The 103,664-nt window shown below is 59.9% G+C and carries 89 protein-coding genes and 14 pseudogenes; 45 read left to right on the forward strand and 58 right to left on the reverse strand.

The features are described 5' to 3' along the window. Nucleotides 1–23: 23 nt before the first annotated feature. The gene (locus tag C3Y91_RS14600) at nt 24–512 is read left to right on the forward strand and encodes an ROK family protein (protein WP_343227734.1); all 489 of its coding nucleotides are present in this window, start codon (nt 24–26) and stop codon (nt 510–512) included. A gap of 279 nt (nt 513–791) precedes the next feature. Here C3Y91_RS14600 and C3Y91_RS14605 read toward each other — a convergent pair whose 3' ends face one another. The 12 genes from C3Y91_RS14605 to C3Y91_RS14665 all read right to left on the reverse strand — a co-directional run bounded on the left by C3Y91_RS14605 (nt 792) and on the right by C3Y91_RS14665 (nt 13,990). Next, nucleotides 792–1,916 (reverse strand): alpha/beta hydrolase, encoded by a 1,125-nt coding sequence (locus C3Y91_RS14605; protein ID WP_130666387.1) that lies wholly within the window; start codon nt 1,914–1,916, stop codon nt 792–794. 61 nt (nt 1,917–1,977) lie between these two features. Next, on the reverse strand, nt 1,978–5,043 hold the full coding sequence (locus C3Y91_RS14610; protein ID WP_130666386.1) for an efflux RND transporter permease subunit: 3,066 nt from the start codon (nt 5,041–5,043) through the stop codon (nt 1,978–1,980). Continuing rightward, the gene (locus C3Y91_RS14615; protein ID WP_130666385.1) at nt 5,040–6,125 is read right to left on the reverse strand and encodes an efflux RND transporter periplasmic adaptor subunit; all 1,086 of its coding nucleotides are present in this window, start codon (nt 6,123–6,125) and stop codon (nt 5,040–5,042) included. The genes C3Y91_RS14610 and C3Y91_RS14615 overlap by 4 nt, the downstream gene beginning before the upstream one ends. Beyond that, nucleotides 6,122–7,192 (reverse strand): efflux RND transporter periplasmic adaptor subunit, encoded by a 1,071-nt coding sequence (locus C3Y91_RS14620; protein WP_168575538.1) that lies wholly within the window; start codon nt 7,190–7,192, stop codon nt 6,122–6,124. The genes C3Y91_RS14615 and C3Y91_RS14620 overlap by 4 nt, the downstream gene beginning before the upstream one ends. 139 nt (nt 7,193–7,331) lie before the next feature. Beyond that, nucleotides 7,332–7,736, reverse strand: coding sequence for a DoxX family protein (locus C3Y91_RS14625; protein ID WP_165410370.1), 405 nt, complete (start codon nt 7,734–7,736; stop codon nt 7,332–7,334). Nucleotides 7,737–8,018: 282 nt separating this feature from the next. Next, nucleotides 8,019–8,642: a DUF3313 domain-containing protein gene (locus tag C3Y91_RS14630; protein ID WP_245493644.1), complete on the reverse strand. Its 624-nt coding sequence runs from the start codon at nt 8,640–8,642 to the stop codon at nt 8,019–8,021. 298 nt (nt 8,643–8,940) lie between these two features. Further along, nucleotides 8,941–9,549, reverse strand: coding sequence for an SH3 domain-containing protein (locus C3Y91_RS14635; RefSeq protein WP_130666383.1), 609 nt, complete (start codon nt 9,547–9,549; stop codon nt 8,941–8,943). An 804-nt stretch (nt 9,550–10,353) separates the two neighbouring features. After that, entirely contained in the window at nt 10,354–10,824 is a 471-nt protein-coding gene (locus C3Y91_RS14645) for a periplasmic heavy metal sensor (RefSeq protein WP_130666382.1), read from the reverse strand. Nucleotides 10,825–10,832: 8 nt separating this feature from the next. Next, nucleotides 10,833–11,303: a hypothetical protein gene (locus tag C3Y91_RS14650; RefSeq protein ID WP_130666381.1), complete on the reverse strand. Its 471-nt coding sequence runs from the start codon at nt 11,301–11,303 to the stop codon at nt 10,833–10,835. A gap of 2 nt (nt 11,304–11,305) precedes the next feature. Continuing rightward, nucleotides 11,306–11,878 carry a sigma-70 family RNA polymerase sigma factor gene (locus C3Y91_RS14655; RefSeq protein WP_245493642.1) on the reverse strand — a complete coding sequence of 191 codons (573 nt, stop codon included), beginning with the start codon at nt 11,876–11,878 and terminating at the stop codon, nt 11,306–11,308. Nucleotides 11,879–12,737: 859 nt separating this feature from the next. After that, the gene (locus C3Y91_RS14660) at nt 12,738–13,124 is read right to left on the reverse strand and encodes a DoxX family protein (RefSeq protein ID WP_130666379.1); all 387 of its coding nucleotides are present in this window, start codon (nt 13,122–13,124) and stop codon (nt 12,738–12,740) included. Between the two features lie 2 nt (nt 13,125–13,126). Then, nucleotides 13,127–13,990, reverse strand: a complete 864-nt coding sequence (locus tag C3Y91_RS14665) for an SDR family oxidoreductase (protein ID WP_168575504.1) — start codon at nt 13,988–13,990, stop codon at nt 13,127–13,129. A 135-nt stretch (nt 13,991–14,125) separates the two neighbouring features. Between C3Y91_RS14665 and C3Y91_RS14670 the strand changes: the two genes are divergently transcribed. Then, on the forward strand, nt 14,126–14,527 hold the full coding sequence (locus C3Y91_RS14670) for a winged helix-turn-helix transcriptional regulator (protein ID WP_245493641.1): 402 nt from the start codon (nt 14,126–14,128) through the stop codon (nt 14,525–14,527). Between the two features lie 349 nt (nt 14,528–14,876). On the opposite strand, the gene C3Y91_RS14675 is transcribed toward C3Y91_RS14670, so the two are convergent. From C3Y91_RS14675 to C3Y91_RS14690, 4 genes and pseudogenes are all read right to left on the reverse strand, one after another. After that, nucleotides 14,877–15,347: an HIT family protein gene (locus C3Y91_RS14675; RefSeq protein WP_130666377.1), complete on the reverse strand. Its 471-nt coding sequence runs from the start codon at nt 15,345–15,347 to the stop codon at nt 14,877–14,879. A gap of 121 nt (nt 15,348–15,468) precedes the next feature. After that, a complete protein-coding gene (locus tag C3Y91_RS14680; RefSeq protein WP_165410374.1) occupies nt 15,469–16,608 on the reverse strand; it encodes a patatin-like phospholipase family protein in 1,140 nt (379 codons plus the stop codon). A 362-nt stretch (nt 16,609–16,970) separates the two neighbouring features. Further along, nucleotides 16,971–19,703 (reverse strand): annotated as a pseudogene (locus tag C3Y91_RS14685) (efflux RND transporter permease subunit); the annotation flags it as partial. Continuing rightward, nucleotides 19,703–20,845, reverse strand: coding sequence for an efflux RND transporter periplasmic adaptor subunit (locus C3Y91_RS14690; RefSeq protein WP_397511363.1), 1,143 nt, complete (start codon nt 20,843–20,845; stop codon nt 19,703–19,705). The gene C3Y91_RS14690 and the pseudogene C3Y91_RS14685, both read right to left, overlap by 1 nt. A 985-nt stretch (nt 20,846–21,830) precedes the next feature. Between C3Y91_RS14690 and C3Y91_RS14695 the strand changes: the two genes are divergently transcribed. The 3 genes from C3Y91_RS14695 (at nt 21,831) to traR (ending at nt 24,159) form a co-directional block, all read left to right on the forward strand. Beyond that, entirely contained in the window at nt 21,831–22,184 is a 354-nt protein-coding gene (locus C3Y91_RS14695) for a hypothetical protein (protein ID WP_168575505.1), read from the forward strand. A gap of 584 nt (nt 22,185–22,768) precedes the next feature. After that, entirely contained in the window at nt 22,769–23,293 is a 525-nt protein-coding gene (locus C3Y91_RS14700; protein WP_168575506.1) for an FAD-binding oxidoreductase, read from the forward strand. A gap of 161 nt (nt 23,294–23,454) precedes the next feature. Continuing rightward, a complete protein-coding gene (gene traR, locus C3Y91_RS14705) occupies nt 23,455–24,159 on the forward strand; it encodes an autoinducer-binding transcriptional regulator TraR (protein WP_130666373.1) in 705 nt (234 codons plus the stop codon). Nucleotides 24,160–24,168: 9 nt separating this feature from the next. On the opposite strand, the gene C3Y91_RS14710 is transcribed toward traR, so the two are convergent. From C3Y91_RS14710 to C3Y91_RS14720, 3 genes and pseudogenes are all read right to left on the reverse strand, one after another. Beyond that, nucleotides 24,169–24,477, reverse strand: a complete 309-nt coding sequence (locus tag C3Y91_RS14710) for a transcriptional repressor TraM (protein WP_130666372.1) — start codon at nt 24,475–24,477, stop codon at nt 24,169–24,171. Between the two features lie 287 nt (nt 24,478–24,764). Continuing rightward, nucleotides 24,765–25,070: pseudogene (locus tag C3Y91_RS14715) on the reverse strand (lysozyme family protein); the annotation flags it as partial. A gap of 59 nt (nt 25,071–25,129) precedes the next feature. Then, a complete protein-coding gene (locus tag C3Y91_RS14720; RefSeq protein WP_168575507.1) occupies nt 25,130–26,266 on the reverse strand; it encodes an RHE_PE00001 family protein in 1,137 nt (378 codons plus the stop codon). Between the two features lie 189 nt (nt 26,267–26,455). On the opposite strand from C3Y91_RS14720, the gene C3Y91_RS14725 reads away from it, so the two are divergent. The 3 genes and pseudogenes from C3Y91_RS14725 to C3Y91_RS37915 all read left to right on the forward strand — a co-directional run. After that, nucleotides 26,456–27,598 carry a site-specific integrase gene (locus C3Y91_RS14725; protein WP_168575508.1) on the forward strand — a complete coding sequence of 381 codons (1,143 nt, stop codon included), beginning with the start codon at nt 26,456–26,458 and terminating at the stop codon, nt 27,596–27,598. Between the two features lie 191 nt (nt 27,599–27,789). Then, nucleotides 27,790–28,116: a hypothetical protein gene (locus C3Y91_RS14730; protein ID WP_003551659.1), complete on the forward strand. Its 327-nt coding sequence runs from the start codon at nt 27,790–27,792 to the stop codon at nt 28,114–28,116. A gap of 192 nt (nt 28,117–28,308) precedes the next feature. Then, nucleotides 28,309–28,575, forward strand: a pseudogene (locus C3Y91_RS37915) (recombinase family protein); the annotation flags it as partial. A gap of 221 nt (nt 28,576–28,796) precedes the next feature. Here C3Y91_RS37915 and C3Y91_RS14740 read toward each other — a convergent pair. The 4 genes from C3Y91_RS14740 to repA form a co-directional block, all read right to left on the reverse strand. After that, entirely contained in the window at nt 28,797–29,168 is a 372-nt protein-coding gene (locus C3Y91_RS14740; RefSeq protein ID WP_168575509.1) for a hypothetical protein, read from the reverse strand. Nucleotides 29,169–30,901: 1,733 nt separating this feature from the next. After that, nucleotides 30,902–32,167 carry a plasmid replication protein RepC gene (repC, locus tag C3Y91_RS14745; protein ID WP_168575510.1) on the reverse strand — a complete coding sequence of 422 codons (1,266 nt, stop codon included), beginning with the start codon at nt 32,165–32,167 and terminating at the stop codon, nt 30,902–30,904. A 238-nt stretch (nt 32,168–32,405) separates the two neighbouring features. Then, nucleotides 32,406–33,446, reverse strand: coding sequence for a plasmid partitioning protein RepB (gene repB / locus C3Y91_RS14750; RefSeq protein WP_018495929.1), 1,041 nt, complete (start codon nt 33,444–33,446; stop codon nt 32,406–32,408). After that, nucleotides 33,431–34,648 carry a plasmid partitioning protein RepA gene (repA, locus tag C3Y91_RS14755; RefSeq protein WP_075225817.1) on the reverse strand — a complete coding sequence of 406 codons (1,218 nt, stop codon included), beginning with the start codon at nt 34,646–34,648 and terminating at the stop codon, nt 33,431–33,433. Before repA ends, repB begins: the two co-directional genes overlap by 16 nt. 364 nt (nt 34,649–35,012) lie before the next feature. Between repA and traI the strand changes: the two genes are divergently transcribed. The 11 genes from traI to trbI all read left to right on the forward strand — a co-directional run bounded on the left by traI (nt 35,013) and on the right by trbI (nt 45,121). Beyond that, the gene (gene traI / locus C3Y91_RS14760; RefSeq protein ID WP_130697413.1) at nt 35,013–35,639 is read left to right on the forward strand and encodes an acyl-homoserine-lactone synthase; all 627 of its coding nucleotides are present in this window, start codon (nt 35,013–35,015) and stop codon (nt 35,637–35,639) included. A 13-nt stretch (nt 35,640–35,652) separates the two neighbouring features. Further along, nucleotides 35,653–36,618 carry a P-type conjugative transfer ATPase TrbB gene (gene trbB, locus C3Y91_RS14765; RefSeq protein WP_130657414.1) on the forward strand — a complete coding sequence of 322 codons (966 nt, stop codon included), beginning with the start codon at nt 35,653–35,655 and terminating at the stop codon, nt 36,616–36,618. Next, nucleotides 36,608–36,988, forward strand: coding sequence for a TrbC/VirB2 family protein (locus C3Y91_RS14770; protein ID WP_130772893.1), 381 nt, complete (start codon nt 36,608–36,610; stop codon nt 36,986–36,988). The genes trbB and C3Y91_RS14770 overlap by 11 nt, the downstream gene beginning before the upstream one ends. Then, entirely contained in the window at nt 36,978–37,277 is a 300-nt protein-coding gene (locus C3Y91_RS14775) for a conjugal transfer protein TrbD (RefSeq protein WP_130657416.1), read from the forward strand. Before C3Y91_RS14770 ends, C3Y91_RS14775 begins: the two co-directional genes overlap by 11 nt. Before the next feature lie 9 nt (nt 37,278–37,286). Continuing rightward, nucleotides 37,287–39,734 carry a conjugal transfer protein TrbE gene (locus C3Y91_RS14780; RefSeq protein ID WP_168575511.1) on the forward strand — a complete coding sequence of 816 codons (2,448 nt, stop codon included), beginning with the start codon at nt 37,287–37,289 and terminating at the stop codon, nt 39,732–39,734. Further along, nucleotides 39,706–40,506, forward strand: coding sequence for a P-type conjugative transfer protein TrbJ (gene trbJ, locus C3Y91_RS14785; protein WP_168575512.1), 801 nt, complete (start codon nt 39,706–39,708; stop codon nt 40,504–40,506). Before C3Y91_RS14780 ends, trbJ begins: the two co-directional genes overlap by 29 nt. Nucleotides 40,507–40,726: 220 nt before the next feature. After that, nucleotides 40,727–41,875 (forward strand): P-type conjugative transfer protein TrbL, encoded by a 1,149-nt coding sequence (gene trbL, locus C3Y91_RS14790; RefSeq protein WP_168575513.1) that lies wholly within the window; start codon nt 40,727–40,729, stop codon nt 41,873–41,875. Nucleotides 41,876–41,894: 19 nt separating this feature from the next. Then, nucleotides 41,895–42,557, forward strand: coding sequence for a conjugal transfer protein TrbF (locus C3Y91_RS14795; protein ID WP_168575514.1), 663 nt, complete (start codon nt 41,895–41,897; stop codon nt 42,555–42,557). A 16-nt stretch (nt 42,558–42,573) separates the two neighbouring features. Continuing rightward, nucleotides 42,574–43,395: a P-type conjugative transfer protein TrbG gene (gene trbG, locus C3Y91_RS14800; RefSeq protein WP_168575515.1), complete on the forward strand. Its 822-nt coding sequence runs from the start codon at nt 42,574–42,576 to the stop codon at nt 43,393–43,395. A gap of 2 nt (nt 43,396–43,397) precedes the next feature. Further along, the gene (gene trbH, locus C3Y91_RS14805; RefSeq protein WP_018068569.1) at nt 43,398–43,826 is read left to right on the forward strand and encodes a conjugal transfer protein TrbH; all 429 of its coding nucleotides are present in this window, start codon (nt 43,398–43,400) and stop codon (nt 43,824–43,826) included. Nucleotides 43,827–43,840: 14 nt separating this feature from the next. Then, nucleotides 43,841–45,121: an IncP-type conjugal transfer protein TrbI gene (gene trbI / locus C3Y91_RS14810; protein WP_168575516.1), complete on the forward strand. Its 1,281-nt coding sequence runs from the start codon at nt 43,841–43,843 to the stop codon at nt 45,119–45,121. Nucleotides 45,122–45,146: 25 nt separating this feature from the next. Here the strand turns inward: trbI and C3Y91_RS14815 are convergent, their stop codons facing one another. After that, nucleotides 45,147–45,857, reverse strand: a complete 711-nt coding sequence (locus C3Y91_RS14815; RefSeq protein WP_130657424.1) for an autoinducer binding domain-containing protein — start codon at nt 45,855–45,857, stop codon at nt 45,147–45,149. 264 nt (nt 45,858–46,121) lie between these two features. On the opposite strand from C3Y91_RS14815, the pseudogene C3Y91_RS14820 reads away from it, so the two are divergent. The 4 genes and pseudogenes from C3Y91_RS14820 to C3Y91_RS37920 form a co-directional block, all read left to right on the forward strand. Further along, a pseudogene (locus C3Y91_RS14820) lies at nt 46,122–46,324 on the forward strand (IS6 family transposase); the annotation flags it as partial. 520 nt (nt 46,325–46,844) lie between these two features. Then, nucleotides 46,845–47,327: pseudogene (locus tag C3Y91_RS14825) on the forward strand (alpha/beta fold hydrolase); the annotation flags it as partial. Nucleotides 47,328–47,781: 454 nt separating this feature from the next. Continuing rightward, the gene (locus C3Y91_RS14830; protein ID WP_168575517.1) at nt 47,782–49,743 is read left to right on the forward strand and encodes an elongation factor G; all 1,962 of its coding nucleotides are present in this window, start codon (nt 47,782–47,784) and stop codon (nt 49,741–49,743) included. 51 nt (nt 49,744–49,794) lie between these two features. Then, nucleotides 49,795–49,947, forward strand: a pseudogene (locus tag C3Y91_RS37920) (aminoglycoside phosphotransferase); the annotation flags it as partial. 325 nt (nt 49,948–50,272) lie between these two features. Here C3Y91_RS37920 and C3Y91_RS14840 read toward each other — a convergent pair. Both C3Y91_RS14840 and C3Y91_RS14845 read right to left on the reverse strand, forming a co-directional pair. After that, nucleotides 50,273–51,037, reverse strand: a complete 765-nt coding sequence (locus C3Y91_RS14840; protein ID WP_130657427.1) for a slipin family protein — start codon at nt 51,035–51,037, stop codon at nt 50,273–50,275. Between the two features lie 28 nt (nt 51,038–51,065). Beyond that, the gene (locus tag C3Y91_RS14845) at nt 51,066–52,415 is read right to left on the reverse strand and encodes an NfeD family protein (RefSeq protein ID WP_168575518.1); all 1,350 of its coding nucleotides are present in this window, start codon (nt 52,413–52,415) and stop codon (nt 51,066–51,068) included. A gap of 626 nt (nt 52,416–53,041) precedes the next feature. On the opposite strand from C3Y91_RS14845, the gene C3Y91_RS38410 reads away from it, so the two are divergent. The 3 genes and pseudogenes from C3Y91_RS38410 to C3Y91_RS38870 form a co-directional block, all read left to right on the forward strand. Beyond that, on the forward strand, nt 53,042–53,248 hold the full coding sequence (locus tag C3Y91_RS38410) for a hypothetical protein (RefSeq protein WP_024323824.1): 207 nt from the start codon (nt 53,042–53,044) through the stop codon (nt 53,246–53,248). Beyond that, nucleotides 53,212–53,481, forward strand: coding sequence for a hypothetical protein (locus C3Y91_RS38415; protein WP_245495564.1), 270 nt, complete (start codon nt 53,212–53,214; stop codon nt 53,479–53,481). The genes C3Y91_RS38410 and C3Y91_RS38415 overlap by 37 nt, the downstream gene beginning before the upstream one ends. Beyond that, a pseudogene (locus tag C3Y91_RS38870) lies at nt 53,463–53,510 on the forward strand (hypothetical protein); the annotation flags it as partial. The gene C3Y91_RS38415 and the pseudogene C3Y91_RS38870, both read left to right, overlap by 19 nt. 204 nt (nt 53,511–53,714) lie before the next feature. On the opposite strand, the gene C3Y91_RS14855 reads toward C3Y91_RS38870, so the two are convergent. Continuing rightward, nucleotides 53,715–53,900, reverse strand: a complete 186-nt coding sequence (locus C3Y91_RS14855; RefSeq protein WP_018495922.1) for a hypothetical protein — start codon at nt 53,898–53,900, stop codon at nt 53,715–53,717. Between the two features lie 188 nt (nt 53,901–54,088). Here C3Y91_RS14855 and C3Y91_RS37925 point away from each other — a divergent pair, with 188 nt between their 5' ends. From C3Y91_RS37925 to C3Y91_RS14875, 4 genes and pseudogenes are all read left to right on the forward strand, one after another. Beyond that, nucleotides 54,089–55,081 (forward strand): type IV toxin-antitoxin system AbiEi family antitoxin, encoded by a 993-nt coding sequence (locus C3Y91_RS37925; RefSeq protein ID WP_168575519.1) that lies wholly within the window; start codon nt 54,089–54,091, stop codon nt 55,079–55,081. A gap of 46 nt (nt 55,082–55,127) precedes the next feature. After that, complete coding sequence (locus tag C3Y91_RS14865; protein ID WP_020397332.1) at nt 55,128–56,045, forward strand: LysR family transcriptional regulator; 918 nt, start codon at nt 55,128–55,130, stop codon at nt 56,043–56,045. 317 nt (nt 56,046–56,362) lie between these two features. After that, entirely contained in the window at nt 56,363–57,343 is a 981-nt protein-coding gene (locus tag C3Y91_RS14870) for an MBL fold metallo-hydrolase (RefSeq protein ID WP_168575520.1), read from the forward strand. A gap of 257 nt (nt 57,344–57,600) precedes the next feature. Further along, nucleotides 57,601–57,711, forward strand: a pseudogene (locus C3Y91_RS14875) (IS6 family transposase); the annotation flags it as partial. A gap of 84 nt (nt 57,712–57,795) precedes the next feature. Here C3Y91_RS14875 and C3Y91_RS14880 read toward each other — a convergent pair. Next, entirely contained in the window at nt 57,796–58,536 is a 741-nt protein-coding gene (locus C3Y91_RS14880; protein ID WP_168575521.1) for a winged helix-turn-helix domain-containing protein, read from the reverse strand. A gap of 604 nt (nt 58,537–59,140) precedes the next feature. Here C3Y91_RS14880 and C3Y91_RS14885 point away from each other — a divergent pair. Beyond that, complete coding sequence (locus tag C3Y91_RS14885) at nt 59,141–59,851, forward strand: winged helix-turn-helix domain-containing protein (RefSeq protein WP_168575522.1); 711 nt, start codon at nt 59,141–59,143, stop codon at nt 59,849–59,851. Continuing rightward, a complete protein-coding gene (locus C3Y91_RS14890; protein WP_168575523.1) occupies nt 59,841–61,235 on the forward strand; it encodes an amidohydrolase family protein in 1,395 nt (464 codons plus the stop codon). Before C3Y91_RS14885 ends, C3Y91_RS14890 begins: the two co-directional genes overlap by 11 nt. Nucleotides 61,236–61,370: 135 nt before the next feature. On the opposite strand, the gene C3Y91_RS14895 is transcribed toward C3Y91_RS14890, so the two are convergent. After that, entirely contained in the window at nt 61,371–62,732 is a 1,362-nt protein-coding gene (locus tag C3Y91_RS14895; RefSeq protein WP_168575524.1) for an MmgE/PrpD family protein, read from the reverse strand. Between the two features lie 15 nt (nt 62,733–62,747). Further along, nucleotides 62,748–63,812 (reverse strand): ornithine cyclodeaminase, encoded by a 1,065-nt coding sequence (locus C3Y91_RS14900; RefSeq protein WP_168575525.1) that lies wholly within the window; start codon nt 63,810–63,812, stop codon nt 62,748–62,750. Nucleotides 63,813–64,002: 190 nt separating this feature from the next. Between C3Y91_RS14900 and C3Y91_RS14905 the strand changes: the two are divergent. Beyond that, nucleotides 64,003–64,168, forward strand: a pseudogene (locus C3Y91_RS14905) (helix-turn-helix domain-containing protein). Between the two features lie 4 nt (nt 64,169–64,172). Here C3Y91_RS14905 and C3Y91_RS14910 read toward each other — a convergent pair. The 8 genes from C3Y91_RS14910 to C3Y91_RS14945 all read right to left on the reverse strand — a co-directional run bounded on the left by C3Y91_RS14910 (nt 64,173) and on the right by C3Y91_RS14945 (nt 71,052). After that, entirely contained in the window at nt 64,173–65,036 is an 864-nt protein-coding gene (locus C3Y91_RS14910; RefSeq protein ID WP_020397333.1) for a carbon-nitrogen hydrolase family protein, read from the reverse strand. Beyond that, the gene (locus C3Y91_RS14915; protein ID WP_018068589.1) at nt 65,033–65,686 is read right to left on the reverse strand and encodes an RraA family protein; all 654 of its coding nucleotides are present in this window, start codon (nt 65,684–65,686) and stop codon (nt 65,033–65,035) included. The genes C3Y91_RS14910 and C3Y91_RS14915 overlap by 4 nt, the downstream gene beginning before the upstream one ends. A 44-nt stretch (nt 65,687–65,730) precedes the next feature. Further along, nucleotides 65,731–66,597 carry a TauD/TfdA dioxygenase family protein gene (locus tag C3Y91_RS14920; protein ID WP_168575526.1) on the reverse strand — a complete coding sequence of 289 codons (867 nt, stop codon included), beginning with the start codon at nt 66,595–66,597 and terminating at the stop codon, nt 65,731–65,733. 120 nt (nt 66,598–66,717) lie between these two features. After that, nucleotides 66,718–67,803 (reverse strand): ABC transporter ATP-binding protein, encoded by a 1,086-nt coding sequence (locus C3Y91_RS14925; RefSeq protein WP_168575527.1) that lies wholly within the window; start codon nt 67,801–67,803, stop codon nt 66,718–66,720. Further along, nucleotides 67,800–68,603, reverse strand: a complete 804-nt coding sequence (locus tag C3Y91_RS14930; protein WP_018068592.1) for an ABC transporter permease — start codon at nt 68,601–68,603, stop codon at nt 67,800–67,802. The genes C3Y91_RS14925 and C3Y91_RS14930 overlap by 4 nt, the downstream gene beginning before the upstream one ends. Further along, on the reverse strand, nt 68,600–69,499 hold the full coding sequence (locus tag C3Y91_RS14935; protein WP_018068593.1) for an ABC transporter permease: 900 nt from the start codon (nt 69,497–69,499) through the stop codon (nt 68,600–68,602). The genes C3Y91_RS14930 and C3Y91_RS14935 overlap by 4 nt, the downstream gene beginning before the upstream one ends. A 10-nt stretch (nt 69,500–69,509) precedes the next feature. Beyond that, nucleotides 69,510–70,553, reverse strand: coding sequence for an ABC transporter substrate-binding protein (locus tag C3Y91_RS14940; RefSeq protein ID WP_027689800.1), 1,044 nt, complete (start codon nt 70,551–70,553; stop codon nt 69,510–69,512). A gap of 217 nt (nt 70,554–70,770) precedes the next feature. Next, nucleotides 70,771–71,052 (reverse strand): hypothetical protein, encoded by a 282-nt coding sequence (locus C3Y91_RS14945; protein WP_130657838.1) that lies wholly within the window; start codon nt 71,050–71,052, stop codon nt 70,771–70,773. Between the two features lie 29 nt (nt 71,053–71,081). Between C3Y91_RS14945 and C3Y91_RS14950 the strand changes: the two are divergent. Further along, nucleotides 71,082–71,713, forward strand: a pseudogene (locus C3Y91_RS14950) (DUF433 domain-containing protein). Beyond that, nucleotides 71,710–71,825 (forward strand): annotated as a pseudogene (locus C3Y91_RS38550) (DUF5615 family PIN-like protein); the annotation flags it as partial. The pseudogenes C3Y91_RS14950 and C3Y91_RS38550, both read left to right, overlap by 4 nt. Before the next feature lie 22 nt (nt 71,826–71,847). Here the strand turns inward: C3Y91_RS38550 and C3Y91_RS14955 are convergent. The 4 genes from C3Y91_RS14955 to traA are packed head-to-tail and all read right to left on the reverse strand — an operon-like array spanning nt 71,848 to nt 77,517. Further along, nucleotides 71,848–72,471: a TraH family protein gene (locus C3Y91_RS14955; protein WP_130726232.1), complete on the reverse strand. Its 624-nt coding sequence runs from the start codon at nt 72,469–72,471 to the stop codon at nt 71,848–71,850. 15 nt (nt 72,472–72,486) lie between these two features. Next, nucleotides 72,487–73,641 (reverse strand): conjugal transfer protein TraB, encoded by a 1,155-nt coding sequence (locus tag C3Y91_RS14960; protein ID WP_130726231.1) that lies wholly within the window; start codon nt 73,639–73,641, stop codon nt 72,487–72,489. Beyond that, a complete protein-coding gene (gene traF, locus C3Y91_RS14965) occupies nt 73,631–74,197 on the reverse strand; it encodes a conjugative transfer signal peptidase TraF (RefSeq protein ID WP_130674194.1) in 567 nt (188 codons plus the stop codon). The genes C3Y91_RS14960 and traF overlap by 11 nt, the downstream gene beginning before the upstream one ends. Then, nucleotides 74,194–77,517 carry a Ti-type conjugative transfer relaxase TraA gene (gene traA / locus C3Y91_RS14970; protein ID WP_130676458.1) on the reverse strand — a complete coding sequence of 1,108 codons (3,324 nt, stop codon included), beginning with the start codon at nt 77,515–77,517 and terminating at the stop codon, nt 74,194–74,196. The genes traF and traA overlap by 4 nt, the downstream gene beginning before the upstream one ends. Nucleotides 77,518–77,770: 253 nt before the next feature. Between traA and traC the strand changes: the two genes are divergently transcribed. The 4 genes from traC to C3Y91_RS14990 all read left to right on the forward strand — a co-directional run bounded on the left by traC (nt 77,771) and on the right by C3Y91_RS14990 (nt 81,089). Continuing rightward, complete coding sequence (gene traC, locus C3Y91_RS14975; RefSeq protein WP_168575528.1) at nt 77,771–78,064, forward strand: conjugal transfer protein TraC; 294 nt, start codon at nt 77,771–77,773, stop codon at nt 78,062–78,064. Nucleotides 78,065–78,068: 4 nt separating this feature from the next. Further along, a complete protein-coding gene (gene traD / locus C3Y91_RS14980) occupies nt 78,069–78,284 on the forward strand; it encodes a type IV conjugative transfer system coupling protein TraD (protein ID WP_168575529.1) in 216 nt (71 codons plus the stop codon). Next, entirely contained in the window at nt 78,271–80,202 is a 1,932-nt protein-coding gene (gene traG, locus C3Y91_RS14985) for a Ti-type conjugative transfer system protein TraG (protein WP_168575530.1), read from the forward strand. The genes traD and traG overlap by 14 nt, the downstream gene beginning before the upstream one ends. A gap of 437 nt (nt 80,203–80,639) precedes the next feature. After that, complete coding sequence (locus C3Y91_RS14990) at nt 80,640–81,089, forward strand: thermonuclease family protein (RefSeq protein ID WP_343227733.1); 450 nt, start codon at nt 80,640–80,642, stop codon at nt 81,087–81,089. A 242-nt stretch (nt 81,090–81,331) separates the two neighbouring features. On the opposite strand, the gene C3Y91_RS14995 is transcribed toward C3Y91_RS14990, so the two are convergent. Then, nucleotides 81,332–81,646 carry a hypothetical protein gene (locus tag C3Y91_RS14995; protein ID WP_018516737.1) on the reverse strand — a complete coding sequence of 105 codons (315 nt, stop codon included), beginning with the start codon at nt 81,644–81,646 and terminating at the stop codon, nt 81,332–81,334. Nucleotides 81,647–82,089: 443 nt separating this feature from the next. On the opposite strand from C3Y91_RS14995, the gene C3Y91_RS15000 reads away from it, so the two are divergent. Further along, entirely contained in the window at nt 82,090–82,398 is a 309-nt protein-coding gene (locus C3Y91_RS15000; protein ID WP_026242324.1) for a WGR domain-containing protein, read from the forward strand. A 62-nt stretch (nt 82,399–82,460) separates the two neighbouring features. On the opposite strand, the gene C3Y91_RS15005 is transcribed toward C3Y91_RS15000, so the two are convergent. From C3Y91_RS15005 to C3Y91_RS15030, 5 genes are all read right to left on the reverse strand, one after another. Next, entirely contained in the window at nt 82,461–82,634 is a 174-nt protein-coding gene (locus C3Y91_RS15005; RefSeq protein WP_018482048.1) for a hypothetical protein, read from the reverse strand. 292 nt (nt 82,635–82,926) lie between these two features. Beyond that, nucleotides 82,927–83,088, reverse strand: coding sequence for a hypothetical protein (locus tag C3Y91_RS15010; RefSeq protein ID WP_168575503.1), 162 nt, complete (start codon nt 83,086–83,088; stop codon nt 82,927–82,929). Nucleotides 83,089–83,344: 256 nt separating this feature from the next. Then, nucleotides 83,345–83,656 (reverse strand): DUF736 domain-containing protein, encoded by a 312-nt coding sequence (locus C3Y91_RS15015; protein ID WP_018482050.1) that lies wholly within the window; start codon nt 83,654–83,656, stop codon nt 83,345–83,347. 634 nt (nt 83,657–84,290) lie between these two features. Continuing rightward, the gene (locus C3Y91_RS15025; RefSeq protein WP_168575532.1) at nt 84,291–85,208 is read right to left on the reverse strand and encodes an ArdC family protein; all 918 of its coding nucleotides are present in this window, start codon (nt 85,206–85,208) and stop codon (nt 84,291–84,293) included. A gap of 296 nt (nt 85,209–85,504) precedes the next feature. Next, nucleotides 85,505–86,089, reverse strand: coding sequence for a hypothetical protein (locus tag C3Y91_RS15030; RefSeq protein WP_168575533.1), 585 nt, complete (start codon nt 86,087–86,089; stop codon nt 85,505–85,507). Between the two features lie 467 nt (nt 86,090–86,556). Between C3Y91_RS15030 and C3Y91_RS37650 the strand changes: the two genes are divergently transcribed. Continuing rightward, nucleotides 86,557–86,739: a hypothetical protein gene (locus C3Y91_RS37650; RefSeq protein WP_210267742.1), complete on the forward strand. Its 183-nt coding sequence runs from the start codon at nt 86,557–86,559 to the stop codon at nt 86,737–86,739. Nucleotides 86,740–86,873: 134 nt separating this feature from the next. On the opposite strand, the gene C3Y91_RS15035 is transcribed toward C3Y91_RS37650, so the two are convergent. Both C3Y91_RS15035 and C3Y91_RS15040 read right to left on the reverse strand, forming a co-directional pair. Then, the gene (locus C3Y91_RS15035; RefSeq protein ID WP_131704625.1) at nt 86,874–87,614 is read right to left on the reverse strand and encodes an NPP1 family protein; all 741 of its coding nucleotides are present in this window, start codon (nt 87,612–87,614) and stop codon (nt 86,874–86,876) included. A gap of 600 nt (nt 87,615–88,214) precedes the next feature. Further along, a complete protein-coding gene (locus C3Y91_RS15040) occupies nt 88,215–89,300 on the reverse strand; it encodes a redoxin family protein (protein WP_168575534.1) in 1,086 nt (361 codons plus the stop codon). A gap of 698 nt (nt 89,301–89,998) precedes the next feature. On the opposite strand from C3Y91_RS15040, the pseudogene C3Y91_RS15045 reads away from it, so the two are divergent. Further along, a pseudogene (locus C3Y91_RS15045) lies at nt 89,999–90,607 on the forward strand (DDE-type integrase/transposase/recombinase); the annotation flags it as partial. Here the strand turns inward: C3Y91_RS15045 and C3Y91_RS38875 are convergent. The 4 genes and pseudogenes from C3Y91_RS38875 to C3Y91_RS15060 form a co-directional block, all read right to left on the reverse strand. Then, complete coding sequence (locus C3Y91_RS38875; protein ID WP_502362292.1) at nt 90,604–90,924, reverse strand: UCP036055 family protein; 321 nt, start codon at nt 90,922–90,924, stop codon at nt 90,604–90,606. The pseudogene C3Y91_RS15045 and the gene C3Y91_RS38875 overlap by 4 nt on opposite strands. Then, nucleotides 90,887–92,667 (reverse strand): annotated as a pseudogene (locus C3Y91_RS15050) (ParB N-terminal domain-containing protein). The gene C3Y91_RS38875 and the pseudogene C3Y91_RS15050 overlap by 38 nt, the downstream one beginning before the upstream one ends. A 22-nt stretch (nt 92,668–92,689) precedes the next feature. Continuing rightward, on the reverse strand, nt 92,690–97,831 hold the full coding sequence (locus C3Y91_RS15055; RefSeq protein ID WP_168575535.1) for a helicase-like domain-containing protein: 5,142 nt from the start codon (nt 97,829–97,831) through the stop codon (nt 92,690–92,692). Between the two features lie 298 nt (nt 97,832–98,129). After that, a complete protein-coding gene (locus C3Y91_RS15060) occupies nt 98,130–99,158 on the reverse strand; it encodes a DUF3991 and toprim domain-containing protein (RefSeq protein WP_174827034.1) in 1,029 nt (342 codons plus the stop codon). Nucleotides 99,159–99,386: 228 nt separating this feature from the next. Between C3Y91_RS15060 and C3Y91_RS15065 the strand changes: the two genes are divergently transcribed. Beyond that, nucleotides 99,387–99,536 (forward strand): hypothetical protein, encoded by a 150-nt coding sequence (locus tag C3Y91_RS15065; RefSeq protein WP_168575536.1) that lies wholly within the window; start codon nt 99,387–99,389, stop codon nt 99,534–99,536. Between the two features lie 263 nt (nt 99,537–99,799). Here the strand turns inward: C3Y91_RS15065 and C3Y91_RS15070 are convergent, their stop codons facing one another. The 4 genes and pseudogenes from C3Y91_RS15070 to C3Y91_RS15080 all read right to left on the reverse strand — a co-directional run bounded on the left by C3Y91_RS15070 (nt 99,800) and on the right by C3Y91_RS15080 (nt 102,260). Next, complete coding sequence (locus C3Y91_RS15070; RefSeq protein ID WP_131704630.1) at nt 99,800–100,000, reverse strand: helix-turn-helix domain-containing protein; 201 nt, start codon at nt 99,998–100,000, stop codon at nt 99,800–99,802. Between the two features lie 244 nt (nt 100,001–100,244). Next, nucleotides 100,245–100,588, reverse strand: a pseudogene (locus C3Y91_RS37930) (SIS domain-containing protein); the annotation flags it as partial. 29 nt (nt 100,589–100,617) lie between these two features. Further along, on the reverse strand, nt 100,618–101,382 hold the full coding sequence (locus C3Y91_RS15075) for a GntR family transcriptional regulator (protein ID WP_168301116.1): 765 nt from the start codon (nt 101,380–101,382) through the stop codon (nt 100,618–100,620). Continuing rightward, entirely contained in the window at nt 101,379–102,260 is an 882-nt protein-coding gene (locus C3Y91_RS15080; protein ID WP_168575537.1) for a glucosamine kinase nucleotide-binding domain-containing protein, read from the reverse strand. The genes C3Y91_RS15075 and C3Y91_RS15080 overlap by 4 nt, the downstream gene beginning before the upstream one ends. A gap of 155 nt (nt 102,261–102,415) precedes the next feature. Here C3Y91_RS15080 and C3Y91_RS38420 point away from each other — a divergent pair, with 155 nt between their 5' ends. After that, complete coding sequence (locus C3Y91_RS38420) at nt 102,416–102,547, forward strand: hypothetical protein (RefSeq protein ID WP_261316454.1); 132 nt, start codon at nt 102,416–102,418, stop codon at nt 102,545–102,547. Nucleotides 102,548–102,773: 226 nt separating this feature from the next. Then, nucleotides 102,774–103,496 (forward strand): Crp/Fnr family transcriptional regulator, encoded by a 723-nt coding sequence (locus C3Y91_RS15085; protein ID WP_168301118.1) that lies wholly within the window; start codon nt 102,774–102,776, stop codon nt 103,494–103,496. The last annotated feature ends 168 nt before the right edge of the window (nt 103,497–103,664 follow it).

The raw sequence follows: 103,664 nt of genomic DNA on the forward strand, positions 1-103,664 counted from the left end.
GCAAACTATCTTAGAAACTCAGGATATGCTGCCGTCTAAAAACAGCACGCTCTAGAGCCGCGGTCGCTGCCGGGAGGAATGGCGACAGTGCCTATTTCGCGCGACTGCAGGAGTACGGAACACCCCTTCAAGTCAGCCACCTCGGTGAGGGAGTTCGCTACGGAGACGAGACTTCGCAGCGCCTGGTTGCAATGTCCGGTATGACGATAGGGAGAGCTCTTGGTGCGACCATCAATGTATTGAACCCCGCGGTCATCGTCGCCGGCGGTTCGCTATCACATTTGGGAGACCTGTTTCTCGCCTCCATGCGCCAAGCTATCTATGGTCATTCGCTGCCATTCGTAACCCGCGATCTCGGAATTGTTGTGGTCCAACAGACCGAGGGATCGGGCCTCGTAGGGGCTGCGCAGATGGTAATCGATCAGATCTTCTTGCCGCGTTGTCTTGCGAAATGGATATCGGTTGGCCAGCCGACCTCAGCCCTTCACCGCCTAGGAGAGGCGTCCAATTAGGAAACGTCAATCCAAACAGAGTGAGTGGCTGCCAGCCCGACCACCTTCGAGTCAAGCCTAGCCCGATGCTCATCGTAGTAAGTGGTTCACACGGCCGGAATTGACAGCGTCAAACGAACCGGGACAAACCGGGGCGCTTCATCAAGGCCTTCGTGGATGGCTCGACCTTAAAGGCGAGGATCCCCGCGCGACGAACGCGTTGCTGCCATTGCCCGGTTCGGCGCAGACATGATCCGTGTCGAGGGCTAATACGACGACTCCGTCGGTGTCGTATGTCCATCATTGCCGGGCGATCTGCCCGGCAAGCCGGAACGGACTTGCGACCGCCTCGCCCGCCGCGTCGAATACGAAAGCGCCACCGTTGCGTGCTCGCGCTTCGGCTTTTTCAAGTTCGCCGCCAAAGCGGGCGAGTGCTGCATACCGGTCGTGACCTAGGCCGTCGTTGGCCTCGACGGACGAGATATCGATGACCGAAACGTTCGCCTTTATTGCCGCATCCCTTATTTGCGGATCGGCTATGTCTACGAGACCAACACGGGGTCGTTCACCGCCCACCAGACTCGACATGGACAACGCGCGGTCAGTTTTCGAAACAAGAAGTGTAATCGGGCTCTTCAGGCGACCAATGTCGAGGAGCTGTGCCCGGAACACATCGACGTCGATGTCCGGGGCCGCCAAGACGATTTGAATCTTTCCGAGAATATCGTCACGGCCTTCGAGTTTGAGCTGTCTCACCGCTTCCATAGACAGGAATCCGCCCATGCTGTGACCGAACAAGATTATGCGCTTGACCTTTGGTGCTTTGGCAAGAACCGTCAGAACGCGCTCGAGCTCTGTCCTTGAATATAGTGCCGCATCCCGGTCGGTGACGTATCCCGTCACGCTTGCTGCGGATGGCCAAGAGAACAGGATCGGCGGGCTGAACGTGCTTGCATCAGCAGCCATCTGTGCCGCCCTGAACAAGGCTTCCTGATACCGGTAGTTATATCCGTGAACGAAAAGAGCGACGGAGCCATCGGAGGTCGCAGCGCTACTGGCGGCCTCAATCCATGACGCTTCCGTCAGTTTATCCCGTCCAGTGACTAAAAAATCCCGGCGTGTGTCTGGAGTAGTGGACGGGTACGTGATGGCCGCGACCGTCCGTTCGCGCGGCACCGAGAAGTCGTAGCGCTCGTATGTCAGGTTCCCTGCCCACTTGCTGCCGAAGCCACCGTCCTTTTCGACCTTGTTTCGGTTGGTGACGGCGAGGAGACTGACCTTCTGGCCCATATTCTGGCGTATCGAGACGGGCTCGAGTACCGTCGCTGACGGTCGCGAAGCACATCCCGACAAAGAAGCAATGAACGCTAAAAACACAAGTCTGCCGGATGACCGACTGAGAATGACAAGAAACGATACGGGCATGAATGGATCCAACTGGTTGAGATTTTACAGGGCGCTTCCAACGCGCCCATTCGTACAAGGTTCACGCCGAGGCGGTTGACATGTCTGCATCATGGGCAGGTATCCGGAACCAGGCGATGTAGAGAGCCGGAAGGAATAGGAGCGTCAGGACCGTGCCCACAACGATCCCTCCCATCATGGCGTAAGCCATTGGTCCCCAGAACACCTCCTGCGAGATCGGTATGAGCGCGAGAGTGGCAGCGGCCGCCGTCAAAAGTATCGGGCGCATCCGGTGCTCGGTTGCTTCGAAGACAGCCTGCCACGGCGCGACGCCCTCGCTCCTCAGATGCTCGATCTGCACAACGAGAATAACCGAGTTTCGGATGAGGATGCCAATCAGGGCAAGCACGCCGAGGATCGCGACGAAGCCCAAGGGAGCATTGCTCAGCAAGAGCGCCGCGACCACCCCGATCACGGCCGTCGGCGCGACAGCAAACACCAGGAAGAGACGGCTGAAGCTTTGAAGCTGGATCATCAGGATCGTCACCATTGTAAACAGCATAAGCGGCGCAACGGCGATGATGGGTGCCTGCGAGTCCGCGCTCGATTCCACCGAGCCGCCGACCTCGACCTTGTAACCCACTGGAAGGGCGTCGGTGAACTTCTGCACGTCAGGTTTAAGCTGTTCGACAATGGTTGCCGGTTGTGTCGGCCCGATGACGGCGGCCTTTATGGTGACCGTAGGGATGCGGTCTCTTCGCGCGATCTTTGGTTGTTCGAGTTCGTAGCGGAATTTTGCGACGGCGGACAGCGGTACGGATTTGCCGTCCGACCCCGGTAGCTGGAGGTTGCGCAGCGTCTCGATCGATCCACGCTCGGCGTCTTCGGCCCGACCGATCGCATCGATCAGATAGATGTCGTCGCGGATCTGGGTGATGGAAGTCCCTTGGACGACACTGTTCAGCACGTTCGCGATATCCTCGGACGACACGCCGAGCTGACGCGCTTTGTCCTGCAGAACGTCCACCTTCACGACACGCGTCGGCTCGTTCCAGTCATAGGTCATGTTGGATAGTAGCGGTTGCCGGTTGATCACCGCGCCGAATTTCAGCGCAAGATCGCGAACCCTCTGGATGTCGGGGCCACTGAGGCGGTACTGCACTGGCTTGCCGACGGGCGGACCAATGTCCAGCAGTTTGACGAAAGCATCGGTTCCCGGAAACGTCTTTGCGAGATAGGCCTGAAGATCCTTACGCAACCTGTCGCGCGAGTCGAGATCCTTGGCGACGATAACGATCTGTCCGAACCAGACAGCCGGCGTCTGCACGTCGTAGGAGAGGATGAAGCGTGGCGCACCTTCGCCGACATGGGTCGACCAATGGTCGATGTCGGTATTGCCTGCGAGCTTCTCGCGCTCAAACTTCGCCATCTGCCGGTCGGTCTCGGCGATCGTGCTGTTTTGGGGCATGCTCCAGTCCACAATGAGTTCCGGGCGGTCGGAAGCCGGAAAGAACTGCTGCTGTACAAGGCCGAGACCGCCAAGCGACAGTGCGAAGACAACCACTGTGGCAATGATCGTGATCCAGCGCCAGCGCATGGCAATGCCCAGGATCCAGGCAAAACCGTGCGCAACGCGGCCCTTCTGGTCGTAGTGCGATTTCATGGTCTTCGGCAGGATTGTCACGCCCAGTAGGGGGGTGAACAGCACTGCCACCACCCAGGAAACGACAAGCGAAACGGCAATAACGACAAACAGGGTGAAGGTAAACTCGCCCGCCGCGCTGCTGTTGAGGCCGATCGGGATGAAGCCGGCGACAGTGACGAGCGTTCCCGTCAGCATCGGGAATGCGGTCGAGGTATACACATGGGTCGCGGCCGTGCGCAGATCGTCGCCGACTTCAAGCCGCGCAACCATCATCTCGACCGCGATCATAGCATCGTCCACGAGAAGTCCGAGCGCGATGATCAACGCGCCCAGCGAGATGCGCTGCAGTGAAATGCCAGTGTATTCCATGACGACAAAGGTGATGGCCAGAACGAGCGGAATCGAAATCGCCACCACGAGACCGGCCCGAACGCCAAGGCTGATGAAGCTGATCGCGAGAACGATTGCGATGGCTTCGAACAGGGCTCGGGTAAAGCCGGAAACCGCTTCTTCCACGACAGCCGGCTGGTCGGAAACCCGTTCGACCGTCACGCCGATCGGGAGATCGGCGACGACGCGCGTCATCGCCTCGTCCAGCGCCTCACCAAACGTCGTGAGATTGGCACCGGGGGTCATGCCGACTGCAAGGCCGATCGCCGGCTCGCCCTTGAAGCGAAACAGCGACGTCGGTGGATCGACGTAGCCCCGCTTTATCGTTGCAATGTCGGTCAATGGGAAAAAGCGGTCGTTGACCCGAAGATTGATCGCCTTGAGACTGTCCTCCGACGTGAATTGGCCGCTAACCCGAATTGCGATCCGTTCGGGCCCTGCGTCGACGAAGCCGGACTGGGCCACGGCGTTCTGCGCCTGCAGCGTCTCGATGACGGACTGCTGATCGATGCCAAGCGCGGCGATTCTGCGGGTCGAGAATTCAAGATACACGACCTCGTCCTGCGCTCCAATAATGTTGATCTTGCCGGCGTTGGGGACGTTCAGCAGTTTCACGCGAGTGTCTTCCACAAGGTCCCTCAGCTGCCGCTGCGTCAGGCCGTCAGAGGTGAACGCGAAAACGTTGCCATACACATCGCCGAAGCTGTCGTTGAAGAACGGACCCAATACACCACTCGGGAAGTCGCCCTTGATGTCGTCGATCATATTGCGGACGCGCACCCAGTTGCCTGCCACATCCTTCGCCTTGGTGGTCGGTAGAAGGTCGACGTAGACCGTCGCCTGTCCTGCGATCGTCTCGCTGCGTGTGAAGTCGAGAGCGTCGAGCTCCTCGAGCTTCTTCTCGATCCTGTCGGTGACCTGCCGCGTGACCTCTTCTGCGGATGCACCGGGCCACCGCACATTGATGATCATCGTCTTGACGGTGAAATTCGGGTCTTCCTCGCGGCCGAGATTCAAGTAGGAAAAGGCGCCAGCAAGACTAAAGACGATCATGAAGTACCAGACGAGCGAGCGGTGCTCGAGCGCCCACTCCGAGAGGTTGAAAGGTTTCAAATCACGGACTCCTGATCGATACGGACGGTCTGACCGTCTTCAAGTGTGTTGACGCCGGCGGTGACGACGCGGTCGCCGGGGTTGATTCCTTCGGTTACAGTCACAGTGCCACCCACGACCAACGGCTCGGCGAGCGTGATCGGACGCGACGACACCTTTCCGGTCGGCACGTCGATGATCCAGACAAAAGCTTTTGCTCCGTCCACTCGCACAGCAGATGAAGGCAGCCGGATGAGCGGTGTTTCATCACTCGTGGTACTGGCCGTGATGACTGCTCCAAGCCGGAGCGCTTCCGGTGGATTGACGAGGGTCAGCCGTGTCCGCCGCGTGCGGGTTGTGTCCTCCGCTTCGGGTGCGATTTCGCGGACCAGCCCCTTGGCGTGGATCGCCGGGTCGAGTTGCAGGGCGACATCGAATTCCGCTCCAGGCTTCAGTAACACGCCTGCAGCTTCGGGAACGTCGAGTACGGCATCGCGCTCGTCCGGCTGCGCCAGGGTGACGACAGTCTGACCGGCGGAGACCACCTGACCGACGTCGGCAGAGGTTGCGGTGACAAGGCCGTCGAATTCAGCAACAAGGCGCGCGTAGCCAAGCTGTTCCTTGGCCTTGTCCAAATTGGCCTGTGCCTTAAGGACATTGGCTTCGGCGGTCTCACGTTCCTGTTGCGCGGTCTCGAACGTGGCCTTCGTCCCGCTTCGCCTCTCGAACAGGGTGCGCTGCCGACCCTCGTTGATGCGCGCGTTGACAAGTTGCGCCTGGCTGTTGGAGAGGTCAGACTGCGCGCTGCTGACTGCTAGCTCGAGCGCCAGCGGATCGATAGTCGCCAGAACATCGCCCTTCTTCACGAAGTCGCCGACCAGCGCCTTGCGGGTGACGATGCGACCGAGGATGCGGAAACCGAACTCGGTCTGCACCCGTGCTTCCACCGTCCCCGGCAGCGAGAACGCCGCCAATGGGGACGGCTCTGCGATCTGGGAAAGAACGGGTCGCGGTTGCACAGTTGCGGATTCTTCTTCCTTCTGGCACGCGGGCAAAAGCGCCAGGGTCGAAAGCAGCACCGATAGCTGAAGAACTCTCTTCATGGCGCGGCTCCTTCGAAAGTCACGACGTCGCCGTCACTCAGAAACTTGGTGCCGTTGGAAACAACCACGTCGTTTGCGTTCAGACCAGATCCCACTGAAAATCGTTCGACGGCGTAGCTGGTAACACCTACGGGATAAAGTGACACCGCTCGGGTGTTTGGGTCGACAAGCCAGACGGCGGGACGTCCATCGGAGGACGCCATGGACGACCAGGGCAGCTCGATCACCGTTTGTGGCTTGTGTCTGGCAGTCACGACGACGCTGCTGCCGAGCGGTGCGTCAAGCCCGCCTTCAAGACCAAGCTTGACCCGGATGGTTCCCGTCGTCGTGTCAAGGCTGGGTGAGACCTCGCGCACTCTTGCTTTGTACGTCCCGCCGCCGGACAGAAGCCTGACCTCAGCCACGTTTTCGACCCCGCGACCGAGCAAAGCGGCCTCATCAATATTGATAACGGCATCCCGCGGGCCGTCATAGGCGAGCGAAACAATTGCTTGAGCAGCTTGCACGACCTGACCGACCTCAGCGTTGCGAGCCGTGATGATGCCGTCGGCCACTGATTTCAGGACCGTTTGCTGCAATGTGTCCTCCGCTGTATCCACCTGGGCCTCCGCCGACCGGACGGTGGCCTGTGCGGTGAGAAGGGCCTCACGCGCGCTATCGACTGCGGCCTGAGTCGTCACGGAAGTAGCGATCAGGCTTTGCTGACGGGTATACGACTGTTGTGCCTGGGTCCTCTGCGCCTGTGCGGACCGGAGGTTTGCCAAAGCCACCTGCAGATCGGCCTTTTGCTCTTTGTCATCGATACGCGCGAGAACCTGCCCCGCCTTCACGTGGTCGCCGACGTCCACCATCCGCTCCGCAATTCGTCCGCCGACCCGAAAGGAAAGGTCGGCCTGGATGCGTGCGCTGATTTTGCCGGAGGTCGAGGTGGTACCGGAAACTTCCGTTGCCTCAATGACGATCGTCTCGACGTACCGCGCCTCCTTGGGCACAGGCTGTTCTGCGGGAGCGCAAGCTATTAGCAGTGCGAGCGATATCGCCGGACTGATGCGCGTTAGTAGGACCATGAATGCGCTTCTCTTAGTGTTCGAACCCTCGGGTGTGAGTTCTGAAATGTGTAGGGCGGAGCCGGCATCGACGCGGTCGAAGGATAGTTCCGGCTGGGGGGCGATCGGGTTGAGGCCCGCATCCACGAACCTCGCCATTTCAAGACGCGCCGAAGCACGCCGCACCCTCCGGTGAGTAAGGCGACTTTTTCTTGCGGGCTGCATTTTGGGTGACGAAGGACGCAACAAGCGCCGCCAGTCCGACGACGGACTGGACCGCGCCGGCGTATTCGGCGGCGACGAGATGCGCCGAGAGAGCCAGCAACACATAGTAGAGCATGCCGACATAGGCGAGGTCACTGAGGAAGACACTGACGCGCGCGAGGATCATCGCGGGACCCACAAGCTTCACCATAGTCAAGATTGTCAGGAGATACGCCGGGTAGACCAATGCCCCGTCAGCCTGGCTCAAGGTGTCGGCTTGCGTCATATAGAAGACCGTCGCAATAGGGTAAACTGCGCACAGCACCGTTGTGCTAATCCAGTAGATGTATTTGCGAACCATGTTGGGTTCCCTCTTGTGCACAAGTTAGTTTGTGACCGTGCCGCTTAACGTCTTTGGGCCGCTGGGCCATTACGATCGCCGACCAGGCAGCGACGGCGTTGTCTATATCACCCAGCGCCAAGGATCGGCCCCCAGCGATGGGTTGGATATGCCTGCCTGCATTCTGCGGTCGTCGCTTCTTGAATAACTTCCCGTCAAAGCCTGAACTCCTTGTGATTGTCGGTGCCGGCTTCGAGCCGGCAGTCTCTAGCCCACCCGCGAAAGGCAAATTGGCGCCCGCAGCTATCTGGTGCTGCCGGCCAGTTCTTTGCCCAGCTGGTCTGCCGCTGAGCGTACTCCGGCCCTCGCCGCGTCGAGCCCCCGGAAGTTGGCGGTGATGTCGAGCGCGTTGGCGCTCCTGCTTGCAACATGGGCGTAGAGCAGGGTGCCGGTCTCGGCATCCTCGATCTCGACAGCATAAGACACCCAGCCTGAGAACGTGCCACGGCCGCCAGTGGCCTGCGCGCCGGCATTGACAACGAGCCCACCCGGGAAAACATGCGAGACGGTGGACAGCACCGGTGTGCTTGCTTCCGCACCGGTCAGGGTTAGCCTGACGCGTAACGTGCCTGGCCCCGACTGCGCGACGGGCTGAAAGGGTCGGCCAAGAACCTTGGAGAATTCCTGATGCATGTAGCTGGCGAGTGCCTGCTTATCGGCGGCGGACATCTTGCCAAACTGTGCGTCTGGCCCTGCGTAGATCGTCGTGGGAGGAATAATGGCGCGACTGTAGGCTGCGAAATTCGCATCCGGCCGATGGTACGCGTAAGGCCTCTTCTTGTCCGAGGTCGGGCGTAGAAACGCCGACGAAGACAGCGCTTGAGACGGTGGCGGCGTGGTTGCACAGGCGGTGACGGTGAGCGCCATCACCCAAGTCGCCAGACCGCGCACCCACATCGACAGGGTACCGGAAGGCCTCTTCCGAGCAGCCTGGGACGGACCGGAAATCGGGGGGCGACTATTTGCGCGATTATCCAAAGTTGATCCCCTGTGCATGGCCCGTTGTCGCGGTGTTTCTGCACCGGCAGGCTGGTCCTCACCTTTTTTGACCGAAGATGCCGAGGCGGTGATCCGCCTCAGCCTCCCCTAGGTCATGGCTGACGGTCCGGATTTGAACGGAAACGGCGTACGTTTCCTTCGATCCGGCGTCCCTAAAAGGTTCGCTTCAACGTTCCCTGACGCCCCCGCGAAACTGGAGCCCGCCACCGGGCTGCCGCATGACGGCACCACCGGCGCACTGTTCCGGTCCGCAAAATCCCCGTGCGGCCGCACCGCCACCGTTAGGACCGCGCACGACGCCAGAACCACCGCAGGCGGGGCCTACGCACCCTCCCCGCGCAGCTCCGCCAGTCCGGGCATAATAGCCGTTCCACTGCCCATGCCATGGCTGGCTCGCATAGTGGTTGTTCCAGTAGGCTTGGTTGAACGCGACAACAGTCAAACCGATCACCGGAATGAGCGCCGGTGATATGGCGACCGTTTGACCCTGATAGTAGACGCTGACATAGTTCGAGGAGACCCAGCCGCGTGCGCCACCCCACGACACATCGCACCAGGACGCTGCGTCGAGGCACCCATAAATGGTAAGAGCTGCACTTGGCGGCATCGCGGTTACCACGGGATACCATGTTCCAGGCCCGGCCCTCAGATTGACGCTAGTGACCGTGGCTCCTCTTGTTGCCGCCAAAGCCGGGCCTGACATCACGGCCATCAAGATCGCTGCACATGCACTCAAGATGGTGCGGCGCATAAACCAAATACGCGTTTTGTTCATAACTTTTTCCTTTTGAGGTGGTCGAGACTTTCCGAGCCTAAGCGTTGGGAAACGCGACGGATGAGGTCAATTCGCTCAGGTATTTAAAGGTTGATGACGCTCCAACGATCTTCCTCCAAGCCTTCACCCTCGGAGTCGTCGGGGTCGTCAAAGCGGTAGCTGCTGACACATCTGTTGGTCGCAGCGACCTCGTCGGACATGCACAACTCGTATCCGTCCTCGTCAGCTTGGAGCGTTACGCAGACAACATTCCGCTTTCCGTCTTCGGTCGAGAGACAAAACTCCTCTGCGGGCTCCTGCACCCCTGGGGTTGTCTCCCATGGAATTTTGGAAGCTTGCTCGTGAGCCATTCCAGCAACAGGGCCAGACATGCTCAGAAGTAACCCCAGGGCAAATTTTGAAAACATCAGCAGTTCTCCGGAATTGATGAAGTGCTACTGATACGGTGCCCGATGCCCGATGCGACATGGATGGTCGGATTTTTTGCACGCACCGTCGTTAATTAGGGGCTGAAGGGCTGAGATGTTGCGACGAACGGAAATGTACCGCTCGACAAAACAGGGGAGGATTGGCCGGTTCCGAAACAAGCTACGTGCAATTTTGCAAGCGTGCCGAAGGCGCGAAGGTCTTCGATCGACGTTCCCAGGGTGCAGGCCTATTCATCGAGGTATAGTGTAAATCTGTGACGCATGCGGCACCACAGGGTTCGATCCCCCGAGCCAGCATTCGCCAATCTCGTAGACATGAAATGAACAATAAAATTCGATCGCGTTCCGGGTTGGTCCCGCGCTCGACCGCAATTAGTTAAGGCACGCGCATTATCCCCTTTGCCTTTTGATCGGCAACCACCCTGCGCCTGCCTTCTGGTGAAACGACGCCGACCGCATCAACCAATGGACGACCGATTGCATCCATGAACTCCGTCCAGGCACTCTGCGTTGCGTTAAGTGCGATGAGGGTTGCAACTGGATCATATGGATCTGCGGAGACCTGCTTCAGCATTTCTTGCCGAGCCTGGACGAGTTTCTTTACGGTTTGCGCGTATCGCGGTTCTTCCTTGAGGAGAGTCTCGCGGAACAGTTTGGCATCCGAAGGAGGTAGGTTTGCTTCGGCAACAGCCAGTATGCGGACTAGAGGATCATCACCACTGGGAACACTTGGTGTTGAACGCAGCATTTGCCCTCCCCAAAAAGCGACAAGGAACATATTCAACGCGAGTGACACACCGAGGGTAATTCGCAGCCATTTTTGTCTGCCTGCCTGTTCGTGAACCATGTTCCTGCTCATTCCATGAAAATAGGGATTGACGCGACCTGAAGGGTTGAGACCAGATCATTGGAGGCGGGTACGTTCGGAAAATGCATCCCGATGAAAAGACCTGCAACGACCGCGATTCCACTGCTAGAGGCAACCCCCAGCCAATTCAGATCCGGCCAAAGCCCACGAACATACGCAAAAAAACGTCCGGGCAATCGGAAAGGCCCAGATTGCTTAACCGCTATGCGCGCAGCGACGTTCGTTCTCAAGCGCAACAAGGCAGCGTTTCGCTCGTCAGCTGGCCACAAGGAGGTTTCCCGATGCCACGGCGCGGCACTGATCGCGTCATCAAGTTCGCACTCCTCGGCAAGAACAGCTTGAGCCTCTTTGGAGGTTTCCAGCAGAGCCAGCGCATCGCTTCGTACCCCGATGGGCCACAGATCAAAGTTCGCCCCGTAACTTCGCGCCAGTGACGTAAAACGTTCGATCGACAACATATCTATTCTCCCTGCTTATCATGCTCTGCCAGCAACCATTCACGCAAAGTGGTTCTCGCGCGTGCAAGCAGACGCTCTATTGCTTTGGCTGACAATCCAAGAATACGCCCCGCTTCCGCGCCAGAAACCCCTTTTTCGTAAACGAGCATCATCGCGGCCTGCTGACGTGGGGGCAACGCACGAAGAGCCGTGGCCACGGCAGCATCGCGCTCGGCTTTTGCCAATATTTCATCCGCCAATGCGCCAGGATCGATAGCGTCGAAGTTATCAGGAAGCGATACCGCCTCTTTGCGACGGCGCCGATCGATACAGAGATTGGCGATGATCTGGTAGAGCCATGTTCTCAGGCGGGCCCGTTCTGGATCAAAGCGACCGGCCTGATGCCATAACTTAACCATCGCATCCTGGGCCACGTCCTCAGCATCACGAGTATTCAAAGTCAGACGGCTTGCCACACTCAGGGCAAACGAACCGTGACGCATGACAATTTCGTCGAAGGCTCTCCGGTCTCCCTGCGCAGACCAATATAGAAGCTCGCCATCAGCAGTTTGATTATAGGCCCGGGGTTCGACCATGCTCCTCCCCAGACTCCGCTTGATTAAGAATACGAGCGCGACCCATCCAAATTCTATCCCCTGCCATGGCGCCGCCAATTCTCGTGCCCGCATGTGCACTGCTCGCTTTTCTCGGCTCTTGCAGCTTATACGCGCCGCCCCGCGTGTTTCCCCCGTCATCCGATCGAATTTTTTTGAGGTCAGGCCAGGTCGGCGGGCGGCACACTCTCCCGCTCAATAGATCGCGATCGGCGTTGTCTATTCCGACAATGCCAGACTGGGTGCCGAACTCAGAACGGGCAAATGAGCGATGATCCCCGCTCATACGGCGCTTTAAACTTATCGGCCCCTCGTCAAGGTACGGCACGAGATCTGCGAAAAGGCTACCTGAAGATGGGCAATCTTGGTCCACATCTGCATTGCGGCTGTTACGGGTGAGATGGAATGTCGTGGCGGGGAACTGGAAGAGTTTTCCGGTCGGGTTGTGGATTGAAGCGAACGCTGAACGTGTCACAGTGACTTCAATCGCGATGCTCAAGAGGAGGATCACAGCAAGGGTTCCCTGCCTCAAAGACTTAAAGACACACCTCGGTCTAGCTGATCTCATCAGGAGAACACCTGTGAGCATACCTTGGTAGGAAGACGTGTTTCAGGCCAATAGCGTGCCTGGGCATTGGATTAAGGGGGCATGTCCCAAGCCTGTAAAGGCCTGGGGCGCAGCGGACATCATCGCATGGGCGGCAATATTCTCTCGGGCGGTCCCGGAGTGATTCACGACCAGCCGAGGGGCCAGAACCGGATCGAGCCCGCCAGAAGCGAGACGCGAGACAATGGGAGGAATCGACGGAACTAAGCTCTTTGGAGTGATGAGAGTGTGCATCTACGTTCCAATCGTTCGTGGATAAGGCGATTTCGTCGCCCGCGCCGCGTTCTGCGTGAGGAACGAGACGGTTAGCGCAAAGATCCCCAGAATTGCGGGCATGAACCCGCCGTCACCAGCGGCGATATGGGCCGAGAAGGCGAGCAGAAGGTGGTAGAACATCCCTGCATAGGCGAGGTCGCTGAGAGGAACACTGACGCGTGACAGGATCGCCACGACACCCAGGATTTTGACGGTGATGAGAACTTCCCGGAGGTACGCGGGATAGCCCAGCCCAACGAGCGACTGGCGCACCTGATCCCCCATCGTCAGGTACATCGTCACCGAAGCAATGTAGAGCAGGCACAGAAGCGCTGTGCTTATCCAGTATGCATATGTTCTGATCATCTCTAATAAAACCTCTTTTGGACCAGTTGCTGCGCGAGGATGTCGCGCAAGGATTTCGGAGAACGACCGGAGAGACGTTGGACATCGCCGGTCACAATATCGAACTTGCCTTTGACGAAGGTGTGCTTGATCTCGACGAACGCCTCAATGATGAGGTCGGGAAGCCCCGACTGTGAAAGCCCGGCGCGGAATTGTTCCTCTGTGATGACGGCAAAGGCGATCGGATTGCCCAGCAACTCCGAAACGATCTCAGCCCGTTCGGGCCCTGTGACGGCGGCAGGCCCCGTGGCGGTGTAGATCGCACCTTCGTGGTAATGCCCCATCAACGCGCCGGCCGCCGCGGCGGCCAGATCGTTGCGCGAAACGTAGGAAACGCGCTCATCTCCCAAGCCCGCGAGCACGCCCTGGCCCTGAGATATCTTGATCTCGTCAGCCATGCTCTCGGCATAGTAGCTCATCCGCAGGATTGTCCATCGCGGCGCGGTCTTGATGAGGTGCTGCTCCCCAGTCCAATATGCCGCACCGAGGCTCGGGTCGGCTTCCTCGTGCGTGCCCGCTGCTGAGATCAGGAAGATATGCGCGACACCGGCTCCGAGGGCAGCATTGATGGCGTTTTTGAGTTGGGCGCCGCGCACGCCCGGGCGCAAGTCGGCACTTGGAATGATCAGGAGTCTGTCAAGGCCCGCATAGGCTTTCACGAGCGTTCGAGGTTGGTCATAGTCGCCATGCCGCGCCTCGCACGTTGCTCTGAGGCTTTCGGGCGAACGCGATATCGCGACCACATCGCGGCCACGGCCTCGCGCAATCAGTTCCGCAACGACCGTTCCGCCCAGCTTGCCACTCGCGCCACTCACACCGATTTTCATTTGGAATGCCCCCTTCCGATCCACGAACAAAAAGTAAGTGACGATATGATCGATATCGGGTAAGAGCACAAGAATGCACACAGATGTGCGTCAGGAACATTTGTGTTCCTGACTCAACGGTTCGAAGGTTTAGCAATGACCATGGACGTATCGGATAAGACAAAACATGCCTTTGTTGAGCATCACCCCGATGATTGCCGCGCGGTCGGCCAAATATTGGACCGCATCGGTGACAAATGGACAGTCATGGTTGTCGGCGCGCTCTCAAATGGCCGGCTGCGATTCAACGAAATCATGCGTCAGGTCGGCGGCGTCTCGCACCGCATGCTCACACTGACGTTGCGCGCACTCGAACGAGATGGACTGGTAACGCGCACCGCCTACGCGACCATCCCGCCGAAGGTGGAATATGAGTTGACCGAACTCGGCCGCTCGCTAATCGAGCCGCTGCGCGTTCTCGCCACTTGGGCGGTCAAGCACCGTCCTACGATGGAAAGGGCACGTGCGGAATTCGAAGCTGTAAAGAACGATGAGTAGTAAGGCAGCATGGCTGCTATCCTACGCCCATACGCTACGTTCGCGTAGGAAAAAGTAGGCACCGTAAGCTGTTGCTCTTGCCTGGAGACGACTGCCGCGTGCAATGTTCATTCTGCGGTCTACAGCCTAGACATAGTTCTCATTGCCATCCCGCACGTCCCGCCACCTTGGCGGGTTTCATCATGCCCGAGAACCTCTCGCAAACCTTCTGTCGCCGCGCTAATGCTGTCGACTTCGATCTCCCCACGCGTGGCGGATCCGAACAGCTGATGATTGGCCAATTGAATGGCGACCAATTTGGCGTTCCCTGCAGCGATGGCTAACCTGACCTTTGAAACGTGCGTATAGCTTAGACACCCACTATAGCTTCGTTAGCGAAAAAAGCCCGCAACGCAATAATCCGTTCCTTAATTTCCTTCTTCGCTACGGCCGAGGCGGGAATAGCGCGCATTTTATGTCGGACCTGCGACAGAAGCATGGGACCATCGATAGTGTCGATATCAGGGCGTACCCCAAATATATTCATATCATGTGTGCGTGGGAAAATATGAAAGTGCACGCCCGAATTCGTCTCGTTGAAGCAAGCAGTATATACCCGTTCTGGTTCGACGGCCTGTTCAACGGCCCTTACACATAAGATAAGCATTTGGCCAAGGCTCGATTGCGCTCCAATGTCCAGCGCCGAAAGAGATTGACGCAATATTACCGGCTCAAGAATCAGATATCCTGGAATGGCTATGTCTGAGCAATGCTGTACCCGCCAGTGCTCACATTCATAAATAGAAAAGTCATTCGGTTCTACATAACGGGCTTCCTCCATTTACTTTCGCTCCTTCTTGCCGCCGCACACAACGCGCTCACATTCAACACCAAGACGAGGCATTGGAACGGTCTCCCAGTTCTAGGAAATTGACGCCACCAGAATGTGCGATATTCGAGATTCAGCGGAAATCGGGGCTGTCTTTCCACACAATCCCACCGGCAGTTTCAGCGTATCCGAGGTTATAAACGGCCCGCATGTAGCCATTATTGAACGGATCGGAGTTCGTATAGGGAACCTGAGTATTGATCGATGCAAGATGAAAGCGGGCTCCGGTCAATCTGGAATAGTTATAGAGGGCCGTCAGCGCGCTCTGGGTGTGCGCCTTGAGGAAGATTGTGTATGCTCTTGGGATCACCGAGAGGGTTTTGTTTGGTGTGGCGGAAAATTCGGGGATAAGTGCGTTATTGACGATCACATAGAAATTCACGGTTTGTTGTTTCGTTGCCACCAGACGGATGCTGCTTGTTAGAATAGCCTGCGGAAGCATGAGTACCTGCGAGGCGGATCCACCATCGGAATGCATTTCCTGAAAGTGGCGCCCTTCCGACTCGGCGTTGATCATGACTGCGGGAAAAATGCCCGGGATGCTTGCCGACGCTATCACAATGTCCTGGAACAGCTTTAGCGCATCGGGGCGGCCACTGTTGGCGATAGCACCCATGTTCCAGACGACGGCACGTTGAGTATCAAGATTGGTCGTCAGGACAAGGAGGCGACGGCCCTTTCTGTGTTCGCCAGCCACCTGCTTCAGGATCGCAGGCGTGATGTAACGCTCGACCATTTGTCTCAATGGATCGGCTCGCAGCAAGCTTGGCCCAAACAGTCCGCCGGCGCGCCTGCTTCGCACAAGGTCTTCGGCAACGCCACTCGTGTAGAGATGCACCAAGGTGTCGTCATAGGCCGACCCGAGGAATGCGTAGGGCGCGATCAAGGCTCCCGTGCTCACGCCGGTGACGACGTCGAATTGAGGGCGAGTCTTTGCCTCGCTCCACGCCGCCAGCACACCGACGCTGAACGCGCCCCCCGCACCGCCGCCTGAGATCATGAGAATATCGAGACTTCCCCGTCTGGCAGCCGGCTCCCAGTTACGGACATCTCTTGGAACTTCATCGAGCCGGGCGTCAAGATAGGTCCTGATCTCCCCATAGCCAGTAATGGAAGCCTTGTCTGCTTCCTTGGCGTCAAGGGCCCTGTCCAGCGTCTCCGTGCATCCGGACAAGATGAAGACGATCGTGACAAGCGCCACAAGTGCTCGTATCAGGCTCGGCTTCAAAAATACGGCCGTTCGCGCCGGTCCATCCCCAGACCACCGTCCAAGCGCGGTCAGGATGCGCGGGCGGCACTTGGCCGCTTGCGCGGGTGTATGTTTTGCGCCCTCATTTCCGGGGATCGGAGACTGGTCCGACCCGCTGCCATATTTTCCAGGGCTGGAGACACGACCCGCGATGCGATCGACTGCAGCCCTTGGCGACAGACCCGTTATTGGTTCCGTCCCCGCAGTTTCACTCGGCTCAAAGCGATATCGCCGAGAGGCTGCCGTAATCAGGTTTTCGGAGGGAGGGATCAATTGATCCCACCCATCACCTTCGGCAGCCAAACCCAGGAAAACGCGAGCACGAATAAGATAAACATAAGCATGAGCAGTCCGATGACGACCGACATCGAGAAGCTGGTACCGCTCACCACCAGTGGAAGCAGTGCGCCGCCGAGCGAGAGCGGAAGTGCCATCAGAATGGTCAGTGGTTGCAGGAAATCATGGAAAAGCAGAACGAGAACCGCGTAGATACAGAACACGCCGATTGCCATGGCAAGACTGAAGCTCTCGAACAATTCTGAGCTGCGCTGGAGTTCACCTTGTTCCACGAGGGTGACCCCCACCGGCAGGTTCCGGAGAGCCGGCAATGCTCTTGCCTCGCTGTTGACGTCGCCCAGAATGCGGCCGTTAAGCTCGACGGAAATAGTGACATTGCGCATTCGATCGATGCGGTCGATCTGGGAAGGACTGCCGCCGATCCGGATATCGGCAATCGATCCGAGGTCGACGCTGCCGTTTGTTCCCGCTACCCGCATGTTCATGATGTCATTTAGAGTTCTGCGTGTTTCCGGAGCGAATCGGACAACGATCGGAATTTGGCGCTGCGACAGATTGAGTTTTGGCAGGGCTGAAGAATATTCACCGCCTGTCGCAACACGTACCGCCTCGGCGATAGCGCTCGACGTCACCCCAAGCGCGGCCGCGCGTGCAAAATCGGGGGTGATCTGAATCTCGGGGGCCTGCCTCGACGCGCTCGACGTCACTGCTCCGATGCCTTCCAGGGTTCGGAGTTGCTCCTCGAGCGCTGTGCTTGCGCCATCAAGGACGCTGGATTGATCACTGGCGATGGTAATATCCAGTTTCGTTCCGTTGGCACCGCCGCCGACCTCGACACGAACGCCGGGGAGGACAGAAAGAGCCTGCCGGATGTCATTTTCGATTTCTGACTGTTTGCGGTCTCGCTCGCCGATCAGCGTCAGCGTTACGACAAGCGTGGCGGTCGCGACATTGCTCGTGGTGGTGACACCAGGACCGCCGCCCGACGATGCCGAACCGACCGATGAGAAGACACGCATCACATCGGCAAGCTTGCCGACGATGTCTGCTGCCTGCTTCGTCACTGCCTCCGTCTGCTCCAAGGTCACGCCAGGCTGCAGGGTCAGCGTAATCTGGGTGCGCGCATTATCGGCAGCAGGCAGGAAGCCCGATTTCAGGAAGGGGATGGTCGAGAGCGAAAGCCCGACGACGACAGCAGTTACGAGCACCGTTGTTTTCCTGTGCGTCAGGGATGCCTTCACCGTTGCCACATAGGCACGCATGATGCGACCATCCTTTTCCTCGGTCGGATGGGCCTTCATAAGATACGCCGCCATCATGGGCGTCAGCAGACGAGCGACGACGAGCGAGGCGACGACCGCGACCGCCACGGTGACGCCGAACTGGCGGAAGAGAAGGCCCGGTATGCCGCTCATGAATGCCGTCGGCAGGAAGACCGCGACCAGTGTAAATGTGGTAGCGATGACCGCCAATCCGATTTCGTTGGCGGCTTCAAGCGCAGCATCGATCGGTCGCTTGCCCATCTTGAGGTGGCGGGCGATGTTCTCGATCTCGACAATGGCATCGTCGACGAGGATGCCAACCACGAGCGACAGTGCAAGAAGGGTCACGATATTCAGGCTGAAACCGGCCAGGTACATCACGAGAAAAGTCGGTATGACCGACAACGGCAGTGCCACAGCCGACAAGATTGTCGCGCGCCAGTCCCGAAGGAAGAGCCAAACAACGACAACTGCGAGGATTGCCCCCTCGAGCAGCATCTCCATCGAGCCGTTATAGTTGTCGAGGATGGGCCCGACAGTACTGTAGGCCTCCTCGATCTGCACATCAGGATGCGCGGCTGCAAATCGCTCCATCGCCGTTTTGACGTCGGCAGCGACACCGGTATCCGAGAACCCGTTTGAGCGTTTGATCTCGACCGCAATCACGGGCTGGCCGTCGAGATATGCCATCGAGGTCCGGTCGGCGAAGCTGTCCTCGACGGCAGCAACATCATCGAGGCGAAGCTGCTGCCCGTTGGCCAGGGGAATTCGGAGCGCTTTCAGCTCGTCGACCGACGCCACCGCGCCGAGCGTGCGCAACGTCTGGCGGGTGCCGCCAACTTCGCCAAGGCCACCCGACGTGTCCGCCTGAACCGACTTCAGCTGTGCCGACACCGTGGCTGCCGTGAGCCCGAGCGAAGCCATCGTTGCCGGGTCGAGGTCAACATGGACCTCGCGGTCGATCCCGCCTACTCGGCTGACCTGCCCAACGCCGGGCGACGACAGGAGTGCCTTGGTCATGTCGTTGTCGACGAACCAGGAGAGCTCAGTTTCATTGAGGCTGGTCGAGCGGATCGCATACGTCACCAGCGCGGCGTTCTGGATGGTGACTTTGGTGACGCTTGGCGTTTCAAGCTGCGCAGGTAAGTCGGGCTTTGCACTGTCCACCGCGTTACGGACTTCGTTTAGAGCCTCTTCGCTGTTCTTCTCAAGCTTGAAGGAGGCTTTGATCGAAACGCTCCCGCTGGTTACCTTTGTGATGATGTGGTCGAGATGGCTCAGCGAGGCGAGATTGTCTTCTATGACGCGGGCAACCTCCGTCTCAAGCTGCGTTGGCGCCGCGCCATCGAGCGTGGCGACTATGCTGATGGTAGGGAGGTCCATATCGGGGAAGTTTTGTACCGGCAGGTGTTTGAATGCCAACAGTCCCCCGACGGTAAGCATCGCGAACAGCAGTATCGCCGGTACGGGATTGTGGATCGACCATGCGGAGAAATTCATCAGTCTTCTCCCGCAATTTTCACGAGCGCGTTGTCCGACAGAAACGCCCCGCCTGACGTTACAACCTTCGACCGCCCTATTCCGGAGACGATCTCGACTTCACCGTTGTTGCGGCGACCCGTCTCAACCCGCACCTTTCGCACCCGATTGTCCTTGTCGGTAGTAAAGACGTAGTTCATCCCGTCGCGGAACGCGATTGCCGTCTCGGGAACCGTAAGGGCCGGAGTCGTCCGGAGTTCGATGCTGCCGGTTACGTAAAGGCCGGTGCGCGGATGGGCGTCGACGGGAAGCGCGACATAGACGATCGCCCGGCTCGTATTGGTGCTGACCGAGGGCCCAACAAGCCGCACCTTGGCCTGGATGGGGCGGTTATCCGGCCCGTTGATCTCGACGTTCAAACCTTCCGCGATGCGGGAAAGGTAGCGCGCCGAAACTTCAGCTTGCCACTCGACGCGCTGCTGGCGGATCAGGCGGAACAGCTCGGTGCCAGAGGAGACAACCGCGCCCAGTTCCGCCGAACGCGAGGTTATAAGGCCGTCGTCAGCGGCTGTGATGATTGTTTGACTGAGCTTGATTTTTTGACCTTCGAGAGCCGCCTTTTCCGAGGCAACGCTCGCCGTCGCCGTCTCCTCATCGGTCAGTCGTTCGGCTATCTTTTCGTCGGAAAGGGTGCCCGAAGACCGAAGCTTCCGGGCTCGATCCGCATTGGCCTTGGCCTTCGCCAGATTTGCCCTCGCGGTTTCAACTGCCGCCTCCTGCTTTCGAAGATCAGCCAGTACGCTATCCTGGGAAAGCCGGACAAGTGTCTGCCCTTTTGTCACAACAGATCCGACATCAACCAAAATGTCGGTTACGCGAAGGCCACTCGTTTCCGAGGCGATGATCGCTTCCTGCCAAGGTTTCAGCCAGCCGCTTGCAGGAACTGTCTCGGGCCACTCCCGCTGCGTCGGCGTCACCAGAGAAACGGTGAGAGCAGGCGCTTCAGGCTGATTGGCGACGGCACTGCGCAAGGGAAGCAGCATGAGAACTGTCCCGACAAGAGCGGTGACAAGTTGGTTGACGGGGTTTTTCAACGATACGTTCCTTGCAGCTCGGATATCGGCGCCCTCCCCCAAGCCGCACCAGATCGACACAGGTTTCATTCGGTCAGCAGCGCGGAACGTCGGCGGCCAATGCTGGCCCCGCAACCGATGTCACCACATTTCTGAGTAGCCGAACGAACGTTAAGTGCCGTCAAGTTTTGCGGTGGGTAAAAGTCGATCGAGCTCTCGTATTTGTGCTGTATGGGTACCAAGATGAATGACGGGCAAAGCAAATGAACAAGGTTCTCCGCAAGGGATGAAGTGCTACTGATACGGTGCCCGATGCCCGATGCGACATTGATGCTCGGATTTTTTGCACGCAACGCCGTAACCGAGGGCTGAGATGCTGCGACGAGCGGCAATGTACCGTTCGACAAAACGGTGGTGAATTAGCCGGTTCCGAAACAATCTCCGTCTAATTTGCAAGCGTGCCGAACGCGTGAAGGCCGATCAACGATCACCAGGATACAGGCCTATTCATCAAGGAATTTTGTAAATCTCTGACGCATGCGCCAATAACACAGGGAGACCAGAGGCGTTTGGCCCTGACTATCACAGTATAGGCATAGAGGATGCGTATCACGACCTATTGAGCGGGACGGTGTGCCGCCCGTCGATCTGGCTGGCCTAAAAAATTTTGACCGCATCCCGGGGGGAACACACGGGGCCCAGCGTATAAGCTACAAGAGCCGAGAAAAGCGAGCAGTGCACATGCGGCCACGAGAATTGGCGGCGCCATGGCAGGGGATGAAATTTGGATGGGTCGCGCTCGTATTCTTGATCAAGCGGAGTCTGGGGAGGGGCATGGTCGAACCCCGGGCCTATAATGAAACTGCTGATGGCGAGCTTCTGTACTGGTCTGCGCAGGGAGACCGGAGAGCTTTCGACGAAATTGTCATGCGTCCGTCTGCCCTGAGTGAGGTCGCTGGCGAGCTCGCTCTGCCGCCAAGCTGTAGCGACAAGGGTGCGGTAGCCTCTCCACAGTAACGGTGAATGCCCAGCTTCTGCCGAACCTAAAGCAACCAAGTGAACGTAGGAGATCGAAATGAAGATAAATCTGTGGCTCGCGAGGCTATGCGCTTTAATCCTTACCTCAAGCTCTTCGTTTGCGGCGCAGGCTTACGTGTCGCCGCAGAAGGCCGCCGCCATACTTGCCGACGGCCAACCGTGGTCGGCCCTCGCACCGAACGGGAAAACCCTCAAAGTCATTCTTAAGAAAGATGGGACCGGAAGCATCCGCGGTCCTGTGCCATTTGCGCTCTCTATCACCTGGGCGGTTCAGGGCGATGCAATGTGCCTCGCTGGCAAGATGGGTACACGGTGCCTTCGGTTTCGCGAGATTTCCGGAGGGCTTCAGGGTTGGGACGGCGACAAGCCAGACCTGAAGTTCAGCCGCTAGGATTGGGCCACGTTTCGTGTAGGACGAGGAAAAAACAGAGATTACTCAATAAAATAAAGATGATTGTTTCTCCGCAAACATTGGCCAGAAGGTCCGTGTCGAGGCGATGCCCATCATCTGTATGGCAACCTCTTCGGTCGAGTTCCCTCCCCCAGAACGAGGCCGCGGGACGTACACCCCCGCAGGCGGCCCCGCGCCGCCTGCGCGTCCTGCCCACCCCAAGGGCGCCGGTCGGGTAACGATGCATCGAAACGGCCGTGCCTCTGAAGATGCGCCTGACGCGAGCACTTATCGCTCTGGTTCCGATCGCTTTCATCTTGTCCGGATGCACGCAGACGCTGGGCAGCCTCTCTTGAAGAGTCTTTTACCCACCTTCGTGCGACTGCACAGCATAATATGGCCTGGTTGATCCATGACCTAAACCCGGCTGGGGCTGTCGGTAGTGCCGCCGCCGGTACGGCCGCAGTCGGCAAGGCCATCGCCGAGCATCAGGTTGATGGCCTAGTCGAGCTCCTGCGCGACATGAAGGAATTTGATCTTGACCGTCTCGTTCGGACCCTCCCGGAGTCCTCAGCCGCGTTCGCATGAGCAACCGAGAGCTGGCGCAGTTGAAAGCTGATCTAGCGGAGATTCCGCAGGTTTCGTCTGCATTAGTCCCAGTAAAAAGCCGCGACTTTTTCTGGTTTTCGCCGATATTGACGCCTAAGCTGAGCGACAAGGTCGCCGACCTTGTCGTGATTCCCGAAAACCGACAACAGCTGACAAAGATTACCAGTGCATGTGCCAAGTGGCGCATTCCTTTGACCCTTAGGGGTGGTGGAACTGACAATTACGGACAGGCGGTGCCATTGCACGGCGGTGTCGTTCTCGACATGACCGGCTTCAACAAAGTCATTTCCTCAGCACCGGGCGTTGTGCGCTTCGACGCCGGGTGCCGGCTGCTTGATATTGATAAGGCTCTCAAGCCTATGGGATGGGAAATGAGATTTTTCCGATCGACCAGGCGCTTTGCGACGATGGCGGCTATAGCCGGTGGCGCCGGCGGTATCGGATCTGTACCTGGGGTCCGCTGGCGGATCCTGGCGCAGCGCTTGCCGTGGAGCTGCTGACGGTCGAGGAGACACCGTGAACCATACAACTGCGTGATCGGGATGCCCTGAAGGTCCTTCACGCGTATGCTTATGCAGCCTACGGCTGCTTTTACGTCAGCAATATATGTTGAGGGGCTCATCATGACCTGTTCCACCTGATCACCAAAACGGAGTGACGCATGCAGGACTGGCTGGACAAGCTGACCGATCTCACTGAAACAAAGGGCGACGAGAGCATCCTCAAGCAAGCCCTTGCGGACTTCGCCAACCAGGCTGGCTACGGCGGATACGCCTATTTGTACATTCGGCCCGGCCACACGATCGCCGCTTCCAACTATCCTCCCGAATGGCGGTCGACGTACTTCAAGCGAAATTTTGAAGCTGTGGATCCGGTCGTCAAACGCGCCAAGTCCTTGAAACAGGCTTTTGCGTGGAGTGCAGAGCAGGAGCGGTCTCGGCTCTCCAAAGACGAGCGGGCCTTCTATGCTCAGGCCGCCGACTTCGGGATTCGCTCCGGTATTACCATCCCGATCAAGGCAGCTAACGGGTCCATGTCGATGTTCACTTTGGCATCGGAAAAGACGGTGATTGACCTTGAACGCGATATCGACACTGTTTCGGCCGCTGCAGCCGTTGGGCAACTGCATACCCGTATGTGCTTCTTGCCACTGACGCCAAGCGAACAGCATCCGGCCTGGCTCGATCCCAAGGAAGCCGCCTATCTCCAATGGATTGCGGTTGGCAAAACCATGGAGGAAACCGCAGATCTGGAAGGGGTCAAATACAACTCCGTGAAGAGCAAGCTCGAAGAGACGAGAAAACGTCTCCGCATCCATACGATGCCACATCTCGTTGCGCTCGCCATCCGGGCCGGACTAATCTGAGCGGCGAAATCAGTTGACCGAGACGTTCGGGATATAACCCAGAAGCCCGACCAGCGTGTTCACTGCGCTCATTTGTGCATGCATCTCTATCATTGCCTCGATATATTCGAGATGCTGCGCGCCTCCGGTGGCTGTTCCGGTCTTGAAGTCGTCGGGCAATGCCTGGAATAGTTGATCCGCCTTTTCAACGAGCTGCCTGTGCAGCCGAATGGCATTCACCGCTAATATCTCGATGTCCGCGCTGGACAGTCCGCGCGTGAGCCCGAGCACCGGGCGGAGTTCACGTGTGTCCGACACTGCTGAATCTTTCAAATCCATTGGTGATCCAACCCTTAGATACTGTCTGCGGTGCGCCCCCCGCAAACGTTAATCTCTGATCCCAAGCCGGGGGTTGGAAGCTGTGTCTAGACAGTCCTGCGACCTTTAGCACCGGAGCACCTGGACATACGTCGCAGGCCCACCGGCCAATGGCCAGAGGATCCTGATGCCGCATCGGCCGAAATCAACCGCTAGACAGGGGTTTCCACACCCCCAGGCAGCGCGTACTGCCTTGTCCGCCCTTATAGAGGGCCGATGCTGTTTTCGCTAGAGCGATAGAAAAACAATCACTTTGTAGATCTGCAGATACTTGACGGTCTCCCTCCGATTCCGCTCAGGTCGATCCGGATCCCCGCTTTATTCGCATCGGACGCAACTGCCTCGGCTGGCACCGCGGATTCGCCTTCACTCTCAGGAGGGCCGGCTTGTGCATCGGCGCCATAGCGCCTGACCGGCTTCGGCTGGGCAAGCTTTGCATCACCCGGATCCTCAGCACGAAACACTGCCACGCCCTCGAAATACCCGGTCTGCCAAGCGATGATGGCGTCATCGAACACCTGCGGCAAAACCTCTTTCGCTGTCGGGCCTCCATGGTTCCACATAGAGGAGAAGCAGGCTATTTACGATTGAATCCGTTCATACAGTCGGGCAATTACAGCACTCCCCAGGCCCGAAACCTCCCCCTCCCAGTCATCTCGCGCAACCCGAGCTCCTCGACGATCCGCAGCGCCGCCCGCGGCGTGACGGCAAGCTCCTTCGCGATCATACCGGCCGACACCAGCGGCTTCGCCATGACCAGCTCGACGAGCTCTGGCAGTTTTGAAGACGTTCGTCTTCCCGCCAATTTGCGTTCCATCATTTTTCGGGCCAGCGCCAGGCGATCATGCTCCTTCATCCCGATCTCGGTGGTAGCGATGATGCCGCCGAGAATGGCCAGCATCCGGGTTTCGCGGTTGCGATGACGGCGCCGATCGACGGGGACAGTTTTCAAGCCGAGGTTGATCGCCGCGAGATGCGCGCCGGTGGTGACGCCGGCCTGGCGCAGGAGTGAGGCGGACAGCAGCCGGCCGAGCCAGGGCGCATGCTGCAGGACCGAAAGTTCATTCCAGGCATCGAGGGCGACCACCGCCTGCAGCACTGCGGGTAAGTCTTGCGTCTGCCGCAACACGCCGCGCCATTCATCCAGCCGCTCCTCCTCGTCCCAGTCGAGATCGTAGATCATCGGATCCTTTTCCGAGGGGCCGGCGTGGCCGGGCCGAGTTGCGTTCTCGATCGCGGCCTCCGATCGGGCGAGCACCGCATCAATGGCGGCATAGTCGACACCGGGGAGATCTTCGCCTGCGCCCAGATCCCCCTCCCATCCCCGCTCGACCACCCCCGTGCGATTTGCCGGAATGGTCCCCAAGCGCTCATCCTCGCTATCTGATGCTCCAGGCCACGCCTGACGCAGCGTACGAACGCCGTCGGCCGACAGGGCCCAGGCGGGGAGTTGTGCGGCGATGCGCCGGCGGGTTTTCAAAACATCGCGAGCGATGGTCAGCTCGTGGGTGGGCGTGCGAATATCTTTTGTGGCGTCATGGAGGACAAGGTCTTCGCGGTGGACGAGTTCGCCATCGATCCACAGCGAGGCACAGGCGTCGGTGAAGTGGGAGCGTTCGACAAAACCGTCGCCGACTGGCGAATGGGTAATGCGCTCATCCAAACGGGACAACGCCGAGCCCGCGTCCGAAATCGGCCGCAGCAGGCTGGAGATGGGCAATTTCGCAAGATCGTAAGACATTGAAATCATGGTAAACGATTTGCTAAACGGACACCAGTGAACAGTTTGCGTCCGTCACTACATGGTTCTGCGGGTTGAGGATCTAACCATCGATAACTATCAATTATCGATGGTAGATTGATTTCGCGGGACAAATCACCGAAAGTGGCCTTCGCCACCGGCCCGTGAAGCTTCCGCGTAGCCCTTTCAGGAACCGAAATGCCGCCATTGCAAAAATCTGCCGTCGATCGCCGCGCCGAAGAACTCGACACGATCGCCGCCGTCCTACCGCTCGAGCGCCGCGACGAGCTCGCCGAACTGCTGACCGACCAGGACGTCGAGACGCTGCGCCACCTGGTCAACCAGGGCATGGGCGACAACACACTGCGCGCCCTTACGTCCGATCTCACTTACCTCGAAGCCTGGGGTCTGGCGGCGACCGGACGTTCCCTGCCTTGGCCGGCGCCCGAGGCGCTGTTGTTGAAATTCGTCGCCCATCATCTCTGGGACCCACGACACCGCGAGACGGATGCCGATCACGGCATGCCGGCCGACGTCGACGAAAGCCTCAGGAGCCAAGGGTTTCTGAAATCCGTCGGTCCACACGCGCCAGCCACGGTGCGGCGGCGGCTGGCGAACTGGTCGACGCTGACCAAGTGGCGGGGCCTCGACGGCGCGTTCGCCTCCCCTGCCCTCAAATCAGCCATTCGGCTGGCGATCCGAGCCGCGCCAAGACAACGTCTTCGCAAGAGCGCCAAGGCGGTCACCGGCGACGTCCTGGCAAGACTGCTGGCGACCTGCGCGACCGACAGTCTGCGCGATCTCCGGGACCGGGCGATCCTGATGGTCGCCTTTGCCTCCGGTGGTCGCCGGCGCAGCGAGATCGCCGGGCTGCGCCGCGAACAGTTGACCGTCGAGCCGCCCATTCCGGTCGAAGGCGGGAGCCCCCTCCCCTCTCTCGCCATTCATCTCGGCCGCACCAAGACGACAAGCGGCGACGAGGACGACGTTGTCTACCTGACCGGTCGGCCGGTGGATGCGCTGAATGCCTGGATGGTGTCCGCCAAGATCGACAGCGGCAGCGTGTTTCGGGCGATCGGGCGATGGGGGACTGTTTCGCGACGGGCGATCGATCCGCAGTCGGTCAATGCGATCATCAAGCAGCGGGTGGAACTGGCTGGATTAGAGCGTGGGGAGTTTTCCGCGCACGGGCTACGATCTGGATATCTGACCGAGGCGGCAAACCGTGGCATCCCCCTGCCTGAGGCGATGGAGCAGTCCCGCCACCGCTCGATTCAACAAGCGTCAAGTTACTACAACAGCGCGACACGTCGAAGCGGGCGGGCAGCTCAAATGGTGTGATATATGATGTTCGTATGCGACGCGCGGATGCAACGCTCTTCTGTCACGGAGGAAAGTGGCCACTGATCGCCCAGCATCCATGCCGAGGCGGGGAATTTCGCGGCCGTCCCAGACAGTCACCAGCGCTTCACGCCGCGCTCAATTCCTGACATATTTGCAGAGAGACAGCCAACCGTCATGGATATCGCGTCATGAACTTGGAAACACGTGAAAAAAGGAACATGCGCGCACCTACCGGATCCGTCACAGGGCTCTGCTCGGCGTCCGCCACAATGTTTGCAGTCGGAATGGCCTTTCTGGGTTACTGGGGGGTGTATGAACATGGGGCCTGGCATTCATTCGACTATTTTGTGATGGTTCTGGCTATCATCGGATTTGCAGCACTTGGTTCCGTGCCTTGGATTGTGACTACACCTGTAGCGGAGGAGGATGCAGACAAAGTCGTCGTCGCCAGGCGAGCGATGGTACTGGGGACGGCGTTAATCTGGATGGCCGTCTGTATTGCCCTATTTACCTGAATTGCCCTGCGTGACCCCATGCGACCGCAAGATGGATCCACTTGAAGCGAGAGGCCCCGACCGAGCATTTCCCGCTGGGCCGCTGCCCCTCCCCGTCGCGAAGTAGGCTGCTCGTCAGCGGCCATGAAATGCGCGACATGCTCTCCCTATCTTGATCACAAAACACGAGCGGAAAGGGTCATTTTCTCACGCCCAGGTCTTCCAGAACGGCGTCCGGAAGCAATTAAAGCGGTGCCGCAAGCGCGCGAGAAACTCTATCTAGGTGAGCTCATTGCGTCGGCGCAGACGTGGCTGCCGATGGTGTGACAATTCCGGCCTCAACACAGTTGGGACAGTGTGGTTCGGATCCTCAAGCGCCGCGGCCATGATTGGACCGTCGAGCGCCTCCGTCGCACCGTTCATCTTATGGTCCGCGAAAAGCTCGCTGAAAAAGAACTCCTGGCCCGGTCGCCTCGCCAATGGTGATGGTTTTGGGTCGCAGCTCTGCGAAAGCAGCAGCCCCTTCATAAATCGGTGCGCAGGCTGCAAGCTACTAACAACAACGCAGAACAGACGAACGGGCGGGCCGCAAGGCTGATAATTTGAAGGAACTGACCCTCAAATCGCTCGGTTGGCGCAAAAGTGCTGCGAGGGCAATTCAGGTCGCCCTCGTGGAACGCTGGAAGCCTACCTGGTCTACATCAACGCCAGCCACTGTAATAACGATAGCCTGAGCCGTCAAAATCGCGATGGCCGGAGTTGTCCTCATAACGCGGACCACCGCTATAACGGTAGCCCGGGTCACCGCGATAACCGACATTACCTTCATAGCGCGGGCGGCCGCTGTAGCGATAATCTGCACCATCATCATACCGCGGACGATCCCTGTCCTCGATGAGAGCACCGGCAACCAGTCCGCCAATGAGCCCAGCCGCCAGCCCACCAACGATGGCAGCACCCCTGTCGCCGTGCCGGTGCTCGCGATAGTCATGTGCGCTCGCGGAGCCATAGGACGTGAAGATGCTGCCGGTCGCGACCAGTGTGGCAAGTGTCGAGAGAATGATCTTTTTCATCGGCTACTCCATCAAAGCCTGTGTTGGGAGGTAAGGCTCTTTCTGGTGACTTGATGACATTAGCGCGCTGAACAGGCTGTGAATGTTGCGTTTCGCTGTCGTTCATCGACCGTTGGAGTTAAGGCCCCACGCCATCGGCCGTGGGTTAAAGATGGCGTTCCGAACGACCGGCAGGGCGAGCCGTTAGGCGCACAGCAATGTGAACGCCGCGCGACGCGCCAACTGACGCAGCCCAAACATCAACGTGTATCCTTGCAATTGCGGAACTATCCTCCACAAATGCAAGGATGATTGAACGTCGAATATCTACAAAACTGATTGAGTTGATCGATTCGAGCCCCGCCGTTGCGCAGAGACCCATGAGCGGCTCCCGTGTAGTTGAGCTTTGTCATCTCTGGTTCGTTCGCTCTTAAGCGCCTGGTTCATTAGACGGCCGAGCCGCCTATCGCGCGAACGACTTGTCATGTTGCAAACCTGTTGCCACTCCGGGCTTGCCACGATCTCTTCGGCCAGACGGACGCGCCTCCTCAGGCCATACGCTAAGGGGCGCCTTAACTCATGAAGTGGAACTGGACGTAGGAAGGCTGGCCGCATTTCATCTATGTTCATGCGCTGCTTGAACCACTCGAAAGCCGATTTCTTCTGTCCTCGTGGGAAGGGATCGGCGCATCCGTCGCACTTTGAACGTCAGACCGCTCGGCACCTACCGGTAACGTCCGAAGTTCCCGGAAGCTGTGTCGCTTTTAGTGCGTGAGCTTTTTGAGGTAGGAGAAGGGTCACTTCCTTGTCTGCACTCAAAAGGTAACAGCTGTTACCTTTTGACTCCCTCGTATTGAAATCGCGTGGTTTCGCCCAACGCGAGCGATAAAAACATTCAGTTGATGTCCCGGCCAAACGGGTGTGTCGACTGGACCCTGCCCGGCCCTCTCCGTCCGTGGATAAGCAGCTTACGTCGGATAGAGGAGGCAAAACGAGGCGACGATAGGCACCCCCACCCGTCCATCTCTCCCGGGCGAGACGGCCTACAGCACCCACACCCGCAAGCGCCATTACCGGCCTTCCTGGGACCTCTTCTGCTTGGCGGGTGCCGCACACCCCGACTGAAGTTCGGTCCCTCTAGGCATCAATGCACAATGATCTCCCGCGGGGCACAAGCGGGACGAAACAATTGGCATAGCTTCCTGAATGAACATTCGAAGACCTCCTCCGCCTATGACCTCGAACACCCATGTTCTTCTTCGAGCCGAGTAACTCCAAGGACGCGCAAAGCTTTTCACCGCCGAAAAGCATGAAGCACGCAGGCAGGAGCGAGATCGCAACCGCCAGAACCGTCGAGGCTGACTGCGCGATCGATACCGTACAATCAACTGCGACACATTCACATCGGAGGGTGTCCAAGATCGCCAGCCAAGCAGGGTCCTTCAGTGGACACGAGGAATGGGGCTAATCGGCCACGGCTTTGTCGGCAGATACATCAAGTGTAGTTGTCAGCCCCCTCCGTCTTGTTGCGGAAGCCAGATGGAACATGGCGGCATCGACGCCGGGGGCAAACCGATACCCGACGAAACAACCACTCTTTCTGTATGCGCCGTTCCATTGCCGCCCATCCGACCCAGATGGCGAGACCACGCGCCTGAACTCGATCTATTCCTGTAGCGGCCACAACGCAAACTCGTCGCGATTGACCCCGTTCCGCAAGCCCAAGGGCGGAGTAACAGCTGTTACTTTTTCGCCTATCTAGCCCGCGTGTTCATCTCGCTTTCGGCAAGACCGTAAAGGCTTTTTGAGAGGTGAAGACTTCCATCGACCGCCCGGTCGACCATTGCACGGAAATAGCCCCCGGGCTTTGCAATCAGCTCCGGGTCACGCAAGGATTTTTCGAGCACGGTCGCCAAGATGGCGGACGCAGCATAACGGCCGACCCTCCCGACACCGTCTACCCATGCAGCATCCGAGAGGCCGATCATGCGCCGCATCATTTCCGCCGCCCCGACAACATCGGACCATCCGTCAAACTCCACGCTGACACATTCCTGCGCCGCCCGGCACCCAACCTGCAGCAAGCCAACCGGCACCGTAGCCAGAACGGCACCTTGGATATCGCCAACCGTCTTCTCCGCCTGCCGCAATCGGGATTGCATGTCACGCGCCGCCGCTTCAGGCTTATTTTCATAAGCCACTTCGACGGCGAAGCCGTCGTCAGTTGAGATGATGTCTCGCTCGTTAGAGCGGGTCCGTTCATTACTATCAGAAAGGTTTTTAGGGGTTGTATTAATATTAGAGGTGACGCCAATGTCACCCGCGCATGACATATTATGCTCCTGGAAGCGGTATTCAGCGTATTCAAGAACCTCTGCGTGGAGTGATTCGAGACCGCTTGCCTGTTCTGCCCGGCCGGCGACGGCATCGATAATTGCTTGCGCCGCGCTCCTCCAGCTAATCGCCTTCTCCGGGAACGCCTCGCAAGCATCGATGATTGCTCTAGAAAGCCGCGTGACCGCGCGACGTGCATCCTGGCTGGCCTTGAGTTCCCTTTGATAGTTCTCGACGCTCTCCCTGATCTCCGCAAGCCGTACGCGCGCCGGTGTGAAATCAAGCCCGAAGCCGCTGGCAACCGTCCCGTCATTGTCGCGGTACACGAAGCGTCGGCCGGTCGGACTGTCACGGTAGGCGGCAATCCCAGCCTCAACAATCCTGCGCAGGCAACGCGTCACTGTGCGTTCGGAGCGCAGTGTGTATTCGGCGAGCTTTGCGTTCGAGATGGCAACGATCGGTCTGCCTGCGCCTTTCCAGTCATCGGCGCGCGAGAGGCCAAGGAGAATGTCCAGGACATGATAGGTCGTGCCGTCGATCCCAAGGATCGGCGCTGCCTTTTTCAACAGGAGAGAAATCTCCGACTTCGAGGTGTCCGGTATGTCGTTAGCCATCGCCATCCGTGCGCTTGCGAGAATGGCCGGACTGACGCGTCTGAACGATGCGATTGCCGTTGCTTCTGTCATGGGCTAGCTGCCCGCAACGCCTTGGCGTGCGGCTCCATCGAGATTCTTGTTGATGAAAGCCAGCAGACGGACACAGTTTTTCATTCCCGGCTGTTACGCAGGGGTTGATTGTGCCAGCGGTCCGTCATAGAATCAGTTTGTAAGAGCTGATGTCGATAGGACGTTTTCGTACTGTTGGCTAGGATTTCAAGGGTTCGCCGATTGCCGTCGGTGGGCCCTTTCCTATTTCTGAATTAGCCTACCCCATCGGCGTCTCTCCCGTTTGCTTTCGGTACTCCTCCACCAGCGCCGGAAGCCTTTCGACGAGCCAGGCCGACAGGCCCGGCACCTTGTTTTCCGGAATCGTGATCAGCGTTGAAGAACGCGAAGATTTCGCGGTGATCATGGCGCCGCCGCCGACGTCGACCTCTTCGCCCTGGTCTCCTCTGGCCGCCTTGTGTTGGAGCGCGCTCATCAGCGCGGCGAAGCGCTGATCGCTCGTGGCAGCGGCCCATACAGCCGTCGAGGTCACCTTATCAATGATCGCCTGGGCCGCGGCCGGAGCCTTGCCATCCTTGAAATGAGCGGCGAGCTTTTCCCACTTGGGGCGGCCGATCGAAGGAGCCGGACCAATTCTGCCGATCAGTTCGGCCGGGACCTGTTCTGCGATTCCAATCAGCATCGAAACGTAGGTCAGCTTGCCATCCGCCCTGCCGAGCGCGGCGGCGATCGTCTCCCGCCGGAAGCCGCGCGCCTTGAGGGTCGCGGCAAAGAACGCCTGCTCGATGAAGGAGAGATTGGCGCGTTCGGTATTCTCGATACCTTGAGCGACCACCAGTTCATCGTCGGAGAGATCGCGGACGATCGCTTTCACCGGCCGTTCAAGGATCTGGCAGGCACGCAAGCGCCTGTGGCCGTACGCGACCTGAAAGTAGCCTTGCCTGTCGGGGGAGGGGCGAACGAGGATGGGAAGTCTCTGACCGCTTTCCCGAATACCCTCAACGAAACCCTGGAACTGCGGATCTCCCTCGATGTCGAGGCGGTCCCTGACAAAGGAGGGAACGACAAGAGCGGAGTCGATTTCGACAATGGCTTCAGAACCGCTCAATTGCAGGCGGAGGCGTTCGTTCTCCTCTTCGACGGCAACGAAGGCCCGGTCCATCGACTTGACGGCTCCAGATCCGACTTTCACCGCGGGCCCAGCCGAGATTTGCTTGGCAAGCTCCGCGGAATCGACATTCGCAAAAAGACTTTTCATCCGATTGGAGCGTTCTTTGGCATTCGTCATGACCGTCCCCATACCGATTTGAGGTGGTTGAAGATCTCGAGATTGACCGCGTCGACGGAATCAAGCGCGCGCGCAAGCGTGTCTCGGCCAACCGAACCACGCGCCATTTCGTAAAGGCTCTTCTTCTCAAGGCCGGCGCTGGCGATTGCGGTCGTATCCACCACCGCTGGCGCCAGCACGTCCTCGCCGAACAAGGAGCGCAGGAGCGCGACGACGTTCACTTGTGGGACGTCGTTCGGATTGTGCCTGGTGATGACATATCGGATGAAATCGTGTTCCAGAATACCGCCACGCTCCTCGATGACGTGCATGACATCGCTCATCATCGCCAGGAACTGGTTCATGCTGGCAACGTCGATCATCGCCGGATGAACGGTGATCAGCAGCGAGGTCGCAGCACAAAGCGCGCCCAGGGTCAGATAGCCCAGCTGCGGCGGCGCATCGATCACGACAACATCATAATCTTCCTCGACGCTGTTTATGACGGCGCCGAGACGCCGGAAGAAGATCCCGTCGCCGCGGCCGCCGCCGCTTGCGATCGCCTGCGGCGTCTCATGCTCGTATTCCATGAGCTCCAGGTTGCCGGGTATGAGATCGATTCCGTCAAAATAGGTATTGCGAATGACGTCGCGTATCGGCCGGCGGTTGTCGTCGTCATAACGGATCGCCGCATATATGGTCTCGTTGTCGCTGACATCGAACTCCGGCTGATAGCCGAACATGGCCGACAAGGATGCCTGCGGGTCAAGATCGATCGCGAGCACCCGCAGACCCGTCAGAGCGAGGTAATGGGCGAGATGAACGGTCGTCGTGGTTTTGGCCGATCCGCCCTTGAAGTTCGCAACCGCGATAACCTGCAGCTTCTCACCGGGACGCCGGCGCGGCAAGAACTCCAAAGCTTCCATGGGCCGCTTCACCGCCAGGTATCTGCGGATCTCATTGACCTGGGCGAGCGTGTAGCTCCTGCGGCCATTCTCCAGCCTCTCCGGCATTGCACCTTCGCCGTCCAACGACATCTGTCGGAGCGTCGATTCCGCGATCCCCAGCATGGTGGCCACGTCGCGCGAGGTAAAGGTGCGCAACGATTTCATCGCCTCCGGCGGATACATGTGGGTGCGGAGAGACTGCAACTGCGCTGACAACATCTGCGCTTGACGTGTAATCTTCGCAGCAGAGGATTCGCTCGTTGGTTTGCGTGTCGTCATCTGATCCATTTTCACCTCGCGACGGTTTTTCACTGATCATCGCGTATTTTCCGTCGCAAGGGTTGCAGTTATCGCCTGAGTCGTCAAATGTTCTTTGGTTAACGAAAACTTAACGAATGACCGGTTGCCGGTAACGTGTTGCAGACCTCCTTCATATTTTTCATAGGCTTAAGACGATCGGCTGACCTCCAAGGCCTGTCGCCGTACCCACAGTTTTGCGGGTGCGATACAGCGTGAGCCGACTGCCTCGACGCGCAACGAGGCGTCGCCATCAGCCGTGACCGATGCGCGACTCGCAGATTTGCGACTGGAACCAAACCGCCGCTTTCCGCAAACCAGGATCCGCAGATCACTCTAATTGCGGAGCGGGATCATGAAGCTGATAGCACTCAAGACGCCGAAGTCGCGCAAGGACGCCGCACTTCTCGATCAAATGTACCGGCTGCGGTCGCGTGTTTTCGCAGACCGGCTCGCCTGGAACGTTTCCAGGTCCAACGGGCGGGAGAGCGATCAATTCGACGAATTCAAACCGACCTATATCCTTGCCTTGTCGGACGGCGATGTGGTGATCGGCTGCGCACGACTGCTGCCGGCCATCGGTCCTACCATGCTGCAGCAGGTCTTCCCGCAGCTTCTATCGGCAGGACGGCTCGACGCCGATCCGTGCGTGATCGAAAGCTCTCGTTTCTGCGTCGATACCGCGCGTACCCGTGGGGCCGGGGAAGGGGGCCTGAGCGACGTCACGTTTGGCATGTTTGCAGGCATCCTCGAATGGTGCCTCCATCAGGGTTACCGCGAAATCGCAACAGCCACCGATGTTCGCTTCGAGCGAATCTTGCGGCGCGCCGGCTGGCCGATGCAGCGCCTTGGTCAGCCAATCATAATCAACGAGACGCTGAGCGTAGCCGGCATTCTGCCGGTCAGCTGGGAGAACTTCGAACGGGTCCGACCGCACGCCTACCGCTCCGCATTCGGTGCGCGGCGCCAGCATGCGGCATAAGCAGGCAGCCGCGATGTCGATACCGACCCTGGCGCTGCCGCGCCTCATCCGCAAACTCGAGGACGCCCTTGGCGAGGAGCTTTGCCTTGCGCTCAACGACCCGAGCGTCGTCGAAATCATGCTGAACCCCGACGGAAATCTGTTTGTGGAGCGTCTGGGACGCGGGATCGCCCACACAGGCCAGATGGACAAGCGCGCAGCCGAGGTCGCCATCGGCTGCGTTGCCCACGTGTTGAATACCGAGGTGGGCGACCGAAAGCCGATCGTCTCGGGTGAACTGCCCCTTGGCGGCCATCGCTTCGAGGGCCTGCTGCCCCCGATCGTCCCCGCCCCGTGTTTTTCGATCCGCCGGCGTGCGTCGCAGCGCATCCGGCTCGAAGACTATCTGACAAGCAGCGCAATGACGGCCGGCCAGGCCCTCATAATCCGCCAGGCGATAGATAGGAGGTGGAATATGGTCATCTGCGGAGGGACTGGATCCGGCAAGACGACCCTGACCAATGCTGTCGTCGCAGCGATCGCCGAGCAGACTCCGAACGACCGATTGGTCATTCTGGAGGACACGGTCGAGATACAATGCGCCGCCAGCAACGCGGTCGCATTGCGCACAAGCGATCGTGTCGACATGGCGCAGCTCCTGAAGTGCACGATGAGGTTGCGGCCGGACAGGATCATCGTCGGCGAGGTTCGCGACGGCGCAGCGCTCACTCTGCTCAAGGCCTGGAACACAGGCCATCCCGGCGGAGTGGCAACCATCCATTCAAACACCGCCCAATCGGCGCTTCGACGGCTGGAGCAGCTGACCGCAGAGGTCAGCACACAACCGGTACAAGCAGTCATAGGCGAGGCAGTCGACCTGATCATCTCGATCGATCGAACCCCAAAAGGCCGCCGCGTCGGCGACATCGTGCGCGTTCACGGATTTATAGGCGGCGAATATCAGCTCGAGACACATGGAGACCTGCAGCATGCGGCTTGAGCGCTCGATTGACCTCGCCGCCATCGCGCTTGCGTTGGTCTTCATCCTTGCCGCCCCGGCTTGGGCAAGTTCGGGCGGCGGTCTGCCCTGGGAAGATCCTCTTCAACAAATCCAAGAATCGATCACCGGTCCGGTTGCCGGGTTTATCGCGCTTGCTGCTGTCGCTATCGCAGGCGGCATGTTGATCTTCGGCGGAGAACTCAACGACTTCGCCCGCCGGCTCATGTATGTGGTGCTCGTTGCCGGCATTCTGCTCGGCGCAACCCAGATCGTCGGCCTGTTCGGCGCGACCGGCGCCTCTATCGGCATTGCCGATCATAACCTGAAGACCCGAAATGGCGAAGAGGGGAGGGCAGGTAATGGCGGTTGAGGCGACCACCTTGCAGCGCAATCCCATACATCGCGCGCTTTCGCGCCCCAACCTCCTGATGGGTGCCGACCGGGAACTGGTTCTGATCACGGCACTCGCGGCGATCATCCTGATCTTTGTCGTCTTGACGATCTATTCCGCGCTGTTTGGAGCGACGCTGTGGATCGTCATCGTCGCAGCGTTGAGGATGATGGCAAAGGCCGATCCGCTGATGCGACGCGTGTATATCCGTCACATGGCCTACAGACCCAGCTATAGGGCCACGTCCTCTCCCTGGCGACGTTACTGAGGGGCAAAGATGGTATCCCTTCGCGCTTTCCGTCACACGGCGCCGTCCTTCGCCGATCTCGTCCCCTACGCAGGTCTTGTCGATAACGGGATCATCCTGCTCAAGGATGGCTCACTGATGGCCGGCTGGTATTTTGCCGGGCCTGATTCCGAAAGCTCCACCGATTTCGAACGGAACGAGGTGTCGCGCCAGATCAACGCCATATTGTCACGTCTCGGTTCCGGTTGGATGATCCAGGTGGAGGCGGTGCGGCTCGCGACGGTCGACTACGCCTCGGCTGGGAAATCGCATTTCCCCGATCGGGTGACGCAGGCGATCGACGAGGAACGACGAGCCCACTTCGAGCGCGAGCAGGGGCATTTTGAAAGCCGCCATGCCATCATCGCTACCTATCGGCCGACCGAGCAGCGTCGATCGAGGCTCAGCAAGTACATCTATTCCGACGAAGACAGCCGAAAGCAGTCCTATGCCGACACCGTGCTCTTCATCTTCCGCAACGCGATCCGGGAAGTCGAACAGTATCTCGCCAACGTCATTTCCATCAGGCGAATGCTGACGCGGGAGACCGTCGAGCGCGGCGGCGCGCGCGTTGCCCACTATGACGAGCTGCTGCAATTCACCCGCTTTTGCGTGACGGGCGAGAACCACCCTGTCAGGGTCCCCGACATTCCAATGTATCTCGACTGGATCGCGACCGCCGAGCTTCGGCACGGACTTGCTCCCAAGGTGGAGAACCGTTTTCTCGGCGTGGTGGCAATCGACGGCCTTCCGTCCGAAAGCTGGCCGGGCATCTTGAACAGCCTGGATGCGATGCCGCTTGGCTATCGATGGTCGTCGCGCTTCATTTTCCTCGACGCCGAGGAGGCGAGGGTGCGGCTTGAGCGGACCCGCAAGAAGTGGCAGCAGAAAGTTCGACCTTTCTTCGACCAACTCTTCCAGACGCAAAGCCGTTCGGTCGATCAGGACGCACTATCGATGGTCGCCGAGACCGAGGATGCAATCGCACAAGCATCGTCACAGCTCGTTGCATATGGATATTACACGCCGGTCGTCGTGCTGTTCGAGAGCGATTCCGAACGATTGAACGAAAAGACGGAAGCGATCCGGCGTCTCATCCAGGCCGAGGGCTTTGGCGCACGGATCGAGACACTGAATGCGACCGACGCCTATCTCGGCAGCCTGCCTGGAAACTGGTACTGCAACATTCGCGAGCCGCTGATCAACACGCGCAATCTCTCCGATCTCATCCCGCTCAACTCCGTCTGGTCCGGCAATCCGCGGGCACCTTGCCCGTTTTATTCACCCGATTCACCACCGCTGATGCAGGTCGCGACCGGCTCGACGCCCTTTCGGCTCAACCTTCACGTCGACGACGTCGGCCATACCCTGGTGTTCGGTCCGACCGGCTCAGGAAAGTCGACGCTGCTTGCGCTGATCGCAGCACAGTTCCGCCGCTACGAGAACGCCCAGATCTTCGCCTTCGACAAAGGCCGTTCGATGCTGCCGCTGACACTTGCTTGCGGCGGTGATCACTACGAGATCGGCGGCGACGAAGACACAGGGCTTTCCTTTTGTCCGCTCTCCGAACTGTCATCGGAGGGCGATCGTGCCTGGGCATCGGAGTGGATCGAAAGCCTGGTGGGGATGCAGGGGATCACGATCACGCCCGATCACCGCAACGCCATCTCCCGCCAGATCGGTCTGATGGACGGGGCTTCCGGTCGTTCGATCTCGGATTTCGTCAGTGGCGTTCAGATGCGCGAGATCAAGGATGCTCTCCATCACTACACCGTCGACGGCCCGATGGGCCAGTTGCTGGATGCCGAGACCGACGGCCTTGCACTGGGGCTTTTTCAGACGTTTGAAATCGAGCAAGTCATGAACATGGGCGAGCGCAATCTCGTGCCGGTGCTCACCTATCTTTTCCGCCGCATTGAAAAGCGCCTCACCGGCGCACCAAGCCTCATCGTCCTCGACGAGGCCTGGCTGATGCTCGGTCATCCCGTGTTCCGCGACAAAATCCGGGAATGGCTCAAGGTGCTGCGCAAAGCCAATTGCGCGGTGTTGCTTGCAACCCAGTCGATCTCGGATGCTGAACGCTCTGGGATTATCGACGTCCTGAAAGAGAGCTGCCCAACGAAAATCTGCCTGCCGAATGGGGCAGCCCGCGAGACCGGGACCCGCGATTTCTACGAACGGATCGGCTTCAACGAACGGCAGATCGAGATCGTCGCGACCGCCATACCGAAGCGGGAATACTACGTCGCGTCACCCGAAGGGCGCCGCCTGTTCGACATGGCCCTTGGCCCGCTGACGCTGTCTTTCGTCGGTGCATCGAGCAAGGACGATTTGAAACGTATCCGCGCGCTTCATGAAGAACATGGCCCTCAATGGCCGCTTCACTGGCTCCAGAAAAGAGGGATCAAGGATGCTGCATCGCTTCTCAAAGACGCATAGGTTTCTGCTGGTCGCAGCCGTGTCAAGCGCACTCGTTCTGCCAGATCCTGCAAACGCCGGCAGCGCGACGGGCGCGGCGACGGAATGGACACAGCTTGCCAACAATGCCGAGCTGATCAAGTTGCTCGAAAGCTCCGGCGTCCAGGTCGAAAACCAGCTTACCCAGATCAGCCAGCTCGCCGAGCAGATCCAGAACCAGCTGAAAATCTACCACAACATGCTGCAGAACACAGCGCAGCTGCCCAACCACATCTGGGGCGAAGTCGAGAGCGACCTCAAGCGCCTGCAGAGTGTCGTCTCGCAAGGGCAGGGGATCGCGTTTTCCATGGGCAACGCCGACGATATCCTCAAACAGCGCTTCCCGAGCTATGCGGATCTCAAGACCAACCTGCCGGACGGGGCGAGCTTCTCCTCGACTTATCAGACCTGGTCCGACACCAACCGTGACACGATCGCGGGCAGTTTGAACGCCGCAAGCCTGACGGCGGACCAATTCGAGACCGAAGAATCCACCATGGCCTCACTCCGCTCGATGTCCCAAAGCGCGGATGGGCAGATGAAGGCCCTGCAGGTCGGCCACCAGATCGCGGCGCAGCAGGTCGCCCAGATGCAGAAGCTGCGCGGTCTACTTTCCCAGCAAATGACGATGATGGGCACCTGGCTGCAGGCAAACCAGACCGACAAGGACCTGGCGCAGAAGAGAAGAGAGAAGTTTTTCGAACCCGCGGGAAGAGGAATCCCCGAGGGACAAATGATGGAGCCGCGCTGGTGAGCCCCTCTCGCGATCATTGCTCTCCGCGTCGGTACGGTTGGAGTGGCCACCGCAGCGGTCCTCGTCGTGGCGGATACACATTCCCATCCTGCCTCGACGACCGCGACAGCCGCCGAACAACGCCTGAGGATTTCTTTAAGCCGTTGACGAAACGGAATCTGAGGCAAGGCCAGGAGATGCAGACAAGGTGGTAAACTCAGGACGAACCCTCGGATTGATCATGCTTGCGATCGGCCTTGCAATCGTGGCGGTAGGGCCAGCCTTCGCCCAGCAAGGATCGGCGCTCTCGACGTTGGAAAACCAGGTGGTCAATGCTGCGAAGGATTGGGAGTCGACGGTGTCACGGGCAGCTCGGTCGCTCTTTTGGATCCTAGCTGGGATAGAAATTGGAATAGCAGCCGTATGGCTGGCGCTGCAAGCTGCGTCACTGGATAGTTGGTTCGCAGAGCTTGTTCGCCGGATCATGTTCGTCGGTCTCTTTGCCTTTATCCTGGACCGGGGACCAGCGCTCGCCAAAGCGGTGGTGGACAGCCTATACCAGTTGGGCGCGGAAGGTGGCTCCGCTTCTCCGGCCGCAATCTTCGACGCAGGCATAGAGGTTGCGGACAAACTGTCCGAACAGGCTCAGTTCGGCCTCTTTGAGGACAACTCTCTGGCTATTGCCGCCGTCTTCGCCATGGTTGTTGTCGTCATCGCGTTCTCGCTCGTCGCTGCGGTGTTCGTCGCTGTCATCGTCGAAATGTATGTGGGCTTGTTGGCCGGCATGATCATGCTTGGATTAGGTGGGTCGTCCTTCACCAAAGACTTCGCGGTCAAATATCTCGTCTATGCGTTTTCAGTCGGTATGAAGCTGATGGCACTGGTAATGATTGCGCGCATCGGCTCGGAGGTTCTCATCGGCTTGGCCGAGGCGTCTGTCGCGCCGGAGCAGCAACTCATCACCAGCCTGGCTATCGCTGGCCTATCAGTTGTCGTCTTCATCATATCAATCTACGTCCCAAACATTCTGCAAGGTGTCGTCCAAGGCGTCTCCGTCAGCGGCGGCATGGAGGTAATCCGCCATGGCGGGCAGGCGGCATCATTCGCACTGGGCGCATCGATTCTGGCCGGCGGTGGCGCCAGCGCGGGTTTTGCCGCCGCGCGTGCTGCGCGTGCCGAGGGTGCGTCCATGACGGGCGCTGCCTTGCGCGGCATCGGTGCGGGATTGAGCGCCACGGGCGAAGCGGTCGGATCCGCGGCCAAGGAAAAGGCGATCGGCTCGCCTGGTGCCCATGCCGGCTCTCTTCTTGGCCTCGCCAATGCGAAACTCGATCAGGCGCAGGCACGCGGCGGTTTACGCCCGTCGCCGCTCCGCGACGAAAAAAAATAATCACCGCAAGGATCGGTCGATGGCAATGCAACGCGTCCCTGAGAACCCATATCTCGCCGCCAGGCAGGAGTGGAACGAACGATATGGTTCCTATGTCAGGGCGGCAGCGGCGTGGCGCATCGTCGGCATGATCGCACTGGCAATGGCCGTCATCGGCTTCGTCTATTCGCTCTATTTGAGCACGCAGGTCAAACTCGTCCCCTATATTGTCGAAGTCGACAAGCTTGGGACCTCGGTCAGCGCAGGCTTTCCCCAGCAGATCGAATATGCCGACCCACGGGTGGTTCGTGCCACGCTCGGTGGGTTCGTGACAAGCTTCCGGTCGGTGACGCCAGACGCGGTCGTTCAGAAGCAATACATCGATCGGACCTATGCGCTGCTTCGGACATCCGATCCGTCGACCGAGAAAATCAATGCCTGGTTCCGCGGCAATTCGCCGTTCGAGAAAGCCAAGAACGCGACAGTTGCGATCGAAGTCAGCAACATCGTCGCCCTCTCCAATCAGTCCTACCAGATCGACTGGACGGAATTCGAGCGCGATCGGAAGGGAAAGGAAACCGGAACACACCGATACCGCGGGATTGCGACCGTTACGCTGACGGCGCCACAGGACGAGGGCGTGATCAGGCTTAATCCGATCGGTCTTTATCTGAAAGACTTCGAGTGGACCGCGCAGCTGTGAGGGCAGGGATACGTCGATGAGAAGAGCAGCATATCTCGCGGCCCTTGGCTGCGCGTGGATCGTCGTCTTTGCGACAAACGCAGCCGCGGCGCAGAGCATGACCGCAAACGAAGCAAAAGGCGCGAACCTTTCAGGAAAGTGGCGCGCAGGCACGGGGCTCGTCACCAACGGGGCGGATGGAAAGGTTATCTTCCTGTTTGGAGAAACTCAACCGTCGGTGGTGTGCTCGCCGCTGCAGGTCTGCGACATCGAGCTTCAAGGCGGCGAGGTCGTTCGCGATGTGCTTGTCGGTGACACTGTTCGATGGAAGGTCGAACCGGCAACGTCCGGTGCTGCGGCTGGGCAGGCGATCCATCTCATCGTCAGACCGTCGGAACCGGGCCTAGTCACATCAATGGTGGTGACGACCTCGCGCCGGACCTATCATATCCAGCTCAAATCACACACAAGCCAGTACATGGCGCGTGTCGGCTTCGACTATCCGGAGGATGTGTCGAGCAAGCTTGCCGATGTCAACGCCCGCCTCGAAGCGGGAAGGACGCCGGGAGCAGGCGTCCCGTCGGAGCAATTGACCTTCGCCTATACGGTTAGCGGCAAAGCCTCGTGGAAGCCCACGCGCGTCTATTCGGACGGTATGAAGACCTACATCCAGTTTCCCCGCTCGATCGCCGGTCAGGACGCGCCGGTCCTCTTTGTCGTCTCAGGCGGTCAAAATCGGATCGTCAACTACCGAATGAAGAACGACATGATGGTGGTGGACTATAACATCGACCGCGCGGTTCTCATCTCCGGTGTTGGAAAGTACAAACAGAAGATCACCATTCGCAGGGGAGGGTGACCATGCGAAGCCTCTTGCTTTCCGTCATCGGGTGCCTGCTTGCAGGCTGCACGACCGCCGCCGACGGCCCTACCGCCAGTTCAGCCTCGCGCGACCTCTCCGACCCTGCCGCCAGTGCGATCGCAGGCGACATGGTCGGTCGGCTTGCAGAACAGGTCGGCCCGGGGATCAACAAGGTCAAATGGAACGAGGACGCCACGCCCTTCGGGCAAGCCATGGAAGCTGCCCTGAAGGCATGGGGCTATGAGGTCGTGACCGAGCAGGGGATCGACGAGAAGAAGCGCATGGTTGCGCTGACCTATGGCGTCGACGACCTTGAAGGGCAGGCGCTTGTTTCGATATCGGCAGGTTCGGTTGAACTCGCGCGGGCTTATGCCACCAGCGCGACCGGCGCGTCGCCGGCCAGCCCCGTCTCTGTCAGGCGCAATTAGGGGAGGAGAGGGGGGTGGTCCAATCGCTTCAGCTTGGCGGCGCTTCAAACAAGGACAGCAGCAATAAGCGGCTAAACCGGGTCCCGATCATCGTCGCCATCGCCCTGACCGTGCTCTTTCTCGGTGTGATCAGCTACGGTCTTTCGTCCCGCGGGTTTTATTTTCAAGGGCCGGATGGCATTGGTCAGGCCTCGAATGCGCCGGCTTCCACTTATGCCGATCAGCTGAAGCGAGGCGTCAAGGATGCCATCATCGGCGATCCCGAGCAGACACAAATCTATCAGCCGGCACCGGTCAGCAACAGGCAAGGGGAGAAGCCGCAACAGACGGCCGAAACCGAAAAAACCGAAAGGGCGCGCAACAAGCCCGGCCTCGAGCCGGAAGAAGAATGGCTTGCCCGCCTCGGGCGCGAGCAGAAAGAGCAATTCCTGCGGGAACGCCATCGCCAGCAAATGGCAAGTCTTCAAGCCAAAGCTGCAGCACTTGATTCACCACTTGCCGTCGATGTCAGTCTAAACGGACTTAGCGCCGCCGATACGACGCAGGCGAATTCCCAAAGCGCAAAAACGCCTGGCGGGGCCTCCGACCTCTACGCCGCGGCGATGCAGGCAGGACTTTCAGGGCAAAACGGCGATCCCAACATGCAGTCAGCGAAAGACTCATTCTTCAACCAGGACATCAAGGATCTCGGCTATCTGCCAAACAAGGTGGTGCCACAGCTGTCACGCTACGAGCTGAAGCGCGGTTCGGTCATCCCCGCCACTCTGATTACCGGCATAAGTTCCGATCTTCCGGGGCGCATTACCGCCCAGACAAGCCAGAATGTCTATGACAGCGCCACAGGCCAACAGTTGCTCGTCCCGCAAGGTGCCAAGCTCTTCGGCCGCTACGATCACAAGATCTCTTTCGGTCAGTCGCGCGTGCTGGTCGTCTGGACCGACATCATCTTTCCCAACGGCTCGACCCTACAGCTCGGCGGCATGGCGGGGACCGACGCTGAAGGCTATGGCGGCTTTCAGGATCAAGTCGACCGGCATTACCTTCAAACGTTCGGTTCGGCGGTTCTCATCGCTCTTATCGGCACAGGGGTCGATATGGCCATGCCGGAGAGTTCGACGGAGGATACCGCCTCGGACGCTACCCGGCGGAATTTCGCGGACGTTTTCGGACGGTTAGCCGAACGGAGCGTGGGAAAAAACCTCGACGTTCAGCCGACACTTCAAATCAGGCCCGGCTACAAGTTCAACGTGCTGGTCGACCAGGATGTCGTTTTCCCGGGCCCTTATCGCAACTGATCTATATGCGCGCCAGCCAGGCCCGTCAGATCAGCCCGAACCGGCTTGCGACTGCCACGGCCTGTTTCTGGGTGTAGACGCCAAGCTTGGCCTTTACCCGATCGAGGTCCCAGCGGACGGTGTGATAGGTCAGGCCCGTCACATCGGCGATAGAGTGCATCGGCAGGCCTTCGGCCGCCCATCGCAGGCACAGCGCCTCGCGATCGGAAAAGATGAAGTCGGGTCTTTGGGTCGGCGTGCTCGTGCCTTGGAGCCGGGCATGGATCAGTGCCGCCGCGCCAGCTGCGCCGACCGTGTCGATATCGTCCGATCCCGAGATCTCCAGATGCTTGGCTGAGGCCAGCGTCAAGATGGCAAACTGGCCAAACCCCGTCCAGATGGGAATCGAAAGACCTGATCGGATTCCGAATTCAGCCGCGGCATCGTAGAATTCCTTGATGCTGTCGTCCGCGCGCCGGCGTTCAACATCGACTGACCACCTGAACGCCCGCCTCAGTCGCTTGGCTGCCGTCACCACAGGATCGATGGCCATATACGAACGGGAGAAATAGAGCGATTGCCATTCCTTCTGGTAGGTGGAGACGGCAAAGCTCTTTGCTGTATGGAGATTAAGGTAGGCAAACCGCTCAAATCCATGCGCACGAGCAACGTCGCTCAATGCCGTCTTGAGGGAATGTTCGTTGGCGGCGGCGACCGTCGCGTCAATCAATCTGTCGAAAAGCGAACTTCCATGCATGGGATCACGTGCTCCCTGGAAATCTGACTGGCGGCCCGGGCGAGGCATCGGCGATGGCCGTTCAGCAATGAGGATGTTCCTTGGTGATTTTCAAACTCAAACTGGACGCGTTTGCGTGACGACTGCGCTGATCGGTTTAGATGTGTCACAAATGTCCTGCAACCTGTTGGCGCCCCGAGCAACAAAACTTAATAATGTCCTGTCTCGCGCCCCAAGCAGGCCGCGACGAGCTTGCGGCGTCCGCGGACAGCACCGTCCTTTGTGAATTCTCACGTGCCACTTCGAAAACGAGAACGAATGATACAGGGATTTCGATCTGCCGGCGGCTTGCAACGTTTCATCTCAGTCTTTTCAGCAGTCCGAAATCTCTTCGTCCCGCCCGCCAGAAACGCTCAGCCCTCGCCATCCACATTCATCGGATCCGCGCGATGGCGCAGTGGAATGCTGTGGCCGGCGCAACAGTCTGAGGTCAGACCAAAGCCTTGTCCGGGCGATGATGAAACAACGTGACATCCCCCTGCGTCTCCGCGCAGGTCAAACCTGCTTGATGCGGAAGGGTTCCCCTTCGATGCGGCCGCCGCAGTTGATCTTCAGCCAATGTCGCAGTGCTGCGACTTCTCGTCGGCGACGTCTTCTCGAAGAAGTGGAACATTGGGAACTTTTCCGACTATCTTCAGTTAGGCCACAAGGATCGCACAGGCGCCCCACACTGGGGCTGTCCGCTTCCCTTCCATCCTGTGCGGTCCGTCCTTTCCACAAATGCTCCGTTTCGGCGGCTTCTTTTTTGATCCGTGGCGAGCGCCGACGGGAACCTAACCGGTCCCTTTTTTGTTGTACCTGCAGGAAAGCACGGGAAGGTGACGTCGCGCACCCAAATCTAAGGTGATCGAATGGCCTTCGATGGCTTCGAACTGCAAACGGTTCACATCGACGCGGGGGACATTCGGCTTCGCGTGGCGGGAAGCGGTCCCGCTCTTCTTCTCCTGCATAGACGGCCTACCGGTCCTCGAACATCTTGAGCGAGCCGACTGGAAGTTCGCTCGAGACTGGTACCATTGGTTCTTCTTCGCACAGCCGGATAAGCCCGAGCGGGTAATCTCAGCCGATCCCTGCGCATGGTACGATAAGCTTTCGCCAGAGCTCATGGGCCAAGAGGCATACGCTGATATTCACGAGGCCATCCATCGGCCCGAAACAATCCATGGGATGATCGAGGACTACCGCGCCGGCATTCGCATCGACCATATTCATGACAAGGCTGATCGCGACGCGGGTAGGAAGATCGGCTGTCCAACGCTTTGCCTCTGGTCGCTCCGTGATGACCTCGAGCAGATCTACGGCGATCCGGTAGCGATCTGGAAGGACTGGGCAATCGACGTAAGCGGATTTGGCATCGATAGCGGGCATCATGTGGCGGAGGAAAACCCTGTCGCTCTGGCCAAAGCAATCGTCAATTTTCTAACGAAATAGTATCGATGTCCTTGTTGGCGGGCGTGAAGGCTCAGTGGAGGCGGAATGAGTTCAAGCAGTCGGCATATTCCGAACATCCGGCAACCGGTCTGCTGCAGCCCTTGACGAGGATGAGGTTGGGCTCGCCGAAGTCGTCCCTTCGCGGGCGGTTTCTCTTACGTCACGTTTCTGGCGTGTCCGACGTGCAGCCCACGTTTCCCGTTGAAGGATTTCAGCACGCTCCTAGATCTCATCGCAGAGAGCGAGTTCGACATGGATGGACCGCAGGTCGAGCCGATGGCGGCAGTGGTTTCCGAGGCTGTCCGGCGATGGTTCGAGTTCTACGAGAATGGATCAGCCTCAATGGCAAGTCCAGGTCAAGCGTTGTGACACTGAACACCTCTGGCGCCTTGCAGCGGTTCAGGGCATCCTATGATGGCTGAAAATTGTGTTTATGGCAGTTGGAGGAAGGCCGATGCGCTGCTTCACCGTGCTTGGACCCTCGCAGACCGGAAAATCAACAGTCGTGGAAAAGCTCGGCTCGCTGGAGGGGGCGCCGAGAAAATCCAGCTCCCCTTATGGATTGAACCTCACAGAATTCACCTTCGGAAACGAGGCGTGGTGTGCACTGGATGCGCCAGGACCCAACGAAGCGTTGGCGCATGCGCAGCACGCGCTTCTTGCCAGCGACGCCTGCATACTGTGCGTTTCCTCGGCACCCGCGGAGGCTGTGCTCGCCGCGCCCTATCTGCGGATAGTCGAAGCCTCGGGGACGCCTTGCATCCTCTTCGTCAACCGGATGGACGAACCGCGAGGGCGGTTGAGGGACGTGATCGCCGCGCTTCAAGACTACACCAACCACACCCTTTTGCTTCGCCAGATCCCGATCCGCGAGGGGGATAGGGTCATTGGCAGTTGCGATCTGATTTCGGAACGGGCGTGGCGATACCGGGAAGGCCAGACTTCGGCGCTGATCGCAATCCCCGAAAGCACTGCCGAACGCGAGCACGAAGCGCGCACCGAACTCCTGGAACACCTGTCCGAATTTGATGACTGGCTTCTCGAGGAACTGATCGAGGACCGCGAGCCATCCAGTGATGCGCTCTATGCCATTTCATCACGGGTTCTAAGGGAAAACAAAATTATCCCGGTCCTGATCGGTGCTGCAATTCACGGCAACGGCATGACGAGGCTGATGAAGGCGCTGCGCCACGAGGCGCCGCCGGTAGGGGTTCTTCGGCAGCGTCTCGCTCATACGGGAAGTGTCGATGAAGGCAAGCTGGTGGCCGTGAGCTTCCATGGCTATCATCGCCAGAATGTCGGCAAGGCGGTGCTCGTGCGCGCGCTTGGCGAGGGACTGCGGCAGGGCGCATCACTGGGCGGCTCCAGCCTCGGCGCCGTACAAAATCTCGCAAACGGGCGATCCAATTTGGCGGTTCTGCCTGCGCCGGGGGATGTCTTCGCGACGGTCAAGTCCGACCACCTGCCCGTCCCTTCGCTGTTGACCCCCGGCGCGGTGATCGCCCCGCCTGAGTGGACGGAACCACCCACGCCGATGCTTGAAAGGATCCTAGTTCCGGGCAGCGAGCGCGATGAAAACAAGCTTTCCGAAACGCTGGCGAAACTTTCCGAGACGGATCGCGGTCTCAAAGTCTTGCAGGAGGAAGGCACGGGCGCTCAACTCGTCCGCGCCCAGGGGCCGGTGCATCTGCGTGATCTCTGCCGAACGCTGTCCGATGTCTTTCACATCTCCGTGACCGACCGAACGCCCAGCCCAATCTACCGCGAGACGATCACGAAACCATTGGAGGTTCATTACCGCCATCGCAAACAAACCGGCGGTGCCGGGCAATTCGCGGATGTGAAGTTAAGCATTCACCCCAACGAGCGCGGCCAGGGCTTCACCTTTGGCGAAACCATCAAGGGCGGCGCCGTTCCGCGCAATTACATCCCCGCCGTCGAAGCGGGCGCGCGCGAAGCGATGGAGAAAGGACCGCTAGGCTTCGAAGTCATCGATGTCGGCGTAACGCTGTTAGATGGTCAGCACCATACCGTCGACAGTTCGGAACACGCCTTCCGGACTGCGTCGAAAATGGGGGTGCGACAGGCGCTTTCCGAAGGATCGACGGTCTTGATGCAGCCGGTCTTCCGCAGCGAGTTCCACATCCCGTCGGTCTATTCAGGCAGCCTTGTCCAGATCGTCGCCGCTCTCAACGGTCAGGTTCTCGGCTTCGACCGTGATGAAACCACCAAGGGATGGGACATCTTCCGGGCGCTCGTTCCGGGTGGCGCACTTAACGATCTGGCGCGGGCTCTGCGTTCGGCGACGCAGGGCATTGGTTATTTTTCCAAGAGCTTCGATCACTTCGAGGAACTATACGGCAAGGAAGCGGACGCCATCGTGAGGGCAAACGAAAAACCAGGCACCGCACACTGAAACGTTCGCACCACTTCATGCTCGTTCACAGAGCCGCGCTCATGTCGACGTCCCGACCTTGACCTCATCCTGCCCTACAATCCCGCCGGTCTGGAAGGCGGCGCATATGACATCGCCGCGCAAGCATCGGCCGCATGGGAAGCCGCTGTCTGCTGGGAGGACGAATACGCGATCAAGCGGATTGCCGAAGTTCGAGCGGTCTAGGCAACGGCACCAACGAGGCGGCCGCGCGAAACGTCGGAAATTGCCTGCCAGCTATTGCCGATGGCTAGCCGACGCCAAGGGTTCGCTTTCTTCCGGTCCCGCAGTCTGTCCGAAAACTCTAAATGGAGTCATTCGCCAGCAGATGCCGTGCCAGAAAATCTCTGGCTTCGATGAAGCTCCACGTTTTCGGCACATTCGCCAGTGGGCCGCCCTCATCAAGGACGTCGCTCAGTGTGCCGATGAAGATCTCAAACGCACTTCTTAGCTGACACCTTGACCGCAGGACCATTGGTCCATCGGCAAAAACAACGCATTCAAGGCGTCGTCATCGGTCCGGTTTGGGCGGCATCAATTTGCCGAACTCCATCGGAAATGGAAATATGATCGTCGAGGTCTTTTCGCCGGCGATGACGTTCAATGTACTCAAATAACGAAGTTGCATGGCCTCGGGTTGCCTGGCGAGGATTTCGGCTGCTTCAAGCAGTTTGGCTGCAGCCTGCTGCTCGCCTTCGGCATTGATGATCTTGGCGCGCCGCTCGCGCTCGGCTTCCGCCTGACGGGCAATTGCGCGGATCATCGATTCGTTGATGTCGACATGTTTGATCTCCACATTGGCGACCTTGATGCCCCAGGCATCGGTCTGGGCGTCGAGGATTTCCTGAATGTCGATGTTGAGCCTGTCGCGTTCCGCCAGCATCTCGTCGAGGTCATGCTTGCCGAGCACCGAGCGCAGTGTCGTCTGGGCGAGCTGGCTCGTCGCCATCATGAAGTCCTCGACCTGGATCGTCGACCTCTCGGGATCGACGACCCTGAAATAGATCACCGCGCTGACGCGGACCGAAACATTGTCATGCGAAATGACATCCTGGCCGGGCACGTCGAGCACCCGCGTACGCAGGTCGACCCGCATCATCTGCTGGACATAGGGGATGAGCAGGATCAAGCCGGGGCCCTTGACACCGGTGAAACGGCCAAGCGTGAAAACCACGCCGCGTTCGTATTCCCGCAGGATCTTGATCGCAGATGCGACGACGACGAGCAGAATAAAAATGATCACAAGATAGAAGGCGACATCTGCAAACATGCCCATGACTTTTCCTCCTGCATTCTGAAGGCCGTTAGGCCTCCTGCGAACTGCGGACCACTTCGAGCGTCAACCCATCCCGGCCGGTCACTTTCACGCCGTCGCCGGCGGCAAGCGGCTCAGTTGAAACGGCCTTCCAGCGCTCGCCGTGGGCGATGACGTAGCCCGAGATGCCCGTCCAGCTGTCGACCTTTCCTGAAATTCCGATCATCTGCTCGCCGCCGGTGACGACATCGCGCCAGCGCGAGATGAAGGCGAGACGGGCAATGACAAGGCTAAGAGCGAGGCAGGCGACGGCGATTGCGCCAAGCACCGACCAGGAAACCTTAAGCCCGGGTATGTCCGTGTCGAACAAGATGGTAGCGCCGAGCACCAGTGCGATGCCGCCGCCGACGCCGAGTGCGCCGAAGGACGGCGAATGCGCCTCGGCCACCGTCAGACCCACGCCGAGAATAATCAGCCCGAGGCCCGCAAAACTCACCGGCAGCAAGGCCAAAGCATAGAGACCAAGCAGCAGGCAGATGCCGCCGATCGTTCCCGGCACCAGCGTCCCGGGCGTCAGAAATTCAAAGATCAGGCCGTAGATACCGACCATCATCAAGATCAGCGCGATGTTCGGATCGGTGATCACCGAAAGCAGGCGGGTTCGCCAGTCAGGTTCAAGTTCCTGGACGATGAGACCCGATGTTTCGAGCCGGACATCCGTTTGACCGACCCGCACGACCCGGCCCTGCGCCTGTGCCAGGAGATCGTTTATATCGGCCGCCGCGAAATCTATGACCTTCTCACGCAGAGCTGCGGCGGAGGAAAGGCTCGCGGCCTCGCGCACGGCGCGCTCCGCCCAGTCGGCGTTACGATTGCGCAGTTCCGCAAGCCCGCGGATATAAGCCACCGCATCGTTGATCGCCTTCGCCTCGCCGGCATCACGCGGCACTTGCCGCTGCTTGCCGGTCGTATCAGGGCCGTCGTTCCGGTCACCATCGGATGGTCGGCCGCCAAGTGCGATCGGCGTCGCCGCACCCAGATTGGTGCCCGGTGCCATTGCCGCGATATGGCTTGCGTAAAGAATATAGGTGCCGGCGCTGGCGGCTCGTGCTCCGCTGGGTGCAACGAAACTCGCGACCGGTATCGAGGAGGCAAGGATCGCACGAATGATGTCGCGCATCGACGTGTCGAGACCGCCGGGCGTGTCGATCTGCAGGACAACTAGGCTGGCGCCACGTTCATTGGCCCGTTGAAGGCCGCGTCTTACATAGTCGGCCGTCGCCGGGCCAATCGCCCCGTTCATCTTCAGGACTATAGCGACACGCTCAGCTTCGGATGCGGGCGTCGCCAGGCCCAAAACCGAGAACAACGTCAGCAGCAAAGCAAGGATTGACGGCATCCACCGCCAAAGCTCCAAACGCCACACAATCGTCCGCCGGACTCTCATATTCTGAAATATATGGCAGAACTGCGAAACGGTAAGAGACAAGTCTTTTCTCTGCGCCGCGGCGAGCGCGGCTGGAACATTCGTGATATGAGCCTCCTGAGATTTTGACTACGATGCATCCCTCTTTTCGGGGATTTTCGTATTCGGCTCAGCGCCATGGGCATTCGTATTGCCCGGCATAGATAGCCCTGTGGTGATTTGCCTTTCGTAGAAGTGCGGCGGGTCGCTTATGCGACGGCCGCAGTTTGGAAAACAAATGCACCACTTTCTTGACGTTTGATTTTACGACGGGGTTTCCTCACGATTCCTCCGAGACATTCGTGAAGCATTCCCGTTAGGCGAAGTTAGGAAAACGCTCGTTTTTCGAACATCGAGTCACCTTTTGCGGAGGCATGGCATCATTGTGAATTTCAAGTGGTAACGCCTTGACTTTCAATCGGTCATCACCGTGGCTTCAAATGGTCATTAAAGGAATGAAACTGTGGCGTTGTATCCAAGACTCGTTGAGCAACGCGTTGCCGACGCCAGACACACGAGTCGTACTGATCGTCGGTCCCCGACAATCAGGAAAAACGACGTTGGCCAAGAAGATGGCCAACAAGGGGATGGCGTATTACACGCTGGACAATGCGACGACCCTGGACGCAGCGCGACAGGATCCAGTTGGCTTTGTAAGAGGCATGAATCGCGCCATCATCGATGAAATTCAGCGCGCTCCCGAGCTGTTGTTGGCGCCATCAAGGAAAGCGTGGATACCGACCAGCGCCCAGGGCGTTTCCTCCTGACCGGTTCAGCCAATCTAATGACGTTGCCACGCGCGGCAGACTCGCTCGCAGGGTGCATGGAGGTCGTACGATTGCTACCGTTTGCGCAAAGCGAGATCAGGACAGCCCGCAGCAGCTTCCTGCGCGGCGGCTTTCAAAACGAAGCCAAGGCCGGAGAACCAATCGTCGGAGACGACCTGATGGCGGCGGTCTGGCCGGTGGATATCCCCAGGCATTGGGCCGCAAAACCCTGAGCCGCAGACAGGACTGGTATGCGGATTATATCCAGGCGATCGTTCAACGCGACGTTGGCGATGTCGCGCAAATCGAGCAGATTGCTCAAGAGTCTCGGGAGACGGCGATATTTCCCCGCTCTCGTAGCGCAACACCGTGTGTGGGTTACGCCCAAGACCTCTGCGAATCCCTTCTTCGTCAGCCCCCTCCGCATTCGAGCGAGGCTGAGACAACCAGGTGTGAGCATGACTGCTTACTTCCTGCGCACAGTGATATCGAAATCCTGTCCGTCATCGTCGGCAGGGTTCTCGACCGCAATCCGTTCCCACTCACCGGGGCGAATGATCCAAATGCGCTCGCTGTAGCCGCCATAGAAGCCACCGCGCAATTCGATCGGGCGTGATAGCTCTGCCCCGACGTCTTTCCCGTCGTCGAACACACAATTGCCAGAGATCGTAAATGTCGCGCCTGATCTCCCTGGGATGGTCTTGAGGGAATAGATCAGGTTGATTGTTCAGGTCCGTAATTTTCTCCGCCATCGGACCCATCTCGGTGCGATTGAGGGGAGCGCAAGGGATCGCACACACCCTTGTCGGCGTTCATCACCGTGACCTTAAGACGGAATTCGTGGTTGACGATAAGCTCGACGCCGCTTTCATCCAGGGCATTCCAGCCGTCGCGACAGAACATCTGGCGCATACGAGAGATCCCGGCATCCCAGGCGAAATAGCCTGCGGAAGCCTTGGGGTTGTGGGCTTTTGTGGAGGAAAAAGTTACGCGATCAAGCTCCAACCGCGTGGCGACGATCTGTCGCCAATCATATGCAAAACCCCTATATTTCTGTTTGTTTTTGCGTATGATTGGCGGATGCCTTCGCTGGATGATTGCATCGAAAACAAACAGATGAGCGGGTACTCGACGTTTACCCGGGAAGATGCATTGGCGGAGCTCTCGCTGAAGCCTGAAGCCTTTACCGCGGCTTTGACGCGGCAAATCTCCAGGAAAAGATTAGCCAATCCGCGACACGGATTCTATATCATCCCCCCGCCTGAAGATAGAACAACCGGCGCTCCAGATCCTGCGCGCTGGATCGATCCCCTGATGAAATACCTCGGCACTGACTACCGCATTTCGCTTCTGCGCGCGGCGGCCATGCACAGTTCTTCGCACCAGGCAGCAATGGTGTTTCAAGTTGTCGTGCCGCAGCAGTTCCGATCGATCATCATTGGGCGTCACCGGATCCAGTTCGTCCATTTGGCGCCGAGCATCTCCAGCGCTACCAATCAAAAAGATTGGCTGACGGATACTGGATACGCTCAGGCTGCCGTCGTGGAGTTAACGCTTCTGGACTGCATTCGCTACTTTAAGCGGGCTACGGGCATCAATGGTGTGGCCCAGATCACAAAGGATATCGGCAACCGCGCGAATCCAAGAAAATTGGCGTCTGTCGCGCAGCACTTCGAAAACACGTCGGTCCGACAACTCGGCTACCTGCTCGATTTGTCAAACCACAAAAGACAGGCAGCCGATGCGTTGCAATCATTTGCACTGCAAAGCGACAAATACACGCCGCTCGACCCATCGGTAAGGCCGCTATTCGAGGGCCTTTCATTCTCTTAAGCGAGAGACTTTGGACATTGGTCGGATCAAAATCAGGACGTTGGACTTGGCGCATCGTGTGGGCGATCTGGAAATCAATCTTTTGCTCGCACTCGACGCGCTGCTGCGCGACGAAAACGTCACGCATGCGGCCGCAAGGCTGAATATCACCCAATCTGCCTTGTCCGGTCGGCTGAATAAGCTTCGGCAGATCCTCAATGACCCGCTTTTTCTTCCGGCGTCGACTGGACGGGGCGTAACGGCGACGCCGCATGCCCTGGCAATGAAGCCGGAATTGGAGCAACTTCTCGAGCGCTTGAAGCAGTTCGCGCAGAGGGCCCATCTCTTCGATCCCGCATCGAGCGATCGCACATTCAGGATCGCAGCGTCGGACAATCCTGCGGCAATCCTCGCTCCCGACCTGCTTCCTCTTATTCATGATCGGGCGCCCGGCATCCGGATCGCGTTCATCATTCCCGACAGGAGCAGGATCGGCGAACTGTTGGAGCATGGCGACCTCGATCTCTACATCGGCGCGCCGGACGATGCGCCCCAGGATCTGATTGGCCGCAGCCTGTTCGACGACGAACTCGTAACCGCCCAGCGGATCGGTCATCCCCGCGGAACCGGACCGTTGTCGCTCGACGAATTCTGTTCGCTCGACCATCTGTTGATTTCGTCAAACGGGGGCATGTTTTCGGGGATTATTGACGGAGCCCTGGCTGAGCACGGTCGAAGCCGCAGAGTGACGGTGTCCGTTCAAAGTTATGCGCTCGCTCCTCTCCTCGTGGCGACGACCGACTGCCTGTGCACGCTGCCGAGGCGGTTGCTCCAACGCTTCACCCACAGCCTTGACCTTTTCGAACCACCGCTCGCCCTTGGCAGGTTCGCATTGAAATATTTCTGGCATCCGAAGATGGCGGCGGACCCCGCGCATGGCTGGCTGCGGTCCATGGTGGCTAAAGCGGCGCTTGACAAGACCTGAGGCGGAATTCAGCCATCAGGCAAAGCAATAGGTCGCATGATCCATTGCGATTGGTCCTCGACGTCGGAGAATGGCACTTTTGGGACGGCCGCAAGAGTGGCCGCCGAGAGCTGGATCTCGCTTTAGACGTCGAGCCGATCGACATCTGCGAGCGTCGTTCAGTTCAAGCATCAGATGAGCGGTCGCAAGCCAGCTTGATTTCTCGCCACTGACGCTTCCGGACCGCAATCCAGGCCACTCGCTCACTCTTTGTCGCTCCTCGCCAACCATCTGTCCGGCGAGGGGTTTCAACGTCCAAAAAAGCAGGAATGAAAGACATGACAACTGCAAGAACCTTACTTTTCTCGACCACCGTGGCCCTTCTGACCGCGGTTTCTGCACCCGCCTTCGCAGCCGACAACGCACCGGCGACAGCGAGATACCAGCAGGTCACCGACAGCTACTCCTTTCCTCTCGGTGATTTGCGGATCACAGCCCTTTCGGATGGCACCGTCCCGCAGGATCTCTATAAGCTCCTGATCGGAACATCCCACGCCCATACCGACGATCTCCTCGACAGGGAATTCCTGGCAAACCCCGTCGAGGCATCGATCAACACCTTTCTGGTCCAGGACGGGACGCGCACCATCCTTGTCGACACCGGCTCCGGCGACCTCTTCGGACCGGGGAATGGCGGCAAGCTCCTCGACAGCCTTTCCGGCGTCGGCGTGAAGGCCGGTGACGTGACGGACATTCTCATCACGCATATTCACACCGACCATACGGGCGGCCTGGTGCGCAACGGTCGACCCGCATTCCCCAACGCCACGGTCCATGTGGGCGCTCCGGACCTGAAATTCTTCCTCGATCCCTCCAATGCCCGGAAGACAGGCTATGCGGATCAGTATTTCGACGAGGCGGCGAAGACGATTGGTGTCTATGAAAAGCTGGGGAAGGCGAAGACATTCGGCGACGGAGACACGATCTTGCCCGGCATCGCGACCTCCTTACATCCAGGCCACACGCCAGGCAGCGCCTTCTTCACCGTCACGAGCAAGGGCCGATCGATGACTTTCATCGGTGATGTGATCCATGTCGCAGCGGTCCAGTTTCCCGATCCGGATGTGACAATCGTCTACGACGTCAAGCCACGGGACGCCGCGTCCGTGCGCAAGGAAACCTTCTCAGATTTTGCCGCGCGTCGCGAACTCGTCGCCGCGCCGCATCTTCCCTTCCCTGGCATCGGCTACATTCGTGCTGAGGGCCCGGGCTCGTTCTCCTGGCATCCGGTCCAATATCGCAACCGCGCCGGCCAATAGAGCCTGACGAAACGTGCCGCCCCGGAGTGGATTCAAAGGCTTGAGCCTTGCCAGGACAGTGAACGAACCGGGGCGGTGCGCCTTTCCGAACCTCCAGGTAATCCTCGGGCATTGGGGCGAGCTGTGCTCGCCTATCTGGAGCGGCTTGTCATGCTCGATCGGGTGTCCAAGCTTCAGCGGCTGGACGACGCGGCACGCCAGGTCCATGTGGATGGCTATCGAGCCCTCTTGTCGGCCCTTCTCGAAGACTGTTTCGAGTCCGAAATCTCTTCGTCCCGCCGCACCAGAAACGCTCAGCCCTCGCCATCCACATTCATCGGATCCGCGCGATGGCGCAGTGGAATCCTGTGGCCGGTGCAACAGTCTGAGGTCAGACAAAAGCCTTGTCCGGGCGTTGATGAAACAACGTGACATCGCCCCCGAACCGAAGAGCACTTACCCCGGCAAATTCGCTATCCATCGGTTTCAACAACCGCGGCAAAGAAATAGCCACCCATCCGCACGGTCTTGATGAGGGTGGGGTTGTGGGGATTGTCCTCGATCTTGTGGCGCAAGCGACTGATGTGGACGTCGATGCTCCGTTCAATCGGGCCGGCCAGGCCTGCGTGAGTGGAAGCAAGCAATTCTTCCCGGCTGAGTATCCTGCCGGGGTTTTGACAAAAGACGACGAGCAGGTCGAACTCGGCCGCCGTCACGTCAACCACTGTCCCATCCGGTCGTCGCAATGTGCGTTGCCATGAGTCGAGGCGCCACCGATTGAATCGGAAGGCCTTTGGCAGGCTATGCACCGCGCGATCATGCGATGCCCGGCGCAACACGCTGCGGATCCTGGCGATCATTTCCCTGGTCCCGAAGGGACTGGAAATGCAATCATCGGACTCGCTTTCGAAAGCGGCAAGGATGATGTCCTCACGCCCTTGCGCAACGACTGCGATGATCGGGATCGTGCTGACGGCGCGGATTTGCCGGCACAGACGAAGCGCATCTTCGGCCCGGACGACGGCATCGAGAATCATCAAATCAAAGACGTGCCTGTTGATCAGGGCACGCGCCCGCGCAAAGGTGACAGTCGTCGCTATCATGCCCTCGTGGATAACCGCTTCCGATAGCATCTGCCCGGCGTCCCCGCCGCCAGCCGCGATGATGATCTCCGTTTTCTTCTCTCGATGCGGTTTTCCGGTGCCCGATCCCACTCCCGCCGTCCACAGGTTTCATGGCGCGCTATCAGCCGAACGTGCATTGACGTCGCCGACGCTGAAGAAATCGCAGGTTGGGTCGGCGATGCCAACCTGCAATTCTGCGGGTATTGACAGCCGCGCCTCACAAGTCGAGGAATTGGAAACAGGCGCGCTTCAGACGTCAATGACGCGATCTGACCTCGTCAATCGGCAGTCGAGCCCCGCCGTGACAGTTCCCGCTCGGGAAGTGCACGCAGCGGACAATTTCCCGAAAGACGCCGCCGGCAGGCAACGCAGTCAAGACAGGCAGAGCCGCTGACGCCCGCTTGCGGCAAGGGCGGGCCATTCGACGGTGAAGGCGAAGCATCATCCAGGCTCTTAGTGCTGACCGATCGCGCCACGCTCATGTTCTTCTCCGATTGTCACTGATGGAACGAAGATGCGCGGGTTCGCCTGGGCTTTCCAATTCTGCCTGAAGGGCATCCATGCGAAATCACGATCAATGGGCGCGAAGCAGGACATAATTCTTAATACGCAAGGCGCACACAGTATTTGAATTTCCTTAGACACCGTGGGATCGTACGGCCTTACGCTCCGCTCAACCCTTGGTGAATGCCCTGTGAAGCCGACAATTGTCATCGGTTCAACGGACGCAGATTTCTGCCTGTTTGCGCGCCATATACTTCGGCAGACCGGCTTTGAGACGCTCCTGACGACCAGCGCGAATGAGGCGATCGCCGCGGCAAGGACCGCCGGAGTGCGCGGCGTCGTGATCGATGGCAGGGTGGCGAATGCGGTTTCCGCCTGCGGAAGCTTGAAAGGCGATGCGACGACGGCTGGAGTGAAGGTCATCGCGCTGGTCGGCGCCAACTCCACCCGGCAATATGCCGATTTCATCAATGCCGGCGCCGACGAAAGCTTCGTGCGGCCGATTTCACCGGACCACCTCTTGCGCGCCTTGCACTCGCTTTCGTCACTGTCAGGCGCTTCGCAGGAGCGATTGTCGTGCGGCGACATCGAAATGCATGTGCTGGCGCGGCGGGTCTGGAGGCGGGGCGTCGAGTTGCACCTCCCGCGTCTGGAGTTCGCCATTCTGCTGCATCTGCTGAAGGATCCCGGGCGCATCTATCTGAGGCATGAGCTCGCGTCGGCAGCCTGGCCGGCAGGTGTCTTCGTCGATCCAAAAACCATCAACGTTCACATTGGCCGGCTGTGCGAGACACTGACGGCAGTTGCGCCCACCGACCCGATCAGGACGGTTCGCGGTGTCGGCTATGGGCTCGCAGTGACCGGTTGGTCGGAAACGGAGGCCCCGTCAAATGCCCCCTGACACTCAAATCGTCATCGTCGGCGGACGAATTGTCACCGGCGATGGAATCACGCTCCACGAGCGTGGGGTCGTGCGCACCCGCGGCACAAGGATCATCGACGTCGCTCGAGGTGACGCCGATGCCGGAAGCGATGTTGTCCTCCTCAACGCCGCCGGATGCACTGTCATCCCCGGTATCGTCAATGCGCATGCTCATGGGTGCATCCACGGCCCGTCCATGCCGAGCGGGTCGGTGCCCGTCCGGCCCACGGATGTCGACTACTTCAGAAACCGACATCTCCTGTCTGGTACAACAACCCTGCTCAACGTCTGCGGATTGGCGCTGCCAGACGAGATCGATGGCCCCTCGAACCAGCGCCACGCGATGGATATCCATCTGACGACAGCTCATACCACGAGCAATCTGGCCGCAGCGATCGTGATTGATGGCGGCGGCTTATCGGAGCGGCACAAGATCGCGCGCATCGACGACATGGTCGACAAAGGCGCAAAGGCACTGGGAGAAGCAGGCGGCGGGCAGACGCTCGGTGGCGGGGCGCAAGACTATCGCTTCATACCCGCGGCTATCGAGGCCGCGACGGGAATATCAATCCATCCGAAAGAGGCGCGCGCACTCAAGGAAGCCGTGCTCGGCCGCTATCTCGATCGTGGCTTGCCCGATCTTGCGCGGCTCAATACTCTTCTGATCGAATGCGGTATCGCCGCTAAGATTGATGCGTCGGACCTCATCAAGCTAATCCGCGACACGGTGATGCCGCCCGTGGTGCTGTCGCTGAAGGGTTTTGACGAGATCGCGGCAGCGTCTGAACGCCTCGATTTTCCGGCAATCTTTCACAATGCGGCACCCACCGCAGCGACGCTGCTGAAGCTTGCCGAGACATATCCGAAGGCCCGCATGATCGCTGGGCATTCGAACCATCCGATGTTCTCTCCCGAAGAGGCAGTGCGATTTGGGCTGCAACTGAGGAAGCGCGGCGTCGCGATCGACGTCTCAACGCTCGATTGCATCGAAACCCGCTGGCGCAACGACACCGCAAATATCGATGCTCTGATCGAGGCGGGGCTCGTCGATACGCTTTCGACGGACTTTGCCGGCGGCGACTGGGATAGTATTCTATCGGCCATCCAGCGAATGGTGCGAAAGCGCCAGCTTTTGCTGCCGGGCGCAATCGCGCTTGCGACCGGCAACGTCTCGAAAACATTCCCGGAGCTTGCGGCCGATCGTGGCTTGCTGGAAAAAGGCAAACGCGCCGACCTGGTCATCGTTGAGAACCACAATCTCGGGCGTGTCCGCCATGTCGTGGCAAACGGAGAGCTTGTGGTGTTCAACGGGGCGATGGGGGTTGGGGACTTGCGCGCTTACGCCATGCGAGCGGGCAGTTAGCGGGGCCTCGGAAGCCAATCTCGGCGGCCTTGACCGTGTGCGCAATTGGTGTTGACAGCCTAGGGCAATGCCCGCCATTGCGTCAGTTTCATGTGCCGACAAGGAAAGTCGTCGGCATCGGCTCGATATCGTGTCCTATCCTGGCGAGCGCAGATGCCGCAGAAGTGGGTCTACCTCTCCACCTGCGAGGCCGAGAACGCCATCGATGATCGCCTCCTGCTTGGAAGGCGACAGGACATGCCGCGTGACGCGCAAAAACTTCTCTTCTATCGCGTGCCAGTCCATCGGACGCTGGGGATCGCCGGACGGGCCATCCAGGGCCGAGACGTACTTGTGCCGTCGTGTCTCGACAATCACCTTCGCCAGCGTCTCTGCGGGAAAGAGCGCGTCGATCTCAGGATTGACGGTGATCCTCATCTGACGCGCGAGCTCGGTGAGGTCCCGCCGATTGAGAAGGCTCTCACTGATGGGAGCAAGGGCACCACGGCCCTCGATCGCGGCAATGGCGAGGCAATAGGGAAGACTATATTGAATGTCGACAAGGTTTGCGGGCGAAAGCACATTGCCGAGCTTGAGCGCCCAGCCGAAGGTCTCCACCTCCACCGAGACAATGTCGGCGGCCCTCAGTTCGTGAGCCTTCACAAGATCGAAGAGGCGATCGAGCGCCGGGTGTATATAGCGGCAACAGGCATAGGGCTTGAAATAGGTGCCGCAAATTTCAAAGCGCTGCCCCAGTCCTTCCAGTATCCGCTGCCTGTCGTAATAGCCGGGATGATCGAGGAGATCTTCCGGCCCGCTATAGCCGTTGCGAGCGAGGTCGAGAGCCATGAGACCGGTGGCGGCACTCCAGGGAATTCCTTCCTTGACGTCATTGCCCGTGAGCCGGGAGTAGCCTGAACTTCCATTGGCCTGCTGATTGGGGGCAAGCACGCCGGCGATCGAAAGCGCCTGCGCGATCAAAGGCGGCTCGACCTTGAAGAGTGACCCCGCTGCCGCAACCGCGGCCAAAGCGGCCCACCGTCCCGACTGCCGGGTCTGAATCCCTTGGGCATTTTGTGCCGCCGCCACTCTGACGCCCACATCATAACCCGAAACGATTGCCGACAGGACGTCATCGGCTGAGACGCCGGCAAACGGCGCCAACGTCAAGACGGTAGGAACAACACAGGCGCCCGGATGTCCGCGCGCTGCGCGGTGTCCGTCGTCCAGGTCGAGCGCCGACGCCGCGGTCGCGTTGGCGATCACGGCTGCGATGGGCATCACGGTCCGATCCGTCATCCAAATGGCGGCCTCGCCTTTGCCGAAAAGCGCGGCAGCGCTGTCACGGGCCGCACGACTGCACTGAAGCGAAGAACCAGCAACGGCCGCCCCGACAAGATCGAGAATGCAACGCAAGGCGGTGTCACGGGTGCTGACCGCGGGCGGAGCTGAGGAGAGAGAATGGACGTGCTCGGCGAGGAGGTGCGTGGTGTACACGGAATCTGTCGGCGTCTTCATCGCTTAGGCAGCCCTTCAGGCGCTTTCCTGCGTGCGAGCGAGATATTTCTCATAGGTCGCTTGCACGGCATAAAGGTCGAGCATCGGCAGGCCCACGCAGGTTACGCAAACCGGCGTTCCCGGCTCTCGGACCCAGTCGGTCGGCGCGGAGAGCTCCCGCACGCCCAGCAACGGACCGATTTCCTCCAGAGAAAGCGCTTTTCGGGAGAAGTGGAGGGCGATGCTTTGCGAGTTCCTGCGCGAGACCGTCTTGATGTCGTCACAGACGACGGTCCCGCTTTTCAAGGCTCGCTGCAGATAGGTTTCGGGCACTTCGTCTCCGCCAAGATGAAGCGTCACCGCACCCCTGTCCAATTCCTCGTCCTCAAACAGCGGCTGGCGGGCGTTCGTGGCGGTGATCAGAAAGGCGCATTCCTTCAGTCTTTGGTTGTCGGTTACGGCATGAAGCCGAAACGACGTCCGGTCGGCGAAGTCCAACAGCAGTCTTTCCACGCCTTCAATCGATCGGCTACGGATGAAGACGTCTCCGATCAGCTCGGGACAGGCGAAGTTCAGGCACTCGACCACACTTCGGGCGACGGGTCCCGATCCGAAAATGAAGCCCGACACAGGTGTCTGGCTGCGAACAAACAGCTGAACCACCTTCGACGCATAGGTGCCCGTTCTCAGCGCGGAAATCGCCGTCCCGTCGAGTATCGCCAAGGGCCGAAGGGTCCGCTTTTCCAAAAGGACGACAGTCGACGTCGAGCGGGGCAGGCCAAGATACCGATTGAAGGCGTTTGCGCCAATGATCTTGACGCCGCCATGGGTCGGATTGACGCAATAGAGAGCCGACAGCTTCCAGCCGAGGCGCTCGTCGACGAAGTCACGCCTGAACGGGGCGACGCTCTCCCGTTGCCAGAACTCCTCTTCTGGAAGCGAGAGGACGGCCTTTCCTCCGAAAGCCTTTCCGCTTTTGATATCCGCCCAGGCGGCATCTGTGGCCGCATGAATTTCCGCAATCGTGAGCTCCGCGCCGGCCGACTGCAGGCCCTGGCGGGTGAGAAAGCGGACATTGCTGTCCGTGGTAGTGTCGAACATGTTCTCCTCCAACGACAAGACGTCGTTCCTTGAGGCAGAACCTAACACCTGCCTGCAGACCGCTAGATCAAGCTTTGATGAAGCTTGCGCATTGTCGATAACGAGCAGGCAAAGTTTCGGCGACGTTTGAGCACGCCCGCCGGAGCTGGTCGGCCGGAATTTGGCGCGCCTGCGTCGCGAAAAGGGTCTGATGCAGGAGGAGGTCGAATCGCGGTCAGGCTTCAGCCAGCAGTATTTGAGTGGTCTGGAGAGAGGGAAGCCCCAATCCAACGGTCGTGACGCTCTACGAACTCGCCCAGGCGCTCGAGGTCTGTTACGTCGAACGTGTCCGCATCGACGAGCCGCGGCAGGAATGAAATCTCAACGCCTTGGCTTGGTCCCAGGGGACAGGCGAACCTGCCGGTCCGCGAGTAAAACGCGATGCTCGGCCATCGGGATCAGGCGCCGAACCTCAGGCAGTCGAGCGGGGTCGATTTCCGCCACAAGAACGCAGACGTCGTTTTCGGCCCGCGCGACAATCTGCCCCCAGGGATCGCACACCATGGAATGACCGAAGGTCCTGCGGAGCTCTCCGTCCGGCATCGCATAGCGTCCGCACTGTCCGCAGGCCGCGAAATAAGCTTGGAATTCGATCGCGCGTGCCCGACACAGCACCTCCCAATGAGCCTGCCCGGTCTGGTGGGTGAAAGCGGCGGGCAGGACGAAGATATCGACCTTTTCCTCCGCGAGGCGATCGAACAGCCGCGAAAAACGCAGGTCGTAGCAGATTGCACAGCCGATCCGATGGCCGTCGAGTTCATAGATGAACAGGTCGCGCCCTGGCGCCACGGCCGCAGACTCGGAATAGGTCTTTCCATCGGGCGCGGTAATGTCGAAGAGATGGATTTTTCGGTAAAGGCCGACCTGCTCGCCCTTGGCGTTGAACACGACAGTGGTGTTGTAGACACGGTGATCCTGGCCGCGGCGCTCCATCAGGCTACCGGCATGGATCCAGACCGCGTTATCCTTTGCGAACTGCTGAACGAGGACATATGCTTCGCCACCTGGTACGCGGTCCGCCGCGCGCCTCTTGTCGGCGATCGTCCCGCCAAGCCAGTCGAAATGTTCCGGCAGCACGATCAGATCGGGTCTGCCGATCATAGCCTCGCGCATCAGCCGCTCGGCTTCGGCAAGATTATGGGCCCGATCGGGCTGCGAACTCATTTGAACGAGGGCGATTTTCAAGACCTCGGCTCCTGGTCAAAGTCGAAGATCGACCGACCGGACGCCAAATGAGACCGGACCGTCACCGAGCGCTTCTGGCGCTCCAATGCCGCGTCAGCAAGGATTCGCATGCGGTCGCGATCGGCCACGAACACACCTTCATTGTCCGCAAGCACCCCATAGCCAGGCAGAACCGCGGCCGCGCCGCAGGCAATTGGAACATTGAGCGAGCCGCCAATCTGAAACTGGCGGTTCGTGGTTTTGGCGGAGACGCCGCGACACCAGACGGGAACGCCGGTGGCGATGATCTCATCGACGTCGGTGCAAGGACCATCGATGACGATGCCTGCAGCCCCCTTGGCTTTCGCGGCGGCAGCGACACCGCCTCCGACACAGGCGATATCGTCGCGATCGACGCGCGAGATCACCAGGATGTCGCCCGGCAACAAGAGATCGATCGCCTTGTAGATGATGACGCCGTCACGGCCGGGAGCCGCAACGGTGAAGGCGGCACCGGCCACACGGGCAGGAAATAGGGGTCGGATATCACCGCCGACAAATCCCAGGTGCTCGACATGGCCGATGGTCGCAGTATCAACCGATGACAGCCGCTCGATCAGGTCAGCGGGCAGGGGAGGGCTTCTGTCGATCATCTGATAGAACGCTGTCATCGATTGGGCTTTCTTGCTGTTCGGCCGGTGATGCCTGGATCGGCTCAGACCGGCCGCTCGCCGGAAGTGGTGGTGCGATGCATGATCCGGATGGACGCGGGATCGAAGGAGTCGCGGCGGTGCATGGTGCAACGATTGTCCCACATCATGATGTCGCCCTCGTCCCATTGCTGCACGAAGATATGCTTCGTGTTCGTCGTGTGATCCCACAGTTCGGCGAGCAGCGCGTCGCTCTCATCGCGGCTCATGCCCACGATCCACGCGCCTTCCGTCGCTCCGCCGAGGTAAAGCGCCTTGCGGCCGGTCTCACCATGTGTGCGCACCAACGGATGCACGATGCCGCTCCATTCGCGGAAGTCCTGGCTTTTCGGCGTGGACTTGCCAAGCCTGAGTTTGCCGGTCTTGTCGTAGACGTTCTGGAAGAAGATCTGGCGCCCATCGACGGCGTTCTTTAGCGGCGCCGGCAGCGTGTCATAAGCGATATAGGTCGAGAGGAAATAGGTTTCGCCGCCTGACGGCGGAACAGCGACGGCACGCAGGATGGCGCCTGCCGGCGGGCGTTCGTAGAACCACGTATCGGTGTGCCACGTCGCCTCGCTATTGCCCATCGCGCCGCTTGGCTTGCCGTCCTTCATCGCATTGCTGATGACCAGGATTTCCGGGTGTGTCGGATGCCCGCCTTCTTGCAACTGCTTGGGATGGATGACGAACTCGCCGAAGTGACGCGAGAACTGCACCTGCTGGGCGTCGGTGATGCCGGCCTTCTTGAAACGGACGACGCCATATTGCAGCCAGAACTTTCGCACCGCGGCGATGTCGTCGGCGTCATAGTCATTGAAGTCGAAACCCTCGATATCGCCGCAGACATTGCTGGCATGCTGAACGGCGCGAAGCCTTATTTTGGTGAGCATTCCTAAAACTCCTGTTGCTGACCTTCCTCTAAGGTCGCGATGATCGTAGGGCAGGCGAGGGGAGCATCGCCAATATCGATTGGATCGGATTGATAGGCGTGGCGTATCGATCGCCATCGGCTATTCCGGCAGGACCTGGATGTCGTCCGGGTCGATAGAAAGCGCGACGACGTCGCCCATAACTGGAAGTGAGGCCGACAGCGATGAGCGTGTGAGCACCGTCAAGACGACATGCGGGTCGATCTCGACCGCGAGCTCCAGCGACGGACCGAGATTGATGACCCGGCGGACGGTTCCGGACAGACGATTGACGCCGCCCCCGCCGGGGCCAGTGTTGTTCAGCACCGCGATGTCTTCGGGCCGGATGCAGCAGAAGCCGGCTTGCTGACGGTGCGGCGGGCGCTTCGCCCGCAAGCTGATCGCGCTCCCGGCCAGGTGAAGGTCGAGGGTGGCTTCCTGCTCGCTCGTCGCTTCGATGGTGAGGATGTTCGATTTCCCGATAAAATCCGCCACGAATGAGCTCGCCGGATGACGGTAGATCGAAGCAGGCCCGCCCGTTTGGGCAATGGCCCCCTGCCACATCACCACGATCCGGTCGGACATCGCCATCGCTTCTTCCTGGTCGTGCGTCACGTAGACGAACGTCATGCCGAGTTGCTGCTGGAGTTCCTTCAGTTCGAGCCGCATGGCCTCTCGAAGCTTCAGATCGAGATTCGAGAGCGGCTCGTCGAGGAGCAGGACGGATGGGCGTGGCGCGATGGCACGTGCCAGAGCGACGCGTTGCTGCTGTCCACCCGACAATTCCCTCGGATAGCGCGCGCCGTAGTCTTCAAGATGAACACTTCGCAGTGCCGATGCCACGCCGCTTTCGATCTCCGATCTCGCCGCGCCTTTCATCTTGAGGCCAAAACCGACGTTGTCGGCGATCGTCATGTGCGGAAAGAGCGCGTAGTTCTGGAACACCAAGCCGATATTTCGCCGTTCTGGTGGAACGCGGCCCTGGCTCCTCCCGCGGATCCTGATATCGCCGAACGACGGCTGGTTGAAGCCGGCGATCATGTTGAGCGTCGTCGTCTTCCCGCAGCCGGAAGGTCCGAGAATACTGACGAACTCACCCTGCGGGATTTGCAGGCTGATGTCCTTCACAACCGAGATCGCCCCGAAGGACTTGCTGACGGAGACGAGTTCAATATCGATGCTGCTCATTTGCTGCCACCATGGAGTTTGACGGAAAATCCGCCGATCTTTTCAAAAAGGAAGATCACCGCGAGGATGAAAATCATCGACGCGACATTGACCGCCGCCATCACCGGATCGAGGCTGTATTCGAGGTAGTTGATGACGGTGATCGGCAGCGTCGTATCGCCTGGTCGAACCAGGAACACCGACAGCGGAATGTTGTTGAAGGAAATGATGAAGGCGAAGGTCATTCCCGACAGCACACCAGGCCTGATCGCTGGCAAAAGAATGTGCTGCACCCGCTGGCGCTTGTTCGCCCCCAGGATCTGACCCGCCCGATCCAGATTCCGGTCGAAGTTCGCAATAGACGTCGCCACCATTCTCACGACGAAGGGCAGTGCGAGGACGATGTGGGCGGCGATGAGCGCAGGCGTGCCAAGGAAGGACTGCAGCCCGACCAGCGACAGGAACAGGACGATCGCGACGCCTTTGACGATCTGCGGCACCGACAGCGGCAAGAGAAGCACCGACATCGCCGCCTCACTGCCGCGGATCTTTTCATAGACGACGGCATAGGCTGCCATGACGCCGATGATGCCGCTGACGATAGAGACGATCACCGCGATCTTGACGCTCAGCAGAAAGGGCAGGAGCCAGCGCTCCGAGACAAGGTCGCCGTACCACCGTGCCGTCCACTCCCACGGCCGGAACGTCACCGCGGAGGTCGGGCTGAACGAGGCCGCTATGACGACGGCAAGTGGCAGCGTGATGAAGGTGAGGACGCCGGCCAGCATCAGCCGGAAGAGAACCGAGAGGAGCCAGTTCATGCCGTGGTCCTCCCGGCGCCGCTTCGCCTGATACGGTGCAGCGCTTCAAACCGGACGCCAACGAACGAGATCACCAGCATCAGAAGGAGAAGCGCGTTGGCCATGACGGCGGCAAAGGGCCAGTCGACGTAGAAGAGGACCTGCTCGGAGATCATCGTTGCCAGGACTTTGAAACCGGCGCCGCCGAGGAGTGCGGGTGTCGCGTAAGCGCTCGCGGCCATGGTGAACGAAAGCAGCAGCGAGCTGACAATTCCCGGAACGGAAAGCGGAACGATGACGTGGCGGACGACGGAGACGCGCGAGGCACCGAGCATCTGCGCCGCGCGCTCGAGACTTTCGTCGATGCCCTGGATGCTGGTCATCAGCGAGAGAATGCCGAACGGCAACACGACGTGGGTCAGACCGACGACGACCGCAAAGAGATTCTTCGAAAGCGGAAGCGGGGACGAAATGAGACCGAGGTCAAGGAGAACATCGTTGATGAAGCCGCGATCTTCCAGGATGATGAGCCATCCGTAGGTCCGCAACACCACGCCCGCAAGTTCAGGTGCCAGCGCAAGGGCAAAGACGACCGCGCGCCACCGGCTCCTGGAACGAGCCAGAAAATAGGCGACCGGATACCCCAACACAGTAACCGCGATCGCGACGAGTCCGGACATGACGGCGGTGCGACAGAATCCTGCAACCGAAAGCCCGTCGGTGAAAAATCGTCGGTAGCTCTCGACGGAAAATCCGCCGACTTCCTCTTGTGAAAAGCTGATGCCGATCATCAGTCCCATCGGAAGCGCGAAGAAGACGCTCAGGAATAGGGCAGCTGGCGACAAAGCCATGTAGCTGTAGGATCTTCTGATCGGAGAAAGAGAGGCCGCAGGCACCGCAAGTGTGATGGTGTTCATCGCGGGCCTCTCAGTCTGCCTGCGGAACGACATCGCGGTCCCACTGCTCGGCCCAGCGTGGCAGGCGCTCGGCGACGAGCGACAGGTCCGGAAGGAGCAGGGTCTTGAGGTCAGCTTCCGAGGTGATCTGCCGCGCGCGAATTGTTTCGGGGACCTCTACGTCGGTTCGCGCGCTCCCGACTTTGTAGCCACCGATCCACGCTTCCTGACTTGTCTTTTCCAGGAAGAAATCGATGAACTGCATGGCCGATTGCTTGTTTTGTGCACCCACGGGCACGTTGAGCGTGGCGATGAGGGGAATGCTGCCTTCCTTGGGACGGATGTAGTCAACGGGCAAGCCGGCATCGACGAGGAGTTGAGCGCGGCCGTTCCAGAAAGGCATGGCCCAGACCGTGCCGTCCTTGATGTAGCTTTCGAGAATCGCAGACGATTGTTCGAATCCGATGGATTGCCTGGCGACAGCTTCCATGGCCTTGAAACCCGGATCGAGATTGTCGACAAGGTCGCCACCGTTGATCACGGACATCATCTCCACGAGGTAGATGGCCATGATGTTCTGAAACGTCGGCAGCACGATCCTGCCCTTCAACTCCGGGGCGAGGAGCGCCGACCAGGAGGACGGCGTAGCAAGCTTGTCCTTCCGGTAGAGGAGCGACATGTACTGCACTTCGTGCACCGCACCACAGGGACCAGCCGCGGCCGCCAATCTCGGCATGAGCTTGGCAAGGTTCGGAATCGTGGCCACGTCAAGTTTCTCCAGCACGCCGTCGCGGCAGCCCTGCAGCGACTGCGAAGCGGTCATGACGACGACATCGAACCCCGGTCGGCCCCCGGTCGCCTTGATCTTCGCATAGTCCTGCGACGCCGAGCCGACCGGATCATAAATGACATCGATACCGAACTTGGCCTCGAACGGTGCAATGATCGCTTTTTCTATGATCTCCTCGTAGGGGCCGCCGTAGCTGTTGACCACAAGCGTTTCTGCTCGCAGAGGGGTGGACAGGATTGCTGTCATGATCGCCGAGAGCAGAATCCGGCTTTGCTTTGTTCCCATGGCTTGTCTCGCTTTTTGTGTTGTTGCCGCGGGGATGGTGGACAGCAGGCGGTCGAGGGTCCAATAGTGATCGTCGAGGATTATTGCCCCGCAGCTATCAATCGGGGCCATCGCGATTTTCTCCCGACAATGGCAGCGATGACGATTTCGCATTCACAGGGTGGTTTACTCGAAGCTTGGCGGCGCATCCTGTTTAGCGTTGTCTTCCCGCGGATCGCTATCGGTCGAATATCCGTGCAATGAAAATGGTCGCTGCCCGGCCAAAGCCCAGCTTTCGCCGCGCGCGGTGCTCTGCCTGGTATGAGCGAGACGAGGAAGGACGGGCTTCCGAACGGCGATGATCGCCGGTACCAGAGGCGGAACCGTGCGGCACCATCTCGATGAAGCTGGCAAAACGCTCCAGCGCGATGTCGATGGCGCAATTCGGGGCCAACACCAGGATCGCGACGCTCTGATCGTTGCTTCGCAACATCATCGCTTTACGGCGACCATCAGCCACCTTATATATTCTTCTCAAGGAGAATGATTATGGTCACTGTCTCACACGCCTATACGCCTGCCGAGGCCGCCGCGGTCAGCGAGATTGCGATAAAGTCGGTGCACAACGCGATCGACAAGCGGATTGTCGCCAATCGTCCGTCCAGCACCGAGGGCCGAGCTCTTACTGAAGAGGATCTGCTTCGCTTGAAGCTCTGGTACGGCGTTGGATCGATCCTATCTGCCGAGCGCCGTAAACGACTGTTCGACACCATCGATGAGAACCCCGGCGCCGATACCGTAAGGGCGGACGATTACCTTATCATCGACGTCGCGCGGGCGAGGGAGCAATTGGCCACGCGCGCCGAGGCGCTTCGAGAGGCTGAAAAATTGATCCAGAGCGTCAAAGGAGTTGTCGGCGGCGAACCGGTTTTTAAGGGAACCCGCGTTCCCGTGCGAGCAATCGCCGCGATGAAGGCCCAAGGCGCGAGCACCGAGGAATCGTCGAAGGCTATCCTTCGCTGACGGGGCGAATGGTGGAGCTTGCTGACATCTGGACTGCAGCCCATCCCGTTCGGGGACGGCCACGCAAACTTTCGGAGTTGGGCTTGACGGTGAAGTCGGAAAAGCGTCTTCGGCTCGGAAATGAGCGCGTTCCACAGTTGTCGGATAAGCCCTCTTGAAATTTCTGATCGACGAATGCCTCCACACATCACTCGTGGCCGTGGCTCAAGATCACGGCCACGATTGTTTTCACTTAACTGGTCGGGGCTAAGCGGCGGGACCGGCTGGGACCCCCAAGGCGCTTTCCAAAGCCTCATTTTGCGCCAATCCGGGACAGATCGATCCGCATTTCCGCTGCTCCGACACGACCGCTATTCTCGCTCTCCTTGAGCGTCGAAGAGGCTGGCGCGGTGTCGGTATCGGTATCGGTATCGAGGTCTTGTTCGACCACGGGTGGGACAATCATTTTCACAGATACGCCAGGATCCTCGGCCCGAAAGACGCTCACGCCCTCGAACTCCCCGGTCTTCCAGGCATAGACGGCATCCTCGAATATCTGCGGAAAGACTTGCCTGTCGGTGGGATTGCCGTACCACTTGGCGACGATCCTCACCACTTTGGCAAACATCCCCGTGCCGAGGCGCAGATTCTCACAAGCGTGGACAAGATCAGACTTAAGCTCAGAGACATCCTTGACGCCGACTCCGGCCGGGACCTGCGTAATCCCGACGCGGACCACGGCCTGGCCGACATATTGGCGGATAAGCTCCATCGCCTCGTCCGGCGTTTTCGCCTTCGGGACGAGGATCAGCCGGCCACCGGCTTTGACGGTAACCGCCAACGGGTCGGAGGAGCCGGCCCTCTGGACGAATTGCTCGACAATGGCAGGCGTCAACGAGGGATCGGCGCATTTTTGTATCATCGTGGCATCGAGCATGACTACCTCCCGAGTTCAGGTGTTGAATGAAATGACGAGCGGTTTGGCGAAGAGGCGCGCAAAGGCCCTGGCACTGGCCCGCTGGATGGCGACGATCGAAGTATTCGCGGTCCACCAGCCATTGCCGACGGCGACGACGACATCGGGATCGTGCGACATGGATTGCAGGAGGGGCCAGGCAACGAGCAGTTCGTAGCAGATCAGCGGCGCGACCTTGTAGCCGTTAAGGACGACAACCGGGTTTGCAAAAAAGTCCGCCCGAGCGCCTTTGCTATCGCCCCACCACGGCTGCCACATCGAGCCGGGGACAGGCATGCGCTCACGATAAAGGACGCGACCGCCTCCGGCGGACACCGCCACCAAAACATTGTCATAGCCATCGGCGCCGACAACGGACGCGCCGGCGACCACCGTCACGGGACTGCCGGCCAGGGCCCGGGTCCATAGCCGCTCGACGGTGGGCGTCCAGAAGCCCAACGCACTTTCCGGCAGGACGATGTAGGCGACACCATCGCCCGCCGCCTTTTGTACCGTTGCGATCAGGTCACGCTGTCGCTGAAGACCGGCCTCTCGTCCGAGCGAAGCACCCATTTGCCAATCGACGCCGCGCCATGACTGAGGTACGTCTGGATCGGTCCAGGTTGCGGCGGAACAAGCCCATGCGCCTGCCAAGGCGACCGCGACAGCCGGCCAGATGCGGGTTACGAGGCCGATCAGGCCGGCTGTCGTGGCAGCCAGTCCCCACCACCCCCATCCCGGAAAAAGAACGCCCGCCGCCGTAATCGGATGCGCCCACCCGGTTATACCGAAAGGGGGTAGCGCCATCAGGATGCCAGCGGCCAGGTAGCGATGGGGTCTCTTGGTGCGAACCGATGTCCAAAGCAGCGTGTGGACGCCGAAAAAGCTGACCGATGCCGCGAGCCAGAGCAGCAGTCCTGGCAAAAGGTCGGACGAATAGAAGGTGGCGACCCCTTGCGGCAGCCCATGTGATGCCGCGAGGAAATATGCCGCAGAGACCAGCCCGGCCGCCATCCGGTTGGGTGCATGGGTCCATAATACAGGAAAGGCGAGGGCGGCTGGTAGGAGAAGAACCTGGCCGCTCCATCCGATCAAGGCGGCGGCGAGGGCTACGCCGATCAGCGCTGCGGTACCCACGTGGTCACGGCGCATAGGTGAGCACCTTCTGCGCCAGACCGAGGATGCCGGACACGGGTAACGGACCGAAATAGCGGGAATCGTAGGAGCCCGCGAAACCGGAATGCAAAAAGACGTGTCCCGCTGGCACGGTGCCACTCGCAAAAGCAGAAAGAGGTCGACCCTTTCCATCTGCTTTCGCGACTGCCGAATGTGCCACGGTGATGCCATCGACGAACATGGCTGAGCTGATCTCCACCCTTTGACCCTCGGTGGCGATCACCATTTTTATCAGCGGGGCAAAATCGCCTGGGCACGAACCGGAGCGCAGATAGCCGCGTTGTCGGGCCTCGCGCATCCTGTCGTTTTCCGGCGGGCAGATGAAGACGACGTCACCGACGGTGGGGGACCGATCGAGTGCTGCGACGCGCCAGAGGCCGAGCGGTTCGCTTGGCGTCATATTGATGCGGAACCCGCCGGCCGCGGCGACGATGAACAAGACAAGCGCGAGCAAGGCTGCGGCCAATAATGGCGTCGCGGCGGGGCGAATTTGTTCGTGTGTCGGGCGCTGGCGCGTGATTGTGGGGATCATTTCAGTGAAAATCCCTGGCTCCTGGTCTGCCGCAAGGTCTCGGCCTGCTTCAGCGCCTCGGTCGTCTTCTCATGAGCGGAGAGCTGCTGGATGGACCGCATCGAATTCCAGGCGATTTCTACCTCCGCCTTTTGCGCGGGGTTCATCCCTGCCGTGACGGACTTGAAGGTTTCTCCGCTCGGATCCTTCGACGCGATGCCGAGGAAGGTCCGTTCGCCGAACCGTTCGGAGACGGCCTTGGCGAACCCATCGAGTTCGGCCTTCACCATTTTGTCGGCAAGCGCATATTCGAGACCGGCGGGAAGATCATTGCGGTCGATCGCATCACGCACGCGCTCGAGCGTTTGCTTTGCGGACGCAGAAAGCGCCGGAATGTCGACCGAGACTTGCCGGCGGACCGCGCGTTCCTCGGTCTCATGCTTGCGTTCGACCTCGGCCCGCTGGCGAAGATATCGTTCGAGATTACGGGCCAGGGCCGGCACGTTGGCGATCGCCCGTTCGCGGTCCTGCTTGTCGCCCCGGTTGGCGAACACGCCCGTCTTACCTCTCAATGCACCGAAGCGCTCCGGTTCGCCGGCGAGCTTCGCCAGCGTGGTTTTGGCGATCGCCTGATCCTTGAGCATCGCCTCGACATTGGCCGCCTTGAAGGCACTTTCCGGCTGGGCGTAGACGAGATGGAATCGCGCGGAGACATCCTCCCATTGTTTTTTGAGGCCGGGATCGGCTGCGAGCTTGTCCTCGACGGACTGATCGATGGATTTTGAGAAAGTGGAAATGCCAGATACCATCGGCTTGGACTCCTTGGCGTTCAGGTTGGGTGATGTTTTGGCGTTGGCGGCGCGTCCGAGTTTCACGCCAATCGCCGCCAGGCGGGCGCCGAGATCGGCGAGCTTCTGTTTCTGCCGGACGGTCCATTCGAGGCGATCGCGAGCGAGCGTCCGGGCGACGTTCATGAGGTGCAGGCCTCGCGCCTCGGCAAAGCGCAAGGCTTGGCCGTAGAAAGAGCTTTTCTCGTAGTCGAGCGTCGTCTCCTTGGCGTTCCGTCGCGCCAGGATCGGGACAAGGCCGCCGGACTTCGCAAAAGAGCGTCGGCCGTAATAGACGGCGAGATCCTCGCGATGGCGCGTCATGGCCACATAGGTGAGATGACGGTCCAACGAGAGGGAAGCGAGCACCTTGACGCGGTCGACGGTCGCGCCTTGGCTCTTGTGGATCGTCGTCGCATAGCCGTGATCGAGCTTGTTGTAGAAGCGCTGCTCGATCGTGACCACACGGCGATGGTCCCCTTCGCCAAGCGCCACCACGAGCCGCCCAGGTGCAGCCTCGATGACCTTGGCCAACATACCGTTCTTGACGCCAAGGCTTCCCTCGTTCTTCAGGAACACGATCTGATCGCCGGCCGCGAACATGCGGGTTCCGTCCTCGGACTTGAAGGCAAAGCCGTCTGCGACGATGCCGCGCTCGACCAGTTTGGCTCGAGCCATGTCGTTCAACATCCGAACGTCGCGGCGAAGATGCGCAAGGATCAGGCTGCTCTTCGACGGATCGTAGTCGTGGTTCCAATCGGCAATGAGGTTTTCGACCGCCTGCGCCTTGAGGTCCAACCCCCTGACTTGCCCATGGGCACGATAGGCATCGACCGCTTTGCCGACGTTGCCGCGCGCCAGATCGAGCGAGGCGTCGCGCATCCATTGCGCGCGCTGACGATAGATCGTTTCGAGTTCGGCATAGCCGATCCGGTCGGCGATCGCCCGGAAGGCGGCACCCGCCTCGATCGGTTGCAGCTGTTCGGGGTCGCCGACGAGGACGAGCTTGGCGCCGGCCTTGGTGACGGCCTCGACGAAATGCGCCATCTGCCGCGACGACACCATGCCGGCCTCGTCCAGCACGAAAACGGTTCTCGCGTCGATCCGGTTGCGGCCCTGGTTCCAGCGCAGCTCCCACGACGACAGTGTGCGGGACTGAATGCCAGCTTCCTTCTCCAGGCCCTCGGCTGCTTTGCCGGCAAGCGCACCACCGACGACACGATAGCCAGCCGCTTCCCAGGCTTCGCGCGCCGCCTTCATCATCGTCGTCTTGCCGGCGCCGGCGCGGCCCATGACGGCGGCGATCCGTTCGCCGCCAGCCACACGTTCGATCGCCGTCCGCTGCTCATCCGAAAGACGGGCATGGCGCGCAAACGTCACTTCCAGCGCCGCCTCTCGCACGCCATGAGAGGCCCGATCGGATAGCCAGATAGCCCGGTTGACCATCTCGGCCTCAAGCTTAATCATCTCCCGCATCGTGTACTTGGCGGGTGTCCGGACACCAGTCGCAAAATCGATCCGGTCACGTTCGAGGCGCAGCGCCTGCGGGCTCTGCAGGATCCTCATCATCAGGTTCTGGAACAGAGCGGCATCGTCGATATAGCGGTGCAGGATCTTCCCCACATCGCGATCATCGAAGACGCTCTTCTCCCGCGTGATGAGGTCGAGAACGATGTCCGGACGGCGCTGTATGCGTCGGGCATTTTCCGCGCGGCGGTCTTGCTGAAGTTCAACGCGTTCGAGTTTTGGCGACCATGCCGACGTCCTTGCGTTGGCTTGTTCCGCCTTGCGATCGATCGCTTTGGTGCCGACACCAAGATGGATGGTCGGGGTCAGTTCGATGCCTTGCTTTTCGAAGGAGCGCCCGTCGACGCGGATGTCGAGACCGGCAAGGGCAAGATGCCTATTCTGACAGGCGAACCAGCCATCGCGAACCGCATTAAAATCGTCCGCGCTTCCCGCCCAGAGTTCATAGACGATCTTGCCGGCATCGTTGCGCATCGGGTTGCCGTCCGGACTGGCCACCGCGATCTTTTTTGCGCCGAACCCATCCTCTGTCAGCGGCCTGAGCGTCGTCATCAGATGGACATGCGGATTGCCCGGTGCGTCGTGATAGACCCAGTCGGCGACCATCCCCTTCGACGTAATGTGCCGCTCCACGAAATCCCGGACGAGAGCAACGTTCTGCTCGGCAGAGAGCTCGATTGGAAGAGCAATGGTGAGGTCTTTGGCGAGCTGCGCGTCCGATCGCTTTTCGAAGGCCTCGACCTTGTTCCAGAAGGCTTCGGACGCTCCAGACACCGACCTGTCAGCGATCATGGCACGCAGCCATGTGGGAGCCCCTGTCGGGATGACGAACTCCTCATGCAGGAGACCACGCTTGCGGGTGTAGTCGATCGTCCGGGCTTCCCGCTCATAGTCCATCTTCGCGCAGTGTCGGTAGGCCGCCGACAGCACGGCGCTGCGGCCGGAGCCACGGGCAACGATGCTGACGGAGAAATGTGGGACGGCCACGGCGGAGTTCTTTCCCGGTTGCGAACGAGTTCATCGCGTTCGTCGAGAGCGGCGGGCCAGATCGACCTCAAGCAAGGGCGTCGCGTCAGCGACGTATAATTGCGCCCTTGGAAGCCGCTCCTTCGGAACGGCCGGGATCATTCCCGAAAGCATCGCCGTTGGCGATTGTAGGATTCACAGTAGTGCGTTCCGCACTCTGTTCCGAAAAACTGGCTTCGAAAGACAATCTTTCTCACCCAGGAGACGATCGGATATGAAGAAGCCATCCTCAAAAATCCGCGACGAAATCGCCAAGCTGCAGGAACAGCTCAAGATCGCCGAGACCAGGGAAGCGGAACGCATCGGCCGGATCGCGCTCAAGGCATGCCTTGGCGAGATCGAAATCGACGAGTCGGAACTTCAGGCAGCGTTTGAGCAACTGACCAAGCGATTTCGCGGAGGGCAGGGGGCTTCGAACGGAAAAGAAAGGGGAGGGGCAGCCGTCGTCTCGCAGCAAGCCGCGCCGGTCACGTCTGGCGCGGGCGCGGGCAGCGCTGGCGAGGCTTGAACGCATGGCGAGGACGATGACATCCGACGCCCGCAAGAAGGACACGCGGGAAAAGATCGAGCTCGGCGGACTGATCGTCAAGGCCGGTCTGCGCTACGAGAAGCGAGCGCTGTTGCTGGGCGCGCTGGTCGATGCAGCGCGCCGCATCAAGAGTGACGATACCGAGCAGTCCAGGCTCACGGCAATCGGCGTGGAGGCCTTCGGCAATGACGATCAATAGGATTGCGCTCGTCGTCATGCCAGGGACGTTGATGATCCTGGTCGTCATCGGGATGACCGGCATCGAGCAATGGCTTTCCGGTTTCGGCAAGACGGAGGTCGCGCGACTGGCATGGGGGCGGGCGGGCATCGCATTGCCCTATGTGGCGAGTGCGGCGATCGGAGTTCTGTTGCTGTTTTCGAGCGCCGGTTCGATCAATATCAAGCAGGCAGGTTGGGGCGTCGTCGCGGGATCGAGTGGGACAATCCTGGTCGCAGCCATTCGCGAAACAATGCGCCTTTCCGCTTTCATGACAGTACCCGCCGACAAGACGGTCTGGGCCTTTCTCGATCCGGCGACGTCGATCGGCGCGAGTGCGGCGCTCTTATGTGCCGGCTTCGCGCTTCGCGTGGCGCTCATCGGCAATGCGGCATTCGCAAGGGCCGAGCCGAAGCGCATTCAGGGCAAGCGGGCGCTCCATGGCGAAGCGGGTTGGATGAAGCTCACAGAGGCGGCAAAGCTGTTTCCCGATGCCGGTGGAATCGTCATCGGCGAGCGCTATCGGGTCGACAAGGACAGTGTCGGGAGCCAAGCGTTTCGCGCCGACAGCGCTGAGACGTGGGGCGCCGGCGGAAAGTCGCCGTTGCTGTGCTTCGATGGCTCATTCGGCTCGTCGCACGGGGTCGTCTTTGCCGGTTCCGGTGGCTTCAAGACGACGTCGGTGACGATCCCGACGGCGCTCAAATGGGGCGGCACGCTGATCGTGCTCGATCCATCGAACGAGGTCGCACCGATGGTCTCCGTGCATCGCGGCGGAGCCGGAAGGGATGTATTCGTCCTCGATCCAAGGAAGCCTGACATCGGTTTTAACGTGCTGGACTGGGTCGGTCGTTTCGGCGGGACGAAGGAAGAGGATATTGCCTCGGTCGCCTCATGGATCATGAGCGACAGCGGCGGCGTGCGTGGTGTCCGTGACGACTTCTTTCGCGCATCGGCGCTGCAACTGCTGACAGCGCTGATCGCCGATGTCTGCCTGTCCGGTCACACGGACGAGCACGACCAGACGCTTCGGCAGGTACGCATGAATCTATCGGAACCGGAGCCGACGTTGCGCAAACGGCTGCAAGACATCTACGACAATTCGGGCTCGGATTTTGTGAAGGAAAACGTCGCAGCCTTCGTCAACATGACGCCGGAAACTTTCTCCGGCGTCTACGCCAATGCGGTCAAGGAAACACACTGGCTTTCCTATCCGAACTACGCGGCGCTAGTATCGGGAAAGAAGTTCGCGACCAACGACATCGCGGCCGGCAATACGGACGTCTTCATCAACATCGACCTCAAGACATTGGAGACCCATTCCGGTCTTGCGCGCGTCATCATCGGCTCGTTTCTCAATGCGATCTACAATCGCGACGGACAGATCAAGGGGCGCGCCCTGTTTCTCCTCGATGAGGTCGCGCGCCTCGGCTACATGCGGATCATAGAGACCGCGCGCGATGCCGGTCGCAAATACGGCATCACGCTGACGATGATCTATCAGTCGATCGGCCAGATGCGCGAAACCTATGGCGGCCGCGATGCGGCAAGCAAGTGGTTCGAGAGTGCCAGCTGGATTTCGTTTGCCGCGATCAACGATCCAGAGACCGCCGATTACATCTCCCGACGCTGCGGCATGACCACGGTCGAGATTGACCAGGTGAGCCGCAGTTTCCAGGCAAAGGGATCATCACGAACACGCTCGAAGCAGCTCGCTGCCAGAACACTCATTCAGCCCCATGAAGTTCTGCGCATGCGGGCCGACGAACAGATCGTCTTCACCGCAGGAAACGCGCCACTCCGATGCGGACGAGCCATCTGGTTCCGGCGCGACGACATGAAGGCATGCGTCGGCACAAACAGGTTTCACATGGTCGGGGATACGCCAAAGCCTGCATGATCCAAGCCGGCGCGCGGTGCAACCGAGCAAGGCTGATCCAGAAAAATGAAGAGTATCGGAGAAATCAGCATAGCGACGCCCGGCGGGCGGGATTTCGGGAATTCTCGTTGCGTGACGGGAGGAAAACAGGGCAGCCGCAGGAGCCTCAACATAGTGGCCCGAAGGGGAGGCGGGATCGACTGCCCCCGCCCATCGCGCACCATTTTTCCGGCCACACCGCAGCCCGGAGCCAAGCTCCTCCGTAAACGCAGATGAAACCGGGTCCGACATAGGTTGAGACGAAACGAGGGGACCGGAAAGTGGCGAAATCAAATGTGGTTCCGTTTAGAAAGCCGCCGAAGGCCGGAGCCGGTCGCGACCGGCAGCGCGCGGGTGGAGGACTGCTGAGATCTGGCCGGAACAGATGGCGTAAACGCTCGACGGCAGTTCTATGCACCGTGATCATTGCTGTCGGGGGTTGGCTTGCCTATGGCGGCGCCGACGTTCTCCCCGATCTCGCCACTTTGACCAAGAAACCGACGACGGATTCATTGTCGACCGCATTTTCGATGTGCGACGGAAGCCATCGAGCAAACTGCGTCGTCGACGGCGACACATTCTGGTTCAACGGCGAGAAAATCCGCATCGCCGACATCGATACGCCTGAACTCCGCCCGCCCCGGTGCGAGGCGGAACGGATAAAGGGTGAGGCGGCAAAATCCCGCCTGCTGACGCTGCTCAACGCTGGAAAATTCTCGCTAGCGGCCGGGTTCCGTGACGAAGACAAATATGGACGCAAATTGCGAACCGTATTTCGTGCAGGCAACTCGCTGGGCGATGCCTTGATCAAGGAAGGGCTTGCCCGATCATGGGATGGTACCCGACACGGCTGGTGCCAGGGCGGGTGACAGCCATCATCACCTTCCCTGCACGGGAGAGGGATAGGGGTTTGGGGAAAGGGAGGAGGGAACCGTCCCCTTTCTCCCTGGGAGGAAGTTTGAAGGAGGGGCATTGCCCTTCCTTCATGGGGTGAGATTGAGAGGGGCGGCAGAGCCCCCCTTTCATAGCCGCTCGGCTCGGTCGATCCGGCTGGAGGGGCTCATGTGAATAGGCAAAGACCAGAGGCGACAAGCCGCCTCTGGTCTCGACCTCAGTCGCTCGGATCGAAAGGCTCTTTGTCCTCAAGGCCGATGTGCCATCGTTTGTCGGACCACCGCGACGGGAGGTAGATCTCATCACCGCCGAAGTGCGCAATGATGATCTCGCTGGCCTCGTGGAACAAACCGAAATCGACCTTGTTGTCGACTGCCCAAAGCAGCGCTGCAGACAGAAACTCCCGCGAGATATCGGCGGGAAGATGCACTTCCGCATCGAAATTTCGGCGCAGTCGTTCAAGCCAATCCGGCTGTTGATCCGGCCGCTTCTGATCTTCTTCCACCACACGAGTGATTTGATGCTTTGTCATCAGAGTCTCCTTTTCGTTTTCTGACGAAAGGTGTCCGCACCGTAGTCCGTGAGGGGTCAGGGACCGCGGAACGCGGCCACCTTGCGGCGAGCGGAGGAACCGATTTTCTCTGTGCCGCTTGCGGCGTTGGGAAAATTGGAGGAGCCGCGATGTCCTTGACGCCGGAACGACGGGTGCAAAATGGGACGTCAGAGAGAGATAGAACCGCGTCCTGAAGGGACGCGACCGCTTGCCATCTCCGATGGCGACGGGAGGCTCCGGCTGTCTCCGGACAATGAGATTTCGCAGAGGCATGCTTCTTGCTGCGAGAGGATCGTAACCCGGCGGGGCGGAGACCGCGTGCGGGCTCCGGTCGCGGTGCGACCAGAGCCGTGCGCCATCGGCGCCTCGCCCAAGCCCCATACTTCACGAAAATGAATCGGTCGCATCTGTGGGATTCACATATGTCGTTGGACGTAGCGGCGCCGTGTGAGGATCATGCCGGCATGATTTCGCAACCATACCAGCTCTATGTCGAACGAACGGATCCAGCCAAGAACATGGCGCGGTATTATGCCATGGAGATTGAGCAGACGATGTTCGGAGAGGCCTGCCTGACTCGGCGATGGGGACGGATCGGCAAGCGTGGACAGGAAAAACAGCATGTGTTCGAACGGGAGGAGGAAGCGGTTCGCTTGTTCCTTGAGCTGTTGAAGCAAAAACGTGGTCGCGGCTATCGCCCAAAAACAACCTGCCGATATTCGCCGAGCTGACGATGATTGTGTTCCGCGTTCCAGCTGGTAGAGGAGGGGGCGCTGAAGCGGCCCACGGCGTGTTATTCGCGCCGGTTCCAGTCGGTCTCGAACGACGCCTCGATCTCGACGAAGAACGGAATCTTGATGGCCAGTTTCAGGCCGAGTTTCCCCTTGCGGAAGTAGTGACAGATCACCTTGCCGAGGGTGCGGAGCCGACGGCCGGTGGCGGTGAGGAACTGAGCGAGCTGTTGCACGGTATTTTCTCCTTTCGAAATGCGGATATCGCGGGGATAGGCCGCATGGCGGACAAGGAGGGACGCACCTGAAAGGCCGAAACGAGAGTGAAGGACCTGCCGGCGCCAAGAATTTGGCACGCGAGGAGCCGCAATGCGGCGGGGAAAATTCTGGCGCGGCAGGTTGCGGGCGACGGACGGGATGCAGCATCCCCGATGTCGATGACGGTAGATCGAAAGGAGAGTCGCAGCGGATCGCCCCTCTCGGGATCCTGGATGCCGGCGGTCCCCCAGTGCTGGTGGTATGCCGCCCTTAGAAGGGCGGATCGGCGTCGATGGAACCGTCCTGTTCGCCAAGCATCATGATCAGCTCGGCCTGGGCGATTTCGAGCTCGGCTTCGATCTCGCGGCGCTCGGCGGGCTCGATGCAGGCGTTCAGCTCGGCGCGCAGTTCTTCGATTTGTTGTTCGATCATCGTCATCTCCTTGATGTTTGAGAAAGATGACGCCCGCCGGCGTGGCGGCGGGTCAGGGTCAAGGATCGCGCATGCGACCGCCAGCGGCGGTGAGTGGGGGAGCCGAAATGCGCCGGCATTTTGGGGGAACCGCTCGTCCTTGAGGCTGTCCCGGCTCCACGGCATGATGGGGGCCCGATATGAGCAGACCCCCACCTCTCCGTATGGCACCCTAAAAGTCGGCCGCGGGCTCGACGCCCGGGGCCTTGTTGGGATCTCAATCCCGATTGGGGCGGGACCAGATCAGCTGGTAGCCGTCCTCGCCTTCGACCTCGGAGAGCGTTGCGTAGATCGGGGCGGGGAAGCTCGGGTCGTCCAGCTTGACCGAGAGATAGTCGCGGTCGCTCTCGCCGGAGCGCTTCTGCCAAGCCGCACCCAGCTCGACATTGCCGGCGTAGATGCGGAAGTGCGGGCCCTTGTCGGAGGGGCTGTCGACGCGGGCGATGCGGGCCTTGACGTTGAGTGCGAGGGTGCGGATCGAGCCGGTGAAGCCGTTTTCGTTTGCGGTGAAAGTGCCGATGGTAGCCATTGTCTGTTCCTTTCGGTTGTTTCGGGCCGCGCCCTTCGCGGCCTCGATGGCTGTCGCAAGGATCGGGGACGATCGGACCGCACCTGGAAGGCCGTAATGAAATGGAGGGCGGTCGGGAGAAACTTTGTTGTCGCGCGAGGAATGCGAACGCAGTTCGCAGGGGACGAAAGTTGCGGACGGCCGTTGCGGGAGAACGATCGAGGCGAAGCCGGTCTCCGATCAGACATGCCTCATCGAGCCCGCGGAGGGCGTGGCCTATGACAGCGGTGGAAGGAACTTGATCATGGCCCTCGCCGTGCGTTGCCCCGGCAGAACAGCCCGGCCGCGAAGCCGTTCCCCAGTCTCTAAAGCATAGCGTCGGCTTCGGATGCGACAAACTCGGCCGCCCGGGCAGTTGCCTTCTCTCATCAACGCAATATTGTCGGGCCGCGATGTGTCGCCTGGAGGATCTATGCGTCAGCAGACAAAGCCGTTTACCGTCGAAATCAAGCAGTCCCGAAAGCTGAAAGCCAACGATCGGAAACCATCGATCTGGGGGAGGCCGGACCTCACGTCCGATGAGCACGCGCTCGCGGAGAGAGCGCCGAAAGAGCTGTCGGCCGTTGCGGGTGACAACGACCGACCTTGACGTCTCCTACGCGGCCGCTCTCTCGTCGGCCTGAATGGGCTGGAGACCGTGCAGGAAGCTGACGGCACGCTGGGCATGCGCCGCGGCTTGGAAGATGGCCCGCTTGTCGTCGGATAGAACCTTCAGCCACGAGCCGAGGTACGACGCATGGTCCGGCCGGGGCTCCAGCTCCGGTGCGATCCGGAGATCGGCGCATAGGAAGCAACTCCCGAGCTCCGCAATCAGCTCTTCGCGAGCCCGCTCGGTCTTGTCCTTCGTATAGCGGCTAAGATCGCGATCGACGCGATCGGGGCGCGCAGTCCAATGGCAACTTTCGTGACTGAGCGTGGCCACGTAGGACGCCGCGTCTCGGAATGTCTCGAACGGCGGCATCTGGATGTGGTCCGTGACCGGCGAATAATAGGCCTGCGCGCCACCATGCCGAATGACAGCGCCCGTGTTGCGGAAAAAGCGATCGGCGTGCTCGATCGCATCGAGCACCGGGGTCGGTGGGTGATGATAGTGTTCGGGCAGTCCGTCGATCTGCTCGATGTTGAACACTGTGTAAGCCTTCAAGAATGGGATTTCCCGATCGACTTCTCCACCACTGCCGTCCGCCTCGGGCTTGGTGAACCGGCTGGCGAAGACGACCGTCGAGCCGGTCTCGCCCTTTCGCACCGCCGCCCCCAGTTCAAGCGCCTGCTTGAAGGTCATCCACATGGGTGAAGTGAAGCCGCGCGCCATCCCCTCCGACCATAACAAGAGAATGTTCATGCCCGAATAGGGCTGACCGTTGTGGCGCAGCGGCCGGGTAATCCGGCCCTTGGTGTTGGCCGCATGCCATGGCTTCATCCAGGGTTTTACACCCTTTTCAAGGTCGGCTACGATTCTATCCGTGATCCGCGCATAGATGTCGGCGCGTTCGCCTTCGGCTTTCCTGCTCATGTCCTTATCCTTCGTTTGAGGCCGCGCCATCGCGACCCCGTCGCGGAGGTCCGAAGGCAGGAGCGATCAGGCGGCTCGCGGCACCGGAACGGCCAGAACGGAGTGGAGGACGGCAAAGCCGTTGCGGCTGACCGCCGGCTCCTGCAGGACCGCCGACCGGGACGGGGCCGGCGTGGCGGGCTGGGTCCTTGTCCTTCCTTTCCTTCCCCTGACACGGAAAAGGCCGGTCCCAAAGGAACCGGCCCGAGAATTAAGAGAGAGGGAAATGGGCGAGCCGAAGCTCCGCCAAACGCGGCTCAACCGAGAGCCGCCAGCTGCGCCTCGGCCGCCTTGCGGTCGAGCGAGTGGCCCGCGTTTTCGACTGGGCGGTCGAAAGGCTTCCAGGCTTCGCCGATGACTTGGCCGTAGGCTGCGACGGCACCCTCAGCGGCCATCCGCAGCGCGTGGGACTGAATGCCCATGTCGGCCGCGAACTCGCGTTTTCGCTGGGCGGCGCTATCGTAGCCGACCGGGCCATCGAGATCCTCGTCACGGGCATCGTTTGCCGACTTGGCGGTGGCGTCTCGCGCCTCGGAGACTGCCCGGCTGTAGAACTGGCCGGCTCCGTGCGCCGAGCCGACATAGGCTCCGACGATGCGCTGGAGATGGATCTGCATCGCCTTCTCGCCGAGGCCGTTCGAGAGGCTGTCGGCGGTTTCGATTATCAGGCGCTCGTGGAGTTCACGGATGCCATCGCTGTCGACCACCGCGGTCCCGAAACTCTCGGCGATCAGCATTGCCTGCGCGGTGTCCGGGCAAGTGAACCTGACCATTTCGAGGGTGGCGCCCTTGCGGAGCGGCACGACGCGGGCTGCGGATCGAGTGGTTACGGGCTTGGCCATGGGATCTTCCTTTCGTGGTTTCCACCGAAGCGGCTCCGGCCCCTGCCGGTCTGCCCTTCGATGCGGTCGACAGGAACCGGCTGAGGACGGGCGCTTTCACAGGTCCGGGACGGCTGGAAGAGCGAAACGGGTTTGCGGACAAGCGGGGGTAAAGCCCTGCGAAGGGCGCGAACCCGTTTTGCGAGGAAGGCTGCACCGGCCGCTCCGCGGCGCGCCAGCGGCCTTGAAACCACCGGCCGCCGGTTCAGACCGCAGCGAAAACGAAGGGCAAGCCGGCAGGCTTCGGGCTATGACTCCGAAATCCCGAAGGAGAGAACCTCTGCGACCGACAGCCCGCATTCCTCCTCCAGCGCATCAGCCCGCACCAAAAACGCACCCTCTCGGCCGGGCCCATGCCGCCGCACCATCCGTGTCATCGCCGAGCGTCAGACGCATGGCGGCGATCGCCCCTCCTGACGTTTAAGCTTGTGAGCCAGCGCAGCGATTTCCGTTCGTCGCTCGAAGGTGCACCGCTCGATGAGATCCTGAAACAGCTGTTCATCGGCCGGTCCAGCGCCACCCACCCAGCGGTGCGAGTGGAGCGCGGCTTTCTCCGTGACCGCGATGCGCTCGGTCCGACGCCTAATCTGCCGGCAATGCGACCGGGATAGCGGGTTATCTCTCGCCTCGCCGTCACCACGCGGGACAGAAGAAGACCGGAACTGACCGCGGTCGCGCCTATCCCTGCGCCTGGAAGGCAGACGAATTCATACGCGATCTTCTAGCGCCGCAAGGAACCCCAGCATCAACGATAATACGCCCTAGCAAGATTTTGATAAAAATTGCGTGTGATGAACGGCACGCTCACGCCGAAGTCATACAAGTCGAGCGTGAGCGATGCTTCATCGGTCAGATCGAACCAACCGATCGCAGGCTGCATACCGCCACGGGTTCTCGTGCCCACGACTCTGTGCCCGATTGAATAGTCATGCACATACGCAACCAGTGGATGCGTTCCATCCATATGCGGCTTTGTCGTCGTATGGTAACCACGATTGCTCCAGTAACTAACCGCGTTGACGTGCGCTTGGCCGTCGCAACTTGATAGCCATACGATGACATTCTGCCAATCATATCGAGACCCCACATCGGTTGGCCAATCTCCGATCTTGTTCTTGGGGAAGAACCAAGAATACATGACCGCGCACTCGCCCTCAAACTCATCCGCCCTGACATAAATTTGTCCAAGGTTTTTTGAGCACCCGTCCGACGCAAAACCAGATGGCTTCAGACCGCCGCTGACGTTGCCGGCGGCATCTACTGCCGGGAAAGGCACACAGCCGCTATTGACTTTGAGGTAAGGCTGGTAGGTCTTGAGGAATTCGGAGGTGCTGTCGGGAAACCCTCGGACCTCGTCGTGATTGATGACTTGAGGAGCGTCGGCCTCAACCGATCGTCCGCAAATGAGGGCAAATATTAATGCGGCAAAGAGCGTTCGCCGACGAGATGCACTGGTGAGAGCGACCTTGCTTTTTTTGCGTAGCAACTTTATTCTCCCTTGTCTTAAACCGTTTTGACCAGCTTGCGCGCCGCGGTCGAATTGTCGTTTGACACGCGCCGGATCTCTCGTGAGCTGACAAGTGACGACTGCTTGTCCTCAAGCCGCGCGGCATCGTCACGTCCCTCCCCAATCTTCAGCGTCCACCTCAGCTCGCTTGACCCGCCAACTGCGCCCGCTGCGGCGGATAAAGATTGAGAATGGCAAAGACTTTGGGCCAGACACGCGGCTTTCGTTCTTAAAGCGAGCTTAAATCGCCTGATTGCGGGTCGCGTCTTCGAGATCCGGTATTTGCTTGTGAAGTTTTGGATATTGTCCGGAGATGTTTGGACTTTCTGGCTTTGGGCAACCCGCGATGCGCCGTTCAGGAGATCCCTTAGCTCGACATGACATTCTGGCACAGAGCCACCACCTTTCGGGGTACACTCGAGTGCGAAGGGACCGGGCCCACAGATCCGCGAACCTGTCCGATGCAGAAGCTCGCGCGAAACGCGGGCGATCCGGTCGGATCAAACATGCGTTTTCGCTCCAATGGTTCGTTAGAATTCCTGTCGACGCTGTCTGAGCAGCGCCAACAGGTTCCTATTTTCAAGGCTGCTTCGGCGGTGGCACGCAATGTTTCCCGTGACAAACCTGCTCACCCTTGTATTCCGCCAGGGTATGCAGCAATTGCGCCATCTGTTCATGCTTCTCGACCTCCGGGAGAGACGCTCCATCTAGGAACCTCAAAGCCTGCTCGAGCAAATCCACAGCCCGGCCGTTGTCGCCGCTCTCATGGTAGTAAAGGGCAACCGACAGAGAAGAATCAGGTGACAGAGCCTGTTGCTGATACAGCCTCAGGATTCGTTCGGAGAGCTCCTTGCCCATCGAAAAGCGTTCCACCGTTGGAAGGCCCGAGTAATCGTACCAACCGAAGAGTTGTTCCAACGCCTCGACAAGCCAATCTTCAGAGTTTCGTTCAATTGCATCGCGAGCAAATTGAGCCAATGCTATCCAGCCCGCATCCATGTCGCGCATTCTTCCGATCAATGTCGCGACATGCCGCTGCCGCAAGGAGATGTCGTCCGGGAAAAGATTGATGCCCTCTTCAAAGGCCGCGAGCGCCGCCTTCCAATCCTCAATCTCTGTCGCCGCCCGGATTCGGCCACGCAACGCGTTGTACGAAACATCGCTCTCGCCTTCAGCAATCCGCGCCTTTTCGGCATTTTTTGCTTCCGCGCTGGCGCGCCAACTGCCGTCAATCACTCTTGGCAAAATGAATTTGAGTTCATCCGGATCACCGATAGAGGCGATGCTGCCGTCTCGGTCGACAATGAACGCCTGTGGAACGCAGAAAGATAGACTGGCACCCATCCAATGCTTATCCATTTCGCCTGAGTAGTCGAACCCGATCCGTATGTTCGCATGCGGGAGCCATTTGGTTACCCATGCGTCCACCTGAGCTAGGGCCTCGTCAGCCGTTACAATGCCGATGACCTCAATTCCGATGTCCCGGTATTGCTCTTGCAACTGAGCCAGGCGGACCAGCGCCGGCCCGCAACCACTGCAGGTAGTGGAAACGAACGCAGGGATGTATATCTTGCCCAGCTGGAAGTTGGAAAGCGGATCGCCGCGCAGCCAGTGCTGCACGTTGATCGACGGGGCTGGAGAGCCGCTATTTAAGCTGGAGGTCATTTTCATTCTCCACCGGTAGTTATCCGACGCTTCGTGCGCCAGGGATGAGCGTGTGAAGTATCAGCTCGGGTTGTTCGATTTCGAAACGCGGCGCATGTTCCGTCTGTTGGACGCACGCTTGTGATCTCGTCTTCTAAAATGGCTTCTGCGGGTGCGGGCGGCCATTGCGAGTGTCCTTCTTTTGGGAGCGATGTTTCCGTCGTGACAGGTAGACGCCGAGCCTTGATGCAGATGGAGGTCTTTCCATGAACACCACTTATGCTTCTCCGCGTTAGACGCCGCGGGTCGTGCAAGGGACGTCTATAAGTCAGGCGCCGGAGGTTCAGCCTCTTTGCAATTGCGGATCCGACCGGGGCCGGGTCTCCATCAATTGTCCGCTTTCCGGAACGACGATCAGGCGCCTGAATGTCCGGCACCCGTTTGATAAAAGGCACAGTGTGCATAGTCGCTTGATCTCCCGAAATCGGAACAGGTCAGTAGCGACCCGGCTTACTCTGAGCACTACTCGTGCCAGTCAGGTTGCGCCGATAAGCCTTTGAGATTGCACATGTGCTGTTGTCGCTATTCGCAGGGGTTTTGTAGGGCTTCCGACATGTCGTGTCGCAATCCGCCCGCGATCACTACCGCGTTGGAGAGGCGGTCCGATGGGCTTCCAATCGGATAAGTCATGAAGGCTGCGCTACGAGCGGGGAGATTTGTACCGCTATCGTCGCGTGCACGTGCTGTTGGAACGTGAGGGTTGGGCCACCTACATCAAGCGAACCTATCGCCTTTACACGGACTTGGGCCTGCAATTGCGGAACAAGACGCCCAAGCGCCGGGTAAAGGCCAAACTTCGCGAGGAATGATGTCTGGACGATGGACTTCGTTCACGATGAGCTCGCCACCGGAAAGAACTGCGCGTTGTGACGATGGTCGACACCTTCTCGCGTTATACTCCCGTGCTCGATCCACGCCACAGCTATCGAGGTGAAGATGTCGTGCAAACCTTGGAACGGGTGTGCCGGAACGTCGGCTATCCGAAGACGATCCGTGTTGACGCGGGGACGGAGTTCGTATCCCGCGATCTTGACCTTTGGGCCTACGCCAAGGGGGTGACCTTGGACTTCTCACGCCCAGGCAAGCCGACCGATAATGCGTTCATTGAAGCGCTCAATGGCCGCTTCCGCGCGGAAAGTCTGAACCAGCATTGGTTCCTGCCACTTGCGGATGCGCCCGAAACGATGGAGGATTGGCGTAGATACTACAACGAAGAACGGCCTCATGGTGCAATCGGCAATGAGGTACCGATCTCGCTGATGAATTAGGCAGGCGCAACCAGTTCCAGTCCCAAATGGACTAACACAACGTGGCAGGTCAGCGGATCAGCCTCCCTTGCTGTAGCGGCTTTCCCTGCGGCGAGCTTCTTCCGGTGACGCTCGGGCGGGCGAGGCGGGCCGTCGCACCAGGCGACGATGGAGCCACTCGGGGCGAGCTCATAAACCAAAGACGCAGACATCTTCGTTCTCCTGTTTTGATGTGTGGAAACAAAGCCGCCGCCGGTGATGGCCGGCGGTGGTATCGGTCGAAACGAAGTGAGGAGATTGCTACTCGGCGGCGATCCCGTAAGCGGTCTCGAGGCCATTGGCGCTGGCGTCAGCGTCGGCTTCGTCCAACTCTTCGTGCTCGGCGTCCGCCGCTTTGCCGTCGTCCTCGGCTTCCGGTACACGCGGATTGGTCTCCGCTTCGTCCTCGACCGACGGCTCACCGTCCTCGCTGCCGCCGACCGGCCCGTCGGCGGGGGCTTCGCCGTCCTCGCCACCATGTTCCACGCTCTTGGCAAGCCACTCGGCCAGCTTCGCGTCATCGGGCGCGAAGAGGGCAGACTGATGCACGAAGCGCTCTTCCTTGAAGTGTTCGACAAGGGCAGCGCGGGTGTCCCGGACGCGCGGGCAGGGAACGACACTCGTGCCGCCGCAGGACGCTTCCAATGCCGGGCGAGAGAGGCACGCGAGGAACTCCTCCGTGCCCATGTTCGGAAGATAAGCGTCGGCACCGATGGCATCGCCGGCGACCCGGACAACGACGCCGCTGTCCGAACGATTGGTGCGGGCCGACAGCGCGTCGATCAAGGTCAATCTAGCCACGACGCGTAGCGTATCCATGTCGAACTCCAGCTTGCCGCTTTCACCGATCAGCCGGACGACGTGCCGGACGAACCGCCTGGACCCATAGAGATGCCCGGAGACTTCGGAGCCGGAGTCGACCGAGACGTTCTGCCCGGCAAACGCAAGCACCAGCATTGCCATGAGCGTATCGTCCTCGATCGGAGCCCGTGCCAGCGCCTCGTGCAGCGCGTCGGTGCGGAAATCGCCGATCATGTCGATGCCGTTTCGGGTCACGTCCGGCCGGGTCTTGGCTGAAACGTCGATGGCCTCGTTTCCTTCCTCGCCGCCGGGCAAGGTCGGATCGCCCTTGCCTTTCGCTTGTCTGGCTTCCGGCATCCGAAAATGGGCAGACTGCACCTTGCCCTCACGATCGAGAAACATGGCGGTGCAATCGCCCTTGGAGGGCTTGCCATAGATACGCTCCGCCTTCGGCGGCAGTTGCGGCTGGCCCCAATTGTTGACCTCAACGATGGCGCCCTTCTTCGGGAGATTGCTGCTCATCCACTCCTGCTGCGCGCCGAGGAATGCTTCGACGTTGGTGGTGTAGCGGTTATCCTCGTCGGCGGGTCCGAACAGGTCTTCCGCCCACTCGATGCCGTAGGCCTGGCGGAGATCGTCGCCGAAACTCGCATCGCGCGCGAACATGCGGGTCTTGGTGAGGCCGTTGGCGATCGCCCACCAGGATGCTGTGTCACCCTTCTTCGGCTTGTGTGCCTTCCAGACTTCCTTCTGCTCATCGAGTGACGCCGCGGAAATCGTGCGAAGCTGCTGCTCGCTCGGCATGTCGCCCTTGGCCATGTGACGAGCATCGCAGGCAGCACATTGGCGAGCAGGCGAAGCTTGCGGATTTGTCTGACCGGCAGGGCCAGCGCGATCGCAATCGCCTCCTCGGTCCAACCGAGTGCAACGAGGCGCTCGATGCCACGCCATTGGTCGACCGGATTGAGCGGCTCGCGCGCGATGTTTTCGATCATCGAACGCATCGCGCCATTGTCGTTGGCCGCCTCGACGACGATAACATCAATTTCCTCGATGCCGGCGGCGATGGCCATGCGGGTGCGCCGGTGACCGGCTTCGATGACATAGCCGTTGCCGCCGGCTTCGGCAAAAATGACGGGCGGCTGGATGACGCCGACAGCCTTGATGGTCGCAAGCAGCAGCGCGTCGGGCGGCACTGGGAGGAGACCGCCATGTGCATCAGCTGTGTGCACTATGATGATATTTTGATCAGATGGAAAACATTTATTGTGCAATGCACCTATGCACGTGCTGCACTGCTTCCAAAATTAGGCTGCCTCCCTGGCAGAGGCCCCTGCCTCGCGCCTCGGCCGCGAGCTCCGCCTCAACCTCCTCGAACTGGCGACGCTTTTCGGCCAGCTCACTTGCGAAGGCAAAATCCCCACCTTGACGGGACTGGTAGGAAGCAAGACGCCGGCGCGCTTCCTCCAGCCGTTGGCGATAGCGTTCCCGCTCCCCGTCGAAATCATCGAGCGTATGCTCGAGGCGGGAGACGGCGCCGAGCGGTGTCACCGTGACGGCGAGATCGATCTCGTAGTCCGCGCCCGTGCGCTGAAGCATGGTGGTGTAGCGGTAACCGTCAGACTTGCCGAAGCGCTCGCCATCGTAGACGAGATCGAAGCCACCAATGGAGGCGGTGACGATCTCACCCTCCTGTTGAAGCTGAACGAGGGTGAGGATTTCCTTCATCAGCGCGCGGCCGGCATCCTTTCGCTCATCATATGAAACACCCGTGACGGTCATTGTGAAAGCCTCTCCCGCAGTCGGAACCAGCCGCTCGATGTCCTTGCCAATCTCGCCGATCCGCCGGATTGATATCTCGATGTCGCGCTCGGCGTCCCGGACCTGTCGGCGCACCGCGAACAGGTCGTCATCATGGGCGGCGCGTAGCCGCTCGAGACGAGCGATATCCGCTTCGAGCCCCGCCTTCTGCACCAGGCGCTCGTCGCCCGAGGCAATCGCTTTGGCCATGGCGAACTGGTTGGCCTGGCCGTCACCGAGGTCGTCCAGCCGACGGATCGAGGTGTCGCCGGAAAGGGCCGCCGCGATGAAGCGGGCCTTGCGCTCGTTGTTCTGCCACATGGCAGCATCAAGTGACCCTTGCGTGGCGTAGGCGAAGATATCGACGACATCGTGGTGATTGCCCTGGCGGACGATGCGGCCCTCGCGCTGCTCGATCTGCGACGGCAGCCACGGCACATCGAGGTGATGCAGCGCCCTCAACCTGAGTTGAGCGTTGACGCCAGTGCCCATGGTCTCAGACGAGCCGATCAGAAAGCGAACCTTGCCCGAACGGACATCACCGAACAGACGTTGCTTGGCCTCTGTCTTCTTGAAGTCCTGCATGAAGGCGATTTCCGACGCGGGTACGCCCAGTCGGATCAATTCGTCACGGATCCAGCGGTAGGCGGAGAAACCGCGCGTCTTCTCGACATTGATGGTGCCGAGATCGGAGAAAATCATCTGCGCGGCGCCCGGAAGCTCATAGGGCTTGCCGTCCGGACGAAGATAGGTGTTTTCGCTCGTGTCCGCCCAGATGCGAAAGGCATTCTCGATGAGGAGATTGAGCTTGTTGCCCGGCTCGTTGTCGTTTGCCGGAATGACCAGGCGCAAGTCGATCGCCGCGTGTTGGCCGTCGGTGATGACGGACAGCAGGATATCGTCGCCGGGCTGCGCCGGCCCCTCCCGCATCTCGATCGCCTTGATGCGGCTGTCGAGGATCTGCTGATAGAGTTTGAAGGCTGGCGTCGGCTGCGCCGTCAGGATCTGCCGCCGGCCGGTCGAGAGTTCCGGAACCTTCACATATTGCTTCAGGTCCTCCGGCATCACCACATCGGCGAAACTGCGGAACATGGCGATCAGCTCCGGCACGTTGACGAAGCTCGCGAACCGGCTCACCGGCTTGTATTTGCCGGAAGGCTGGATTTCGAGTTCGGTCGTCGTGTCGCCGAAGGTCGAGGCCCAGGCGTCGAATTCATGAAGCCCGCGTTCGCGGAGCGCCTCGTGGCCGAGCAGTCGCTGGATCGAGAACATTTCACCGAGCGTGTTGGTGATTGGCGTGCCGGAGGCCAACACGAGCGCGCGGCCGGGATTCTTGGTCTCGATATAGCGGGACTTGACATAAAGGTCCCAGGCCCGCTGCGATCCGTTCGGGTCGATGCCTTTCAGTGTCGACATATTGGTCGCAAAAGAGAGTTTGCGGAATTCCTGCGCCTCGTCGACAACGATCTGATCGACGCCGATTTCCGAGATCGTGAGAAGGTCGTCCTTGCGGGTTGAGAGCGCTTCCAACCGCTCTTGCAAACCTTCCTTCAGGCGCTCGAGCCGCTTTCGCGACACCCGATCCTCACTGTCCGCCTTGGTCAGCAGATCCTCGTGGAGCTCGAGCTCATCATGGATCATTTGGCTCTCGAACGCCGACGGCACGGCGATGAACCTGAAGGCCGAATGGGTGATGATGATCGCATCCCAGGGGGCCGTGGCGGCTCGCGACAGGAAACGTGCCCGCTTGTCCTTGGTGAAGTTGGTCTCGTCGGCGACGAGGATACGAGCGTTCGGATAGAGCGCCAGGAACTCGCGCGCCGCCTGTGCGAGGCAATGGCCTGGCACGACCAGCATCGCCTTGGCGATCAGGCCGAGACGGCGCTGCTCCATGATCGCGGCTGCCATCGTCATCGTCTTGCCGGCGCCGACAGCATGGGCGAGATAGGTCGAGCCGGAGGAGATGATCCTCCAGATTCCACGCTTCTGGTGCCCATACAAAACAAAGGCACCGGAGGCGCCAGGAAGCTTCAGTTGGGAGCCGTCGAATCTTCGAGGCGCGAGGTTGTTGAAGCGGTCATTATAGACCCGCGCAAGCCGGTCGGTGCGGTCTGGGTCAGTCCAGACCCAGTTCTGAAAAGCCTCCTTGATCTTTTGCAGCTTGTCGCGCGCTGCTTCCGTGTCGACGACATTCAGAACGCGGCGTTCACCGTCAACGTCCTTGAACACGTCGAAGATCTGCGGCACCCGGCTGTTCAGCGCATCCGCCAACAATTCACCGGCGTGACGGCGGCTCGTGCCCCATTCGGAGGTGCCGGCGGCATTGTAGCCAAGCTGCCGTGCCTCGACGGTCAATGACCCGAGCTCCGACATATGGTGGATCCTGATGTCCACATCCATCGTTTCCTTGACGAAGGCGACGACATCGGCAGCCGGAATCCAGGGTGCGCCGAGACGGGCGGTGATATCCGACGGTCGGAGGTCGGCAGGCTGGATGTCCTGCAGCGCTCGGACATTGCGCTCGTATACCGGATCGAGCGCAGCCGCCGCTTCGGCGACCGTGAGCTTCGTGCGGACCGGGCCTGAGAGATAAGCGTCAGAGGTCTGCCAGGAGCCATCGGCGGGATCGCGGAAGATGGCGTCACCGAGTTCGTCGATCACAGCATCCGGATCACAGTGCAGCAGCTCGGCAATATGGTCGGGATCAACGCGGCCACGCTCGTTGAGAACGACGGCGAGCGCGTCGGCGGCCGAGGTTATGACCGGCGGCGCGGGCGGCGAGATCACCCGCTCGGTGAAGATCGGACCGGGCTTTGCCGTATCGGCTTCGAGGTCGTAGTCCTCGATCGAGGCCACCAGCCAGCAATCGGGATCGTCGAGGAACGGCTGGAGATTCGGCCGGCGATGGGTTTCGCGGAGTTCGCCCGTCTCATCATCCTCAGAAATCGAAACCGTCGTTTGGTTGATCGGCCCGAAGTCTCGGACGAAGCTCGACCAGGCGATGCGCAGCCCAACCTGCAGATCCCGCCACGGCTGATCGCGTTCCTGCGCTTTCAGCACCTCGCGCACGGCGTCGCGGATCGGGATCAGCTTCTTGATGATCCGGACATGCTTTTCGGACAGGCCTTCGCCTGACCTGACTTTCCGCACCGACACCGCGAGCGGGGCTCCGTCGATCATTTGCATGAGACCGTGGCGGTTATTGAGGAAGAAGCTGCCCTCGCGGACCTTGTCGTTGCCGGGGCGGAGATCGACGATCTCGCCCACTTCCTCTTCCAGATTGATGTCGATCTGCGACGGCTCGCCGTCATACCGATCTTCGGGGAGTAGAGCGATCACTGCCTTCAGTGCCGTTTCCAGATCTTCACCGGAGCGTGGCCGGCACGTATAGGTCTCGCCGAACGGGCCAGACGTTAGGGCGTGCTCGCCGAGCACGAAATTCGGGTGCCGTGCGAACCAGCGGTTTACGCGGATCGCCCCCTCGTCGGATGTCGCAGGACGAACCTCTTCGAGATCGAGCCATGATAGATCACCCTCCGGCTCGCTGGCCTTGCGCTTGCGAAAAAACAGGATGTCCACGACCACATCCGTGCCAGCGTCGCGGCGGAAGCTGCCCTCGGGGAGGCGGGCCGCTGCGATCAGATCGGCGGACCTGGCGATATGCTCTCGCGCTGTGCTGTCCACCTTATCCATCGTGCCGCTGCTTGTCACGAACGCGGCGAGTGCACCGGGCTTCAAGAGATCGATCGACCGGGCAATGAAGTAGTCGTGCAGCCGCAGACCGAGCGGACGGTACTGCCGGTCCGACCGAACTGTTCGATCGGAGAAGGGCGGATTGCCGATCGCGAGATCATAGATCGCGTTGAGATCGGTGCGCGCGAAGTCGGCGTTGATGATGCGCGCCTTCGGCTGAAGAAGCCGGACAATCCGCGCCGTCACCGGATCGAGTTCGATGCCGGTGACATAGCTTGTGTCGCGGAGCGCCGTTGGCATCAGCGCCGGAAACAGGCCCGTACCGATTCCCGGCTCCAGCACGCGGCCCCCGCGCCATCCGAGCCGCCGCAAGCCCGCCCAGATCGCCCGGACGATGAACTCGGGAGTGAAGTGAGCATATTGGGTGCGGCGCGCGAGCGAAGCATAGTCGGCATCGGTGACGGCGCTTTCCAGCGAACTGCCGAGGTCATCCCAGCCTTCCCGGAAATCGACTTCGCCTGGACGCCGGAACATGCCGTTCGCGAGTTCCGATGCGCCAAAACCGGTGAAGCGGATCAGCTTCGCCTGCTCGTCACGGATGGCGGGTCGATCCTGCTTTTCGATTTCGTTGGCCGTCAGGATGGCTGCAAGATTCGCCTTCGCTCTTTGCTTCCAGTCGATCGCAAGTCCACGATCGCCATCCTCGAGATAGAAGTTAGCGCACGCGCCCTGTCTCCGCGGTGCCGGCCGCTTCGCAGCTGGCAGATGCAATGCCGGCGTCGGGGAGAGCGGCGGCGGATCGGGATCGTCGTCGTTGGCGGCGAAACCGCCAAACGCGGTGACGCCCAAGCCAAGCCCGAGCGACAATGCGCTGCTGCCTGATATATCGAGGGTGAAGGGATCGGTGGACATGGAAAACTCCTTTTCGAGGATGTGCGCCATCGCCCACGGGACAGGTCCCGCGGCTGCGAAGGCGGATGAAAATGAGGTGAGGGATGGACCTGGTTTCGGCTGCAGCGATCGCGAGCTACAAGCGCGTGATTACGGAGAGCTGCATGGTTTCCGGCGCAAACTGCGCCCGCAGGTGCGTCGCTTCCGGGTTTGTGGAAAGCGGTGCCTCCAGGTGGTTGCGGGAGAGGGGATCATCTGCGGCTCCTTGCGCGTCTTCGAACTGATGTGCGGCGCCGTCCTCTCGACCTCGCCATCTTCTTCAGTTCTCCATGACCCCTTGCCTGCCGCCGGCATCGCGACCGGCCGGGTCAAGGGCCGGCTCAGCCGGGCGAAGCCTCCCTTGACGCGGGCGGCGGGAATGCGGCACGCCTCTTTCTCTTCGTTCCCTCATTTCCTTCTCCCTGATCTTCAGGGTCTCGTTCCAGTCCTCCTCGGGCGGGCGCAGCCGCGTCCAGTCACAGCCAGTTTCCTCGGCGATCGCCCGCAATCGGTCGGCAAACAGATCGCCTTGTGCATTGGCGTCCGTCGCAGCGACCAGTCGGGTATCCGGTCGGGAGGCCAATTCCCGCAGCGCCGCTTGCGTGGCCGGCGACCACCCGCCGCCGGTGCTGAGATAGAGCGTGCCTTCCCGCATCCCCTCGATCGCCGCGAGACTCATGGCATCGATCGCAGCTTCCGTGACGGCCAGGCGCAACCCAGTGACCGACCCGAGACGGAAGAGAGCCTTCCTTCCGCCAGAGGAGAAGCCCCGGTATTGCGGCCCTCGTGCCTCCCAGCCAGTCACAACTCCGGTCTTGTCCGTATGAGCTGCCCATATGCTGCCATGCGGGCCTTCTCGAAGAAGGCCGCCTTTGATCGCGGTGCGGAGTAAAGGCGACGGCAGGCAACGCTCGCCGTTGAGGTAACGCCATGTCGACGATCCGAGCCATGGGCGGCGGCGCGCCTGCCAACGATCGGGGAGGGAGAGGTCGTATCCTCCATCAGGCTCCAACGGCTGCCACTCCGGCTCGGTGATCGTGAAACCCACGAGATCCGCGACCCTTTCGGCGCCTTCGCGAAATCCGACATGATCGAGATGCTCGACAAGCCCGAACACATCGCCTTTCGCATCACTGAGCGGATCGAACCATCCACGCCCTTCATGCGTGACGATGATGATTTCACCGCCACGGCGAAACTTGATCGCCCGCCGGGTGCTTCCCTTGATTTCGATGGCGAAGCTCGCCTTTTCGAGAACGGCCGCGCAACTGACCCGTTCGCGGAGCGCTTCTATGTCTCTTCTCTTCATTTTATTTCCGATCGCCCGGCGATCGGCCCTCGTTGCCCGTCCCTGCCCGTTGTTTCGCGGACACTTCCTCCCGCCGCGAAGAGCAAAGGCTGCAAGGGCGCGGCAGGCAATTGTCGGATCATGCAATGATCTGCCCGGTCGCGGCGAAGCCTCCCTTGCGGCATGCGGCTCGCAAGCGGCACGCCAAAGGCAAGGCCGCCTCCAATGAGCCGGCCAGGGAAAGAATTCATGGACGATCTCAAGGTCGTCGTCGGCATCGATCTCGGCAGAGGGAAAGACGCTGTATTCGCCGTCGACTTCAAAGACGGTGACCGGACCATGAGGTCATGGGAGCTGGAAGGAGCGGCACTGTGCGCGGGAAAGACCGAGCGACTTTAGAGAGGCTCCAGCGGGAGCCGGCCAATTCCCGCTCGATGGCTCCTCAAACGCGTGAGACCTTTCAGCGGGGAAACCGCGGATTGGTTTGCTTTCCTGGCCACCTCGGTTCGGCTACGCTCCGCACCGACCGCTGGAGCCATTGTCTCCGTGTTTTCAAAACCGATGGCGCGACCTTGCTGCGCCTGACGTCGCCAAAAACGGTGCATTGACAAGCAGCATGCAAGGTAAGGTGAAAGTGTCCGGCGCCCGCCACCATGATGCGATCAGTCTGATCGCGTGAGCTTCGCTTTCTCAAGCGCCTGTTCCAATGATTCAGCGTCGAGCGAAATAACCGCACGCTCCACGCACGCCTGAATATCAGCGGTATCCTTTCCCTCAATCAACGCTATATCAGCCACAGTCCAGCCTCTCGATATCCAATGGAGACAGGTTCGTTCAAACGGCGAGAGCATTGCTATCTTCATGACGCGCTGATCCCACTCAGCTAAAGCCAGCAGGTTTCCGAGCGGAAAACATCGACCATAAGATTGGAGAACCTGTGCAAATTTGATCCAAGATCACCATGATCGCTTGTCTCGAAACCCTTTGGCCTACCTGTCCAGCTCGACTTCAACTCAAACTTAGGGTCAACACCAAGAGATCTGCGTCGTCTTCAGGCACAAGCCGACCTTTGTGCTCAGCATGCTCATGGCGTTGGTGGGTCCCGCTAGCGGGAAGCGTATTTGTCAGCGCAATCCAAGCGGCGATGGCGCGCGTGGCTGCCTTGGGAAGGGGGCCCGCGACCAAGTTGGGCTCGAGACCGTAGATTGAAGCGAGTGACAGCCGAATCGAAGCGACGGCAATTTCGCGCTTAGCTCGATTGAATATTTCAGGGACATGGCGGCGTGGTCGGACAAGCCGCACGCGGCTGTGACGACGAATGTGGAGTCCTCGGCCCGCAAAGCCGCTCCGGTGGCAGCGAAGTCTTTCGCTAAGCGATCGAGTAATCTGGCCGCAGCTTCTGGAATTTCGTCGATCTCACGGCGCATGTTCGTTTGCACGGTGGCCTGCATGATAGGATCCTGTCTTGTAAGAAGAGCGGTCAGTTTTCGAGAAAGGTGAGCTCGCTGACAAAACCTTCGGCATCGCCTCGAAAAAGTGAGCGGGTGAATTCGATCGCACGGCCCGAAGCAAGATAGGCAACGCGCTTTGTCAAAAGACCAGCCGTTCCAATCGCGACGCCAAGCAAGGAGGCGTCCGGATCTTCGATGTTGGATGCGAAAGTGCGCTGGATCGCACGAACGGGTCTAAAGTTTGCGTCCGCGAGTGTGTTGCAGATAGAAGAGGTAACGGTACGAGCGTGGGGCAGGAACTCCGAGGAAATGCATGTGCGTTCGATCGCAAGCGGCTGGCCCACCGAGCTCCGCAAGCAGGTGATGCGCACGACGTGACTGTCGCTTGACAGGCCGAGTGCCATCATCTCCTCTGGTGCGGGATGAGACGTGCTGCGCTCGATGCACTCGACTTTCGTGTCCGATCCACGCCAGGAAATGTTACCCGTCAAAGAGTTCGCGCATAACGGAGGCTGATCCGCGTGGACCGCCGATCCGCCAACGAAGGTTCCTGAGCCTCGGCGACAGACCAGAAAGCCGTCTTGGACGAGATGGTCGATTGCTTTACGGACCGTTACACGGCTAACGCGGAGATGTTCAGCAAGGTCTCGTTCGGAATAAAGAACGTCGCCCTCTTTGAGTTTACCCGACAGGATAGCCTTTTCAAGCACCAAGCGAAGCCTATGGTAGAGCGGGCCGGCGCCCTTGATGTCTATGCCCCATCCTGGAAGCATGGCCGCAAGCCTGTCACTCATTCGATCGCTTTCAGATGCCCGAAGCGCGACACAGCCAGGGCCACGGCCCCGCTCACTGCATCGCCTTCGGGCGTTACCAATAAACTTTGATGCCGTGCAGCGATCCAGGACGAATACAGCGGCCCCAATCCCCCGAGCAGACAAATCTTCTGCGTTCCTCGCGCGACTAGACGATCAAGTGCTTCGTCAACTGAAACAGCGGCTTCTTGCAACAGGCGCGCGGCGACGGCATCGCCCTGTTTCATGTGCTCGAATACGCGCGGCGCATAGCGGCCGAAGGCGCCGGGCTTTGCCTGCCGCGCAAACTCGACGATATTGCGTGGGTCATTTTTGAATTCCGCAAGGACGGAGGCGGTCATCGCGGACATGTCGTGAATGCCGTCATATGCGAGCAGCGTTTCTTGCAAAAGCGCATGTCCAATACGAGCGCCGCTGCCGAGGTCGCCCACAGTAAAGCCCCATCCGCCGACGTAGGTCACCGTTTCGCAGTGGCGGGAAATGTAGATCGTGCCTGTTCCTAAAATGGCGACGGCTCCGTCTTTATCACCAAGCGCGCCTTGTAACGCGATCAGCCCGTCTGACTCGATGTCCGCCTGGGCGAAGGGTAGCCTGTTTTTCACGTAGTGAACGGCCTCGCCGACATTATTGCCCGCGACCCCAAGAACTGCACGCGCCGAGGCGATGCTACGCGCATTGATGCCAGCTGCGTAGAAAGCCGCGCGGGTCGCACTGGCAATGTTGTCGAGGGCCGTATCCGGATCGGAAAGAATGTTGGCGGGCCCGGCTTGAGCCCGCGCAAGGATACTCCCGTTCGCACCGGCGACTGCCGCACGGCCGCTGGTGCCACCGCCGTCGATTCCGATTAGATAGACAGTCATCCGCCCGTTCCTTCAGGAGGTCATCTGACACAAGGTCGATCGCGTTCGGGCCGCACCAGCTGCGCGCACTTTGTTAGTACGTACGTCGCACAAACATACCGGATTGTCAAGTGGAAACCGGCTAGAGAGAGTATGGGCGACCGAAGGAACCCGTAATGCCTTTCGACCTGAACCCTTTCCCCGTCGCGAGTAACCGTCATACAATTTGGGAAATGCTCGTGCGCAAAGACGTCGGCGGCTTCGTCGCCCAGGATTTGGAAGATCTTTGCTCCGTCGTTCAAGTTTGAAGGATTCTGCGGGACGGCCTCGTGTCGAGGCAGGCGCTGCCAAAAACAGCCATGGCACCGAAACTTTGATCTGGATCAACTCGCGGTCCCAGCGAAATTGGTAGTCATCAAGCCGCGCCGGAAGAAATCGGGATAGCCGAACCCGCAATCACGGCGTAATCGTCTGGGGTATGCCCAGCATGCGCAGCCACATCATGGCACACGCGGATTTTGAAGGGATCAGGAAATGGACGTTGCACGCAGTAAGGTTTCCGACACCGGCACCCCCGTCGCTTGCGCTTCCTGCCAAGCGCGGCACGGCGTCGTCTGCGGCGCGCTGTGGAGCGGCCAACTCCGAGAGCTCGGCCGCCAGTCGCTGCGCCGCACGGTCGATGCCGGCAGCGAGATCATCGCTCAAGGGTCGGAAAGCTCTTTCTATTCGAACATCATGCGCGGGGTAGTAAAGCTCTGCAAGGTGATGCCGGACGGGCGCCAGCAGATCGTCGGCCTGCAATTCGCCCCCGATTTCGTCGGCAGGCCCTTCGTGCCCGAAAGCATGCTGTCGGCTCAGGCTGCGACCGACGCCGAAATCTGCGTCTTCCCCCGCGACCTGCTCGACCGCATGATATCGGAGACGCCGAAGCTGCAGCGCAGCCTGTACGATCAGGCGCTGAAGGAGCTGGACGCCGCGCGCGAATGGATGCTGACGCTCGGCCGGCGCACCGCCGAGGAGAAGGTCGCAAGCCTGCTCCACCTCATCGCCACCCACGCCGAACCGCAGACCGCCACGACCACCTCTTTCGACCTGCCGCTGTCCCGCGCCGAGATCGCCGATTTTCTCGGTCTGACCATTGAAACCGTCAGCCGCAAGTTGACCAAGCTGCGCAAGAGCGATGTCATTCGCATCGAGAACTTTCGACATATCATCGTCCCCGACATGGATGAACTGGAGCGGATGATCAGCGCATAGAACGGGATCATCTGCCGAATTCGGAATCAGCGCGTGATCACGACGCGGGTATTGGCGAGGCCAGCCTGTGGCGCCAGCAGCGCTCCGGATCATATCACCCACCCGGGACGCCCGTCCCCATTGAAGCTCGAACGAGGCAGATACATGAACAAGATCAAGGTCGCCAAT

The sequence above is a fragment of the Rhizobium ruizarguesonis genome (genome assembly GCF_012349115.1).
GTDB lineage: Bacteria > Pseudomonadota > Alphaproteobacteria > Rhizobiales > Rhizobiaceae > Rhizobium > Rhizobium ruizarguesonis.

Excerpts from the sequence above, each read along its gene's own strand:
- C3Y91_RS14605 (WP_130666387.1), bottom strand. The coding sequence starts at position 1,916 with ATGCCCGTATCGTTTCTTGTCATTCTCAGTCGGTCATCCGGCAGACTT.
- C3Y91_RS14615 (WP_130666385.1), bottom strand. The coding sequence starts at position 6,125 with ATGAAGAGAGTTCTTCAGCTATCGGTGCTGCTTTCGACCCTGGCGCTT.
- C3Y91_RS14620 (WP_168575538.1), bottom strand. The coding sequence starts at position 7,192 with ATGGTCCTACTAACGCGCATCAGTCCGGCGATATCGCTCGCACTGCTA.
- C3Y91_RS14625 (WP_165410370.1), bottom strand. The coding sequence starts at position 7,736 with ATGGTTCGCAAATACATCTACTGGATTAGCACAACGGTGCTGTGCGCA.
- C3Y91_RS14630 (WP_245493644.1), bottom strand. The coding sequence starts at position 8,642 with ATGGCGCTCACCGTCACCGCCTGTGCAACCACGCCGCCACCGTCTCAA.
- C3Y91_RS14635 (WP_130666383.1), bottom strand. The coding sequence starts at position 9,549 with ATGAACAAAACGCGTATTTGGTTTATGCGCCGCACCATCTTGAGTGCA.
- C3Y91_RS14645 (WP_130666382.1), bottom strand. The coding sequence starts at position 10,824 with ATGGTTCACGAACAGGCAGGCAGACAAAAATGGCTGCGAATTACCCTC.
- C3Y91_RS14650 (WP_130666381.1), bottom strand. The coding sequence starts at position 11,303 with ATGTTGTCGATCGAACGTTTTACGTCACTGGCGCGAAGTTACGGGGCG.
- C3Y91_RS14655 (WP_245493642.1), bottom strand. The coding sequence starts at position 11,878 with ATGGTCGAACCCCGGGCCTATAATCAAACTGCTGATGGCGAGCTTCTA.
- C3Y91_RS14660 (WP_130666379.1), bottom strand. The coding sequence starts at position 13,124 with ATGATCAGAACATATGCATACTGGATAAGCACAGCGCTTCTGTGCCTG.
- C3Y91_RS14665 (WP_168575504.1), bottom strand. The coding sequence starts at position 13,990 with ATGAAAATCGGTGTGAGTGGCGCGAGTGGCAAGCTGGGCGGAACGGTC.
- C3Y91_RS14670 (WP_245493641.1), top strand. The coding sequence starts at position 14,126 with ATGACCATGGACGTATCGGATAAGACAAAACATGCCTTTGTTGAGCAT.
- C3Y91_RS14675 (WP_130666377.1), bottom strand. The coding sequence starts at position 15,347 with ATGGAGGAAGCCCGTTATGTAGAACCGAATGACTTTTCTATTTATGAA.
- C3Y91_RS14690 (WP_397511363.1), bottom strand. The coding sequence starts at position 20,845 with ATGAAACCTGTGTCGATCTGGTGCGGCTTGGGGGAGGGCGCCGATATC.
- C3Y91_RS14695 (WP_168575505.1), top strand. The coding sequence starts at position 21,831 with ATGAAGATAAATCTGTGGCTCGCGAGGCTATGCGCTTTAATCCTTACC.
- C3Y91_RS14700 (WP_168575506.1), top strand. The coding sequence starts at position 22,769 with ATGAGCAACCGAGAGCTGGCGCAGTTGAAAGCTGATCTAGCGGAGATT.
- traR (WP_130666373.1), top strand. The coding sequence starts at position 23,455 with ATGCAGGACTGGCTGGACAAGCTGACCGATCTCACTGAAACAAAGGGC.
- C3Y91_RS14710 (WP_130666372.1), bottom strand. The coding sequence starts at position 24,477 with ATGGATTTGAAAGATTCAGCAGTGTCGGACACACGTGAACTCCGCCCG.
- C3Y91_RS14720 (WP_168575507.1), bottom strand. The coding sequence starts at position 26,266 with ATGATTTCAATGTCTTACGATCTTGCGAAATTGCCCATCTCCAGCCTG.
- C3Y91_RS14725 (WP_168575508.1), top strand. The coding sequence starts at position 26,456 with ATGCCGCCATTGCAAAAATCTGCCGTCGATCGCCGCGCCGAAGAACTC.
- C3Y91_RS14730 (WP_003551659.1), top strand. The coding sequence starts at position 27,790 with ATGAACTTGGAAACACGTGAAAAAAGGAACATGCGCGCACCTACCGGA.
- C3Y91_RS14740 (WP_168575509.1), bottom strand. The coding sequence starts at position 29,168 with ATGAAAAAGATCATTCTCTCGACACTTGCCACACTGGTCGCGACCGGC.
- repC (WP_168575510.1), bottom strand. The coding sequence starts at position 32,167 with ATGACAGAAGCAACGGCAATCGCATCGTTCAGACGCGTCAGTCCGGCC.
- repB (WP_018495929.1), bottom strand. The coding sequence starts at position 33,446 with ATGGGGACGGTCATGACGAATGCCAAAGAACGCTCCAATCGGATGAAA.
- repA (WP_075225817.1), bottom strand. The coding sequence starts at position 34,648 with ATGGATCAGATGACGACACGCAAACCAACGAGCGAATCCTCTGCTGCG.
- traI (WP_130697413.1), top strand. The coding sequence starts at position 35,013 with ATGAAGCTGATAGCACTCAAGACGCCGAAGTCGCGCAAGGACGCCGCA.
- trbB (WP_130657414.1), top strand. The coding sequence starts at position 35,653 with ATGTCGATACCGACCCTGGCGCTGCCGCGCCTCATCCGCAAACTCGAG.
- C3Y91_RS14770 (WP_130772893.1), top strand. The coding sequence starts at position 36,608 with ATGCGGCTTGAGCGCTCGATTGACCTCGCCGCCATCGCGCTTGCGTTG.
- C3Y91_RS14775 (WP_130657416.1), top strand. The coding sequence starts at position 36,978 with ATGGCGGTTGAGGCGACCACCTTGCAGCGCAATCCCATACATCGCGCG.
- C3Y91_RS14780 (WP_168575511.1), top strand. The coding sequence starts at position 37,287 with ATGGTATCCCTTCGCGCTTTCCGTCACACGGCGCCGTCCTTCGCCGAT.
- trbJ (WP_168575512.1), top strand. The coding sequence starts at position 39,706 with ATGCTGCATCGCTTCTCAAAGACGCATAGGTTTCTGCTGGTCGCAGCC.
- trbL (WP_168575513.1), top strand. The coding sequence starts at position 40,727 with ATGCTTGCGATCGGCCTTGCAATCGTGGCGGTAGGGCCAGCCTTCGCC.
- C3Y91_RS14795 (WP_168575514.1), top strand. The coding sequence starts at position 41,895 with ATGGCAATGCAACGCGTCCCTGAGAACCCATATCTCGCCGCCAGGCAG.
- trbG (WP_168575515.1), top strand. The coding sequence starts at position 42,574 with ATGAGAAGAGCAGCATATCTCGCGGCCCTTGGCTGCGCGTGGATCGTC.
- trbH (WP_018068569.1), top strand. The coding sequence starts at position 43,398 with ATGCGAAGCCTCTTGCTTTCCGTCATCGGGTGCCTGCTTGCAGGCTGC.
- C3Y91_RS14815 (WP_130657424.1), bottom strand. The coding sequence starts at position 45,857 with ATGCATGGAAGTTCGCTTTTCGACAGATTGATTGACGCGACGGTCGCC.
- C3Y91_RS14830 (WP_168575517.1), top strand. The coding sequence starts at position 47,782 with ATGCGCTGCTTCACCGTGCTTGGACCCTCGCAGACCGGAAAATCAACA.
- C3Y91_RS14840 (WP_130657427.1), bottom strand. The coding sequence starts at position 51,037 with ATGGGCATGTTTGCAGATGTCGCCTTCTATCTTGTGATCATTTTTATT.
- C3Y91_RS14845 (WP_168575518.1), bottom strand. The coding sequence starts at position 52,415 with ATGCCGTCAATCCTTGCTTTGCTGCTGACGTTGTTCTCGGTTTTGGGC.
- C3Y91_RS14870 (WP_168575520.1), top strand. The coding sequence starts at position 56,363 with ATGACAACTGCAAGAACCTTACTTTTCTCGACCACCGTGGCCCTTCTG.
- C3Y91_RS14890 (WP_168575523.1), top strand. The coding sequence starts at position 59,841 with ATGCCCCCTGACACTCAAATCGTCATCGTCGGCGGACGAATTGTCACC.
- C3Y91_RS14895 (WP_168575524.1), bottom strand. The coding sequence starts at position 62,732 with ATGAAGACGCCGACAGATTCCGTGTACACCACGCACCTCCTCGCCGAG.
- C3Y91_RS14900 (WP_168575525.1), bottom strand. The coding sequence starts at position 63,812 with ATGTTCGACACTACCACGGACAGCAATGTCCGCTTTCTCACCCGCCAG.
- C3Y91_RS14915 (WP_018068589.1), bottom strand. The coding sequence starts at position 65,686 with ATGACAGCGTTCTATCAGATGATCGACAGAAGCCCTCCCCTGCCCGCT.
- C3Y91_RS14920 (WP_168575526.1), bottom strand. The coding sequence starts at position 66,597 with ATGCTCACCAAAATAAGGCTTCGCGCCGTTCAGCATGCCAGCAATGTC.
- C3Y91_RS14925 (WP_168575527.1), bottom strand. The coding sequence starts at position 67,803 with ATGAGCAGCATCGATATTGAACTCGTCTCCGTCAGCAAGTCCTTCGGG.
- C3Y91_RS14930 (WP_018068592.1), bottom strand. The coding sequence starts at position 68,603 with ATGAACTGGCTCCTCTCGGTTCTCTTCCGGCTGATGCTGGCCGGCGTC.
- C3Y91_RS14935 (WP_018068593.1), bottom strand. The coding sequence starts at position 69,499 with ATGAACACCATCACACTTGCGGTGCCTGCGGCCTCTCTTTCTCCGATC.
- C3Y91_RS14940 (WP_027689800.1), bottom strand. The coding sequence starts at position 70,553 with ATGGGAACAAAGCAAAGCCGGATTCTGCTCTCGGCGATCATGACAGCA.
- C3Y91_RS14955 (WP_130726232.1), bottom strand. The coding sequence starts at position 72,471 with ATGCTCGATGCCACGATGATACAAAAATGCGCCGATCCCTCGTTGACG.
- C3Y91_RS14960 (WP_130726231.1), bottom strand. The coding sequence starts at position 73,641 with ATGCGCCGTGACCACGTGGGTACCGCAGCGCTGATCGGCGTAGCCCTC.
- traF (WP_130674194.1), bottom strand. The coding sequence starts at position 74,197 with ATGATCCCCACAATCACGCGCCAGCGCCCGACACACGAACAAATTCGC.
- traC (WP_168575528.1), top strand. The coding sequence starts at position 77,771 with ATGAAGAAGCCATCCTCAAAAATCCGCGACGAAATCGCCAAGCTGCAG.
- traD (WP_168575529.1), top strand. The coding sequence starts at position 78,069 with ATGGCGAGGACGATGACATCCGACGCCCGCAAGAAGGACACGCGGGAA.
- traG (WP_168575530.1), top strand. The coding sequence starts at position 78,271 with ATGACGATCAATAGGATTGCGCTCGTCGTCATGCCAGGGACGTTGATG.
- C3Y91_RS14995 (WP_018516737.1), bottom strand. The coding sequence starts at position 81,646 with ATGACAAAGCATCAAATCACTCGTGTGGTGGAAGAAGATCAGAAGCGG.
- C3Y91_RS15000 (WP_026242324.1), top strand. The coding sequence starts at position 82,090 with ATGTCGTTGGACGTAGCGGCGCCGTGTGAGGATCATGCCGGCATGATT.
- C3Y91_RS15010 (WP_168575503.1), bottom strand. The coding sequence starts at position 83,088 with ATGATCGAACAACAAATCGAAGAACTGCGCGCCGAGCTGAACGCCTGC.
- C3Y91_RS15015 (WP_018482050.1), bottom strand. The coding sequence starts at position 83,656 with ATGGCTACCATCGGCACTTTCACCGCAAACGAAAACGGCTTCACCGGC.
- C3Y91_RS15025 (WP_168575532.1), bottom strand. The coding sequence starts at position 85,208 with ATGAGCAGGAAAGCCGAAGGCGAACGCGCCGACATCTATGCGCGGATC.
- C3Y91_RS15030 (WP_168575533.1), bottom strand. The coding sequence starts at position 86,089 with ATGGCCAAGCCCGTAACCACTCGATCCGCAGCCCGCGTCGTGCCGCTC.
- C3Y91_RS15040 (WP_168575534.1), bottom strand. The coding sequence starts at position 89,300 with ATGACCTCCAGCTTAAATAGCGGCTCTCCAGCCCCGTCGATCAACGTG.
- C3Y91_RS38875 (WP_502362292.1), bottom strand. The coding sequence starts at position 90,924 with ATGGCCTCGAGACCGCTTACGGGATCGCCGCCGAGTAGCAATCTCCTC.
- C3Y91_RS15055 (WP_168575535.1), bottom strand. The coding sequence starts at position 97,831 with ATGTCCACCGATCCCTTCACCCTCGATATATCAGGCAGCAGCGCATTG.
- C3Y91_RS15060 (WP_174827034.1), bottom strand. The coding sequence starts at position 99,158 with ATGAAGAGAAGAGACATAGAAGCGCTCCGCGAACGGGTCAGTTGCGCG.
- C3Y91_RS15065 (WP_168575536.1), top strand. The coding sequence starts at position 99,387 with ATGGACGATCTCAAGGTCGTCGTCGGCATCGATCTCGGCAGAGGGAAA.
- C3Y91_RS15070 (WP_131704630.1), bottom strand. The coding sequence starts at position 100,000 with ATGAAGATAGCAATGCTCTCGCCGTTTGAACGAACCTGTCTCCATTGG.
- C3Y91_RS15075 (WP_168301116.1), bottom strand. The coding sequence starts at position 101,382 with ATGAGTGACAGGCTTGCGGCCATGCTTCCAGGATGGGGCATAGACATC.
- C3Y91_RS15080 (WP_168575537.1), bottom strand. The coding sequence starts at position 102,260 with ATGACTGTCTATCTAATCGGAATCGACGGCGGTGGCACCAGCGGCCGT.
- C3Y91_RS38420 (WP_261316454.1), top strand. The coding sequence starts at position 102,416 with ATGCCTTTCGACCTGAACCCTTTCCCCGTCGCGAGTAACCGTCATACA.
- C3Y91_RS15085 (WP_168301118.1), top strand. The coding sequence starts at position 102,774 with ATGGACGTTGCACGCAGTAAGGTTTCCGACACCGGCACCCCCGTCGCT.